The 112764-nt window shown below is 71.1% G+C and carries 106 protein-coding genes and 2 tRNA genes (1 of these 108 only partly in view); 40 read left to right on the plus strand and 68 right to left on the minus strand.

From position 1 onward, the window contains the following. Positions 1-196: 196 nt before the first annotated feature. Entirely contained in the window at positions 197-1459 is a 1263-nt protein-coding gene (locus IRX98_RS14595; RefSeq protein ID WP_224277949.1) for a TY-Chap domain-containing protein, read from the minus strand. A gap of 150 nt (positions 1460-1609) precedes the next feature. Here IRX98_RS14595 and IRX98_RS14600 point away from each other — a divergent pair, with 150 nt between their 5' ends. Both IRX98_RS14600 and IRX98_RS14605 read left to right on the plus strand, forming a co-directional pair. Further along, entirely contained in the window at positions 1610-2083 is a 474-nt protein-coding gene (locus IRX98_RS14600) for a (deoxy)nucleoside triphosphate pyrophosphohydrolase (RefSeq protein ID WP_224277951.1), read from the plus strand. Beyond that, positions 2080-4971 carry a DEAD/DEAH box helicase gene (locus IRX98_RS14605; protein ID WP_224277952.1) on the plus strand — a complete coding sequence of 964 codons (2892 nt, stop codon included), beginning with the start codon at positions 2080-2082 and terminating at the stop codon, positions 4969-4971. The genes IRX98_RS14600 and IRX98_RS14605 overlap by 4 nt, the downstream gene beginning before the upstream one ends. A 128-nt stretch (positions 4972-5099) precedes the next feature. Here IRX98_RS14605 and IRX98_RS14610 read toward each other — a convergent pair whose 3' ends face one another. Continuing rightward, a complete protein-coding gene (locus tag IRX98_RS14610) occupies positions 5100-7994 on the minus strand; it encodes a vitamin B12-dependent ribonucleotide reductase (protein WP_224277953.1) in 2895 nt (964 codons plus the stop codon). Between the two features lie 121 nt (positions 7995-8115). Then, positions 8116-8592, minus strand: a complete 477-nt coding sequence (nrdR, locus tag IRX98_RS14615) for a transcriptional regulator NrdR (RefSeq protein ID WP_207082707.1) — start codon at positions 8590-8592, stop codon at positions 8116-8118. 335 nt (positions 8593-8927) lie between these two features. Here nrdR and IRX98_RS14620 point away from each other — a divergent pair, with 335 nt between their 5' ends. Beyond that, positions 8928-9263: a hypothetical protein gene (locus IRX98_RS14620; protein WP_224277954.1), complete on the plus strand. Its 336-nt coding sequence runs from the start codon at positions 8928-8930 to the stop codon at positions 9261-9263. 63 nt (positions 9264-9326) lie between these two features. Here IRX98_RS14620 and IRX98_RS14625 read toward each other — a convergent pair whose 3' ends face one another. The 5 genes from IRX98_RS14625 to IRX98_RS14645 form a co-directional block, all read right to left on the minus strand. Next, positions 9327-10703, minus strand: a complete 1377-nt coding sequence (locus IRX98_RS14625; protein WP_224277955.1) for a hypothetical protein — start codon at positions 10701-10703, stop codon at positions 9327-9329. Positions 10704-10868: 165 nt separating this feature from the next. Beyond that, on the minus strand, positions 10869-11669 hold the full coding sequence (locus tag IRX98_RS14630; RefSeq protein ID WP_224277956.1) for a PKD domain-containing protein: 801 nt from the start codon (positions 11667-11669) through the stop codon (positions 10869-10871). Next, positions 11666-12187: a hypothetical protein gene (locus tag IRX98_RS14635; RefSeq protein WP_224277957.1), complete on the minus strand. Its 522-nt coding sequence runs from the start codon at positions 12185-12187 to the stop codon at positions 11666-11668. Before IRX98_RS14635 ends, IRX98_RS14630 begins: the two co-directional genes overlap by 4 nt. 309 nt (positions 12188-12496) lie before the next feature. Next, positions 12497-12847, minus strand: coding sequence for a LysM peptidoglycan-binding domain-containing protein (locus tag IRX98_RS14640; protein ID WP_224277958.1), 351 nt, complete (start codon positions 12845-12847; stop codon positions 12497-12499). A 375-nt stretch (positions 12848-13222) separates the two neighbouring features. Then, positions 13223-14005 carry an SDR family NAD(P)-dependent oxidoreductase gene (locus tag IRX98_RS14645; RefSeq protein WP_224277960.1) on the minus strand — a complete coding sequence of 261 codons (783 nt, stop codon included), beginning with the start codon at positions 14003-14005 and terminating at the stop codon, positions 13223-13225. A gap of 127 nt (positions 14006-14132) precedes the next feature. Between IRX98_RS14645 and lexA the strand changes: the two genes are divergently transcribed. From lexA to IRX98_RS14665, 4 genes are all read left to right on the plus strand, one after another. Next, the gene (gene lexA, locus IRX98_RS14650) at positions 14133-14855 is read left to right on the plus strand and encodes a transcriptional repressor LexA (RefSeq protein ID WP_224277962.1); all 723 of its coding nucleotides are present in this window, start codon (positions 14133-14135) and stop codon (positions 14853-14855) included. A gap of 28 nt (positions 14856-14883) precedes the next feature. Further along, a complete protein-coding gene (locus IRX98_RS14655) occupies positions 14884-16101 on the plus strand; it encodes an NAD(P)/FAD-dependent oxidoreductase (protein WP_224277964.1) in 1218 nt (405 codons plus the stop codon). A 207-nt stretch (positions 16102-16308) separates the two neighbouring features. Continuing rightward, entirely contained in the window at positions 16309-17040 is a 732-nt protein-coding gene (locus IRX98_RS14660) for a sulfotransferase family 2 domain-containing protein (RefSeq protein WP_224277966.1), read from the plus strand. Between the two features lie 3 nt (positions 17041-17043). Next, complete coding sequence (locus IRX98_RS14665; protein ID WP_224277968.1) at positions 17044-17460, plus strand: DivIVA domain-containing protein; 417 nt, start codon at positions 17044-17046, stop codon at positions 17458-17460. Here the strand turns inward: IRX98_RS14665 and IRX98_RS14670 are convergent. From IRX98_RS14670 to secD, 3 genes are all read right to left on the minus strand, one after another. Further along, complete coding sequence (locus IRX98_RS14670) at positions 17451-19454, minus strand: ATP-dependent DNA helicase (protein ID WP_224277970.1); 2004 nt, start codon at positions 19452-19454, stop codon at positions 17451-17453. The genes IRX98_RS14665 and IRX98_RS14670 overlap by 10 nt on opposite strands. 134 nt (positions 19455-19588) lie before the next feature. Continuing rightward, positions 19589-19720, minus strand: a complete 132-nt coding sequence (locus IRX98_RS23140; protein WP_268928995.1) for a hypothetical protein — start codon at positions 19718-19720, stop codon at positions 19589-19591. A gap of 32 nt (positions 19721-19752) precedes the next feature. After that, complete coding sequence (gene secD, locus IRX98_RS14675) at positions 19753-22041, minus strand: protein translocase subunit SecD (protein ID WP_224277971.1); 2289 nt, start codon at positions 22039-22041, stop codon at positions 19753-19755. 182 nt (positions 22042-22223) lie between these two features. Here secD and IRX98_RS14680 point away from each other — a divergent pair, with 182 nt between their 5' ends. Continuing rightward, positions 22224-24374: a M14 family metallopeptidase gene (locus IRX98_RS14680; protein WP_224277972.1), complete on the plus strand. Its 2151-nt coding sequence runs from the start codon at positions 22224-22226 to the stop codon at positions 24372-24374. A 54-nt stretch (positions 24375-24428) separates the two neighbouring features. Here the strand turns inward: IRX98_RS14680 and hflX are convergent, their stop codons facing one another. From hflX to miaA, 7 genes are all read right to left on the minus strand, one after another. Beyond that, positions 24429-26030, minus strand: a complete 1602-nt coding sequence (gene hflX / locus IRX98_RS14685; protein ID WP_224277973.1) for a GTPase HflX — start codon at positions 26028-26030, stop codon at positions 24429-24431. Positions 26031-26131: 101 nt separating this feature from the next. Further along, entirely contained in the window at positions 26132-27295 is a 1164-nt protein-coding gene (locus IRX98_RS23540) for a thrombospondin type 3 repeat-containing protein (protein ID WP_308045099.1), read from the minus strand. Between the two features lie 66 nt (positions 27296-27361). Then, the gene (locus IRX98_RS14695) at positions 27362-28138 is read right to left on the minus strand and encodes an SDR family oxidoreductase (protein WP_224277974.1); all 777 of its coding nucleotides are present in this window, start codon (positions 28136-28138) and stop codon (positions 27362-27364) included. A gap of 59 nt (positions 28139-28197) precedes the next feature. Continuing rightward, a complete protein-coding gene (dapF, locus tag IRX98_RS14700; RefSeq protein WP_224277975.1) occupies positions 28198-28983 on the minus strand; it encodes a diaminopimelate epimerase in 786 nt (261 codons plus the stop codon). A gap of 28 nt (positions 28984-29011) precedes the next feature. Continuing rightward, positions 29012-30859 carry a gamma-glutamyltransferase gene (gene ggt / locus IRX98_RS14705; RefSeq protein WP_224277976.1) on the minus strand — a complete coding sequence of 616 codons (1848 nt, stop codon included), beginning with the start codon at positions 30857-30859 and terminating at the stop codon, positions 29012-29014. 77 nt (positions 30860-30936) lie between these two features. Beyond that, positions 30937-31452 carry a dihydrofolate reductase family protein gene (locus IRX98_RS14710; RefSeq protein WP_224277977.1) on the minus strand — a complete coding sequence of 172 codons (516 nt, stop codon included), beginning with the start codon at positions 31450-31452 and terminating at the stop codon, positions 30937-30939. Between the two features lie 61 nt (positions 31453-31513). Beyond that, complete coding sequence (gene miaA / locus IRX98_RS14715; RefSeq protein WP_224277978.1) at positions 31514-32428, minus strand: tRNA (adenosine(37)-N6)-dimethylallyltransferase MiaA; 915 nt, start codon at positions 32426-32428, stop codon at positions 31514-31516. A 77-nt stretch (positions 32429-32505) separates the two neighbouring features. Here miaA and IRX98_RS14720 point away from each other — a divergent pair, with 77 nt between their 5' ends. From IRX98_RS14720 to IRX98_RS14735, 4 genes are all read left to right on the plus strand, one after another. Then, entirely contained in the window at positions 32506-32724 is a 219-nt protein-coding gene (locus IRX98_RS14720; protein WP_224277979.1) for an antitoxin, read from the plus strand. A gap of 20 nt (positions 32725-32744) precedes the next feature. After that, positions 32745-33212, plus strand: coding sequence for an NUDIX domain-containing protein (locus tag IRX98_RS14725; RefSeq protein WP_224277980.1), 468 nt, complete (start codon positions 32745-32747; stop codon positions 33210-33212). A gap of 61 nt (positions 33213-33273) precedes the next feature. Then, positions 33274-33576: a hypothetical protein gene (locus IRX98_RS14730; protein WP_224277981.1), complete on the plus strand. Its 303-nt coding sequence runs from the start codon at positions 33274-33276 to the stop codon at positions 33574-33576. 169 nt (positions 33577-33745) lie between these two features. Then, on the plus strand, positions 33746-34711 hold the full coding sequence (locus IRX98_RS14735) for a hypothetical protein (RefSeq protein WP_224277982.1): 966 nt from the start codon (positions 33746-33748) through the stop codon (positions 34709-34711). Positions 34712-34826: 115 nt separating this feature from the next. On the opposite strand, the gene miaB is transcribed toward IRX98_RS14735, so the two are convergent. Beyond that, entirely contained in the window at positions 34827-36326 is a 1500-nt protein-coding gene (miaB, locus tag IRX98_RS14740) for a tRNA (N6-isopentenyl adenosine(37)-C2)-methylthiotransferase MiaB (RefSeq protein WP_224277984.1), read from the minus strand. A 257-nt stretch (positions 36327-36583) separates the two neighbouring features. Between miaB and IRX98_RS14745 the strand changes: the two genes are divergently transcribed. The 6 genes from IRX98_RS14745 to IRX98_RS14770 all read left to right on the plus strand — a co-directional run bounded on the left by IRX98_RS14745 (position 36584) and on the right by IRX98_RS14770 (position 41852). Further along, complete coding sequence (locus tag IRX98_RS14745) at positions 36584-37894, plus strand: glycoside hydrolase family 16 protein (protein ID WP_224277986.1); 1311 nt, start codon at positions 36584-36586, stop codon at positions 37892-37894. 33 nt (positions 37895-37927) lie between these two features. Beyond that, positions 37928-38425 (plus strand): 2'-5' RNA ligase family protein, encoded by a 498-nt coding sequence (locus IRX98_RS14750; RefSeq protein WP_224277988.1) that lies wholly within the window; start codon positions 37928-37930, stop codon positions 38423-38425. A gap of 59 nt (positions 38426-38484) precedes the next feature. Then, a complete protein-coding gene (locus IRX98_RS14755) occupies positions 38485-39261 on the plus strand; it encodes an amino acid ABC transporter ATP-binding protein (RefSeq protein ID WP_224277990.1) in 777 nt (258 codons plus the stop codon). Positions 39262-39322: 61 nt separating this feature from the next. Then, entirely contained in the window at positions 39323-40210 is an 888-nt protein-coding gene (locus tag IRX98_RS14760; RefSeq protein ID WP_224277992.1) for a glutamate ABC transporter substrate-binding protein, read from the plus strand. A 98-nt stretch (positions 40211-40308) separates the two neighbouring features. After that, on the plus strand, positions 40309-40992 hold the full coding sequence (locus IRX98_RS14765) for an amino acid ABC transporter permease (RefSeq protein ID WP_224277994.1): 684 nt from the start codon (positions 40309-40311) through the stop codon (positions 40990-40992). Beyond that, positions 40992-41852, plus strand: coding sequence for an amino acid ABC transporter permease (locus tag IRX98_RS14770; RefSeq protein ID WP_224277996.1), 861 nt, complete (start codon positions 40992-40994; stop codon positions 41850-41852). The genes IRX98_RS14765 and IRX98_RS14770 overlap by 1 nt, the downstream gene beginning before the upstream one ends. Positions 41853-41956: 104 nt before the next feature. Here the strand turns inward: IRX98_RS14770 and IRX98_RS14775 are convergent, their stop codons facing one another. The 4 genes from IRX98_RS14775 to IRX98_RS14790 form a co-directional block, all read right to left on the minus strand. Then, positions 41957-42427 (minus strand): hotdog fold domain-containing protein, encoded by a 471-nt coding sequence (locus IRX98_RS14775; protein ID WP_224277998.1) that lies wholly within the window; start codon positions 42425-42427, stop codon positions 41957-41959. A 9-nt stretch (positions 42428-42436) separates the two neighbouring features. Then, the gene (locus IRX98_RS14780; RefSeq protein ID WP_224278000.1) at positions 42437-42592 is read right to left on the minus strand and encodes a hypothetical protein; all 156 of its coding nucleotides are present in this window, start codon (positions 42590-42592) and stop codon (positions 42437-42439) included. 368 nt (positions 42593-42960) lie between these two features. Beyond that, positions 42961-43338, minus strand: a complete 378-nt coding sequence (locus tag IRX98_RS14785) for a VOC family protein (protein WP_224278002.1) — start codon at positions 43336-43338, stop codon at positions 42961-42963. Beyond that, positions 43338-44138, minus strand: a complete 801-nt coding sequence (locus IRX98_RS14790) for a trans-aconitate 2-methyltransferase (RefSeq protein WP_224278004.1) — start codon at positions 44136-44138, stop codon at positions 43338-43340. The genes IRX98_RS14785 and IRX98_RS14790 overlap by 1 nt, the downstream gene beginning before the upstream one ends. A gap of 137 nt (positions 44139-44275) precedes the next feature. On the opposite strand from IRX98_RS14790, the gene IRX98_RS14795 reads away from it, so the two are divergent. Beyond that, positions 44276-44806, plus strand: a complete 531-nt coding sequence (locus tag IRX98_RS14795; RefSeq protein WP_308045106.1) for a MarR family winged helix-turn-helix transcriptional regulator — start codon at positions 44276-44278, stop codon at positions 44804-44806. A gap of 7 nt (positions 44807-44813) precedes the next feature. Here IRX98_RS14795 and IRX98_RS14800 read toward each other — a convergent pair whose 3' ends face one another. From IRX98_RS14800 to rsmI, 8 genes are all read right to left on the minus strand, one after another. Then, entirely contained in the window at positions 44814-46631 is a 1818-nt protein-coding gene (locus tag IRX98_RS14800) for an ABC-F family ATP-binding cassette domain-containing protein (RefSeq protein ID WP_224278008.1), read from the minus strand. A gap of 207 nt (positions 46632-46838) precedes the next feature. Continuing rightward, positions 46839-48377, minus strand: a complete 1539-nt coding sequence (locus IRX98_RS14805; protein WP_224278010.1) for a flotillin family protein — start codon at positions 48375-48377, stop codon at positions 46839-46841. Positions 48378-48410: 33 nt separating this feature from the next. Continuing rightward, positions 48411-48908 carry an NfeD C-terminal domain-containing protein gene (locus IRX98_RS14810; RefSeq protein ID WP_224278012.1) on the minus strand — a complete coding sequence of 166 codons (498 nt, stop codon included), beginning with the start codon at positions 48906-48908 and terminating at the stop codon, positions 48411-48413. A gap of 106 nt (positions 48909-49014) precedes the next feature. Next, on the minus strand, positions 49015-49914 hold the full coding sequence (locus IRX98_RS14815; RefSeq protein WP_224278013.1) for a 4-(cytidine 5'-diphospho)-2-C-methyl-D-erythritol kinase: 900 nt from the start codon (positions 49912-49914) through the stop codon (positions 49015-49017). After that, on the minus strand, positions 49911-50810 hold the full coding sequence (gene rsmA / locus IRX98_RS14820) for a 16S rRNA (adenine(1518)-N(6)/adenine(1519)-N(6))-dimethyltransferase RsmA (protein ID WP_224278014.1): 900 nt from the start codon (positions 50808-50810) through the stop codon (positions 49911-49913). Before rsmA ends, IRX98_RS14815 begins: the two co-directional genes overlap by 4 nt. Positions 50811-50885: 75 nt before the next feature. Next, a complete protein-coding gene (locus IRX98_RS23150) occupies positions 50886-51950 on the minus strand; it encodes a resuscitation-promoting factor (RefSeq protein WP_308045109.1) in 1065 nt (354 codons plus the stop codon). A gap of 357 nt (positions 51951-52307) precedes the next feature. Continuing rightward, positions 52308-53222: a TatD family hydrolase gene (locus IRX98_RS14835; protein ID WP_224278015.1), complete on the minus strand. Its 915-nt coding sequence runs from the start codon at positions 53220-53222 to the stop codon at positions 52308-52310. Beyond that, complete coding sequence (gene rsmI, locus IRX98_RS14840) at positions 53209-54039, minus strand: 16S rRNA (cytidine(1402)-2'-O)-methyltransferase (protein WP_224278016.1); 831 nt, start codon at positions 54037-54039, stop codon at positions 53209-53211. The genes IRX98_RS14835 and rsmI overlap by 14 nt, the downstream gene beginning before the upstream one ends. An 88-nt stretch (positions 54040-54127) precedes the next feature. On the opposite strand from rsmI, the gene IRX98_RS14845 reads away from it, so the two are divergent. Beyond that, entirely contained in the window at positions 54128-55708 is a 1581-nt protein-coding gene (locus IRX98_RS14845) for a dolichyl-phosphate-mannose--protein mannosyltransferase (protein ID WP_224278017.1), read from the plus strand. A 149-nt stretch (positions 55709-55857) separates the two neighbouring features. Next, positions 55858-56112 carry a hypothetical protein gene (locus tag IRX98_RS14850; protein ID WP_224278018.1) on the plus strand — a complete coding sequence of 85 codons (255 nt, stop codon included), beginning with the start codon at positions 55858-55860 and terminating at the stop codon, positions 56110-56112. A 17-nt stretch (positions 56113-56129) separates the two neighbouring features. On the opposite strand, the gene IRX98_RS14855 is transcribed toward IRX98_RS14850, so the two are convergent. The 9 genes from IRX98_RS14855 to IRX98_RS14895 form a co-directional block, all read right to left on the minus strand. Continuing rightward, a complete protein-coding gene (locus IRX98_RS14855) occupies positions 56130-56741 on the minus strand; it encodes a hypothetical protein (RefSeq protein WP_224278019.1) in 612 nt (203 codons plus the stop codon). A 299-nt stretch (positions 56742-57040) separates the two neighbouring features. Beyond that, positions 57041-57472: a response regulator gene (locus IRX98_RS14860; protein ID WP_224278020.1), complete on the minus strand. Its 432-nt coding sequence runs from the start codon at positions 57470-57472 to the stop codon at positions 57041-57043. Positions 57473-57719: 247 nt separating this feature from the next. Continuing rightward, positions 57720-57795, minus strand: a tRNA-Ala gene (locus IRX98_RS14865). Positions 57796-57876: 81 nt separating this feature from the next. Next, a complete protein-coding gene (sepX, locus tag IRX98_RS14870; protein ID WP_224278022.1) occupies positions 57877-58761 on the minus strand; it encodes a divisome protein SepX/GlpR in 885 nt (294 codons plus the stop codon). A 60-nt stretch (positions 58762-58821) separates the two neighbouring features. Next, on the minus strand, positions 58822-59382 hold the full coding sequence (locus IRX98_RS14875) for a GNAT family N-acetyltransferase (protein ID WP_224278024.1): 561 nt from the start codon (positions 59380-59382) through the stop codon (positions 58822-58824). A 44-nt stretch (positions 59383-59426) separates the two neighbouring features. Continuing rightward, the gene (locus IRX98_RS14880; RefSeq protein WP_224278026.1) at positions 59427-59903 is read right to left on the minus strand and encodes a MogA/MoaB family molybdenum cofactor biosynthesis protein; all 477 of its coding nucleotides are present in this window, start codon (positions 59901-59903) and stop codon (positions 59427-59429) included. A gap of 13 nt (positions 59904-59916) precedes the next feature. Beyond that, positions 59917-60384: a cyclic pyranopterin monophosphate synthase MoaC gene (moaC, locus tag IRX98_RS14885; RefSeq protein ID WP_224278028.1), complete on the minus strand. Its 468-nt coding sequence runs from the start codon at positions 60382-60384 to the stop codon at positions 59917-59919. Then, complete coding sequence (gene glp, locus IRX98_RS14890; protein ID WP_224278030.1) at positions 60384-61613, minus strand: molybdotransferase-like divisome protein Glp; 1230 nt, start codon at positions 61611-61613, stop codon at positions 60384-60386. The genes moaC and glp overlap by 1 nt, the downstream gene beginning before the upstream one ends. Beyond that, positions 61606-63009, minus strand: coding sequence for a UTP--glucose-1-phosphate uridylyltransferase (locus IRX98_RS14895; RefSeq protein WP_224278033.1), 1404 nt, complete (start codon positions 63007-63009; stop codon positions 61606-61608). The genes glp and IRX98_RS14895 overlap by 8 nt, the downstream gene beginning before the upstream one ends. A gap of 22 nt (positions 63010-63031) precedes the next feature. Here IRX98_RS14895 and IRX98_RS14900 point away from each other — a divergent pair, with 22 nt between their 5' ends. Further along, on the plus strand, positions 63032-63628 hold the full coding sequence (locus tag IRX98_RS14900; RefSeq protein WP_224278035.1) for a 5-formyltetrahydrofolate cyclo-ligase: 597 nt from the start codon (positions 63032-63034) through the stop codon (positions 63626-63628). 14 nt (positions 63629-63642) lie between these two features. Here the strand turns inward: IRX98_RS14900 and IRX98_RS14905 are convergent, their stop codons facing one another. Continuing rightward, positions 63643-66285, minus strand: a complete 2643-nt coding sequence (locus IRX98_RS14905) for a penicillin acylase family protein (RefSeq protein WP_224278047.1) — start codon at positions 66283-66285, stop codon at positions 63643-63645. A gap of 119 nt (positions 66286-66404) precedes the next feature. On the opposite strand from IRX98_RS14905, the gene IRX98_RS14910 reads away from it, so the two are divergent. Genes IRX98_RS14910 through IRX98_RS14920 form a run of 3 tightly spaced genes read left to right on the plus strand, consistent with a single transcriptional unit; the run spans position 66405 to position 67809 of the window. Continuing rightward, positions 66405-66710: an FmdB family zinc ribbon protein gene (locus tag IRX98_RS14910; RefSeq protein ID WP_224278049.1), complete on the plus strand. Its 306-nt coding sequence runs from the start codon at positions 66405-66407 to the stop codon at positions 66708-66710. Positions 66711-66762: 52 nt separating this feature from the next. Then, positions 66763-67395 carry an SAF domain-containing protein gene (locus IRX98_RS14915; RefSeq protein WP_224278051.1) on the plus strand — a complete coding sequence of 211 codons (633 nt, stop codon included), beginning with the start codon at positions 66763-66765 and terminating at the stop codon, positions 67393-67395. Positions 67396-67437: 42 nt separating this feature from the next. Continuing rightward, positions 67438-67809 (plus strand): large conductance mechanosensitive channel protein MscL, encoded by a 372-nt coding sequence (locus IRX98_RS14920; RefSeq protein WP_224278053.1) that lies wholly within the window; start codon positions 67438-67440, stop codon positions 67807-67809. Positions 67810-67879: 70 nt separating this feature from the next. Here IRX98_RS14920 and IRX98_RS14925 read toward each other — a convergent pair whose 3' ends face one another. From IRX98_RS14925 to IRX98_RS14935, 3 genes are all read right to left on the minus strand, one after another. After that, the gene (locus IRX98_RS14925; protein ID WP_224278056.1) at positions 67880-68074 is read right to left on the minus strand and encodes a hypothetical protein; all 195 of its coding nucleotides are present in this window, start codon (positions 68072-68074) and stop codon (positions 67880-67882) included. Beyond that, entirely contained in the window at positions 68071-69306 is a 1236-nt protein-coding gene (locus IRX98_RS14930; protein WP_224278057.1) for an LCP family protein, read from the minus strand. The genes IRX98_RS14925 and IRX98_RS14930 overlap by 4 nt, the downstream gene beginning before the upstream one ends. 123 nt (positions 69307-69429) lie before the next feature. Then, positions 69430-69837 (minus strand): MerR family transcriptional regulator, encoded by a 408-nt coding sequence (locus IRX98_RS14935; RefSeq protein WP_224278059.1) that lies wholly within the window; start codon positions 69835-69837, stop codon positions 69430-69432. 62 nt (positions 69838-69899) lie between these two features. On the opposite strand from IRX98_RS14935, the gene IRX98_RS14940 reads away from it, so the two are divergent. Then, complete coding sequence (locus IRX98_RS14940; protein ID WP_224278061.1) at positions 69900-71417, plus strand: SulP family inorganic anion transporter; 1518 nt, start codon at positions 69900-69902, stop codon at positions 71415-71417. Between the two features lie 79 nt (positions 71418-71496). After that, positions 71497-71572 (plus strand) — tRNA-Arg (locus IRX98_RS14945). Positions 71573-71600: 28 nt separating this feature from the next. Here IRX98_RS14945 and IRX98_RS14950 read toward each other — a convergent pair. Genes IRX98_RS14950 through IRX98_RS14975 form a run of 6 tightly spaced genes read right to left on the minus strand, consistent with a single transcriptional unit; the run spans position 71601 to position 77924 of the window. Further along, positions 71601-72353, minus strand: a complete 753-nt coding sequence (locus IRX98_RS14950; RefSeq protein ID WP_224278063.1) for an SDR family oxidoreductase — start codon at positions 72351-72353, stop codon at positions 71601-71603. Next, complete coding sequence (locus tag IRX98_RS14955) at positions 72340-73362, minus strand: LacI family DNA-binding transcriptional regulator (RefSeq protein WP_224278065.1); 1023 nt, start codon at positions 73360-73362, stop codon at positions 72340-72342. The genes IRX98_RS14950 and IRX98_RS14955 overlap by 14 nt, the downstream gene beginning before the upstream one ends. Before the next feature lie 5 nt (positions 73363-73367). After that, on the minus strand, positions 73368-74810 hold the full coding sequence (locus IRX98_RS14960) for a GH1 family beta-glucosidase (protein ID WP_224278068.1): 1443 nt from the start codon (positions 74808-74810) through the stop codon (positions 73368-73370). Next, positions 74807-75637 carry a carbohydrate ABC transporter permease gene (locus IRX98_RS14965; protein ID WP_224278070.1) on the minus strand — a complete coding sequence of 277 codons (831 nt, stop codon included), beginning with the start codon at positions 75635-75637 and terminating at the stop codon, positions 74807-74809. The genes IRX98_RS14960 and IRX98_RS14965 overlap by 4 nt, the downstream gene beginning before the upstream one ends. Further along, the gene (locus IRX98_RS23545) at positions 75634-76632 is read right to left on the minus strand and encodes a carbohydrate ABC transporter permease (protein WP_224278072.1); all 999 of its coding nucleotides are present in this window, start codon (positions 76630-76632) and stop codon (positions 75634-75636) included. The genes IRX98_RS14965 and IRX98_RS23545 overlap by 4 nt, the downstream gene beginning before the upstream one ends. An 8-nt stretch (positions 76633-76640) precedes the next feature. Then, positions 76641-77924: an ABC transporter substrate-binding protein gene (locus IRX98_RS14975; protein WP_224278074.1), complete on the minus strand. Its 1284-nt coding sequence runs from the start codon at positions 77922-77924 to the stop codon at positions 76641-76643. A 176-nt stretch (positions 77925-78100) separates the two neighbouring features. Between IRX98_RS14975 and IRX98_RS14980 the strand changes: the two genes are divergently transcribed. Continuing rightward, complete coding sequence (locus IRX98_RS14980) at positions 78101-78946, plus strand: SMP-30/gluconolactonase/LRE family protein (protein WP_224278076.1); 846 nt, start codon at positions 78101-78103, stop codon at positions 78944-78946. A gap of 19 nt (positions 78947-78965) precedes the next feature. Here IRX98_RS14980 and IRX98_RS14985 read toward each other — a convergent pair whose 3' ends face one another. Continuing rightward, positions 78966-80126 (minus strand): saccharopine dehydrogenase family protein, encoded by a 1161-nt coding sequence (locus IRX98_RS14985; protein WP_224278078.1) that lies wholly within the window; start codon positions 80124-80126, stop codon positions 78966-78968. A 52-nt stretch (positions 80127-80178) separates the two neighbouring features. On the opposite strand from IRX98_RS14985, the gene IRX98_RS14990 reads away from it, so the two are divergent. The 3 genes from IRX98_RS14990 to IRX98_RS15000 all read left to right on the plus strand — a co-directional run bounded on the left by IRX98_RS14990 (position 80179) and on the right by IRX98_RS15000 (position 83302). After that, complete coding sequence (locus tag IRX98_RS14990; RefSeq protein ID WP_224278080.1) at positions 80179-82020, plus strand: beta-propeller domain-containing protein; 1842 nt, start codon at positions 80179-80181, stop codon at positions 82018-82020. 122 nt (positions 82021-82142) lie between these two features. Beyond that, the gene (locus IRX98_RS14995; RefSeq protein WP_207082785.1) at positions 82143-82412 is read left to right on the plus strand and encodes a DUF2277 domain-containing protein; all 270 of its coding nucleotides are present in this window, start codon (positions 82143-82145) and stop codon (positions 82410-82412) included. Then, a complete protein-coding gene (locus IRX98_RS15000) occupies positions 82409-83302 on the plus strand; it encodes a Sir2 family NAD-dependent protein deacetylase (protein WP_224278083.1) in 894 nt (297 codons plus the stop codon). Before IRX98_RS14995 ends, IRX98_RS15000 begins: the two co-directional genes overlap by 4 nt. Here IRX98_RS15000 and IRX98_RS15005 read toward each other — a convergent pair. Beyond that, positions 83299-83979 (minus strand): iron-dependent transcriptional repressor DtxR, encoded by a 681-nt coding sequence (locus IRX98_RS15005; protein WP_224278085.1) that lies wholly within the window; start codon positions 83977-83979, stop codon positions 83299-83301. The two genes, IRX98_RS15000 and IRX98_RS15005, sit on opposite strands and share 4 nt — an antisense overlap. A gap of 63 nt (positions 83980-84042) precedes the next feature. On the opposite strand from IRX98_RS15005, the gene IRX98_RS15010 reads away from it, so the two are divergent. Both IRX98_RS15010 and IRX98_RS15015 read left to right on the plus strand, forming a co-directional pair. After that, on the plus strand, positions 84043-84828 hold the full coding sequence (locus IRX98_RS15010) for a hotdog family protein (RefSeq protein WP_224278087.1): 786 nt from the start codon (positions 84043-84045) through the stop codon (positions 84826-84828). A 34-nt stretch (positions 84829-84862) separates the two neighbouring features. Next, complete coding sequence (locus IRX98_RS15015) at positions 84863-86476, plus strand: glycoside hydrolase family 13 protein (RefSeq protein WP_224278089.1); 1614 nt, start codon at positions 84863-84865, stop codon at positions 86474-86476. Between the two features lie 15 nt (positions 86477-86491). Here the strand turns inward: IRX98_RS15015 and IRX98_RS15020 are convergent, their stop codons facing one another. From IRX98_RS15020 to pdxH, 5 genes are all read right to left on the minus strand, one after another. Further along, a complete protein-coding gene (locus IRX98_RS15020; RefSeq protein WP_224278091.1) occupies positions 86492-86935 on the minus strand; it encodes a MarR family winged helix-turn-helix transcriptional regulator in 444 nt (147 codons plus the stop codon). Next, positions 86932-88524: an MDR family MFS transporter gene (locus IRX98_RS15025; protein ID WP_308045121.1), complete on the minus strand. Its 1593-nt coding sequence runs from the start codon at positions 88522-88524 to the stop codon at positions 86932-86934. The genes IRX98_RS15020 and IRX98_RS15025 overlap by 4 nt, the downstream gene beginning before the upstream one ends. A gap of 544 nt (positions 88525-89068) precedes the next feature. Continuing rightward, a complete protein-coding gene (locus tag IRX98_RS15030) occupies positions 89069-90991 on the minus strand; it encodes an ABC transporter ATP-binding protein (RefSeq protein ID WP_224278201.1) in 1923 nt (640 codons plus the stop codon). Positions 90992-91065: 74 nt separating this feature from the next. Beyond that, the gene (locus IRX98_RS15035; RefSeq protein WP_224278202.1) at positions 91066-92799 is read right to left on the minus strand and encodes an ABC transporter ATP-binding protein; all 1734 of its coding nucleotides are present in this window, start codon (positions 92797-92799) and stop codon (positions 91066-91068) included. A gap of 10 nt (positions 92800-92809) precedes the next feature. After that, positions 92810-93457, minus strand: a complete 648-nt coding sequence (pdxH, locus tag IRX98_RS15040) for a pyridoxamine 5'-phosphate oxidase (protein WP_224278093.1) — start codon at positions 93455-93457, stop codon at positions 92810-92812. A gap of 80 nt (positions 93458-93537) precedes the next feature. On the opposite strand from pdxH, the gene IRX98_RS15045 reads away from it, so the two are divergent. After that, positions 93538-94644 carry a citrate synthase 2 gene (locus IRX98_RS15045; protein WP_224278095.1) on the plus strand — a complete coding sequence of 369 codons (1107 nt, stop codon included), beginning with the start codon at positions 93538-93540 and terminating at the stop codon, positions 94642-94644. A 3-nt stretch (positions 94645-94647) separates the two neighbouring features. Here IRX98_RS15045 and IRX98_RS15050 read toward each other — a convergent pair whose 3' ends face one another. Together IRX98_RS15050 and IRX98_RS15055 are read right to left on the minus strand one after the other, a co-directional pair. Continuing rightward, the gene (locus tag IRX98_RS15050; RefSeq protein WP_224278097.1) at positions 94648-95016 is read right to left on the minus strand and encodes a thiol-disulfide oxidoreductase DCC family protein; all 369 of its coding nucleotides are present in this window, start codon (positions 95014-95016) and stop codon (positions 94648-94650) included. A 29-nt stretch (positions 95017-95045) separates the two neighbouring features. Beyond that, a complete protein-coding gene (locus tag IRX98_RS15055; RefSeq protein WP_224278099.1) occupies positions 95046-95672 on the minus strand; it encodes a VldE C-terminal domain-containing protein in 627 nt (208 codons plus the stop codon). Between the two features lie 178 nt (positions 95673-95850). On the opposite strand from IRX98_RS15055, the gene IRX98_RS15060 reads away from it, so the two are divergent. Further along, positions 95851-96300, plus strand: a complete 450-nt coding sequence (locus IRX98_RS15060) for a hypothetical protein (RefSeq protein WP_224278102.1) — start codon at positions 95851-95853, stop codon at positions 96298-96300. Next, a complete protein-coding gene (locus tag IRX98_RS15065) occupies positions 96297-96602 on the plus strand; it encodes a transcriptional regulator (protein ID WP_224278104.1) in 306 nt (101 codons plus the stop codon). The genes IRX98_RS15060 and IRX98_RS15065 overlap by 4 nt, the downstream gene beginning before the upstream one ends. A gap of 21 nt (positions 96603-96623) precedes the next feature. Here the strand turns inward: IRX98_RS15065 and IRX98_RS15070 are convergent, their stop codons facing one another. Next, the gene (locus tag IRX98_RS15070; RefSeq protein ID WP_224278106.1) at positions 96624-97106 is read right to left on the minus strand and encodes a GNAT family N-acetyltransferase; all 483 of its coding nucleotides are present in this window, start codon (positions 97104-97106) and stop codon (positions 96624-96626) included. A 110-nt stretch (positions 97107-97216) separates the two neighbouring features. On the opposite strand from IRX98_RS15070, the gene serC reads away from it, so the two are divergent. Continuing rightward, positions 97217-98338 carry a phosphoserine transaminase gene (gene serC / locus IRX98_RS15075; RefSeq protein ID WP_224278108.1) on the plus strand — a complete coding sequence of 374 codons (1122 nt, stop codon included), beginning with the start codon at positions 97217-97219 and terminating at the stop codon, positions 98336-98338. 16 nt (positions 98339-98354) lie between these two features. Here the strand turns inward: serC and IRX98_RS15080 are convergent, their stop codons facing one another. Together IRX98_RS15080 and IRX98_RS15085 are read right to left on the minus strand one after the other, a co-directional pair. Next, positions 98355-99350, minus strand: coding sequence for a DNA topoisomerase IB (locus IRX98_RS15080; RefSeq protein ID WP_224278110.1), 996 nt, complete (start codon positions 99348-99350; stop codon positions 98355-98357). 69 nt (positions 99351-99419) lie between these two features. Next, positions 99420-100721: a protealysin inhibitor emfourin gene (locus IRX98_RS15085; protein WP_224278112.1), complete on the minus strand. Its 1302-nt coding sequence runs from the start codon at positions 100719-100721 to the stop codon at positions 99420-99422. A 178-nt stretch (positions 100722-100899) separates the two neighbouring features. Between IRX98_RS15085 and typA the strand changes: the two genes are divergently transcribed. Continuing rightward, complete coding sequence (gene typA, locus IRX98_RS15090) at positions 100900-102792, plus strand: translational GTPase TypA (RefSeq protein WP_224278114.1); 1893 nt, start codon at positions 100900-100902, stop codon at positions 102790-102792. A gap of 8 nt (positions 102793-102800) precedes the next feature. Further along, the gene (locus tag IRX98_RS15095) at positions 102801-103463 is read left to right on the plus strand and encodes a hypothetical protein (RefSeq protein ID WP_224278116.1); all 663 of its coding nucleotides are present in this window, start codon (positions 102801-102803) and stop codon (positions 103461-103463) included. A 66-nt stretch (positions 103464-103529) separates the two neighbouring features. Here IRX98_RS15095 and IRX98_RS15100 read toward each other — a convergent pair whose 3' ends face one another. The 3 genes from IRX98_RS15100 to IRX98_RS15110 all read right to left on the minus strand — a co-directional run bounded on the left by IRX98_RS15100 (position 103530) and on the right by IRX98_RS15110 (position 109127). Then, the gene (locus tag IRX98_RS15100; protein WP_224278117.1) at positions 103530-106706 is read right to left on the minus strand and encodes a reprolysin-like metallopeptidase; all 3177 of its coding nucleotides are present in this window, start codon (positions 106704-106706) and stop codon (positions 103530-103532) included. 88 nt (positions 106707-106794) lie between these two features. Further along, positions 106795-107427 carry a response regulator transcription factor gene (locus IRX98_RS23550; RefSeq protein ID WP_224278118.1) on the minus strand — a complete coding sequence of 211 codons (633 nt, stop codon included), beginning with the start codon at positions 107425-107427 and terminating at the stop codon, positions 106795-106797. Further along, a complete protein-coding gene (locus IRX98_RS15110; protein ID WP_224278119.1) occupies positions 107424-109127 on the minus strand; it encodes a sensor histidine kinase in 1704 nt (567 codons plus the stop codon). The genes IRX98_RS23550 and IRX98_RS15110 overlap by 4 nt, the downstream gene beginning before the upstream one ends. A gap of 159 nt (positions 109128-109286) precedes the next feature. On the opposite strand from IRX98_RS15110, the gene IRX98_RS15115 reads away from it, so the two are divergent. Then, the gene (locus tag IRX98_RS15115) at positions 109287-109781 is read left to right on the plus strand and encodes a hypothetical protein (protein ID WP_224278120.1); all 495 of its coding nucleotides are present in this window, start codon (positions 109287-109289) and stop codon (positions 109779-109781) included. A gap of 6 nt (positions 109782-109787) precedes the next feature. On the opposite strand, the gene IRX98_RS15120 is transcribed toward IRX98_RS15115, so the two are convergent. The 3 genes from IRX98_RS15120 to IRX98_RS15130 form a co-directional block, all read right to left on the minus strand. Next, positions 109788-111140 (minus strand): MFS transporter, encoded by a 1353-nt coding sequence (locus tag IRX98_RS15120; RefSeq protein WP_224278121.1) that lies wholly within the window; start codon positions 111138-111140, stop codon positions 109788-109790. A gap of 51 nt (positions 111141-111191) precedes the next feature. Then, a complete protein-coding gene (locus IRX98_RS15125; protein ID WP_224278122.1) occupies positions 111192-112037 on the minus strand; it encodes a hypothetical protein in 846 nt (281 codons plus the stop codon). A 158-nt stretch (positions 112038-112195) separates the two neighbouring features. Further along, on the minus strand, positions 112196-112764 hold the 3' portion of the coding sequence (locus IRX98_RS15130; RefSeq protein WP_224278124.1) for a hypothetical protein. Its footprint extends 82 nt past the window's final position; 569 of the gene's 651 nt are visible here — the last part of the coding sequence; the start codon falls outside the window, past its right edge; its stop codon occupies positions 112196-112198.

Below are 112764 nucleotides of genomic sequence, written 5' to 3' on the forward strand. Positions count from 1 at the left end.
CGTGATGGTCCTCGAGGATTCGGTAGAAGGTTGACTCGAAGGATCACGCGGTGGCCGCGCCAACGTCCGACGTACACGCCGGTGACGATCTCGGCGACCGCGCTACACCACTATCGGGGACTCAACTCTCTCCGGGATCAGGCGCGGCATGCGGTCACCCCATCACCGATCGCGGCCGCCCGTCCGGCGAACGCGCTCACCGGGCGGTCCCTGCCTCGTCCTCGTCGAACAGCGCGAGCTGGTCGACCTGCACCTTGCGGACCGGCGCGTCGACCATCAGCCGCAGTCCCGCTCGCATGCGCGACGCGAGGTCGCGGAGGTAGTCGTGGCGGGTGCGATACATCTTCTCCCTGGACCGCTGCCCCTGCTGACGGGCCTCGCGCGCCTTCGTGCGGACGTCGCGGCGACGCTGCTCGGTGATCCGGATCGCCTGGAGCAGCAGCCCGGTGTCGCTGCCGTAGATCCGCACCATCGCGGCGGGCCCGACCGACCCGCGCTGCTCGCGCTCCAGCTCTGCCATCACGGCGTACGCCGCCGCGAACCTGCCTCGCCCCTCGCCGATGTCCGGCCGCTGCGCCTCGCGCAGGTGCCTGCGGAGCGTGGCGGCCCAGCCGTCGACCTGGGTGACGATGCGCGCGATGTCGCTCGCGAGAGCCTCGGGGACGACCGCGTCGAGCGGGACCTCACGGGCCACGGCAACGTGGTCGCCACGCCAGAGGAACGTCAGCCCGAACTCGGCCGCGTTGAACTTGTTGAGCTCGCCGAGCAGGCACTCGCCGTCCTCGACGCCGTCCAGCAGCATGCAGTGGATGAGGATCCGCGGCGCCTCTTTGGCGACCGTGATCCACACGACGCGCTCGTCGGTCGGCAGCGGCAGGTCACCGTCGTCGTCCCACTCCGGCGCCTCGTCGTACAGATCTGCGACTGCCCGATCTACCGCAGCGCGCACATCGTCGACCGACCTCGGGGTCACCACGCGGTCGCGGTGCGGCTTCGGCGGCAGCGGCTTGCCGCCCTGGCGGGCCGGCTCGAGGCCGCCGGCGTCGAGGTAGACCGGGTGAAGCACGCCGTAGACGTCCCGCAGAGCGGTGACGACAAGGACGGCGGCCCGGTCCGCCTCGCGCTGGTCGAGGTCGAGCCAGAAGTTGGTCTCGCCCTCCTCCCAATCGTCCGACTCCGGACGGTGGAACCCGAGGTGCGCGAGCGCCCCTTCCTGGACCACGTCCAGCCGGCACGCGCCAGCGAGGTAGACGTTGCTCACCGCCTCGACCCGCAGGTCCCCGTCACCAGCCGCCACCTGGCAGTACGCCGGCGTCCCCTCAACGTCCTGCGCGATCACCTCGACGACGATCGAGTCGCCGTCGGCCATGGAGGAGACGTGGTCGGCCAGCCGCCGACGGAACTCCCGCCAGGCCCTCTCCACCGCGTCGTCCCACCGACGCTCCAGCTCGTCACTCATGCTTCGACCCCTCACTGGATCGCCCCCGCGATCCCCACAGGAATGACTCTAGGGATGACCACCGACAGTGGACCTCGAGCGTTCGGGACGCTTCCCGCTCTGCGCGCCGCGCATCCACCAACACCCGCGTGCAGTACACAGGCCGGACAGATGGACGCTGCCTCATGCGAAGTGGCACGTGCAGCAACGCGAGCCTTTAAGCTGCCGACCGATATGGGGGAAGACATGGGTACGCGACAGATCGCCGTAGTCGGGGCTGTGATCGTGCGCAACGGCCAGGTGATGGCCGCGCAACGCGGAGGGACAGGACCGCTGGCAGGGCTCTGGGAGTTTCCGGGGGGCAAGATTGAGCCAGGAGAATCCGCCCGCGAGGCGCTCGAGCGCGAGATTGCTGAGGAGCTCGGCTGCCTTGTTGAGGTAGGCAAGGAAGTCACGACAACGATCCATGAATACGACTTCGCCGTGATCACGCTCACGACCTTCTTTTGCCTCCTCGTAGACGGAGAGCCGCGCCTGACAGAGCACACGGCAGTGCAGTGGCTACGCACAGAGGAGCTTGACTCCCTGGCTTGGGCACCCGCTGACGTCCCTGCCGTAGCGCTGGTGAAAGCTTCCCTCGAATGAGCCCGCAGATCGATTGGTCCACGCAGTTCGGGCTAGACATCGACTTTGGCTACGTCGGCTCGTCGGCCGAGGGGCCACGGAACTACAACCCACGTCTAGTGATGAACGAGGCCGGAAGCACAGTCGAACACGCTCTCGTCGAGGAGCTAGCTCGCTGCAACGCCTTCACGTTCTCGGTCGCCTTCATCACCCCCGGCGCGATCGCTCAGTTGAAACAGCACCTCCACGACTTCAACGGACCGGGCACGATCGTTACGTCGGACTTCCTCGGCTTCAATCAGCCGCAAGCCTTCGCTGAGCTGCTCAAACTCAACGAGCTGAAGGGCATCGACGTACGTCGTCACCCAGCCCAAGGTTTTCATGCCAAGGGCTACGTCTTTGAGCACGACCGAAGCGTCACGGCGATCATTGGCAGTTCGAACTTGACTAGCGCCGCGCTCTCCACGAACCACGAGTGGAATCTCCGTGTGTCCGCCGCGCACGAGAGCGACCTCGCGAATCAGATCCGGCGCGTCCTTGAGGATCAAAGTTCTGCCTCAGAGCCGCTCACCCAGGAGTGGATCGACTCGTATGCAGCGACTTATCTCGCCCCGGCGCCGCGAGTACCCTTAACGACCGCGGATGGGTCTCAGATCGACTCCGCAGAGATCCAACCCAACGGTATGCAGCGGGACGCTCTGCTTGCGCTCGACCTCGTGCGGAGCCGGAACGCCGAACGCGCGATCATAGTGTCGGCAACTGGTACGGGAAAGACGATTCTTTCGGCTCTCGACGTTCGTCAGATCGCGCCCGAACGACTTCTTTTCGTCGTCCATCGCGAGCAGATCCTTGACAAGACGATCAGCGAGTATCAGAGGGTTCTGGGCGGTTCGCCGGACGACTACGGGAAGCTCAGCGGTTCGTCCAAGCAAGCACATCGCCGCTACGTGTTCGCGACCATCCAAACGCTGTCCGGAGCGGACGTGCTATCCACGATCGCTCCTGACGCTTTCGACCTCGTCATCATCGACGAAGCACACCGCGCAGGCTCTGCGACGTATCAGCGCATCATCTCGCACCTCACGCCCAGGTTCCTCCTTGGCATGACCGCAACACCTGAACGGACGGACGGATTCAACGTCTACGAGCTGTTCCATTACAACGTCCCCTATGAGATCAGGCTTCATCACGCTCTGGAGGCCGGGATGTTGTGCCCGTTCCACTACTACGGCATTGCTGACGTCACCTACGACGATGGCACCACGACAACGCAGGAAACCGAGCTCAAGCTCCTGATCAACGCAAAGCGGGTTGAGCACCTCCTCTCGGCGCTCGACCAGTACGGGCAGGCCGGAGTCGCGCCGCGGGGGCTCATCTTCTGCAGTCGCAAGGAAGAAGCACACGCTCTTGCTGCCGAGCTCAACCGCAGCGTGCTGCGCGGCAAACCTCTCCGGACGGTGGCCCTCACGGGCGATGACTCGGTCCACGCGAGGGAGCAGCGCGTTCAGCAGTTGGAAGCCGGCGAGCTGGATTACATCCTGACGGTCGACGTATTCAACGAAGGCGTCGACATTCCGACCGTCAACCAGGTAGTGATGCTCCGTCAGACCCAGTCCGCGATCGTCTTCGTTCAGCAGCTTGGGCGTGGACTTCGCTTGGCGGAAGACAAGGATCACCTGGTTGTCATTGACTTCATTGGCAACTACGCGACGAACTTCCTCGTTCCCATTGCCCTCTTTGGCGACGAGTCACTCAACCGAGAGTCGCTGCGAGAGAAGCTGAACGAAACCATTGAGGCAGGCGCCCTTCCGGGTCTGTCGAGTGTGAGCTTCGACGAGGTGGCCAGGGAGCGGGTTCTTCGCTCGATTGCTGAAACGACCCTCGATTCCCTGTCCAATCTCAAGACAGCGATGCTGGCGATGAAGAACCGTGTCGGCGGGATACCCACGCTCTGGGACTTCTACCGCTTCGAGTCTGTCGATCCAGTCCTACTCGCCACCAAGAAGGCTCACTTCCCTCAGCTAGTACGCGCGTTGCTGCGCGAAGGGCCGGTCCTAGACGAGGCAGGTGATCGAGCTCTCGCCCTACTCTCCCATGAGGTGCTTCCGGCCAAGCGTCTTAATGAATACGTCGTACTCGAACTTCTGCTTCGCGGCCAGGCCGCGTCGCACGACGAGATTCGCGAGGCGTTCGACGCCGCTGAGCTTCCGTCGGACGACGCGTCGATTCGTGCAGCAGTAGACACCCTGGCACTCCGCGGCTATTCCCAAGGCGAAGTCAGAAGGTACTCAGTCGGGATTGTCGAAGAGGCAGACGACGTCGTGGCACTCACCCCGGCCTTCGCGACCCTTATTGCACACTCTCACGACTTCGCGCATGCGGTTTCGGACCTCATGAAGACCGGTCGAGCCCTCACTGAAGACCGCTACCTGAACGACCAGTTGTTCACCCCCGGCATGCAGTACTCCCGCCGGGATGCTGCGCGCCTTGTGGGTTGGTCCAGGAGCACCACTTCGACAATCTACGGCTACAAGTCGGACGAGGCCCTCGGGCTCTGCACGGCGTTCACCACTCTGCACAAGGATGAGGACGTCGCAGCAAGCACGGCGTACGAGGATGCGCTTCTCGACCCGTCAACGATGCGCTGGTTCTCGAAAAGCAACCGCACGCTGGAAAGCAAGGACGTCAAGCAGTTCGTCGAGCACCGTGTAGACATTCACGTCTTCGTCAAGAAGGACGACGCCGACGGAAGTGACCACTACTACCTCGGTAGGGCCCGGGTCGCTGAGGCAGCCGAAACGCAGATGGCCGGCGATGGCCTACCCGTCGTCGCGATGACGCTCAAATTCGATGAGCCGATCAAGCAGGGACTTTTCGACTACTTCCACCCGCTGCCGGCACAGAGCTGACCGCCGTCAATCGACCGCGGCGTCGCCGCAAACCGATGCCGACAGGACGGCTGCGGCGCCGCACGGCGTTTGCAGACGAACGACAGTGGGCCCACCCCTAACGAGGTGAGCCCACTGTGTTCGTCACATCAGCTGCAGCCGCTCGTGCTCCCGCAGCCCTCGCACACGTAGCACGAGCCGGCCGGGCGCATCTTCGTCCCGCAGGTCATGCAGAGCGGGGAGTCGACGGCGGTGCCGGTGAGCTTCTCGAAGAGCTCGGCGGTGGTCTTGGCCTCGGCGGGGGCCGGCTTGGCGCTGGCCTCCACGATGTCGGCGTCGACTGGAGCGGTTTCGAGGCTCGCTTCGCTTCGCACCTCAACCACCGACGACGAGGTGGGCTCGACGAGCTCGGCCGCGCTGCCGGTCTCCTCCACGAGCGGCTCGTAGGAGCCGGTCTCGAGGTGGCGCTGGCGCTCCTCGGCGGAGTAGATGCCCAGGGCCGAGCGCTCCTCGAAGGTGAGGTAGTCCAGGGCGAGGCGGCGCCAGACGTAGTCCATGAGCGACTGCGCCATGCGGACGTCCGGGTCGTCGGTGAGGCCGGCGGGCTCGAAGCGCAGGTTGGTGAACTTCGAGACGTAGGTCTCCAGCGGCACGCCGTACTGCAGGCCGATCGACACCGCGATCGAGAAGGCGTCCATCACGCCGGCCAGGGTCGAGCCCTGCTTGCCGAGCTTGAGGAAGACCTCGCCGAGCTGGCCGTCGTCGTGGGCACCCGAGGTCATGTAGCCCTCGGCACCGCCGACGGTGAACGACGTGGTGCGCGAGACGCGCGACTTCGGCAGGCGCTTGCGGACCGGGGCGTAGACGACCTTCTCCACGACCTTGGTCTCGACGGCCGAGTCGGCCGCGGCCTTGTCGGCGGCGTCCTTCTTGGCCTTGCCGCCACCGTCGGACAGCGGCTGGCCGACCTTGCAGTTGTCGCGGTAGATCGCGGTCGCCTTGAGCCCGAGCTTCCAGGACTGCATGTAGACGTCCTCGATCTCCTCGACCGTGGCGCTCTCGGGCAGGTTGACCGTCTTGGAGATCGCACCGGACAGGAACGGCTGCGCGGCCGCCATCATCCGCACGTGGCCCATCGGCTTGAGCGCGCGGGCGCCCATGGCGGTGTCGAAGATCTCGTAGTGCTCGGTCTTCAGGCCCGGGGCGTCGATGACGTGGCCGTGCTCGCCGATGTAGGCGACGATCGCCTCGATCTGCTCGGGCTGGTAGCCGAGCTTCTTCAGCGCCCGCGGGATCGTCTGGTTCACGATCTGCATGGAGCCGCCGCCGACGAGCTTCTTGAACTTCACCAGGGAGAAGTCGGGCTCGATGCCGGTGGTGTCGCAGTCCATCATGAAGCCGATGGTGCCGGTCGGCGCGAGCACCGAGGCCTGCGCGTTGCGGAACCCGTTCTTCTCGCCCAGCTTGATCACGTCGGCCCACGCCTTGGTGGCCAGCTTGTGCGTGCGGCCGTCCTCGGTGTGCAGCACGCGTACGACGTCGTTGGCCGCCTGGTGCTTGCGCATCACGCGCTTGTGGGCGTCGGCGTTGCGGGCGTAGCCGGCGTACGGGCCGACGATGCCGGCGAGCTCGGCGCTGCGCTTGTACGACGTACCGGTCATGAGCGAGGTGATCGCGGCAGCCATCGAGCGGCCACCCTCGGAGTCGTAGCCCAGGCCCATCGCCATCAGCAGCGCGCCGAGGTTGGCGTAGCCGATGCCGAGCTGGCGGTAGTCGCGGGTGGTGTCGCCGATCGGCTCGGTCGGGAAGTCGGCGAAGCAGATCGAGATGTCCATCGCGGTGATGATGAACTCGACGGCCTTCGCGAAGAGGGCGGCGTCGAAGGTGTCGTCGTCCTTGAGGAACTTCAGCAGGTTCAGCGACGCCAGGTTGCACGAGGAGTTGTCGAGCGACATGTACTCGGAGCACGGGTTGGACGCGGTGATGCGGCCGGTCTCGGGGTTGGTGTGCCAGTCGTTGATCGTGTCGTCGTACTGCAGGCCCGGGTCGGCGCAGGCCCAGGCGGCCTCGCTGATCTTGCGGAACAGCTCGCGGGCGTCGACGGTCTCGATGACCTCGCCGGTGCCGCGGGCGCGCAGGCCGAACTCGGTGCCGTCCTCGACGGCGCGCATGAACTCGTCGTTGACGCGGACCGAGTTGTTGGCGTTCTGGTACTGGACGGAGGTGATGTCGGCGCCACCGAGGTCCATGTCGAACCCGGCGTCGCGGAGGGCGCGGATCTTGTCCTCCTCCTTCGCCTTCGTCATCACGAACTCCTCGATGTCCGGGTGGTCGACGTCGAGGACGACCATCTTGGCCGCACGACGCGTCGCGCCGCCCGACTTGATGGTGCCGGCGGAGGCGTCCGCGCCGCGCATGAAGGAGACGGGGCCGCTGGCGGTGCCACCGGAGGAGAGGAGCTCCTTGGAGGAGCGGATGCGGGAGAGGTTGAGGCCGGCGCCTGAGCCACCCTTGAAGATGAAGCCCTCCTCCTTGTACCAGTTCAGGATCGAGTCCATCGAGTCGTCGACCGACAGGATGAAGCAGGCCGAGACCTGCTGCGGCGACGCCGTGCCGACGTTGAACCAGACGGGCGAGTTGAAGGAGAAGTACTGGTTGACCAGCAGCCAGGTGAGCTCGTGCTCGAAGATCTCGGCGTCGGCGTCGGTGGCGAAGTAGCCGTGGTCGATGCCGGCCTTGGTGTACGTCTTCACGATCCGGTCGATGAGCTGCTTGAGGCTCCACTCGCGGGCGTCGGTGCCGACCGCGCCGCGGAAGTACTTCGTCGTGACGATGGTGGAGGCGTTGACCGACCAGAAGTCGGGGTACTCGACACCGCGCTGCTCGAAGACGGTCTCGCCGGTCTTCCAGTTCTGCTGGACGACGTCGCGGCGCTCCCAGGTGATCGCGTCGTAGGGGTGCGTGCCCTCGGTGCTGAAGACGCGCTCCATGGTCAGGCCCTTGCCCTTGGCTCCCTTGGCGCGGGTGCTCACCGTCTCGGTCATACGACTTCCTCTATCCCTGGTGGTGGTTGTGGTGCTGGTCTGCGGACCTCGTCCGCGGAGCTTGTTCGACGTTGGTGAGCCCGGCAGGCCGCTTCCCCACGACCTGCCGGGCCGAATGTGGTCAGCCCGTCGTGGCGGGCTGATCGGCAGCGGCTCGTTCGAGCCGCAGCATCTTGATCTCGGCGTCGAAGTCCTCGGCGGACTCGAACGCGCGATAGACGGAGGCGAACCGGAGGTAGGCCACCTCGTCGAGCGCCCGCAGCGGGCTGAGGATCGCGAGACCGACGTCGTTGGCGTCGAACTCGGCCTGCCCGCTCAGGCGCAGTGCGTCCTCGACCTCCTGGCCGAGGCAGGCGAGCTGCGCGTCGGTGACCGGGCGGCCCTTGCAGGCCTTGCGGACGCCGGCGATCGCCTTGTCGCGGTTGAACGGCTCGGTCGCGCCGGAGCGCTTGAGCACCGTGAGCTGCATCTTCTCGACCGTGGTGAAGCGGCGGTCGCACGCGGCGCAGCTGCGGCGCCGACGGATGGAACCGCCGTCGTCGGCGACCCGGGAGTCGAGGACCTTGGTGTCCTCGTTCTTGCAGTAGGGACAGTGCATGGCGGCCCTCCTCTCGGGTACGTCAGCGCGCGGCTCGTACACCCTCATAACGGGGTGTGGTCTGGGGATGTTCCTGTGGACAACTAGCCTGAGGCTGTGAGGATCTCCCCCTGGCCTGTGCACCAGATGTGGATAACTACAGCGGTGTAACTACTAGATGTAGTGGTAACCGTACGCCCCGCCCACCACGGTGGCAAGTGAACTCGTGAAGTCCGCGGATCAATTTCTGCGCACCGCGCTGACCTGCGGTTATGGGTGCCTTCGGCCCTCCGGACCGGCGCGTCAACGGGGTGTTCCGGTCACACGATGGGGTCGCATCGGACACAATGTCCCTCGTGTCTACGGGGAAGCGGGCGGGTTCGCGCAAGGGTGCTCCCCAGCCCCGCACCCTGAACCGCTCGGCGCTCCTCATCGGCGCCGCGATCACGCTCTGCGTCGTGGCCTGGGGCTACCTCGTCTACGCCGCCATCGACTTCGGTACGGCGGCGCGCGGGGGCTCCGGCACCTCGGCCTGGGCCTTCATGGCGCTGGCCTGCCTCGGCGCGATGGCCTGCCTCTTCGCCGGCCTGCTCCTGGTCGCGCGGTTGATGCGAGCGCTCGGGATCACCGCCCCTCCCCCGTCCGACGACGCTCCTCCCCGGCCGGTCGGCGGGAAGCGCGCGGCGCGCTGAGCTCCTGACTCGGATCGTGGAGTCCGTGGGTCGCTTGGCGGGTCGGGAGCTCCACGATCAGCCTCAGTCCAGGCCGTACGCCACGACCTTGCCGGGCATCGACACGAACCGGGTCTGTCCGGTTCCGCTGAGCGCGGACGCTCCAAACACAGACAGGTCGCCCCCGGTCACCCTTCCGTCGCGATCACAGGTGGCGTAGAGCGTTCCGGACACGCGCTTCTCGCCGTACGCCTTCACCATGTCGCCGCCCGCAGGGCACAGCAGCACCGTGTCGGCGTCGACACGCTCGAGGGCGCCTGACCGCTGGTCGAGCGCGACGGGACCGTCGTCGCTCGGGAGCACGACGCCGTACGGCGCGAGCGGGGCACGGTCGCGGACGTACGCCCGCTCCGCATCCTTGCCATCGAGGGCGTAGGTCCAGCCGACATCGCCGGTGCGCGGGTCTACCCCCTGCAGCTCGACGACCAGGTCGTCGTAGGTCGGCTCCTCGCCCTTGCGGTCGACACGAGATCCTCCCACCACGCAGAGGGTTCGGGCCTCGCTCTCGTCGACCGACCGTACGAGCGAGCACCACGGGTCTGCGCCCGCGAGCGTCCAGAGTCGCTTGCCGTCTCGGCCGTCGAGGCCGGTAGTGGAGTAACGGGACGCATAGTCCACGCGCACCTGCTTGCCCTGCTCGTAGCGGCGCGCGAGCCCGGCCGGGAACGGCCTGCCCAACGAGCCGACGTAGACGTTCGCCTCCTCATCGTGCTGGAAGCTCCACCCGTACTTCGACTCGACGCCATCAGCGACCAGCACCGAGACGGACTGCGTCCACTCCGTCCGCCTCGTGCCGGGAAGCCGGGCGAGTGTCGCGAGCCGTCCTTCCCCGCGGACGTACAGGTCAGGGTCGCCGACTCGCAGCGCACCCTCCTGGAGCGTCTTCTCCAACGTGCGGCCGGACTCGAGGTCCCAGCGCGTCGGAGCGTTGCCGGGAACGATGTCCCGGTAGGTGCCGAAGGGACTTTCGACCATCGCTCCCGGCCTGCTCTCGCGACCTGACCAGCACACATCGTGACCATCCGAGCAGGCGTCATAGTCGTCGACTGCAGTCGGCGTGCTCGAGACGATGGCGCCGGTCCTCACGTCCACCGCGACGAGAGCCGGCCCCGCAGCGTCGAGGTCGTACCGACGCAACAACGCGAGGTGCCGACCGGCGTCGGTCTCCGTGGCCCGGGGCGTCATCGCCATGCCCACGGGCATGCCGCCCGGGTGGAACGGCATCCGAAAGTTCGTACGACCTGTTTTCGCGTCCAGGCTGACCAGCTGGACGGCGCCGCGCGGGGCCTTCGACAGCACCAGGAGCGCAGGGCCGGCCTCGACCGGTTGTCCGATCGCGTCGAGCTTCGCCGTCCAGACGATCTCGGCAGGCGCGGCTTGGGAGGCTGACGGCTCCGCCACTGCGTTCGCTGCGGGGTTCGTCCCGCCGGCACTTCCCTCCTGCGTCGTCTCGTCGCATCCCGACAGGCAGGTGACTGCCAGGAGTGCGGCGACGACAAGCGCGACCGTCGCATGCTGCGGGCGTGCAGAACCAAGCATGTCTCCCCCGAGAGTGATGGTTGATGTCTAGCGAATGACGAGCTGCGGCAGCGCCTCGACGACCTCGAGGTCCTGGGTGGCGCCTGTGACCCAGATGGTCGACGGGATGGCCTCGGGCGGACCGCCGTCGACCGTGAAGCTCGCATCGCCGTACTGCGTGTCCACGCTGACTGCGACCTTGTCCGTCTGGTCGTAGACGTGCGAGACCTCGAGGGACGGGTACGGCGCGCCTGGAGTCTCGGTGACCATCGACGTGCCGTCGCCGAAGTTCCAGCGGTAGGCGATGGGGCGGGCGCTGACCACGACGTTGGACTCGACGAGGTTCACCGAGATGGAGGTGGCCTCAGAGTTGGTTGTGTAGAAGTTCGACTCAAGGTTGACCAGCGTCTTGCCTCCGGGGGGCTGCACCACGAGCGTCGAGGCGGGCCAGCTAAGGCGCTCGAACGCCTCGAGCACGAGCGCCCGGACTGGCGGCGGGTCGTCGACGAGCTCCTCCTCGCCTGCGCTCAGGCACGCGGTGCCGTCGTTCTGCCCGTCGCGGAATACGACGTACCTCGTGCCGGGTGCGCCAGCGGCCGTGGTGCATTCAGCCGGATTGAAGCAGATGCCCTCAGGGTTTCGTCGGCCGTCCTTGCAGATCTGGCGGACGCTCCACTTGGCGGTGGGGTATTTCGTCTTCTCGGCCTGCAACTCAGACGAGGACTTGTCGCAAGTCTGCGATGCCACAGTCAGGTCCGCTTCCGCGCTGCAGGCGAGCGCCGGACTCGCTGGCAGGAGAACCAAGCTGGAAACCAGGAGCGCCAATATTGCGGCAGCACGACCGTTCATTCCGAAAGCTCCCGACTCTCAAGAACATGCCACGAGTCACCGACGGGCTCCAGCACGATCAACTGCACCACTCGCCCGCCCGCGAGCTTCTTCCACGGTCCTTCTGCTGACTCCCGGTAGCGCGTGGGCGCGGAGTCGACAACGAACCGATAGGTATGCGCGCTCGGCTTTCCCTTGGGCGCAAGTTCAAGGATGGTCCACCCGTCCCACTGCACCGTGCCGCCTGCGCTGTAAATCCGATCGACAGTGTCGGCGATGTTCTTGCAGTCGTCACAGTTTGGACCCATGGCTAGGAAGTCCTTGGTATCCCCCGTCTCGAACATCCGCCTGTCCTCTTCCACCCACCGCCGGATGAAGTCCTCCGCGCTCTCCGCCTCCACCGTCTCCGACGCAGTGGGCGTCGGGGACGAGGACGGCGGCGGGTCGGGCATCTTGGGCTGGGGCTCGGGGTCGTCCGAGCAGCCCGCCAGGAGGAGGGGTACGACGGCGGTGAGCGCGAGAGCGCGGCGTACGTGCATGAAGGAGCCTTCCCGAGAACTACGTCAGCATTCGGGAAACTACCCAGTTCAGCTCTCCTCGAACCACCCCTGATCGCAGATCTGTGGACAACCCACCCGGCCCGGCTTGTGCGGTCACCGTGGTGCGGATCCCGAACCACGGCTACCGCACAACGGTCAAAGTCACCGGGTAGCCGGGGATCCCGACGACGAGCGGCACCCCGAGAGACACCAATAAATGACGCCGAGGGGCGGGCCACCAGGCCCGCCCCTCGGTCTTCCCCTTGTTCCACCAGCCGGGGTCGAAGCGGCTGATGGAGGCCTCACGCGTCAGTCGGAGACGACCGGGACGCGGAGCTTCTGGCCAGCCGAGAGGCTGGCGGACTCGAGCGCGTTCAGGCGCTCGATCTCGGTCATCATCGACCGGACGTCGCCGTCGGTGGCGACCTCGCTGGCGATCCCCCACAGGGTGTCGCCGGGGGCGACCTGGACGACCTCGGTGGGCGCGGGCTCACCGGCCGAGCCGGTGCCGACGGCACCGCCCGCCAGCATGAACGCGACAGCCAGGACGAGGAACAGCGAGGTCACGAAGACCACGAGGCGACCGCGACGGGTCAGGCGCACCGTCGAACGGACGGGGGCGGAAGTGGTGAAGCTGGGGGAAAGGCTGAGGGTGCTCATGATGTGGCCTCCTGGGGAAGATCAGCCGGTTGGTGTCGAACGAATGTCTAGTGGGACCCACCGACAGTGGCCCTGAAGCCGCCGCGGTGTCGATCAGACGTTCGATCGAACATGTGTACGACGGTAGAGCACCTGTTCGAACAGGTCAAGCACCCGCACGAACATTTGTTCGATGCCTGGATCGCACGAGAGGCGCGAGTCCAACGGACCCCATGAGCCGCCCAGCCGGAACGTGAGGCTGTCGAAGCTGCCGCCGAAGACCGCCGCGCAACCACGGCGTTCTGGCGATGAAGCTCGGCTTCGAGAAGTACTTCCTGTGGAAGATGAAGCACGGCCAGGTGCGCCTGCCCTGAGCACGCACGACCGGAGAAGGGGTCAGCGCTTCTTCATCGCCCGACGGCCCTGCGCGGCGAACAGCACAGCCGCATGCTGGGCGGACGCGGGGCTGAGCATGGCGCCGCGCATCACGCCCGCGCGCCAGCCCGGCATCGTACGGACCACCCGGCGCGAGCCGACGAGGGCGACGGCGGCCTCGGCGACCTCGGCCACGCCGAGGATCCGCCCGCCCGAGTGCGTCAGCTGCGAGCCCATGCCTGCAGGGTCCTGCGCGGCCAGCATCGCGGTGTCGACGCCGTCGGGGCACAGCGCGTGCACCCGCACCCCGCGCGGCGACTCCGCGTTGACCGACGCCGACAGCGAGACGACCGCGGCCTTCGTGGCGGCGTACGCGCTGTAGCCGGGCACCGGGCCGAGGCCGGCGAGCGAGGCGACGTTGACCACGTCTCCCCCGCCCGGGCCGAAGGTCGCCAGCGCGGCGCGGCAGCCCCACATCGCGCCGAGGACGTTGACCTCGACGAGGCGGCGGACCTGGTCGTCGGAGAGCGAGGCGAGCGTGCCGTCGTCACCGACGCCGGCGTTGTTGAACCACGCCACGAGCCGCCCGTGCCCCGACGCTTCGGCGGCGACGGCGCGGTGCGCGTCCGGGTCGCGTACGTCCATCGCGACGCCGGCGGCGGCACCGATCTCCGCGGCCGTCGCAGCAGCGGCGTCCGCGTCGAGGTCACCGACCACGACCCGGTGCCCGCGCGCCACCATCAGCTCCGCGATCCCGCGCCCGATCCCGCGGGCCCCGCCCGTCACCACGCACGACGTCGTCATCCATGGAGAGTAGCGACACGCGGCTTCGAACAGGTGTTTGATCCTCGGGCCCCGGGAGGACTACGGTGATCGCACCAGCCACCCCATCGCCCACGAGGTGGCCACCCGCGTCGAGAGGTTCCACGAGATGGCCAAGTCAGAGGACAAGAACGTCATCGAGATGCCCGACGGTCCCCCGGACGCCACCGGCCTGACCCCGCGCCAGCAGCGCGTGCTCGCCACCATCAAGGACTCGATCGAGACCAAGGGCTACCCGCCCAGCATGCGCGAGATCGGCCAGGCCGTCGGCCTCACGTCCTCCTCCAGCGTCGCGCACCAGCTGCGCGTGCTCGAGGGCAAGGGTTTCCTCAAGCGCGACCCCAACCGCCCCCGCGCCCTCGAGGTCTTCCTGCCCGAGGTGATGGCTGCGCGCCGCTCGATGTCCAGCGGCGAGGAGTCGAGCGTCGACGAGACCGGCATCGGCGACGTCGTCCCGACCGCGGTCAACATCCCCGTCGTGGGCCGCATCGCGGCCGGTGGGCCGATCCTCGCCGAGGAGCAGGTCACCGACGTCTTCCCGCTGCCCAAGCAGCTCGTCGGCGACGGCACCCTCTTCCTCCTCGAGGTCTCCGGCGACTCGATGGTCGAGGCCGCCATCTGCAACGGCGACTACGTCGTGATCCGCCAGGAGCAGACCGCGACCAACGGCCAGATCGTCGCGGCGATGATCGACGGCGAGGCGACCGTCAAGACCTTCCAGCGCAAGGACGGCCACGTCTGGCTGCTGCCGCACAACGCCGCCTACGACCCGATCCCGGGCGACAACGCCACCATCCTCGGTGTCGTGACGGCAGTGCTGCGCAGCCTCTGACAACCAGCCCGGGTGCACGATGGCTGGCATGAGCCAACTCCAGGATTCCTACGACTACGTCATCGTCGGTGGAGGTGTCGCGGCCGCCAGTGCGGTCTCCGGCATCCGGTCGGAGGACGAGGGCGGCAGCATCGCCGTCATCGGCTCCGAACCCGCCAAGCCGGTCTACCGCCCCGCCCTGTCCAAGGACCTCTGGCTCAAGGACGACGCCACGCTCGCGGGCAACTCGCTCGCCGGTGACCTCGAGGACGACGACCACGTCGACCTCGTCACCGACACGACCGTGACGGCGATCGACCCCGACGCCCACGCCGTACGCCTCGCCGACGGCAGCAGCATCGGCTACGGCAAGCTGCTGCTGGCCACCGGCGCCGAGCCGCGCGTGCTCGCGCTCGACCCCGGCCCGCGGGTCGTCTACTACCGCACCGCCGCCGACTACGAGCGGCTGCGCGCGATCGCGGAGAAGGGCAGCCACGTCGCGGTCGTCGGCGGGGGCTACATCGGCTCGGAGATCGCCTCCGCGCTCGTGCAGAACGACGTCGCCGTCACCCTCGTGCTCGACCAGGAGGACGTACAGGAGCAGATGTTCCCGCGCGCGCTCGCCGCCAGCCTGACCAAGGCCTTCGCCGACCGCGGCGTGACGATCGTGCACGGCTCGGTCGAGCGCGGCGAGGACACCGGCGACGGCGTACGGATCAGGCTCGACGACGGCACCGACGTCGCGGCCGACGCAGCCGTCATCGGCGTCGGCGTGCTCCCGCGCACCTCCCTGGCCGAGGCCGCCGGCCTCGAGGTCGACAACGGCATCGTCGTCGACGACCACCTGCGCACCAGCGCCAACGACGTGTACGCCGCCGGTGACGTCGCGTCCTACCCCGACGCCCTGCTCGGGCGCCGTCGCGTCGAGCACGTCGACCACGCGGAGAAGTCCGGCGAGCACGCCGGCAAGGTGATGGCAGGCGCCGACGCGGCCTACGACTACACCCCCTTCTTCTGGTCCGACATCCTCGACGCGGGCTACGAGGCGGTCGGCGAGACGTCGAGCAGCCTCGACATGGTCGAGGACTGGAAGGACGGCGAGATCGGCACCGGTGTCGTCTACTACGTCGGCTCCGGCCAGGTCCGCGGCGTGCTGCTGTGGAACGTCTGGGACAGCGTCGACCAGGCGCGCGAGCTCGTCGCGGAGACCGGCAAGGAGCCGGTGGCGGACCTGGAGTCGCTGCGCGGGCGGATCGCGTTCGGGTAGGTCTCACTGGTTTCGAGGCTCGTCGCTGGCGCTCCTCGCACCTCAACCAGCGAAACTCAGTGTCCGCTGGCGCTCCTCGCACCTCAACCATCAAAACTCGGTGGTCCGATGCGCTCCTCGCACCTCAACCATCGAAACTCGGTGGTTGAGGTGCGAGCGGAGCGAGCCTCGAAACCACACCGGCGCGCACGCGGTAGCCTCGCGGCGATGTCCAGCCCAGATCCCGCGCTCTTCCGAACCCGCCCGGGCAACCGACGGCGCCTGACGCCCGAGGGCCAGGCCGAGCTCGACCGGCTCACGGTCGCGGCTGAGGAGTCGGCGTGGCTCAGCCCGCTGGCGTACAACCTCACGATCAGCCACAGCCACCGCTTCGTCTGGTACCGCGTGGCGAAGGTCGCGACCCGCACGATCCGCCACCACTGCGAGACCAACGGCGTGGCGCTTGACGTCGACCATGCGATGCGGGTGCGCTACCCGCTCGCGTCGTACGCCGACTACTTCACCTTCGCGTTCGTGCGCGACCCGCTCGACCGGTTCGTGTCGGCCTGGCACGACAAGGTGGTCGACCACAACTACTACGACTTCGACCCCGCCACCCACGAGCGGATGCAGGCGGTGGAGGAGTTCGCCCGCTGGACCGCGACCCAGGACCTGTCGGCCGTGCCCGGCACCGACCAGCACCTCACGTTGCAGAGTCGGATGATCGACCTGAACCGGGTCGACTTCGTCGGTCGGCTGGAGACGTTCGACCGGGACTTCGCCGAGGTGTGCGAGCGCATCGGAGCCCCGGCCGTCCCGACCGCGCCGAAGAACCAGACCGCACCCGGGGGCCGCGACCGGCAGGTCTCCGACGAGCTGCGTGAGCTGGTGGGGCAGATGTACCGCCGCGACTACCAGGTCTTCGGCTACTCCCCTGACGCCCCCGTCCAGGAGGACTGACAGATGGCGCTCGAACGACCACGCTTCAGCACGACCAAGCTCCGTGAGGGCTACGACGTTGCGGGCGTCGACGACGCGGTGGACCGTGTCTTCGTGGCACTCGCCGACGGGGCGACGTCGATGACGGCCTCGGACGTCAGCAGCCTGAGGTTCAACCCGGTGCGACTGGCCGAGGGCTACGACATGGGCGAGGTCGACAGCTGGCTCGACCAGGCCGCGGCGGAGCTCGCCCGGACGTCCGGAGGAGCCGCACCGGCGACTCCGGCTACCGCCGGGACGCCCGCGTCGACGGCGTACGGGACCACGAGCGGCACGCGGTCTGACGCCGTCACCGAGGTGAGGTCGAGCTCGCCACGCATCCTCGTCGTCCTGGGGATCGTCGTGCTGCTCGCGATCGCGGCCTACGCCTTCTACGCCTGACCCAGCCGCTTCAGCGCCTGGCGCACGAGCGCGGGGTCGGTGGTCGACCACATCGGCGGCAGCGACGCCTTGAGGAAGCGACCGTAGCGGGCCGTCTCCAGGCGCGGGTCGAGCACGGCGACGATGCCGCGGTCGGAGGTGGTGCGGATCAGCCGGCCGGCACCCTGCGCCATCAGCAGCGCCGCGTGCGTCGCGGAGACCTCCATGAAGCCGTTGCCGCCCCGGTCGTCGGCGGCCTTCGCGCGCGCCGACATGAGCGGGTCGTCGGGGCGGGGGAAGGGGATCCGGTCGATGATCACCAGCTGGCAGGTGTCGCCGGGGACGTCGAGGCCCTGCCAGAGCGACAGCGTGCCGAACAGGCAGGTGTGCGGGTCCTCGACGAACTGCTTGGCGAGCTCGGGGAGCTGGGCGTCGCCCTGCGCGAGCGTGGTCAGGTGCGGCAGCCGGGTGCGTACGGCCTCGGCGGCGGTCTCGGCGGCCCGCCGCGAGGAGAAGAGGCCCAGCGTGCGCCCGTCGAGGGAGTCGACGAGGTCGCAGATCTCGTCGAGCTGGGCCTGGCCGAGGCCGTCGCGGCCGGGCTGGGGCAGGTGGCGGGCGACGTAGAGGATGGACTGCTGGCCGTAGTCGAAGGGCGAGCCGACGTCGAGGCCCTTCCACGGCAGCGCCGTCTCGTCGTCCGTCGTCGCGATCTGCGAGCCGAGGCGCTCGGTGGGCTTGAGACCGAGTGAGGTGGCGACCGCGCCGAACTCGCCGCCGAGCATCAGGGTCGCGCTGGTGAAGACCACGGTCTTGTCGGTGAGGAGCTTGTCGCGCATCGGGCCCCACACCTGCAGCGGCGCGACGTGGAGCCGCGCAGGGAAGCGGTCGCGGGCCTCGCCCAGCCACAGCACGTCGCGGTCGGAGCCGGCCGCCATCCGCTCGGCGTTGACGAAGATCTCCTGCACCATGCCCTTGGCCTGGGTGCGTCCCGCGTCGCCCTCGCCCTCCCCGCCGGACTCGCGGGGGAAGGCCGAGACGCACGCGCGCGCCGCGTCGCGCACCAGCACGAGCGCGTCCGCGAGCTGCGTCGACATCTGGTCGATGCGTCCCGGCGGCGTGGCCTCGAAAGCCTCGGCGAGCTGCCCTGCGGCGTCCTCGAGGTCACCGGCCGGGTCACCGTCACCGTCGGTCCAGCGGCCGGCCCGACGCGCGGCCCGCTCGATGTCGGAGGCGCCGAGCTCGTCAGTGGCGGCCTGGGTGACGCGCTGGACGAGCTCGTGGGCCTCGTCGATCACGACGGTGTCGTAGTCGGGGATCATCGGCACGTCCTCGATCGCGTCGATCGCGAGGAGGGAGTGGTTGGTGACGATCAGGTGGCTCCGCTGGGCCTTCTCCTTGGCCAGCTCGGCGAAGCACTCCGCACCGAAGGGGCACTTCGCGGCGCCCAGGCACTCGCGGTGGTTGACCGAGACCTGGCGCCACTCGCGGTCGGTGTGGCGCGGGGCGTTGTCGCGCTCGCCGCTGCCGCCGGCCTCGGTCTCCTCCTCCGCCCACGCGCGCAGCTCGAGGACCTTCTCGGCCATCGAGCCGGTCGGCACGTCGACGAGGGTGCCCTGGTCGTCGGGGACGCCGGCGCGGATGCGGTGGAGGCAGGCGTAGTTGGAGCGGCCCTTCAGCACGGCGTACGACGTGTCGACCCCGCGCACGTCCTTGACTGCCTCGACCAGGCGCGGCAGGTCGCGCTCGACGAGCTGGTGCTGGAGCGCAAGGGTCGCGGTGGCGACCACGACGCGCTTGTCGTGGAGCATCGCGGGGACGAGGTAGCCCAGCGACTTGCCGGTGCCGGTGCCGGCCTGGACGAGCAGGTGGCGGCCCTCGGACATGGCCTCGGCGACCTCGCTCGCCATCTGCACCTGGCCGTCGCGCTGCTGCCCGCCGAGGGCGCTGACGGCCTGTGCGAGCACCTCGACGACGGGGCTCGCGACGGGGGTGGCGGCAGTCGCGGTCTCAGGCACCAGAGAACCCTACGCGGCCTCGCCGACACCGCGGCGTACGCCATCCACAACGCGCCGGTCCACCGGCGGGGTCGAGCGGACCGTGGTCCGCTCGACGCACGGCATGCCGTGCGTCGCGCGTCCAACTCGGACGTCTAGTAGTTCTTCTTGCGCCCGATCTGGCGCTCGATGCGGCGCTCGGGCTGGCCGAGCACCTTCGCCAGGATCTTCACCCGGTAGCGGTAGGCCACGACACCGAGCACGACGATCAGCAGGAACCACAACATGCGGCCAGCCTACGCCGCGCCCGGTCACCGGGTCAGACGACGGCGCCGGAGTCCTCGAGCCCGCGCTCGACCTTCTCCTTCTTCACCCGGCTCATCGGCCACTTCTCCTGGAAGTAGGTCACGAGCGGGGTGGCGGTGAAGACCGAGGAGTAGGTGCCGACGATCAGACCGATGAGCAGCGCGATCGAGAAGTCACGCAGCGAGTCGCCGCCGAGGATCGCGAGCGCCGCGAGGATGAACATCGTGCCGAGACCGGTGTTGACGGTGCGGGGCACCGTCTCGACCGCGGCCTTGTTGGCCAGCGCCTTGAAGTCGTCCTCGGGCTTCGAGCCCTGCCAGCGCTCGCGGACGCGGTCGAAGACGACGACGGTGTCATTGACCGACAGACCGATGATCGTCATCGCCGCGGCCAGGAAGATGCCGTCGATCGGCTTCTCCAGCCACGCGAAGATGCCGACGACGATCAGCACGTCGTGCGCCATCGCGATGACGGCCGAGACGCCGAAGGTCCACTTGAAGCGGAAGGCGAGGTAGAGCAGCTGGGCGAGGAACGCGACGCCGAAGGCGATGAGGGCGTTGTTGCGCAGCTCCTCGCCCAGGGAGGCACCGATCAGCTGGTCGTCGATCTTGGAGACGTCGCCGCCGATCGCGGACAGCTCGTCCTCGATCCGCTGCTCCTCGTCGTTGTTGATCTCGCCGGTGCGGACGGTGAAGTCGGCGGGGGTGTCGGCGGTCTGCACCACGGCCTCGGAGAAGCCGGCGTCGGACACGGCGGCCCGCGCCTGCTCGACGGTGATGTCCTGGCTCACGGCGTAGTCGAGCTGGCGACCACCGGTGAACTCGACGCCGAGGTTCAGGCCCTGGACGGCGATGCCGGCGATGGCGAAGATCGTCGCGGCGCCCGACACGGCCAGCCAGCGACCACGGTTCTTCATGATGTCGGGGTCCTTGCGGTCCAGCCAGGTGCGAACCTTGCCGACGTTGCCGAGACCGCTGATCGCCGGCTTGCGGCTGACACCCTTGTTGGCGACGGCGAGGTCGCACAGCACGCGAGCGATGATCAGCGCCGAGATCATCGAGGCGATGACACCGATGGAGAGCGTGACACCGAAGCCCTTGATCGGGCCGGAGCCGAGGAAGAACAGCAGCCCGGCCGCGAGGAGCGTGGTGACGTTGGAGTCGATGATCGCGGTCCAGGCCTTGTTGAAGCCCACCTGGAGGGCGCGGCGCAGGCCCGCGGACGGGTAGGCCTGGTACTCCTCCCGCGCTCGTTCGAAGACGAGCACGTTGGCGTCGATCGCCATGCCGATCGCGAGCACGAAGCCCGCGAGGCCCGGCAGGGTCAGCGTCGAGCCGAGGCCGACGAGCATGGCGTAGGCGAGCAGGGCGTACGACGCCAGCGCGATGGTCGCCATCGCACCGACGAGGCGGTAGACGACGATGATGAACAGGCCGGTGAGGATCAGGCCGATGATGCCGGCCTCGATCGAGGCGTCGATCGCTGCGGCACCCAGCGAGGGGCCGACGAGGCGGTCGGAGATGGCGCGGAGCTCCAGCGGCAGGGCGCCGCCCTCGATGAGCGCGGCGAGGTCCTTGGCGCTGTCGGCGGTGTAGTCGCCGGTGATGTCGGTGGCGCCGCCGCGGATGCCGACCTCGCAGCCGATGCCCTCGTTGACCTCGGGCGAGGAGATGATCTCGTTGTCGAGCACGATCGCGATGCGACGCTTCGGGTCGCCCAGGGGGTTGCAGGCGGCCTCGCCGGTGATCCTGGCCCAGGTGCTGCCGCCGTCACCGTTGAAGTCGATGGCCACGACCCACTGGACGCTCTGGTCGCGCTGGACCGCGCTCGCGCCTGTGATCTGCTCGCCCTGGATGACGGTCGGACCGATCTCGAGGGTGTCGCCCTGGTCAGACGGCAGCACGAGGTTGCCCTCCTCGCTGGGCTCGGCGTCCGGCTGCGCCTCGGAGAGCACCTCGTGGATCGTGAGCTTCGCGGTGGTGCCGATGCGTTCCTCGGCCTCCTGCGCCTCCTCGTCGTTGGTGACGCCGGGCAGCTCGACGAGGATCCGGTTCTCGCCCTGGCGCACGAGGGTCGACTCCGAGACACCGAGAGCGTCGACGCGGCCGCGCAGCACCTCGAGGGTCTTGTCGACGTTCTCGGCCGTGGCCGGCGTCTGCTCGGTGCCCTCGGCCTCGAAGACGAACTGCGCCCCGCCGCGGAGGTCCAGGCCCAGGTTGGGCTTGACGTTGACGGCGAGCGCCGCGCACGCGGCCAGGAGGCCGAGCACGAGGATGAAGCGGACCCAGACACCACGTGACATGCGCGACATACTCCCCTACCGACTTCGAACGCCCGAATCCGGGCACGGACTGCCCAACGGGTGGCTCGGGGTGAAGGTTCCGCGCGGAGCGCCACCCGTCAGGGATCGACAGGACACCGCCCGGGGTGTTGTCTGGGTCACACCGCGGCACTATCCGCGGACATCCACCCTCGGGAGAACACATGTCACCACGCATCCCACGCGCCGGCGCCACCAGGCTGGCCACCGTCACCGCCCTCGTCGCAGCCGGGCTCGCCGTCACGGCCGCAGGCGCGACCGGAAGCTCCGGCCGCGACGACACCCCCCGTCCGCTGGCCCGCACCGCCGACAGCGACGCCACCCAGATCGTGATGGTCAAGGCCCCCACGGTCGACCGGCGCAACGAGGTGATCGCCCTCGGCCTCGACGTCACCGAGCACGCCGACCAGCGCGGCATCGAGGTGGTCCTCCACGACGCGCAGGACGCCCAGACCCTGCGTGACGCGGGGTTCACCTGGAAGGTCAAGGTCAAGGACCTCGAGGCGCTGACCAAGAAGAACCGCGAGGTCGACCGCCTGTACGCCGCCTCGGTGGCGGAGTCGGGACTGCCCAGCGGGCGTACGTCCTACCGCACCTACGACGACTACCTCTCCGACCTCGACCAGCTGGCTCGCCGATACCCCTCCCTCACCCGCCCGCTGACGCTGGCCAACGAGACGGTGCTCGGCGAGGACATCCGAGGCATCGAGGTGAGTGTCGGGGCCGACGACGTCAAGGACGGCAAGCCGGTCTTCCTGCTGATGGGCGCCCACCACGCTCGCGAGTGGCCGAGCGCGGAGCACACCATCGAGTTCGCCTTCGACCTCCTGCAGTCCTACTCCTCCGGTGACGACCGGGCGCGCGACCTGCTGTCGCGGTCGCGGGTGATCCTCGTGCCGGTCGTCAACGTGGACGGCTTCCAGATCTCACGCGGCGCCACGCCCCGCGGGGACTTCTCCACCTTCGACTACGAGATGAAGCGCAAGAACTGCGCGATCTCGGCCAACACGCCCGCGCCCAGCGCGACGGTTCCCGACTACCTCTCCGGCACCTGCGCCGACAACCGTGCCGGTCGTCTGCGCGGCACCGACCTCAACCGCAACTACCCCGGCTTCTGGGGCGGCGGCGGGGCCAGCACCAACTGGTCGAGCGACACCTATCGCGGGGACTCCCCCGGCAGCGAGCCGGAGAGCGACGCGGTCCGCCGCCTCATCTCCGAGCGCGCCGTGACCGTGATGATCTCCAACCACACCTACAGCAACCTGGTGCTGCGCCCGCCGGCCATCGCGGCGACGGGGCTGGCGATCGACGAGCCGCAGCTCAAGGCGCTCGGCGACGCGATGGCGGCGGAGAACGACTACGTCAGCCAGGCGTCCTACCAGCTCTACGACACCTCCGGGTCCACGGAGGACTGGAGCTACTGGATCACCGGTGGTCTGGGCTACACGTTCGAGATCGGTGACGAGGGGTTCCACCCGGCCTACGAGGAGGCAGTCGTCGGTGAGTACCTCGGCCAGGCGCCCGCGGAGAGCGCCGGTCTCGGCGGCAACCGCGAGGCGTACTGGCTCGCGACCGAGGCGGCCGCCGACGAGGCACTGCACTCGGTGATCACGGGCACCGCGCCGGACAAGCACACGGTCAGCGTGTCCAAGACCGTGACGTCGCCGACCTCCCCGGTGATCCAGCCCGGCGGCGCGGTCGGCGACCCGCTGCTGTTCACCGACACGCTGCGCACCGACTACACCTCCGACGGAGGACGCTTCGAGCTCGACGTCAACCCCTCGACGCGGCCGTTGGTGATGGGTCGCTCCGGCCGCGACGCCCTGGCGCCCCCGCAGGCGGCGATCACCCTGGACAACCCGGTCGGGGTCCCGGCCCGCAGGGCCAGCGAGTTCACGACGTTCGACGTCCAGGGACTGCCCCAGGTCGACAACGGCTACATGGTGGTCACGGTCGACTGGCCGGCGGTCGATCCCGAGGCGCAGGACTGGGACTTCTTCCTCACCGGACCCGACGGTGAGCCGGTCGGCTCCGGCGCCACGCTGGCCAACCCCGAGGTGATCAGGATCCCCGACCCGCAGCCGGGCACGTACACCCTGGAGGCCAACAACTACGAGGGCGGCTCGGCCGACTTCGACTGGTCGGGCGCGGTCACCTTCGAGGGGCCGACCCCGCCCAGCCCGACCGGCACCCGCGAGGCATGGCTGCTCACCTGCACCGACAGGCGCGGAGACGTCGTGGCGACCCGCGAGATCGTCGTCGACCGCGGCGAGAGCGTGGCCGTGGGCAACGCCTGCAAGCGCGTCAAGGAGTAGGCACCGACACCGCAGGCGGCGGCCCGGGGCACCACGCTCCGGGCCGTCGGCGCGTCAGCGGGCGTACGCCTCCAGCTCGCCGGCCAGGTCCGCGTTGGCACGACCGACGACCAGCGTGCCGTCGCCGGTGTGCTCCAGGGAGCCGATCTCGGCCTCCTGGTGGATCCGGTTGACCAGGTCGCCGCGCTCGTAGGGCAGCAGCACGTCGAACTCCACCTGCGGCCTCGGCAGCTCGGACTCGATGGTCGCGAGGGCCGCCTCCATCCCCTCGCCGGTCTTCGCGCTGACGACCACGCTGTGCGGCTCGCGCGCCCGCAGCCGGCTGATCACCAGCGGGTCGGCGGCGTCGGCCTTGTTGATCACGATGATCTCGGGCACCTTGTCGGCGCCGATCTCGGCGAGCACCTCGCGCACCGCGGCGATCTGGCCCTCGGGGTCGGGGTGGGAGCCGTCGACCACGTGCAGCAGCAGGTCGGAGTCGGCGACCTCCTCCAGCGTCGAGCGGAACGCCTCGACCAGGCCGTGGGGCAGGTGACGGACGAAGCCGACGGTGTCGGACATCGTGTAGATGCGGCCGTCGCTGGTCGTCGTACGCCGCGTGGTGGGGTCGAGGGTCGCGAAGAGCGCGTCCTCCACCAGCACCCCGGCGTCGGTCAGCCGGTTGAGCAGCGAGGACTTGCCTGCGTTGGTGTAGCCCGCGATCGCGACGCTGGGGATGTGGTTGCGGCGGCGCGACTGGCGCTTGACCTCGCGGGTGCCGCGCATCTCCTTGAGCTCGCGCCGCAGCTTGGCGATCTTGGTGTTGATCCGGCGGCGGTCGGTCTCGATCTTGGTCTCACCGGGGCCGCGGCCACCGATGCCGTCACCGCCGGCGGCGCGACCGCCGGCCTGGCGCGACAGGTTGCCGCCCCAGCCGCGCAGGCGCTGCTTCATGTACTGCAGCTGGGCCAGCTCGACCTGCGCCTGACCCTCCTTGCTCTTCGCGTGCTGGGCAAAGATGTCAAGAATCAGTGCCGTCCGGTCGACGACCTTGACCTTGATCTTGTCCTCGAGGTTGCGCAGCTGGCTGGGGGCGAGCTCGCCGTCGCAGATGACGGTGTCGGCGCCGGTGGCCTGCACGATCTCGCGGATCGCCTCGACCTTGCCGCGACCGATGAAGGTCGCCGGGTCGGGCGACTGGCGGCGCTGGAAGACCGCCTCGAGGACCTCGGAGCCGGCCGTCTCGGCGAGCAGCGCGAGCTCGGCCATCGAGTTCTCGGCGTCGGTGACGGTGCCGCCGGTCCACACGCCGACGAGGACGACCTTCTCCAGGCGGAGCTGGCGGTACTCGACCTCGGTGATGTCCTCGAGCTCAGTGCGCAGGCTCGCGACCCGGCGCAGGGCGTGGCGCTCGGCCAGCTCCTGGGCGCCGACGGTGAGCTCCTCGGGGTCGGCGTCGTCCCACTCGTCGTACGCCGCGTCGTCGGCGTAGCCGGACTCGAAGTCGTCGTCGGTGTCGTCGTCGGTGTCGTCGTCGGTGGTGGCCGGGCCGGTGTCGAGGTCGCCGTCGAGCTCGATGACCTCGTCGTCCCAGCCGCGGGTCGCGTCGAGCGCGTCACGCAGGGTGAAGTCGGAGGCCGGGCCATGAGCCGGTCGGTTGGCAGGTGCGTTCGTCATATGCCCTCCAGCCTAGGTCGGCGCGCCCCGCTGTGCGAACCACTTTGCGCAGGCGCCCGCAGACCGCGTGCCCGCACGACGAGGTTCCGGCCGGGCGAGGCTCAGCGGCGCACGCGGACGACGCGCGAGCGGTCCGTGCCGCACAGGGGTTCAGCGGCCGAGCCCACAGTGGCGTAGTAGCGCCCCGGCGCCCGCGGGGCACGCGTACGGAAGGCGCCGGAGGCCCGCGTCGTCACCACGAGGAGCTTGCGGTCGGCGCCGGAGCGCTTGCGCCAGATGGTCACCGGGACCGAGCTCCGGCAGCCGTCGGCCACCGACGCGACGGTGCCCTGGAACCGGTGCCGCTTGGCCCGGTGCCGCAGCTCGACCGTGCGGACGTAGGCGCAGCTGTCGGTGCAGCCGGTCGTCGGCGGGACCGGGTTGGTGGTCGGGACGGGGGTGGGCGTCGGGGTCGGGGTGGGCGTCGGGACGGGCGCCACCGGCGCGGTGCCCGGCGTGCTGTCGCAGGCGTTGCCGATCCGGTCGCCGTCCCAGTCGGTCTGGTCCGCGTTGACGGTCCCGGGGCAGTTGTCGCCCGTGTCGGCGACGCCGTCGTTGTCGTCGTCGGGATCGCACGCGTCGCCGGTGCGGTCGCCGTCGAGGTCACGCTGGTCGGGGTTCACGACCGACGCGCAGTTGTCGCGGTGCTCCACGATCCCGTCGCCGTCGGAGTCGCACCCGGTGGACGTGATCGTCAGCTCGATGCTCTGCACCCGCCACCTGCCGTTCGCACCGCCGGCGTAGGACGGGCTTCGGACCTCGATCTTCCACAGGTCCCCCGCCGCGGGTCGTCCGTCGAAGGCCCCGAGGAAGCCGTCCGGAGCCCATCGCCCCCAGACGGCGTCCCGCGGTCGCGGATCGGCCTCGTCGTCCAGCTGCAGTCCGATCTGAGGCTCGTCCGTGGCCTCGTAGGCGAACAGACGTGTCTCGGCGTAGCTGTTCAGGAGCCGTGCCTCGACACTGACCGGCTCGCCGTAGGACTGGACGTTGTCGATCACGACTGTGACATCCACGTCGGTGACCAGCGCATAGGGTTCGGCCCAGCTCGACTGGTCGACCAGGACAGTGCCGGTGGCGAACTGGTTGTACGGCCCCGTGGTGGAGCCGTTCCCCGAGCCGTAGAACGTCTGCGTGCACGGCACCACCCGTGCCGCCGCCGGCGTGGTCGTCGCCCCCACCACGACCGTGCTCGCCAGCACGGTCGCGAGCACTGTCGTTGCGCGCATCAGCATCCCCATGCCCCGCGCTCTACCCCGTGGCGGGGCGTCCAATCCTCCGGCGGAGGAACGGTGTCACTTGGGGGGCATCCGGATGCCGCCGTCGACGCGGATCGTCTCGCCGTTCATGTAGGAGTTGGTCAGGCACTCCACGACCATGCTGGCGAGCTCCTCGGCACGGCCGAGGCGCTTGGGGAACAGGACGTTCTGGCCGAGGTTGGCCTTGAACTCGTCGGGGTTCGGGAAGGCGTCGTAGATCGGGGTGTCGATCAGGCCGGGCGCCACGGTGTTGAGGCGGATCCCGGCGGCGGACAGGTCGCGCGCGACGGGCAGCGTCATCCCCACCACGCCGCCCTTGGACGCGGAGTAGGACGCCTGGCCGATCTGGCCGTCGAAGGCGGCGACCGAGGCGAGGTTGACGATCGCGCCGCGCTGGCCGTCGGCGTCGGGCTCGTTGCGGCTCATGACGGTCGCGGCCTGGCGGGTCATGTCGAAGGTGCCGATCAGGTTGATCTCGACGACCTTGCGGAAGGCCTCGAGGTCGTGGGCGGACTCCAGCATCCCGTCGCGGCCGATGGTGCGCTGGGCCCAGCCGATGCCGGCGGAGTTCACGCAGGCACGCAGTGGGGCGATCTCCGCAGCGGCCTCGACGGCGGCGGCGACCTGATCGGTCCGTGTCACGTCCACCGCTGCGAAGACGCCGCCGATCTCGGCGGCCAGGGCCTCGCCCTTCTCGGCGTTGAGGTCGGCGACGACGACGATCGCGCCCTTGGCTGCGAGGGCGCGGGCGACCGCGGCACCGATGCCGCTGGCGCCGCCGGTGACGATGGCGGAGGATCCGGTGATGTCCATGGCTCGGATCCTATGAGCCGGCCAGCGGCGACCGGCGCAGGAGGTCGACGCTGCTCGGCTCAGAGGTCGGTGACGCCCTCGGCGACCAGCACGGCCGGCCCCGTCATCAGGATCCGGTCGTCCTCGGTCCACACGACGTGGAGGGTGCCGCCGGGGACGTCGACGCGGTACGCCGTGCCGCGGGGGGCGTCGTCGGCGAGCGCGGCCACCACGGCCACGGCACAGGCACCGGTGCCGCAGGAGCGGGTCTCGCCGGACCCGCGCTCGTGGACCCGCATCGCGACGTGGTGCTCGCCGCGGCGTACGACGAACTCGACGTTGACCCCCTCGGGGAAGACACCGTCGTCGTGCTCGGGCTCCTCGAGGAGCGGACCCGCCTCGGCGAGGTTGTCGACGAACGCGACGGCGTGGGGGTTGCCCATCGAGACGTGACGTGCGGGCCACGACCGGCCGCCGACCGAGACCGTGGTGTCCTCGAAGACCTGCGGGGCGCCCATGTCGGCGGTGAGCTCGTCGCCGGCACTGTCCAGCGTCTTGACGCCGTCGCGCGTCTGGATGCGCATGGGGAACGGCTCGCCCTCACGGTCGTGGAGGTAGCGGGCGAAGACCCGGATGCCGTTGCCGCACATCTCGCTGACCGAGCCGTCGGCGTTGCGGTAGTCCATGAACCAGCCGTCGTCACTGCGTACGGCCCGGAGCACCCCGTCGCCGCCGATCCCGGCACGGCGGTCGCACAGCGCGCGCACCCGCTCGGCGGACAGGTCGCCGTGCACCGTGCCGTCGGGGTCGGGCAGCACGACGAAGTCGTTCTCCGTGCCGTGGCCCTTGAGGAAGGGGTAGCTCACGCCTCCAGTGTCGCAGGCGGCGCCGCGTTCAGCGGGGGTCGACCACCTTGGCGGACCCCTTGCCGCGACGGCTGGGCTCGGCCACCGCGGTCATCCGCTTGCGGGGACCGAGCTCGATCGCCGTGGCCGCACCGATCTCCGCCGCACTCGTGAACGCGTCGCCGGCCGGGACCAGCGTGTGCCCGAGGGCGGTGAGCGCCGGACCGTAGGCCGCGATGAACGCCGGCTCGGCGGTCACGCTCGCGGTGTTGCGCTGCGCAGCGCGCGGAGCCGCGATCGCCTCCTCGATCGTCATGCCGAGGTCGATCCGGTTCACGAGCACCTGCAGGACCGTGGTGATGATCGTCGAGCCGCCGGGCGAGCCAAGCGCCAGGAACGGCTTGCCGTCCTTGAGCACGATCGTCGGCGACATGGAGCTGCGCGGGCGCTTGCCCGGCTGGATCCGGTTCGGGTCGCCGGCGGCGTACACGGTCGAGAAGTCGGTCAGCTCGTTGTTGAGCAGGAAGCCGTGGCCGGGCACGACCATGCCCGAGCCGCCGGTCTGCTCGATGGTGAGGGTGTACTCCACGACGTTGCCCCACTGGTCGGCGACGGTGAGGTTGGTGGTGGAGATGTTCTCGGTGTCGGCGTCGGTGGTGCCCTCCGCGGTCGCCGGGCCGCACACCCCGTCGTACGCCGTGACGTCGCCCGCCGCGACCGGCTTGGTGGCCGCCTTCGCCGGGTCGAGGGAGCAGGCGCGCTCGGCTGCGTAGGTGTCGTCGAGCAGCCGCTTGACCGGCACGTCGACGTAGGCCGGGTCGCCGACGTACTTGCCGCGGTCGGCGAACGCCAGGGCGCTGGCCTCGAGGTAGTGGTGCAGCGCCTGCTCGGGCGTCATCGCGGAGAGGTCGTAGCGCTCGAGGATGTTGAGCGCCTCGCCGACGGTGGTGCCGCCCGAGGACGACGGCGCCATGCCGTAGACGTCGTGGCCGCGATAGGTGGTGCGGGCGGCCTTCTGCGACCGGACCCGGTAGTCGCGCAGGTCGCGCGCGGTCAGCCAGCCGGCCGGCACGGGCAGCGCGGTGTTCTTCGTCGTCCGCGGCTTGCGGACCACGTCCGACATCAGCCGGGCCAGCTTGCCGCGGTAGAACGCCTTGGTGCCGCGCTGGGCGATGAGGTCGTAGGTCTCGGCGAGGTCGGGGTTGCGGAACACCGTGCCGACCGCGGGCGCGTCGCCCTTCGGCAGGAACAGCTTCTTCGTGTCCTTGAACGCCGCGAACCGCACCTCGTTGTCGAGGGTCTGCTGGCGGAAGGTCTCGTCGACCCGGAAGCCGCGGCGCGCGACCTTGGTGGCCGGGGCCAGGGCGTCGGCCAGCGACAGCGTGCCCCAATTGGCCAACGCCTTGTCCCAGGTGGCGAGGGTGCCGGGCGTGCCGACGCTCGCGCCGCTGGTGACCAGCTCGGGGGTGAAGTTGTAGGGCTTGCCCGTCGCGGGGTCGATGAAGGCGTCGTCGGGCATCCGCATCGGCGCGGTCTCGCGGCCGTCGAGGGTGCGGACCTTGCCGGACTCGGCGTTGTAGTAGACGAAGTAGCCGCCACCGCCGATGCCGGCGCTGTAGGGCTCGGTGACGCCCAGCGTCGCAGCCGCGGCCACGGCGGCGTCGACCGCGTTGCCGCCGGCCTTGAGCACCTTGAGGCCCGCCGCGCTGGCCTCGGGGTCGACCGTGCTGATCGCGCCCCCGGTGCCGACCGCGAACGGGTCCTTGACGGTGGGGCGCTGCGACACAGCGGTCTGGCTCGCGGGCTCGGCCGGTGCCGGCGATCCGACGAGGACGGCCGCGACGGCGAGGCCGCTGGCCGACACGGTGGCGCTCACGCGGCGGGCGAGGTGGGGCATGGGGGGTTCCTCCCGAGAGTCGTTCCGTCCACCCTGCCCCGGGCACGCAGGCTTGTCCACGTCCGCCCGGGGGTGTCTCACACGACCGTGTAGCGCCCGCACATGAAGTCGCGGTTGCGCGCGACCTCCTCGAGGTGCAGCTCGACGTGGCGCGGCAGGACGGGCGCGCCACTGCCGACGGCGACCGGGGCGTACTGCAGCCACACCTCGTCGAGGAGCCCGGCGTCGTGGAACTGGCCGACGAGGTCTCCCCCGCCCACGACCCACAGGTCCTTGCCGTCGGCCACCTCGGTCATCGCGGCGTGCACACGGCGTACGTCGTCGCGGTCGAAGCGCACGCTCGCCGGCGCCTCCGGGAACGTGCGGTGCGTCATCACCCACGTCGGCAGCGGCCCCCACGGGTCGTCGTCGTGGTCGAGGATCCACTGCCAGGTCGTGGCGCCCATGACGCAGGCGCCGATGCGCTCGCGGAAGCCGGGGTAGCCCATCGGCCCGTCCGGGTCGATGTCGCGCGAGGTCAGCCAGTCGAGGGAGTGGTCGTCGGTCGCGATGAAGCCGTCGAGGGTGCAGCCGGTGTAGTAGATCGTCGCCATCGCACCACTCTCGCAGCGCACCGGGGTGCTGCGCCCGACCGTTCTTGCGGCACTCCGCCGATCAGCGGACGAGCGCGTCGATCGCCTCGACCGCCTTCTCCACGCGGTCGGGGTCGTCGTGCGCGACCCACACGATGCGCGGGTCCTTGCGGAACCACGAGTCCTGGCGCCGGGCGAAGCGGCGGGTGGCGGTGGTGGTCTGCTCGACCGCCTCGGCGAGCGTCCGGTCGCCGGCGAGGTAGCCCATCACCTCGCGGTAGCCGATCGCCCGCGGCGCCGTACGCCCCTCGCCGAGGCCGCGCGCCAGCAGCGCCTCGACCTCCTCGACGAAGCCGGACGCGAACATCTCCTCGACCCGCCGCGCGATCCGCTCGTCGAGGGTCGGCCGGTCGATGTCGACGCCGACCTGCACTGTCAGCGGGTCGGCGTACTCCAGGCGCGGGAGGCTGGCGCTGTAGGGGCGACCCGTCAGCGCGATGACCTCCAGGGCGCGTACGACGCGGCGCCCGTTGTCGGGCTCGATCCGCCCCGCGGCCTCGGGGTCGACACCCGCCAGCCGCGCGTGGAGCGCGGGGCTGCCGACGCGCTCCAGCTCGACCTCGAGCTCGCGGCGCAGCGACTCGTCGGTGCCGGGAAACTCGAAGCGGTCGATGATCGCGCGGGTGTAGAGCGCGGAGCCGCCGACCAGGACGGGGGCGGCGCCACGACCGCGGATGTCGGCGACGGCGTCGCGCGCCCACTCCTGGAAGATCGCGACGGTGGCGGTCCCGGTGACGTCGAGGACGTCGAGCAGGTGGTGGGCGATGCCGCGGCGCTCGGCCTCGGGGAGCTTGGCGGTGCCGATGTCCATGCCGCGGTAGACCTGCATGGCGTCGGTGTTGACCACCTCGCCACCGAGGCGCTCGGCGAGGTCGAGGCTCAACCCGGTCTTGCCGGACGCCGTCGCGCCGACGAGGGCGACGATCGGCTGAGGCATGGGCCCATTGTCCCAGCACGGCTACGCTCGCAGCAGGACCCACCCGCCGGGGTGGGCGGATGAAGCGAGGGACGCTCATGAGTTTCTTGGACAAGGCGAAGGCGAAGCTCACGCAGGCCGTCGACGACCACGGCGACAAGATCGCCCAGGGCATCGACAAGGCCGGCGCGGTCGTCAACGACAAGACCGGCGGCAAGCACGCCGACAAGATCGACAAGGCCACCGGCAAGGCGCGCGACGCGCTCGACCAGCTCGACGGCAAGAACGACGACATCCCGCCGGGCACCGCGCGCTGAGCCACGCCTAGGTTGGCGGCGTGACCGACCGCTTCGCCCTCGTCCCCGCCTCCTACGTCTACCTCCTGCGCGACGGCGTCGGCGGCACCGAGGTGCTGCTCCAGCAGCGCGGCCCGGTGCCCTACATGCCCGGCCACTGGGCGGCCGCCGCGGCCGGGCACGTGGAGCGCGGCGAGACGGCGTACGACGCTGCGCGCCGCGAGGCGCTCGAGGAGCTCGGGATCACCGACGTCGCGCTGGAGTTCGCCTTCACGATGCAGCGCACCCAGCACGCTGCGGCGATCGAGGAGCGGGTCGACTGGTTCTTCACCGCACGCTCGTGGGTGGGCGAGCCGCGGGTCGTGGAGCCGGAGAAGTGCGCCGGGATTGGGTGGTTCGCCCTGGACGCCCTCCCCTCGCCGACGGTGCCGCACGAGGCGCACGCGCTGGCCCACCTCGGCGCCGGCGTGGGCTACCTGACCTTCGGCTGGGACCGCCCGGCAGGGTGAGGCCCCGCCCCTCGGGGGTGGCCGCGACATGATGCAGGCGGCCAAGATGCAGGATCGACCCATGGGAGGGAACCCGATGAGCAACGACGAGCTGAGCCCGATGCCCGAGCCCTACGCCGAGGAGCCCCAGCTGGTCCCCGGAGGGGTGGACGCGCTCCACGAGGACCCTGCCGACAACGGCCTGGCCCGCGACCTCGACCCCGACGACAACCCCGCCGTCGACGACGTGCTGCCCGACGAGATCGCCGAGGCCGACGACAAGTCGCAGGCGCCGGACGAGGAGTCCGACGACTCCGAATCCTCCGACGGCTCGCCCGAGGCGGGCCAGGAGGCCGAGGACGGGTCGCCGGAGCCTCCTGCCTGACCGGTGCTCCCGGGGTCCCGCTCTGTCGGAGTCCCCGGCCAACCGGTGATCGCGACGACAGTGCGGTGCTCGTGGTGCGGATCCTGCACCACGGTGACCGCACAACGGTTGTCCACAGCCCGAGCGCCGGTGGTGGCGGAGGTGGCGCACGGCTGCCGACGATGGGGCGATGGACCTCGCTGCGTACGCCGACCTGCTCGCCCTGCAGTCCGGGGTCGTGTCACGGCGCCAGCTCGTCGCCGACGCCCGGCTGAAGCCGCACGACCTGCAGCGGCTCGTACGCCGGCGCGACCTCGTACGCGTCCACGACGGGGTGTTCGTCGACCACACCGGTGACCTCACCTGGCTGCAGCGTGCGTGGGTCGGCGTACTCCTCGCCTGGCCCGCGGCGCTGTCGCACGACAGCGCCCTCCGCGCTGCTGACGGGCCGGGCCGGGCCGGCCGCGACGACTCCGTGATCCACCTGGCCGTCGACCGCCATCACCACGTGCGGGTGCCGACGGGCTACCGGCTCCACCGGATTTCGGGCTTCGCCGACCGCGTCATGTGGAACACCAGCCCTCCGCGCGTCTCGATCGAGGAGGCGCTGATCGACGTCGCGGTCGCGAAGCCGGACGACTTCGGAGCGGTCGCGGTGCTCGCCGACGCCGTGCAGGCGCGCCGCACGCTGCCGATCCGCATCCGCGACACCCTCGACCTTCGGCCTCGCGTGGGCCGGCGCGACTTCCTGCGCGCGGTGCTGAGCGACCTCGACCGCGGCACCTGCTCGGTGCTCGAGCACGGCTACCTCACGCGGGTCGAGCGCGCTCACGGCCTGCCCGACGGACGGCGGCAGGTGCGTGACTCACGGCATGGTCCGCTCTACCGCGACGTCGTCTACCCCGAGCTCGACCAGGCCGTGGAGCTCGACGGCCGGCTCTGGCACTCGTCCGCGGCCCAGCACGACGCCGACCTCGATCGCGACCTCGACGCTGCCGTCGACCGGCTCACGACCGTACGCCTGGGATGGGGGCAGGTCTTCGGGCGTCCGTGCGAGACCGCCGTACGCCTCGGGCGGCTGTTCGCGGCCCGCGGCTGGTGGGGTCGGCCGACCCGCTGCCCCGACTGTCCGGACTTGCTCGACCTGGCGGGTTGAGGCCTTGTGCGGTCGCTGTGGTGCGGATTCCACACCACGGTGACCGCGCAACGGTTGCGATCACCGGGTAGCCGGGGACTCCGACAAGAACGACGAGAACGCCGCCAAGGAACGATCAGCCGCAAGCAGGCGCAGGAGGCAGTGGCGCCGGCACCCCGACCGTCGGCATCCCGAGCCCGACCCCGGTCGGGGCGGCCGGAGCGGACGTACGCCGCTCCCACGCATCACCGGCGCGCGTGCGGCGTACGGACCGGATCGGGCCGTCGGCCACGAGGTGGTGCGGGGCTGCGTAGGTGACCGACACGGTCACCATGTCGCCGGGCCGTACCGAGTCCTCGGGCACCGCGGAGAAGTCGGCCTCGAAGTGCACCAGGCGGTTGTCCGGCGCCCGCCCGGACAGGCGGCGGGTGGCGAGGTCCTTGCGGCCCTCGCCCTCGGAGACCATCAGCTCGACGGTGCGCCCGACGAGCTGCTTGCCCTCGGCCCAGGCGACCTCGTCGACGACGGCGGCCAGGCGCAGGTAGCGGTCCTTGACGACCTCCGGCGCGACCTGGTCGTCGAGCGTCGCGGCGGGGGTGCCGGGACGCTTGGAGTACTGGAAGGTGAAGGCGGAGGAGAAGCGCGCGGCACGGACCACGTCGAGCGTGGCCCGGAAGTCCTCCTCGGTCTCACCGGGGAAGCCGACGATGATGTCGGTGGTGATCGCCGCTTCCGGGATGGCCGCGCGGACCCGCTCGATGATGCCGAGGAACTTCGAGGAGCGGTAGGACCGGCGCATGTCGCGCAGCACCTTGTCGGAGCCGGACTGCAGCGGCATGTGCAGCGACGGCATCACGTTGGGCGTCTCGGCCATCGCCTCGATGACGTCGTCGGTGAACTCCGCCGGGTGCGGCGAGGTGAAGCGGACCCGCTCGAGACCCTCGACCTGGCCGCACGCGCGCAGCAGCTTGGAGAAGGCCTGCCGGTCGCCGAACTCCACGCCGTAGGCGTTGACGTTCTGGCCCAGCAGGGTGATCTCGGTGACGCCCTCGGCGACGAGCGCCTCGATCTCGGCGAGGATCTCGCCGGGCCGGCGGTCCTTCTCCTTGCCGCGCAGCGCGGGGACGATGCAGAAGGTGCACGTGTTGTTGCACCCGACCGAGATCGACACCCAGGCGGCGTACGCCGACTCGCGCCGCGTCGGCAGCGTCGAGGGGAAGACCGACAGCGACTCCAGGATCTCGACCTGGGCCTCCTCGGCCACCCGCGCCCGCTCCAGCAGCACCGGGAGCGAGCCGATGTTGTGGGTGCCGAAGACGACGTCGACCCACGGCGCCTTCGTCGTGATGGTCTCGCGGTCCTTCTGCGCCAGGCAGCCGCCGACGGCGATCTGCATGCCGGGCGTGACGGCCTTGACCGAGGCGAGCTGGCCGAGGTTGCCGTAGAGCTTGTTGTCGGCGTTCTCGCGCACCGCGCAGGTGTTGAAGACGACGACGTCGGCCTGCTCCTCGCGCCCGGCGCGGACGTAGCCCGCGTCCTCCAGCAGGCCGCTGAGCCGCTCGGAGTCGTGGACGTTCATCTGGCAGCCGTGGGTCTTGACCTCGTAGGTGCGCGCGGGTGCGTGGGGTGCGTTCATGACCCGCCCAGCGTACGGCGAGCGCGCGGGGCCACGGGAATCCCGCAAGGGCCGCCGGCGGTCCTGACTGCCGATCACGCCGCCACGCCACCCGTCCAGACTATTTCCGTGCACATATGGGTCATTACTCCTCAGTAATGCCTAGTTTTGTCTCGTCTCTCTTCAAGATCAGGTCAAGTCATCCACAAAGCGGTAACAACCCATCCTCCGAAGCTGGCGGCGACGGGTGCCGCCCGCCCGCTGTCCAGGAGAGTCCCGTGAGCCTCACCAGCGCCCTCGTCCGCACCGCTGCCGCCCGTTTCGCGCGGATCGGATCGTTCGGACTCGTTGTCACCGTCCTGTTGCTTTCGTCGCTCCAGGTCGTTGCCCACGCCGACGGCGCGCAGTCCAGCAAGCAGGGCGCCAAGCAAGGCGCCAAGCAGGGCGCGAAGCAGGGCGGCAAGGGCACGAAGGCCCGCAAGGTGTCGGTGCGCGGCACGCTCGCCTCACTGCCGCCGGTCGTGCAGCCCGGCCTCTCCCCCGCCGCCCCGTCGGACAACGGCTCGCTCGTCGCCACCTTCACCCCGGCCGACCAGGGCCGCAGGGTCACCCTCGAGCGCCAGACCGCGCGCGGCTGGAAGGCCGTCACCACCAGCACCGAGGACAGCTGGGGCTCGGCCGCCTTCTCCCCGGCCCCGGGCACCTACCGCGCCCGCACCACCACCGGCGGACGCACGTGGGTGACCGGCAGCGTCACCACCAGCCGCTGGACGCCGCAGTTCGAGGACACCTTCTCCGGCACCACCCTCGACACGACCGTCTGGAACGACCAGGAGCGCGAGCACGAGAGCGTGTACGCCCCCCGCACCTGTGCCCGCGTCGACCCCTCGGCACGCCGCGTCGGCGAGGGCGTGCTTCACCTCGGCGTGGCGCTCGACCCGGCCCGCGCCGGCCTGCCGTGCGACTACGCCTCGACCCGCACCTCAGGCACCAGCCCCTACCTGCTCAACAGCCAGGTGGCGACCGAGCACACCCGCTTCTTCCGCCACGGCATCGTCGCCGCGCGCATCAAGCCCCAGCGCGCCAAGGGCATGCACTCCGGACTCTGGCTGCTGCCCAGCGGCACCAAGTACACCGACGGCGTGCCCGCTGCCGGCACCGAGATCGACGTCATGGAGTTCTTCGGCGAGAACGGTCGAGGCAACGAGACCATCGGCTCGCACATCCACTACTACGAGGCCGGCTGGGACAAGATCAGCCTCGGCGACACCTTCAAGGACGCCCGCCAGGTGCTGGGCAAGAACCGCTCGTGGTGGGACGAGTTCCACGTCTTCTCCGTCGAGTGGACCCCCACCGAGTACATCTTCCGCGTCGACGGTCGTGAGTACTACCGCGAGACCGGCGCGGTCTCGCAGGCCGACCAGTACCTCGTGCTGTCGAACCTGACCTCCGACTACGAGCTCCACGAGCTCACCGCCGACGAGGTCTCCGACACCGCGCAGGTCGACTGGGTCCGCGTCTTCGACGCCTCGTCGCAGGAGTCGGTGCGCGTCACCCGCGGGCGCAAGGTCGCGAAGAAGTCCGCCTGAGCGAGGTCACGCTCGGCGCCTAGGCTCGCGGGCATGCCCCGGATGCACGCGCTCGAGCTGCTGCCCGACGACGCCGGCTGCGATGTCGTACGCCGTGACTGGCAGGCGCTGCGCGACGCCGGGCTGCCCTCGCAGCTCGACCACCGCGGCGCGACCAACAGCCCGCACGTGACCGTGGTGGCGGCGCCGGCGCTGCGCGCGGAGGACGAGGAGCGGGCCGTCGACCTGGTCGCCGCGCTGCTCCCGGTGCAGGTGCGACCCGCCGGCGTCGCGCTGCTCGGCGGCGCTCGCGTGTCGCTCGTACGCCTCGTCGACGTGCCCGACGCGTTGGTGCGCGCGGTGCTCGACCTGCGCAGCGGCGTGCCGGACGTGCAGCACGTGGGCTGGCTGCCGCACGTCACCCTCGCGCGGCGCCTCGACCGCACCGACGTACCCGCGGCGCTCGAGGCCGTGGGCCACGCGGACGCCGTCCTCACCCTCGCGTCGCTGCGCCGGTGGGACCCGGAGGCGGGAATCGTCACCACTTTGTGATGGCCCGGGTGGGCGGTGGTCGATAGCCCGCCGGGGCTACGTGCGGATAGGTTGCGCCTATGACCGCGCAGGAATCCGCACCCGCCAGCGCCGGCCGGGGCGAGCCCCTCGTCGTGCTGGAGGACGTGCAGAAGCACTTCGGACAGCTCCACGCCCTCAAGGACATCGACCTCACCGTCACCCGCGGCGAGGTCGTGGTGGTGATCGGCCCGTCGGGCTCGGGCAAGTCGACCCTGTGCCGCACCATCAACCGCCTCGAGACCATCGACGAGGGCACGATCACCCTCGACGGCCAGCCGCTGCCCCAGGAGGGCAAGGAGCTCGCGGCACTGCGCGCCGAGGTCGGCATGGTCTTCCAGAGCTTCAACCTCTTCGCCCACAAGACGATCCTCGAGAACGTCACCCTCGGCCCCATCAAGGTCCGCGGGATGAAGAAGGACGCGGCCGAGAAGAAGGCCCGCGAGCTCCTCGACCGCGTCGGCGTCGGCCACCAGGCCGAGAAGTACCCCGCCCAGCTCTCCGGTGGCCAGCAGCAGCGCGTGGCGATCGCCCGCGCCCTGGCCATGGAGCCGAAGGTGATGCTCTTCGACGAGCCCACCTCCGCGCTCGACCCGGAGATGATCAAGGAGGTCCTCGACGTCATGGTCAGCCTCGCCGAGCAGGGAATGACGATGGTCGTCGTCACCCACGAGATGGGCTTCGCCCGCACCGCCGCCGACCGCGTCGTCTTCATGGCCGACGGCGCCATCGTGGAGGAGAACACCCCCGAGGAGTTCTTCACCAACCCCAGCTCGGACCGGGCCAAGGACTTCCTCGGCAAGATCCTCAAGCACTGACTCACTGATCCATCAACCACGGGGGCCGGATGCGTTCCGGCTCGGGACAGAAGGAGAAGCAATGCGATTCACCAGGACCAAGGCGCTCGTCGCCGCGACCGGGCTCGCCCTGTCGCTGGCCGCGTGCGGTGACGCCGGCGAGGACAGCGAGGGCGTCGACGTCCAGGCCGAGGAGGTCGAGGAGGGCAAGTTCGAGGAGGGCAGCAGGATGGCCGAGCTCGCCGAGGCCGGCGAGATCACCATCGGCGTGAAGTACGACCAGCCGGGTCTGGGCTTCAAGGACGCGTCCGCCGACGTGCCGAGCGGCTTCGACGTGGAGATCGCCAAGCTGCTCGTCGCCGACCTCGGCATCGACCCCAGCTCGGACGCGGTGACGTGGGAGGAGACCATCTCCGACAACCGCGAGCCCTACCTCGAGGCCGGTCGCGTCGACCTGGTCCTCGCCAGCTACTCGATCACCGACGAGCGCCGCCAGATCGTCGGCCAGACCGGCCCCTACCTCATCACCGGTCAGCAGGTGCTGGTCTCCGCCGACAGCGACATCACCGGCATCGCCGACCTCGAGGGCGAAGAGGTCTGCTCCGTCAGCGGCTCCACCTCGCTCGAGAACGTCGAGGCCGAAGGCGCGGTCGGCGCCCCGGCCGACACGTACTCGCAGTGTGCCGAGGACGTCCTCAACGGCTCGGTGGAGGCCATGTCGACCGACGGCGCGATCCTGCTCGGCCTCGCCGCGCAGAACGAGGGCGAGCTCAAGGTCGTCGGCGAGGAGTTCTCCGAGGAGCGCATCGGCGTCGGCTACTCGCTGGAGTCCCCCGAGATGTGTGAGTGGATCAACGGCGTCCTCGAGGAGTCCTTCGAGAACGGCGACTGGGAAGCCGCCTTCCAGGCCACCCTCGGTGGCGACGACGTCGAGACGCCGGAGCCCCCGGCGCTCGACGAGTGCGCCTGATCGACCCCTGACCACGGGGTGGCCTGCGGGCCACCCCGTGGTCGCACTGTCCGACCCACGACCACGAAGACCGAGGAAGACCGGAGGCGCGAGCACCAGTGGACGCAGTTCTCGACAATCTCGACGCGGTGGTGCGCGCGTTCACCTACACGCTCCTGCTGTTCCTCATCTCGGGCGTGCTCTCGCTCGTGCTCGGCACCGCCCTCGCCGCCCTGCGCGTCGGGCCGGTCTCGGTGCTGCGGCTCGCAGCGTCGGCCTACGTCACGATCGTGCGCAACACGCCGCTGCTGATCGTGCTGATCTTCTTCCGGATCGCCGCTCCGAAGATCGGGCTCAACTTCAACTTCGTCGACGTGCAGTTCGGCGACATCCGGCTCAACAACCTCTTCACCGCCTGCGTCGTCGGCCTCACCGTCTACACCGCGGCCTTCGTCTGCGAGGCGATCCGCTCCGGCATCAACGCCGTGCAGCTCGGGCAGGCCGAGGCAGCGCGCGCCATCGGCCTTCCCTTCGCCGGGGTGATGCGCGAGGTCGTCCTCCCCCAGGCGTTCCGCGCCTCCGTGCCGCCGCTGGCGAGCGTGCAGATCGCGCTGCTCAAGAACACCACCGTCGCGGGCGCGCTGGGCGTCTTCGAGGCCTTCGCCCGGATGCGGTCGCTCAACAACGACTACGCCACCCAGCGCATCGAGATCTTCCTCGTCTTCGCCTTCGTCTTCGTGGTGCTCGTCGAGGTCCTGTCGTTCATCGCCAACCGGCTCGAGCGCCGCTGGAGGATTGCCTGATGTCCGCTGGAGTCCTCTTCGACGCCCCCGGCCCGCGCACCGTCGCGCGCCACCGCCTCTACTCGATCCTGGGCAGCGTCGTGCTGGCCGTGTTCGTCGCCCTGGCACTGTGGCGCCTCTACGAGCGCGGGCAGTTCGAGTTCGACAAGTGGGAGCCGTTCCTCACCCCCCGCTACATCACGGCACTGCTGGTCGACGGCCTGCTCACGACGCTGCAGATGGCGTTCTCCGCCGTCATCGGCGCCGTGGTCCTGGGTGTCGTCCTGGGTGTCGGCAAGCTGTCGGACCACGCCCTGGTCCGCTGGCCGAGCTGGGCGATCGTGGAGTTCTTCCGCGCCGTGCCCGTGCTCCTGCTGATGATCTTCATCTTCTACGCCTACGGCATCGACCGCGGCGACAGCGGCGCCTACTGGAGCGTGGTGATCGCGCTCGTGCTCTACAACGGCGCGGTGCTCGCCGAGGTGTTCCGCGCCGGCATCCTCGCGGTGCCGCAGGGCCAGGCCGAGGCGGCGTACGCCATCGGGATGCGCAAGACCCAGGTGACCAACATCGTCCTGCTCCCGCAGGCGGTGAAGATCATGATCCCCGCGATCATCAGCCAGTGCGTGGTGGCCCTCAAGGACACCAGCCTCGGCTACGCGGTGGCCGCACCCGGCCTCACCAAGGTCGGCCAGGCGATCTACCAGCAGTTCGGCAACCAGGTCCCGACGGTGTTCGTGCTGGCCGCGCTCTACATCGCGGCCAACGTCGCGCTGACGATGATCGCCAACAAGGTGCAGAAGCGCTTCGTCGGTGAGAAGAAGGTCCTGCAGGTCAGCCAGGTCGGCGGGGCCGACGGCCGCGACCGCATGCACATCTGAGCGGGCACTTCCTCGCGCTGCTAGTCGCCGAGCGGGCACTTCGTTCCGCAGTGCAGCGCCAGGAAGTGCCCGGTCACCCCGATCCAGCGCGAGGAAGTGCCCGGTCAGCGCTTCGCGGTCACCCAGAGCCGGATCTCGCCCTCGACCACGACGGTGCCGTCGGTGCGTACACCCCGCACCCGCACCGGCAGGTGGTAGCCCTCGCCGGCGTCGGCGAGCCACTGCTCGGGGTCGGTCTCGGCGATGCAGGTGATGTCGGAGCTCGCCTTGGCGGTGTAGGTCACCTCCATGCCCTGCGGGATCCAGCGCTGGCCGCGCGGGATGCTCGACTCGGCCAGCGCCCCCATCGCCGCCTCGAGCCCGTTGCACAGCGCGATCGCGTGCACGGTGCCGATGTGGTTGTGCACGCGACGGCGGTCGCGGATGACCAGCTCGGCGCGGTGCGGCTCGATGACGGTGAAGCGCGGGCGGATGCTGGCGAAGTACGGCGCCTTGCGGGCGAAGGCGAAGGAGAAGACCCGGTCGCCGAGGGGCAGCGCGGAGGTCTTCGTCCAGAGGTCCAGGACGGCAGGCATGCCGAGATATTACTGCTGAGTAACCAGCCACGCCAGAATGCGGTCGGCCACCTCGTCCGCGGGCAGGTCGGTGTTGTCGAGCACCAGGTGCGGCCACTGCGCGAGGAGTCGCTCGCCCGGGGCGTCGAGACCGGGCACCGAGCTCATCCGGTAGTCGGCCTCCATGCCGCGGACGTTGGCGTCGGACCACTCCAGGTCGCGCTTGGACTTCTTCTCCGCCAGACGGTGCTCGGTGCGGTTGCGCGCCAGCCGGGTGTCGAGCCCGGCGACCGGCGCCCGCCTCGGCCGCCTCCTCGATGATGCGGCGGCGGAACTCGGAGTTGAGCCTGTTGAACGGCGGCGTGCCGTAGTCGAAGACGTCCAGCAGCAGCTCGATCGTGTGGTGGTTGTGGAAGAGGCGGAAGGTCGAGCGGTCCGCGACCGCCCGACCCACCGTCATCTTGCCCACGGCAGGCGGGCCGATGATCAGCAGTAGTCGCACCGGGCCGATCGTGCCGCAGCTCCGCGTCCGCCGCACACCGTTTCTGACAGCGTCACAGCGACTCGAGGACCTCGACCCGGTTGCCGTGGGCGTCGAAGGCGTGGAGGCGGACGTGGCCCGGGAAGGAGTCCCGCTGGCTCTCGTCGACCTCGAAGCCCAGGTCGCGCAGTCGCCCCGCGACCGCGTCGAGGTCGTCGACCACGAAGGCCGGGTGCGCCTTCCTTGCAGGCACGAAGGGGTCCTCGACGCCGACGTGCAGCTCGGCCGCGACCGCACCCGTGTCGTCGTACGCCCGGAACCAGCAGCCGCCGCGGGCCGCGAGGTCGGCCGGCTTGTCGACCTCGGTGAGCCCGAGCCCGTCGGCGTAGAAGCGGCGCGCGCCGTCCTCGCCACCGGGCGGGCAGGCGACCTGGACGTGGTGCAGCCGCATCACACCCGCACCCCGGCCGGCTTCTGCGCGACGACGAAGATCCGGCGGAACGGCATCACCACGCGCCCGTCGGCGTCGGCCGGGTAGGCCTCGCGCAGCAGCGCGCGGAACTCGTCCTCGAAGTCGCCGCGCAACCCGTCCGGCAGCGCCTGGATCGTGGGGCGCGCGCCCGTGCCGGAGACCCAGTCGAAGACCGGGTCGTCGCCGGTGAGGACGTGGAGGTACGTCGTCTCCCAGGCGTCGACCTCGCACCCGAGGTCCAGCAGGAGGCGGGCGTAGTCGGCCGGCTCGTGGCTCGCCGGGACCGCGACGTCGCGCACGTGCTCGGCGTACGGCGCACGCTCGGCGATGTCGGCGCGGATCGTGTGGCTCGGCTCGTCGAAGTTGCCCGGCACCTGGAAGGCGAACCAGCCGCCCGGCGTCACGCGGTCGACGAGGTCCGGCAGGAGCGCGAGGTGGTCGGGCAGCCACTGCAGGGTGGCGTTGGAGACGAGCACGTCGACCGGGGCGCGCAGCGCAAGCGGGTCGGGTCGCGCCCAGTCGCGCAGGTCGGCGACCTCCCAGGTGACGCCGAGGACCTCCCGGGCCGCGGCGATCATCTGCGGACTGCTGTCGATGCCGGTCACGGACGCCTCCGGCCAGCGGTCGGCCAGCAGTGCCGTGAGGTTGCCCGGGCCGCAGCCCAGGTCGACGACAACCCGCGGAGTCTCGGCGTGCACCCGCGCGAGGAGGTCGACGAACGGCCTCCCCCGCTCGTCGGCGTACGCGAGGTAGCGGTCGGGGTCCCAGGTGTGGCTCATGTCGGCTCCTCCTCGTGGCCGGGGTAGTCCAGTGACGGATGGTGGCGATCGTCGTCCGATCCCGACCAATTCTCACTGGACTACCCACGGAAGTGTCTTGATGTCGAGACATCTCACCCTCCGCCACAACTCTCTCGATGTCAAGATTCTCGACCGAGACGGCCGTCTGGCAGGATGTCGTCATGCGCGACGAGGTGGACGACCTGGTCGAGGCCTGGGGACGCGAACGCGGCGACCTCGACCTCGCGCCCGTCGAGGTGTTCTCGCGCATCAGCCGCCTGGCCCGCCACCTCGACCTCGCCCGCCGCGACGCCTTCACCGCGCACGGCATCGAGTCGTGGGAGTTCGACGTGCTGGCCGCGCTCCGCCGCGCCGGCGAGCCCTACGAGCTCTCCCCCGGCCGCCTGCTGCGCGAGACGCTCGTGACCAGCGGCACCATGACCAACCGCGTCGACCGCCTCGCCGGTCGCGGGCTCGTCGAGCGGCTCCCGGACCCGCACGACCGCCGCGGCGTCCTCGTGCGGCTGACCGCCGACGGCAAGGCGAACGTCGACGCGGCCTTCGAGGCGCTGCTCGCCGCCGAGGCCGACCTCCTGGCCGACCTGCCCGACGCGGAGCGTACGCAGCTCGCGGGCCTGCTGCGCTCGCTCCTCGCGCCCTTCAGCTGAGGCCCGGCTACTCCACCAGCTCAGAGGCCTCGAGCCACTCCAGCTCGAGCTCCTCCTTCTCGGCCGCGAGCGCACCGAGCTGGTCGCCCACCCGCGCGAGCAGCGCGTAGTCGGTGAGGTTGGCCTCCATCTCGGCGTGCAGCTCGGCCTCGCGCGCGGCGATCCGCTCGAGCTGCTTCTCCACCTTGGCCAGCACCTTGCGGGCAGCGCGGTCCTCGGCGCTGCCGGCGCGTGCCTTGGCCGGGGCTGCGTCATGCGGAGCCGCACCCATGGGTGGGGTGTCGTATGACGCAGGGGCGGCCACGTCACCGGCGCCGAGCGTGGCCGACGAGGCAGACGCAGCCCGGCGCTCGAGGTACTCGTCCACCCCACGCGGCAGCATCGAGACCTGCCCGTCGCCGAGCAGGGCCCAGGTCGAGTCGGTGACGCGCTCGAGGAAGTAGCGGTCGTGGGAGACCACGACCAGCGTGCCGGGCCAGGAGTCGAGGAAGTCCTCGAGGACGTTGAGGGTGTCGATGTCGAGGTCGTTGGTGGGCTCGTCGAGCAGCAGCACGTTGGGCTCGGTGAGCAGCAGCTTGAGCAGCTGGAACCGCCGCCGCTCGCCACCGGACAGGTCGCCGAGCCGCGCGGTGAGCCGGTCGCCGGTGAAGCCGAAGCGCTCCAGCATCGACGTCGCGGTGATCTCCTGGCCGTCGAGCGTCTTGGTCACGCGCCGGATCGCCTCGACCGTCGGCAGGACGCGGCCCTCCGGGTCGACGTCGTCGAGGGCCTGCGTGAGGTGCTGCATCGCGATCGTCCGACCGTGCTTGACGCGGCCGACGCTCGGCGGGAGCGCACCGGAGATCAGCGACAGCAGCGAGGTCTTGCCGGCGCCGTTGACGCCGACGATGCCGATGCGGTCGCCGGGCCCGATGCGCCACGTCGCGTGCTGGAGCAGCACCTTGTCGCCGCGCGCGAGGTCGACGTCCTCGATGTCGATGACGTCCTTGCCGAGCCGCTGGCTGGCGAAGCGCTGGAGCTCCATCCGGTCGCGCGGCGGCGGCACGTCCTCGATCAGGGCGTTGGCGGCGTCGATGCGGAACTTCGGCTTCGACGTACGCGCCGGGGCGCCGCGCCGCAGCCAGGCGAGCTCCTTGCGGGCGAGGTTGAGCCGGCGGCTCTCCGAGGCGGCGGCCTGGCGCGAGCGCTCGGCCTTCGCCAGGACGTACGCCGCGTAGCCACCCTCGTAGGTGTCGACCGCGCCGTCGTGGACCTCCCACGTGGTCTGGCAGACCGCGTCGAGGAACCACCGGTCGTGGGTGACGACCATGAGCGCGCTCGGCAGGCTCACCAGGTGGTCGGCGAGCCAGGCGACGGCCTCGACGTCGAGGTGGTTGGTCGGCTCGTCGAGGATGATCAGGTCGTGGCGCGAGAGCAGCAACGCCGCGAGGGCGCAGCGGCGGCGCTCACCACCCGACAGGCCGACGACCGCGCGGTCGAGGCTCACCCCGGCCAGCAGCTCCTCCACCACCTGGCGGGTCGTGGCGTCGGCGGCCCACTCGTGGTCCTCTCGACCGCCGAGGACCGCCTCGCGCACGGAGTGGGAGTCGACGAGCTCGTCGCCCTGGTGGAGGTATCCGATCTCGACGCCGCGGGTCTTGGAGACGCGGCCGGAGTCGGGCTGCTCGATGCCGGTCATCACCTCCAGCAGCGTGGTCTTGCCGTCGCCGTTGCGACCGACGATGCCGACGCGCTCGCCGACGGAGATGCCGAGGGAGACGTCGTCGAGGAGGGGCCGTACGCCGTAGGACTTCGAGACCCGCTCGAGGTTGATGAGGTTCGCCATGACGGGGCCGATCCTCTCAGGGATCACCTCGCGGGCGTGCTTCGGCGTACGTCCTGCGCGGACCGGTGCGTGAGGGGGATTCCACTACTGCGGGATCCGCCCCACGCACCGCCCGACTGCGCGTCGTACGCCGACACACCCGCCGGCGGTGCGTGAGGGGGACTTCGACGCCTCGGAATCCCCTTCACACGCCGCTCCGGAGGCGGTTCAGCTGAGCGGCGTGCCCTCGGCCGGCGCGGGCGCGACCGGGGTGGGCGAGGAGTCCCCGCCGGTGCGGGCGTACTTCTGGATCAGCTGCTCGACGTCGAGGCCGGTGGTGGTCCGCAGCAGCTCCATGGTCTGCACGAAGTTGTTGGTCACCTGCTTGGGCAGCTCGCCCGCGCCGTCGGCGGAAATCACGGTCAGCTTGTCGATACCGGCCATCGGGCGGGCCAGCTCGGCGGCCACCTTGGGCATCACCTCGATGAGCATCTGGAGCACCGCGGCCTCGTTGTAGCCGGCGAACGCAGCGGCCTTCTTGTCCATCGCCTCGGCCTCGGCCTGACCGGCGGCCAGGATCGCGGCGGCCTGGGCCTCACCCTCGGCGCGGAGGGCGTCGGCCTCGGCCACACGGCGGGCCTTCTCGGCCTCACCGCGCTTGGCACCCTCGATGGCCTCGGCCTCGGCGAGCGCCGAACGCCGCGACTTCTCGCCCTCACCGGTCAGGCGGGCCTTCTCGGCCTCCGCCTCGGCGTTGGCGATGGAGGACGCCTTGCGGGCCTCTGCCTCGAGGATCTCCGAGCTGCGGCGGCCCTGTGCCTCGGTCTCGACGCGGTAGCGCTCGGCGTCGGCGGGCTTGCGGACCTCGGTGTCGAGCTGGCGCTCCTTGAGGGCGGCCTGCCGCACGGCCACCTTCTCCTGCTCGAGCAGGACGGCCTGGTCGCGGTCGGCCTGGGCGAGCGGGCCGGCGGCGGCTGCCTGGGCGTTGGCGGCGTCGGTCTCGGCCTTGATCTCGGCGCTCTTCAGGGCCAGGGCGCGCTGGGTGATCGCGATCTCCTGCTCGGCGGCGATGCGAGCCTGCTCGGCGGCCTGGCGGGCGTTGGCCTCGGCGATGGAGGCGAGCTGGTTGAGCTTGGCGGCCTCGGGACGACCGAGGTCGGCGAGGTAGGAGCCGTCGTCGGTGATGTCCTGGATCTGGAACGTGTCGAGCACCAGGCCCTGGCCGGTGAGCGAGGACTCCGACTCCTCGGCCACCCGCTGGGCGAACGCGGCACGGTCGCGGATGATCTGCTCGACCGACATCGAGCCGACGATCGACCGGAGCGCACCGGCGAGGACCTCCTGGGTGAAGGTCTCGATCTCGGACTGCTGACTGAGGAAGCGCTGGCCGGCGGCGCGGATGGAGTCCTCGTTGCCCCCGACCTTGACCAGCGCGACGCCGTCGAGGTTGAGCTTGATCCCCTGGCCGGAGACGGCGCCGCGGATCTGCACCGAGATGCGGCGCGAGGACAGGTCGAGCGTCGCGAGCCGCTGGACGAACGGGATGACGAACACGCCGCCGCCCATGACGACCTTCTGGCCCGAGAGGTCGGTCGAGATCTCGCCGGTCTCCGGGTTGCGCACCTCGCCCTTGCCCTTGCGCCCGGTGACGATGAAGGACTCGTTGGGCCCGGCGACCTTGTAGCGCGTGGTGACCAGCAGCGCGAGGAGCACCAGCAGGACGACGAGGCCGATCACAGCTGTGACGACCGGGGACAGACCGAACATGCAGGGCTCCTAGCGGCGTACGGGAAGAGGCGGTTACGGGAGGAAGAGGGGCTCGACCTGGACGGCCGTGGGTGAGATGACCTGGGTGACGCTGACCTGCGTGCCGGCGGGCACCGCGACGCTGGAGCGTGCGTTGAGGCGGGTGCGGTGACCGGCGACACTGATCGAGACGACGCCGAAGCCGCCCTCGGGGATCGCATCGACGACCTGCCCGATCTTCTCGACCATGTCGGAGGTGCGGACCGTGTCGGTCTCGCCGCTGCCGTGGAGGAACCGCGACGCCTTGGCCGCGACCGCGCCGAGGACCACGCCCAGCACCAGTCCGATGACGACCGCGAGGGACGTCGAGCCGGTCGCGTCGAGCGCGATCGCGCCACCGAAGCCGAGCGCGCCGAGGAAGCCGGCCAGGGCCTCGGTCGAGAAGTAGCCCGCGCTGAGCCCCTCCAGGGCCCCGTCGAGCACGTCACCGAGCACGAGCGCGACGAGCAGGAGCAGTACGCCGAGCGCGCCCAGCACCAAGAACACGGTCACGATGCCTCCCCCGGTCGTCAGCGCGACATGCCGCGCACACCCTAGCGGCAGCCTTCCCCCGTCGGGGTGGCTTCAATCCAGCCGGCGCTGACGTCGGGCGTACGCGTCAGGCGAGCACGTGCGCGCCGGCGACCGGTCCGGTGGCGGTCAGCACGACGTCGTGGCCGGCGCCGGCGAGCCCGACCGCGGTCTCGCGGGCACCGTCGGCGGAGTCGCAGAGGAAGACGACCGTCGGCCCGGAACCGCTGACCAGCCCGCGCAGCGCGCCCTCGGCCTCGCCGCGGGCGATCAGGTCGCCGAGCTCGGGGCGCAGGTCGATCGCCGGCTCCTGGAGGTCGTTGTGGAGCGCGCGGGCCAGCCGCAGCGGCTCCCCTGTCGCCAGCGCCGCGAGCAGCGGCTCGGCGGACGCGGGAGCCTCGGGGGCGTCGGGGTGCAGGGCGTCGAAGTGGCGGTAGACCGCGGGCGTCGAGAGGCCCTCGGTCGCCGGGACCGCGACCCACCACCAGGAGGCGGGGTCCTCGACGGGCGAGACGAGCTCGCCGCGGCCCACACCCCGCGCCGTACCCCCCACGAGGGAGAAGGGGATGTCGCTGCCGAGCTGCGCCGCCAGGGCGAGCAGGTCGTCGTCGGAGGTGCGCAGGTCCCACCACCGGTCGCACGCGACCAGTGCCGCGGCGGCGTCGGCGGACCCGCCGGCCATGCCCCCGGCGACCGGGATGTCCTTGCGCACCTCGAAGGCGCCCGCGGCCTCGCGGCCGGCGTGCTCGGCGAGCAGCCGGGCGGCGCGGAGCACGATGTTGTCCGGGCCGTCTGGCACGGCGGCAGGGTCGATGTGGTCGGCGACGTGCGTGACGAGCGAGAGCCCGTCGGCGCCCGACAGCGTGAGGTCGTCGTGGATCCCGATCGCCTGGTAGACGGTGTCCAGCGGGTGGAAGCCGTCCTCGCGGGCGCGACCGACCCCGAGGTGGAGGTTGATCTTGGCCGCCGCGCGGACCGTGATGCTCATGCGGGTCCGGAGGGTCGCGAGGGGTGCACGCCGTGCGCGGCGAGCCCCTCGGCGATCCGGGCGAAGTCCTCGACGGTCAGCACCTCGCCGCGGGCCGTCGGGTCCACGCCGGCGGACTCGAGGGCGGCGGTCGCGACCTCGGCCGAGCCGGCGACCCCGCGCAGCGCGGCCCGGACCTGCTTGCGGCGCTGGGCGAAGGCGGCGTCGACGACGGCGAAGACCGCCTCGCGGGACGCGGTGGTCCGCGGCGGCTCACGACGGGTCCAGGCGACCAGACCGGAGTCGACGTTGGGGGCCGGCCAGAAGACGTTGCGCCCGATCGCACCCGCACGGCGTACGTCGGCGAACCACGCCGCCTTCACGCTCGGCACGCCGTAGGTCTTCGACCCGGGGCCGGCGGCCAGCCGGTCGGCCACCTCGGCCTGCACCATGACCAGGCCCCGCTCCAGCGACGGCAGCAGGGTCAGCAGGTGGAGGAGCACCGGGACGGACACGTTGTAGGGGAGGTTGGCGACCAGCGCGGTCGGAGCGGGACCGGGCAGCTCCTCGACGCGCATCGCGTCGGCCAGCACGACCTCGAAGCGGTCGGCCTGCGCAGGGGCGTACGCCGCGATCGTGGCCGGCAGCCGCTCGGCGAGCAGCGGGTCGAGCTCGATGGCGATCACGCGTCGGGCGACCTCGAGCAGCGCCAGCGTCAGGGAGCCGAGGCCCGGGCCGACCTCGACCACGACGTCGTCGCCGGTGACGCCGGACTCGCGGACGATCCGGCGCACGGTGTTGGCGTCGATGACGAAGTTCTGCCCGCGCTGCTTGGTGGGGCGCAGGTCGAGCTCGGCGGCGAGCTGACGCACCTCGACCGGCCCGAGGAGCCTCGGGCCGGCCGGGTTCGTGGTCATGGTGGGCAAGCCTAGTGGGGGGTCTCGATACGCCGCTCGCTGCGCTCGCGAGCTACTCGACCACCGATGGGACCGTCAGCGGGGCAGGCCGAGCTTCGCGGAGCAGCCGGGCCACGAGCCGTAGCCGCCGGTCGCGGCGCGGAGCTTCTCGGCGATGGCGATCTGCGTCTCGCGCGACTGCTGGTGCGGGTAGCCGGGGCCGCCGTAGGCGCGCCAGGTGCTGAGGCTGAACTGCAGGCCGCCGTAGTAGCCGTTGCCGGTGTTGATGGCCCAGTTGCCGCCGGACTCGCACTGGGCGAGGGAGTCCCACACCGTGCCGCCGCTGGCGAAGTTGCTGGTGGGCTCCTCCTTGGTGCCGATTGCCACGATCGTCGGCACGGGCTTCACGCGGACCGAGGCCTGCACGACCTTGCGGGCCACGAGCTTCCCGTCGACGTAGCGCAGGCGGTAGGTCACGGCGCGTACGCCGTCACGGCCGGCCTGGACGACCTCCTCCTCGCCCTCGAGCATCGAGGAGTCCTCGCGCTGAACGACGGGGGCGTCCACGACCTCGCGCTGCACCTTGCGGGTCGCGATGCGGATGTCGGTGACGACGACCTTGTCGCCGTCGTTGATCTCGGTGCGCAGCGGGGGCGTCACCTTGTCGTGCTGGTCGACCTCGAAGTCCATGGACTCCAGCACGTCGGCCACCGTCATCGCGGTGACCGTGCGCTTGCGCAGGTCCTTGGCGCCGAGCTTGAGGTGCACGACCTTGGGCGTGACGACCTCGAGCGTGAGGCCGCTGCGTCCGATCGAGGAGCTGCGGCTGGCGGACAGGTCGGCGCCGTCGAAGCGGCGGCCGATCTCGCCGAGCGCGCTCGCGAGGTTGGTGGAGTTCACCCAGTAGGTGAAGGTCTCGCCGTCGACGGCGAGCTCGAGCGGGCGGCCGAACTGGACGGCGATGGCCGTCCCGTCGGAGACCGACTCGTCCGCCGGAGGGGCGACCAGGTCCTTGTCCGTGACCTCGATGCCCTCGGCCGCGAGCACGTCGGCGACGGTGTCACCGATGGCGCTGACCTGGCGGGTCTCCCCGTCGAGGGTGAGGGTCACGTCCTTGCTGAGGGCGGCGTAGCCGACCGTGGTGCCTGCGACGGCTGCCACGACGACCGCCACGAGGGTCGCCAGGACTACACGTGAGTTGAGGCGGGACCTGCTGAGCTGCGCGAGACGAGAGCGCACGATTCTCCGAACGTCGTACTCCCCGGGCCTCGGGCGGCAGCACTCCACCACCTGCGGCTGCGCAGCGACCACGGCGGTGCCGTGGAGCCGTACGACGTGCGAGCGGGGGTCTCGCAGGACCGGCCCGACCCGGTCCAACGCGTGCCGCCGAAATCACTCCCGATCCCGGCCAACAATCACAAGACGATAACGACGACTGGCCCGGACGCAAATTCGAACGCCGGAATTCGCACGAGACTCCGGTCACCACGGACCCTCCCGCAGCGCCTTCGGCGCGACCTACCAGGAGCCCCCGAAGGCGGTCTCGGTGTTGGCGTCGATGGCCCGGCAGAGCTCCTCGAGGTCGGCGCCGAGGACGTCGGCCATCGCCCGCACGGTGAGCGGGACGAGGTAGGACGCGTTGGGCCGGCCGCGGTGCGGCGTGGGCGTGAGGTAGGGCGCGTCGGTCTCCACCAGCACCCGGTCGCGCGGCGTGACCGCGAGCGCGTTGCGCAAGGGCGCGGCGTTCTTGAAGGTGACGGTCCCGGCGAAGCTGAGGTGCGCGCCCCGGTCGAGGCAGCGGCGCGCGAAGGCGTCGTCGCCGGAGAAGCAGTGCATCACCCAGCGCTCGGGAGCACCCTCCTCGTCGAGGACGCGCAGCACGTCGTCGTGGGCCTCGCGGTCGTGGATGACGAGGGTCTTGTCGAGCCGCTTGGCCAGGTCGATGTGGCGGCGGAAGCTCTCCTCCTGCGCGGCCCACCCCTCCTCGCCGGTGCCGCTCTGCGCGTGGCGGAAGCGGTCGAGCCCGGTCTCGCCGACGGCACGGACCTTGTCGTGGGCGGTGGCGAGCCGCTCGATCTCCTCGATCGCCGCGTCGAGCTCACCTGTGGCGGCCAGGCGCGGCGCCTCGTTGGGGTGCAGCGCGACGCCGGCCACGAGCGCGTCGTGCTCGGCAGCCGCGGCCACCGCCCAGCGCGCGCCGGGCAGGTCGCAGCCGATCTGCACGATCCGCGGCACCCCGACGGCCGCGGCCGCATCGATGGCCTCCGCGGTGGAGATCCAGTCGCCGTCGGCGATGTCGAGGTGGCAGTGGTTGTCGACCACCGGGTGCGGCAGCGGGTCGGGTGCGGGCGGGCGCTCGCGGTCGCGGCGGGCGCCGGACGTCTCCTCCGTCGCGGCGCGGCTGCGGGTGGGCCCCTGGTCAGCGGTGGACAACGTCGTACACCTCCCGCTTGGGCAGCCCGGCGCGCTTGGCGACCTCGGCGATCGCCTCCTTGCGCGTCGAGCCGGACTCCTCGAGCTCCGCGACGGCCGTACGCAGCGAGCCGGGGTCGGTGCCCACGGCAGGGGCGCCACTGGAGCCCTGGACCACGATGGTCACCTCGCCGCGGATGCCGTCGGCGGCCCAGGCAGCGAGCTCGGCGAGCGGGCCGCGGCGTACTTCCTCGTAGGTCTTGGTGAGCTCGCGGCACACCGCGGCGGGCCGGTCGTCGCCGAGCGCCTCGGCCATCGCGACGAGCGCGGCCTCGGTGCGGTGCGGCGCCTCGAAGAAGACCATCGTCCGCTCCTCGGCGGCCAGCGCCGCGAGTCGTCGGCCACGCTCGCCGGCCTTGCGGGGCAGGAAGCCCTCGAAGCAGAAGCGGTCGACCGGCAGGCCGCTGACGGCCAGCGCGGTGAGCACCGCGCTCGGGCCGGGCACGGCGGTGACGCGTACGTCGTGCTCGACCGCGGCGGCCACCAGCCGGTAGCCCGGGTCGGAGACGCTGGGCATGCCGGCGTCGGTCACCAGCACCACGCGCTCGCCGGCCAGCAGCGCCTCCAGCAGGACGGGCGTGCGGGCCTGCTCGTTGCCCTCGAAGTAGGAGACGACCCGTCCCGAGAGCGTGATGTCGAGGTCGGCGCACAGGCGCTTGAGGCGCCGGGTGTCTTCCGCGGCGACGACGTCGGCACCGGCGAGCTCGGCCGCCAGCCGCGGCGGCGCGTCACCCGCCTGGCCGATCGGGGTGCCCGCGAGGACCAGGACGCCAGACATGCGCCCGATCATGTCAGGTGCTCCTCGTCGCCGGCGGAGGAGCACGCGGTCGTCCGCTCACCTCCGCACCTCTGGTTAGAGTTCCGGCGTGACCCTGAGTGCCGCCGAGCGGAATCGTCCGCGCTGGCGCTCGGAGGATCCGCTCCTCGGCTGGGTCGGGGCGGTCTGCCTGGCGAGCCTGGCCTTCTTCCTGCGGCGCTGGCACCTCGGCACGCCCCACGCCTTCTCCTTCGACGAGACCTACTACGCCAAGGACGCCTGGTCGCTGCTCAACCACGGCTACGTCCGCGGCTACGTCGAGGACGCGGACAAGACGATCCTCAACGGCGACGTGACCGGGCTGTGGCAGGACGGCCCGTCGATGATCGTCCACCCCGAGGTCGGCAAGTGGCTGATCGCAGGCGGCATCGAGCTCTTCGGGATGGAGCCGTCGGGGTGGCGCTTCGCCTCGGCGCTGGTCGGCGCGCTGATGGTGCTGGTGATGTGCCGCTTGGTACGCCGCGTGACCGGCTCGACGGTGCTCGGCCTCGTCGCCGGGCTGCTGCTGTCGGTCGACGGGCTCCAGCTCGTGCTCTCGCGCCTCGCGCTGCTCGACATCTTCCTCGCCTTCTTCCTGCTGTGCGGCGTGCACTGCGTCGTGGCCGACCGGCAGTGGCTGCGCGAGCGCCTGGCCTCGGGACGGCACTCGCGGGCACTGGGCCTGTGGCGTCCGTGGCTGCTGCTCGGCGGTGTCGCCTTCGGCCTGGCGTGCGGCACGAAGTGGTCGGCCGCCTACACGCTGGCCGCCTTCGGCCTGCTGGCCTGGCTGTGGAGCGCCGGCGCCCGCCGCGCCTTCGGCCAGCGCCGCCCCCTACTGCGCTCGGTGTTCCTCGACGGGCTGCCGGCCTTCGTCGCGCTGGTCGGGATCGCCCTGGCGACGTACGTCGCGTCCTGGACGGGCTGGCTGATGAACGCCGAGGCCTACGAGGAAGCGTTCAGCAACACGCAGTACACCTCCTACGGCGGCGGGGAGCAGTGGCCGACCGCGAGCGAGCCCGACGCCGAGGGCCTGGGCGAGGTGCGCCAGTCCCTGCGCTCGCTGTGGAGCTACCACCAGGACGTCTACACCTTCCACAGCCACTTCCTCGACGACTCGACCCACGTCTACGCCTCCAAGCCGTCGACGTGGCTGGTGATGGGACGGCCGGTGGGGGTCGACGCGCAGACCGACATCCGGCCGGGGACGCAGGGGTGCGAGGCGCCGTCCGACTCGTCCTGCATCCGGCAGGTGCTGCTGATCGGCAACCCGGTGATCTGGTGGGGCGGGTGCCTGGCGATGATTGCGTCGCTCCTGCTCTGGGTGGGGGCCCGCGACTGGCGCCACGGCGTCGCCGTCGTCGGCCTGGCGAGCACGTGGCTGCCGTGGTTCCTCTACGACGACCGGCCGATCTTCTTCTTCTACGCCATCACCTGCCTGCCCTTCCTCGTGCTGTCGCTCGCGCTGGCGATGGGGCACCTGATCGGGACCTCGGACGTGCCGACCCCACGGCGTACGTTCGGGGTGGTCGTGGCCGGGAGCTACACCGTCCTGGCACTGATCGCCTTCGCCTGGTTCTGGCCGATCTGGACCGACGCCCTGCTGACCAAGTCGGAGTGGGATGCCCGGATCTGGTTCCAGCGCTGGATCTGACACCCCGCGCAGCGGTCCGGTCCACGAGCGGCCAAACCCACGGGTTCCACCGAGGTTCTGTCAAGATCGAGCGCATTGCACAGTTGGCAGTTTTCATTCCTCCCGCACACGAGGACGATGGACCAACCCCGGTCTCCGGGGTCGACGCCATGGGAGGGAGCGTTGAGATGGACCCCACGATGATCCACGTGTGCTTGCAGACCGAGGGTGCACCCACCCCCGGGGGGCACGAGGTCGGCGAGCGCTGGGTGTGCTCGTGCGGCGACAACTTCGTCTACCGCGAGGGCTTCAACCGCGCCGGTTACCCGAGCCTCGAGTGGTGGCCCGCGCCGGCTCAGCCCGTGGTCCCGCAGCCGCGAAGCGCCAAGGGACGCCGCCTGCTGTTCGGCCCCCGCAAGGGCTGAGCCCCGCCCGGCTGCCGTCACCAGGCGCCGGGGAACCGCGCGGACCCCGCGATGGCCATCAGCGTGACCACGACGGACACGGCCGTCGCGATCAGCAGCGCCTGGCCGACGTAGCGCCGACCGGGCACGACGAGGAACGCCAGCCCGGCGAGCGCCACGAGCGCCGGCAGGACCCACGGCGCGAGGACCGGCGACAGCACGCCCGCCACGACCGCGAGCCCGACGCCGCCGGCGGCGGCCTTCCCGAGCGGCACGGGGCGGGGTGCGCGCGGCAGCCCGACCTCGGTCACGGGACCGGACTCGGGGAGCTGGTCGGGCGCCAGGACGCGCAGCAGCAGCGTCAGCGTCGCGGGGTCGGCCACGACCACGAGGTCGCGGTAGCGGTCCTCCACGGCATGGCGGCGTACGAGCTCGTCGAGACGGTGGCCACGGTCGACGTCGGGGAAGCGAACCGGCGCCAGGAGCACCTCCGGGACCGGCTCACGTCCGAGCGCCTCGACGACGCGCCTGGCCTCCACGGTCGGCGCGGTGAGGACGCGGACCGACGATCCCAGCCGGGCGCGCAGCCGCTCGACGTCCTTCGTCGACGCCTGCACGCTCACCGTGAAGATGCGCTGGAGCTCGCTCACGCCCCGACGGTAGCGCCGCGGTCGGCGCCCGTGGGCGGCAGGCCCGGGAAGCGAAGCAGCGGCGCGACCCACGGGGGGAGGGTCGCGCCGCTGCGGGTGCGTTTGGGGCCGCCCGTCGCCTCCTGGGGGGAACCGTGCACCGGCGGGAGCTCGGAGCACGGGTTGCGACGGGCGGCCCCGCGGAACGCGGCCGCTTCATGACGTACAGCGTTGGGACGACGCCGGGTGTTACGCACTCGCGGAGAAAAGCTTCAGCTGGTCTGGACCGGATGACGGACTGGGCGTCGGGGGTCCACCGATCAGCGCGACATCGGGCAGTCCTCAGCAAGCCGGTCCCGGACGGCCTGCTCGATCAGGAGGTCGAGATCCTTCAGTCTCACGGGTTTGCGCAGCACGGTCCCCACACCCAGGTCCTTCAGCAGGTCGTCGTTCTCGACGGCCCACGCGGTCACCATCACGATGCGCATCGACGGCGCCACCCCGGGGTGGGCCGACAGCCACCGCACCACTCCGGCCCCGTCCAACCGGGGCATCGTGAGGTCGAGCAACATCACGTCGAACGACTCCTGCTGCAGGATCTCCACCGCGTGCTGGCCATCGTTCGCGGTGCGTGCGAGATGCCCGGCGCGCTCGACGAAGCGCGAGAACACGTCGCGGATGTCCTCGTAGTCGTCGACGACCAGGAACCGCAGCTGGGGTGCCGGAGCAGCGCTACCGGACTGTGGGGGCATACCTGCTCGCCTACCTTGCTCGAGGTTGAGGACCGATGACGAGCCACCGCTGCACTCGGCACCGCCTGACCGACCTGCCCCTCGTCGACCACCCGGGTCGCCGCACGATGTCGGCCAAGCCCCGTAGTGAAGCACCGGCACGTGCTGCGCCCACGGGTTTTCGCAAGATTGCGACCTGAAAGTGTCCCGCTCCGGCGTACGCAGAACGCCCCTCACCGGTTGCTGCAGGTGAGGGGCGTTCCGTTGGTGGTGGAGCTGAGGGGATTCGAACCCCTGACCTTCTCATTGCGAACGAGACGCGCTACCAACTGCGCCACAGCCCCATGCGCCTCACGGCGCGTCGCAAAGATACACGAGCGCTGCGGGGGCGACCGAATCGCCCCGCGCGTGCCGTGGATCCCGGCTCAGGCGCCGCTGGCGCGGCGGGCCTCGTCGGCCTCGCGCGCGGTCCGGGCGGACTCCTCGGCGGAGCGGGCGATGGCCGAGTCGGAGTCGGAGTGGCCGCTCGACCACACGCCGGTGGAGTCGAGGTCGATCGTGGAGACCGTACGCCGCTGGGCGGCCGGCTTGCCGACGTAGGTCGGCAGCGTGGTCGGCACCATGTCCCACCCACCGAGGACCGGCGCGGGCTCGGTGACGACGGCCGGGACCTCATGGGCCGGGGTCTCGTCGACGCGCGAGGGGACGGCGGGGGCGCGCGGCTGCGGCGGCGTCACCGGCATCTCGCCGGTGAGGTCGAAGTCGTCGTCCTGCGGCGGCAGGCCGATCTCGATGGCCGAGCGGGGGGTGCGCTGGCGACGCTCGGCGCGCACCGAGACGCGGCAGGCGACCAGCCAGGCCAGGAGCAGGGTGACCGGGGCGGCGACCCACCACCAGGTGATGACCGCCGTGGCGGCGAGGCCGATGACGACGGCGTTGGCGAGCACGAGCAGCGCCAGGACGTTGCGGCGACGGCGGGCGGCGCGTCGCGCGGAGGCGCGCTCGGCCAGCGGCGGCGTACGCCGGGCGACGGGGGCAGCCGGAGGGGCGGCCGGGGACGCGACGACGGGCGTCGAGACGCGGGCCTTGGTTTCGACCGGCGGGCGCAGCGCGGCGCGGATCGGCGAGACCACGAGGCGTGCGTTGCGTCGGTCGACCGGCTCGCGGCGCGCGAGGACGCGCATCCTGTGGGAGAACTTCTCGACCGACCTGCTGCGCACGACCTCGTCGTGGTGCTTGAGGGCCTTGGGGATCAGGTAGACGGCCCACGCCACGGCAAGGGCGACGAAGATGAGAGCGCTCAGGTCCACGGCCCGAGCGTAGGAGCGCAGGACCCGAGCGGGGCGGATGTCAAGTGGTGTGTCGCAGAACTACTGATGTGACTGGTGTGCCGAGAGCCGGGCCACGACGCCCTCCGGCGCCTCCTCCGCGGTGATCGCGAAGATCCGGTGGTCGCGCCAGGCGCCGTCGATGTGCAGGAAGCGCGGCGCGTAGCCGACCTGCTCGAGGCCGAGCTTCTCGACCACCCGCAGCGAGTTGGTGTTCTCCGGGCGCACGCAGATCTCGAGGCGGTGCAGCCCCACCGGACCGAGGCAGTGGTCGATCACCATCGCGACCGCGCGCGGCGCGACACCGCGTCCGGCGACGTCCGCGGCGACCCAGTAGCCGATCGAGCCCCACTGGGCCGACCCACGGGCCACGTTGCTCACGGTGACCTGGCCGACGAAGCGGCCACCCACCTCGACGACGAAGGGCAGGCACAGCCCGTCCTTGGCCTGGCGCAGCAGCGAGCGCGTGACGATCTTGTACGACGACGGGCGCGGTGCCGCTCCGGGCGGGACCGTCGCGTCCCACGGGCGCAGCCAGTCGTGGTTGCGGGTGCGCACGGCCTGCCACTCGTCGGCGTCGGAACGACGCAGGGAGCGGACCACGACCCCCTCGGACTCGAGCCGGGCGGGCCAACCTGGTGACGTGGTCAGTGGTCGCTCCCGACTACTTGCTCGACCGCGTGGCGCAGCACGGGCTCGAGGACGCCGAGGCCGTCCTTCACTCCCCCGCGCGACCCGGGGAGGTTGATGACGAGGCAGTCCCCGACGATGCCGGCGAGGCCGCGCGAGAGCATCGCGGTCGGCACGCCCTTGGCGACCCCGGCGGCGCGGATCGCCTCGGCGATGCCGGGCACCTCGCGCTCGAGCAGCGGCGCGGTCGCCTCCGGGGTGCGGTCGGTGGGCGTCAGCCCGGTGCCGCCGGTGGTGAGCACGACGCGGGCGCCGGCCTCGACCGCGGCGGAGATCGCCTCGCGCACCGGGTCGCCGTCGGGCACCACAGCGGGGTCGGCGCAGTCGAAGCCCTGCGCGCGCAGCCAGTCAACGATCAACGGCCCGGTCTCGTCGGCGTAGACGCCCGCCGCGGCCCGGTTCGACGCCACGACGACGCCCGCGCTCAGACTCATCGCGCCCACTGTGTCACCGCTTCCATGGGCCCGACCGGCCACCGGACTTGGTCTCGACGCGGATGTCGGTGATGACCGCGGCCTTGTCGACCGCCTTCACCATGTCGACGACGGTGAGGGCTGCGACCGACACGGCGGTCAGCGCCTCCATCTCGACGCCGGTGCGGTCGGTGGTGCGGACGGTCGCGGTGATGTCGACCGAGTCGTCGCCGACCGCCAGGTCGACGGTGACGCCGGAGATCGCCAGCGGGTGGCACAGCGGGATCAGCTCGGGGGTCTTCTTGGCGCCCATGATCCCGGCGATGCGGGCCACCGCGAGCGCGTCGCCCTTCGGCACGCCCTCGCCGCGGAGCAGCTCCACGACGGTGGCGCTGACCAGGACGCGACCGGTCGCGGACGCCGTACGCGCCGTGACGGGCTTGTCGCCGACGTCGACCATCCGTGCGGCACCGGACTCGTCCACGTGTGTCAGGCGGTCCATCAGAACTCCTCGTCGAGCTTGCGGATCGCCACCATCTCGCCGGCCGTGACGGCGGTGACGTCGGCCGGGACCTCGATGAGGCAGTTGGCCGTCGCGAGGTCGCCGAGCAGGTGCGAGCCGTGACCGCCGACCGGCGAGACGAAGGTGCCGCCGCGGTCGGTCTCGTGGAGGCCGCGGACCAGCTGCACCTTGCCGTCCGGCGAGGACAGGCCGTGGGTCAGGCGCGCACGGGCCGTCGGGCGGACGTAGGGCAGCTTGCCCATCATCCGGCGGATCGCGGGCAGCACGAACATCTCGAAGGAGACGTAGGACGAGACCGGGTTGCCCGGCAGGGTGAAGACCGGGGTGTCGTCCTCGCCGATCGTGCCGAAGCCCTGCGGCTTGCCCGGCTGCATGCCGACCCCGCCGAACCACATCGTGCCGTGCTGGGACAGCGACTCCTTGACGACGTCGAAGTCGCCCTCGCTGACGCCGCCGCTGGTCACCACGATGTCGGCGCGCACGAGCTGGTCGCCGAGCGCCTCGGTGAAGGCGTGCGACTCGTCGGGCACGATGCCGACGCGGTAGGCGATCGCGCCGGCCGCACGGGCGGCGGCGGCGAGGAGGTAGGAGTTGCCGTCGTAGATCGAGTCGTGGCCCAGCGGGGTTCCGGGGTCACGCAGCTCGGAGCCGGTGGAGATCACCACGACCCGCGGGCGCGGGCGGGTGCGCACGGTGGCGCGACCGACCGCCGCGAGCATGCCGAGGTGGCGCGGGCCCAGGACCGTGCCCTCCTCGAGCAGCATGTCGCCCTCGGTGATGTCGTCGCCGGTGGGGCGGATGTGCTGGCCGGGCCGAGCCGCCCGGCTGATGCGCACGCTCGCGACGCCGCGGTCGGTCCACTCGTAGGGCACGACCGTGGTGGCACCGGCCGGGACCGGGGCGCCCGTCATGATCTTGACCGCGGTGCCCGGCGACATCGCCAGGATCGAGGACTGTCCGGCACCGATCTCGCCGACGACGGGCAGCGTGACGGGGGCGTCCTCGCTCGCGCCGGCGACGTCCTCGGCGACCACGGCGTAACCGTCCATCGCAGAGTTGTCGAAGCTCGGCAGCGAGATCGGGGCGACGACGTCCTCGGCCAGCGCGAGGCCGAGGGCCTCCATCAGCGGCTGCGGGAACGCCTGCAGCGGCGAGACCGTGGCGAGGATGCGCTCGACGTAGTCCGCCACGGGCAGCAGGTCAGCCATGCTTCTCCTGCTCGTCGAGGACGGTGCCGCCCTCGACGCGCTTGGCCGACGTCGCGTTGAGGGCCACCTCCCCGACGACCTTCACCCCGCGGCCGAAGGTCCAGTCGCCCTCGACGGTGAACGAGTCGGCCTCGCGCAGCGACGGGGCCCCCTCCGGGAACCGCTTGTCGAAGTCGCCGACCAGCTTGTAGAAGTCGCCGTCGAGCGCGACGTAGGGCACCTTGTCTCCTCCCTGGTCGAGCACGAAGTCCTTGCCGAGGTCGTAGACGTCGGAGCGCAGCACCAGCAGGTCGTCGGTCGTCTTCACCGGCACGAAGCGGTCGCGACCCACCTCGATCGTGCGGGCCCCCTCGAAGACCTCGATCGCGGCACCCATCGCCGTCTCGATCTGGATCACCTTCGGGGTGCCGGGGTCGGCCGGGTCGAGGTTCTTCACGTTGCGGATCAGGGGAAGGCCCAGGATGCCGCCGCGAGCGTCGAGCGCCTCGGTCATCGCCCGGAGGTCGAACCACAGGTTGTTGGTGGAGGAGAAGCGGTGGCGCCCGAGGTCGGCCAGCGCCTCCTTGTCGGCGTCCAGGGTCTGCGCCGACTCGCGCAGCACGATGCGCCCGTCCTCCTTGCGGCGGGCGAAGTGACCGCCCTTGCGGTCCGAGGGCGTACGCCGCACCGCCTCGATCGCGAAGGGCGCCCCGCTCGCGGCGAACCAGCCGGCGACGCGCGCGTCGGGCACGGCGCCGAGGTTGTCGGAGTTGGAGACGAAGGCGTAGCGGTAGCCGGCGTCGAGCAGCTGCGCGAGCAGCCCGGTGCCGCGCAGCGCGGTGTAGAGGTCGCCGTGGCCCGGCGGGCACCACTCGAGGTCGGGTGACTTGGGGTAGGCGGCCGGCATCAGGTCGGCCTCGAGGAGCTTGGGCTCCTTGTTCTGGAGGAACTCCAGCGGCAGGCCCTCGACCGGCAGCTCGTCGTAGCGGGCCAGGGCGGCCATCGTGTCGGCCGAGGTGCGGAAGGAGTTCATGAACATCAGCGGCAGCGTCGCGTCGTACTGCTGGCGCAGGTGCAGCACCTGGCGGGCGATGATGTCGAGGAAGCTCAGGCCGCGGCGCACGCACAGCAGCGACTTCGCGCGGTCCATGCCCATCGACGTGCCGAGCCCGCCGTTGAGCTTGATGACGGCCGTCTTGCGGATCGCCTCCGCGGCCACGTCGTCGGCGACCTCGACGTCGTCGAGCGCCTCCATGTCGAGCGGCTCGATCGAGTCCTCGGCGATCATGCCGGTCTCGCCGTGCTCGAGGAGACGGTAGTAGTGCGCGAACGTGTCGATCGCGACCTCGTCGACGCCTGCGCTGCGCATCTTCTCGCGCGCCAGGTCGAGGCCGCGGCCGTTGCCCTTGCTTGCCATGGTTCGATCGTAGGCTGCTCACGTGGACGTGCACGACTGGGGCGACGCGACGATCGCCAAGGGCGCGCTGCGCGACCAGGTGCTGGCGGCCCGGCGACGGCGCCCGCTCGACGCCGGCGCGGAGCACGCGGCCGCCCTCGCGCAGGTCGCGCTGGGTTGGGACGCGGTGCGCTCGGCGGCCACCGTGGCGGCGTACGTCTCGGTCGGCAGCGAACCCGGCACCGGCCTCCTGCTCGACGCACTCGTCGCGGCCGGCAAGCGGGTGGTCGTCCCGGTGCTGCTGCCGGACAACGACCTCGACTGGGCGGCGTACGCCGGACCGGGCTCGCTCGCCGCAGCGACGCGCGGGCTCCTCGAGCCCTCCGGACCGCGGCTCGGCGTCGACGCCGTCCGCACCGCCGACGTCGTCCTCGTCCCCGGCCTGGCGGTCTCCCCCACCGGCGAGCGCCTCGGGCGCGGCGGCGGGTCGTACGACCGGGCGCTGGCGCGGGTGCCTGCCGGGACGCCCGTGGCCGTCGTGCTCCACGACGACGAGGTCGGGCTCCCCGTGCCCACCGACCCCCACGACGTGGCGGTGGGGTTCGCGCTGACGGGGGCGGGGGTCGCGGTCCTGTCTTAGGGATTCCTCAGAGGTCAGCCCGCCGGCGTCAGCACCAACCGGTCCTCGGCCGCCGCCTCGACGGCCTCGCGGCTGTAGGCCCAGGGCAGGGTCTCGCCGTCGACGTAGAGCTCGGTCTGGTCGGAGTAGTGCGACGACGCCGGGTGGCCGGAGACGCCGGTGAGGTTGATCCAGCGCGAGTCGTCGAAGTCGGCGAGCGACACGACCATGCGCATCGACGGCGCGGCGGTGACCTCGTAGCCCTCGGCGGCGTTCCAGGAGGTGGCGTCGACGATCGACGACCCGCCGCCGACCTGCCAGCCGTCGCGGTTGAAGAGCCGCTCGACCGGCGCGATGCCGGACTCGCCGAGGGTCGCGTTGCGCAGGTTCATCCGGTGCAGGCGGCCCCACGTCCACAGCCGGGGGTCGCGCGACTGGCGCCGGGTCAGCTCGTCGCGGGCGGCGATCATCGCGGCACGCAGGATGTCGTCGCGCGTCTCCACCTCGTCGTCGGTGCCGGCGTCGTCCCACCACGGCCCGGCGGGCTCGGTCAGCATCCGGCCGACCACGGTGAACCACCGGTCGCCGCCGTCGGGCCAGGTCCGCACGCGCAGCTCGTCGTGGAAGGTGAGCTCGAGCAGGTTGGCCCACACGACGTTGAAGTACGCCGCCGGCGCGCTGTCGGCCGGCGACGAGCCGTCCCAGTCGCGCAGCAGCCGCTGGGCGTTGCGGTAGTAGGGGTTGGGGAGGTTCCGGATGTCGAGCAGGTAGGGCACCAGCGTCTCGGCCATCGGGTTGGTCGAGTCGAGCTGGAGGTCCACCATCTCCTCCACCGACAGCTCGCCCTCGTCCTCGAGCACCTCGCGGATCCGGGTCGAGCGGTAGCCGTAGTCCCAGTCGCGGGTCAGCAGGTAGGGGTAGTCCTCGTCGACGACCGCCTGGTTGGCGGTGACGATGTAGCCCTCCTCGGGGTCCAGCACGCTCGGCAGCCCGTCGAAGGGGATGTAGTCGCCGGTCCAGTCGTTGGCGCTGATCCAGCCCTCGACCGGCATCGTGCCGTCGTTGCCGCCCCGACGGATCGGGACCCGGCCCGGCGCTTGGTAGCCGATGTGGCCCTCGCGGTCGGCGTACACCAGGTTCTGCGCAGGCACCGCGAAGTCGGCCGCGGCCGCGCGGAACTCGTCCCAGTCCGACGCGCGGTTGAGCGCGAGGATGGCGTCGGCGGTGGGCGCGGGGTCGAGGGCCGTCCACGCCAGCGCGACGGCGTACCCGCTGCCGCGCTCGCCGGGCTCGTCGGTCGGGGCGTTGGCGCCGACGGTGGCGAACTCCGTGGCCACGTCGCTGATGAGCGGGCCGTGGACGGTCTCGCGCACCCGCAGCTCGACGTCGTCGGCCCCGCGGACCTCGATGGTCTCGGTGCGCACCCGCAGCGGCTCGGTCTCGCCGTCGCGGACGTAGAGGTCGTCGCCCTCGGTCTGCTCCAGGAAGAGGTCGGTGACGTCGGGGCCGAGGTTGGTGAACCCCCACGCGATGTCGGCGTTGTGCCCGATGATCACACCGGGCACGCCGGAGAAGGTGAAGCCCGAGGTGTCGAGGGTGCAGCCGGGCGAGGCCTCGCGACAGTGCAGGCCCATCTGCATCCAGATGCCGGGCTGGCTGATGCCCAGGTGCGGGTCGTTGGCCAGCAGCGGCTGGCCGGTGGCGCTGTGCTCGCCGTCGACGACCCACGAGTTGCTGCCGATGCCGCGCCCCTTGCCGACCAGCTCGGGCATCGCGGCGACCCGGTCCTGCACGCGCTCGAGTGCCTCGACGACGCCACGGGGGTACGCCGGACGGCGGGGGTTGCGGGTCGCGTTGGCAGTGGCGTTCTGCTCGAAGACGCCGTCGACGACACCACCGCCGGAGACGATCGGCGGGTGCGACTCGGCGTCGTAGGCCGGCCAGAGCTCGGCGACCTCGGCCTCGCTGTGGTCGAGGGAGAGCAGCACCCGGTCGACCTCGGCCTCCATGTTGCCGCGCAGGTCCCACGCCATCGCCTTGAGCCAGGCGAGCGAGTCGACCGGCTGCCACTCCTCGGGCGTGTAGTCGAGGCCGGTCAGGCCCAGGATGCTGTACTCCGCCGCGAGCTCGGAGGGCGAGCGGTCCTCGATGTAGGCGTTCACCCCCTCGGCGTACGCCGTCAGCGCGGCGCGCGTCGCCGGCTCCAGCAGCGGCCACTCCTGCTCCGCGACCCGGCGCCAGCCCATGGTGCGGATGAAGCGGTCGGTCTCCAGGGTGTCCTCGCCGAAGATCTCCGAGAGCCGGCCGGCCGTGACGTGGCGGCGGAAGTCCATCTCGAAGAAGCGCTCCTGCGCGTGGACGAAGCCCTGGGCGCGCATCAGGTCGTCGTCGGTGTCGGCGTAGACCTGCGCGATGCCGTTCGCGTCGCGCACGACCTCCACCGACGCGGACAACCCCGGGACCTCGAGCTCGCCCTCGGTCTGCGGCAGCGGACGGCGTACGACGCCGACGACCGCCGCGGCCAGCACGAGCAGCACCAGGACCAGGCCGACCGCAGTCCACGCCGTCCAGCGCACGGCCCGCGGCGCGCGGCGAAAGGCCTGCCACCAGCGGGACCGGGGCCGGTCGGTGGGCTCGTCGGCGGACGGGGGCGCGGGGGTGGGTGACGGGTCGCTCATCGCGCTGCCCATTGTGCCGTACCATTGGCAGTCGAAGAGCCAGAGTGCCAGCGCGTCGCGCGGCCCCGGCCGATCTCCGTTCCAGCTCCACGAGGCCAGATTCCCTAGAGGATTGCCACATGCCCACCTATCAGTACGCCTGCACCGAGTGCGGGCACTCCTTCGAGCAGTTCCAGAGCTTCAGCGAGGACGCGCTGACCGTCTGCCCCGAGTGCGACGGCAAGCTGCGCAAGCTCTTCAACGCCGTCGGCGTGGTCTTCAAGGGCTCCGGGTTCTACCGCACCGACAGCCGCAGCACCTCCTCGTCGACGACGCCCGCGTCGACGACCTCCTCGTCCTCCGACTCCTCGGGCGCCTCGTCGCCGAGCTCGTCCACGTCGTCGTCCTCCTCTTCCTCCTCTTCCTCCTCGTCCTCCTCCGACTGACCCCTGTGGAGAGGCCGAGCGGGCACAGTCCGCTCCGGCCTAGCGTCGGGGGATGCTCCCGGGACTCCCGCCGACCAGGCGTCGACTGCGCGCCGTACGCCACCAGCTGAGGCGTCGCCGCCGGCTGCTCGCCGCGGCACTGACCGCCGTCGCGGTCCTCGGCGTGCTCCGTGCGCTCGCCCCGCCCGAGCCGGACACGGTCGAGGTGCTGGTGGCCGCGCGCGACCTGCCCTCGGGCACGCGGCTCGACGACGGCGATCTGGTCGCGCACGACTTCCCCCGGGACCTTGCGCCGCCCGACGCCGCGACGACAGCGCTGGGCCGCGTGCTGGCCGCGCCGCTCGGCCGGGGCGAGGTGCTCACCGACGCCCGCGTGGTCGGGCCGGGACTGGCCCTGGCCGAGCCGGGGCAGACGATCCTGCCGGTGCGGCTGCCCGACGCGGGGATGGCGACGCTGCTCCAGCCGGGTGACGAGGTCGACCTGGTGGCCACCGACCCCGGCACCGGGGCCTCGAGGATCGTGGCCCGCGAGGTGACCGTGCTCGCCACGCCCCGCGGCGTACCCGACGGACCAGCCGGTGTCGCGGGCGGCGCGCTCGTGGTGGTCGGCACGTCCGCGACCGAGGCGATCGACATCAGCGGCGCGGCGCTGTCGCAGTTCGTGACGGTCTCCTGGACCCGCTAGCGTGAGCCGCATTCGGGTCCACCCCACTAGGGAGAACACAACATGAGTGGTTTCAAGAACTTCATCCTCCGCGGCAACCTCGTCGAGCTCGCCGTGGCCGTCATCATGGGCACGGCGTTCGCCGCCGTGGTCACCGCCTTCACCGGCATGCTGCTCTCCGCCATCAGCAAGGCGACCGGTGGCGCCGAGCCGAACTTCGACACCTTCGCCCCCGGCGACGTGCTCGTCGGCCCGTTCCTCACCGCCCTCATCGCCTTCCTGATCCTGGCGGCCGTCGTCTACTTCTTCGTGGTCGTGCCCTACACCAAGGCCAAGGACCGCTACTTCCCCGCCGAGGCGACCGGCACGCCCGCCGACGTGGCCGTGCTGGAGGAGATCCGCGACCTGCTCAAGGCGCGCGGCGGCAACGTCTGACCCGCACCGCCCGCGCACGCGCGAACGGCCCGTCCCCACTGGGGGCGGGCCGTTCGTCGTGCTCGGGGCGTCAGCCGTGGTGCGGCGGCACCTCGGCGCGGTACCACTCGTCGCCCTTGCCGGCGGTGTCCTCGCGGGCGTCGCGGTCGTCGCTGGTCTGCTCCGGTACGCCGTCGCCGAAGACAGCCGCGAGACGGCGGCGGCGCTGCCACTCCGGCTCCTGCTCGGGAGCCGGGCGGTCGGTGCCGTCGGCGCTGTCGCTCACGCGCAGACTCCCGGGACGGGCTCCGGCTTCGTGGTCGCCGGGGCGGACGGGGTCTCGGTCTCGCTGGCCGTCGGCGTCTCGGTCGGCGTCTCGGTCTCGGTCTCCGAAGGCGTCGAGGATGGCGTCCCGCTGCCGGTGGCCGAGGGCGACGGGGTCTCGGTGGCCGCGGACGACGTGCTGGGCGGCTCGGCGGTGACGGCGTTCCCGGACAGCAGGCGCGCCGGGATCTCCTTGTCCTCGTTGATGAGCTCCCAGATCTCGGTTGCCTGCTCGGTCCAGAAGACCCGCCCGCTGAACTCCGAGTCCGTGGGGTAGTACTCCGTCGGCAGCGTCACGAACTGCACCTTGTCGAGGCCGATGCTCTGCAGCTGCATGGCGATCTTGCCGATCCGGGTCACCGAGTCGAGCTCGGTGTCGGTCGTCAGGGACTTGGTGGCGGCGTCGAGGAAACCGACGACCTTGTCCAGGCGCGTGAGGGTGCCCGCCGACTTCACCTTGCGCACCAGGGCGGCGATGAAGGTCTGCTGGCGCCTGATGCGGGAGATGTCGTTGCGCTGGGCCAGCTCGCCGACCGAGCGTGCGCGGACGTAGTCGAGCGCCTCGTCACCGGTGAGCACCGACGGGTCGCCCGCCGGGACGAAGATCCCGTGCTTGCGGTCGACGAGGTCCTCGGGCACGCAGACCGGGACACCACCGACGGCGTCGACCATGTCGCCGAACCCGTTGAAGTCCACCACGACGAAGTGATCGACGAAGACGTCCGTCTCGGTCTCGAGCTGGTCGACAGTGCAGACCGGGCCACCGATGCCGTAGGCAGCGTTCCACATCACCTCGGTCGCGGCGGCGGACTCACCGTCGTTGCACGCGGGACGATCGACGATCGAGTCGCGCGGGATGGACACGGCGTACGCGCGCTCGCGGTCGGCGGAGAGGTGCACGAGGATGGTGGTGTCGGAGCCACCGCCGCCCTCGCCGTCGATGGAGTTGCCGGCGCCCTCACGGGTGTCGTCGCCCATCACCAGGATGTTGAGCGGCTCGCCGTTGCCCCGGTAGACCTTCTCGGGGCGATCGCCCCCGAGAGCGTCCAGCGAGACGCCCTCGATGTTGCCGTTGAGGTGCCGCACGAAGTAGATCGTGCCGAGACCGGTGATGAGCGCCAGGACCAGCGCACTGACGAGGATCACGCGTCCGACGGTGTGCTTGCGCGCGACCTTGCCCTTGCGCTTGGGCATGCCGGCAGGGGCCTCCGGACGTGACTCATCCGACACGGGGCTCCCCTTGCGGCTCGAGAAGATGGACTGACCGCGTCCGAACCTACTTCACATCGGCAAGATTTCCTGCGCTCGCGAGCGGCGTCAGCCGTGGCGCGCGCCGAGGAGACCGATGAACTCGTCGGCCATCTCGAGCTGGCGGACCAGGCGTGAGCGACGCGCGGTGGCGTCCGTGCGCACGTCGGCGATCCGCTGCTGGGCGGCAGCCCGCTCGCCCTCGCCGGCCCCCGGGTCGGCGAGGACCTCCAGGTCGGACATCACGGCCTTCATCTCGTCGAGGCTGAAGCCGAGCGGCTTCATGCGCCGGATGACGAGGATCTTGTCGACGTCGGACTCGGTGTAGAGGCGGAAGCCGCCGTCGGTGCGGCCCGACGGCTGGAGCAGCCCGACCTCCTCCCAGTGGCGCAGGCTGCGCAGGGACAGCTCGGTGCGGGCCGCGACCTCACCGATCTGCATGACGACGTCGGTCGTCTCGCCTGCCCCCTGGGCCATCCCGGTCTCCTGTCGCTCGAGGATTCGAACCCTACCCTAACGTAAGGGTAGGTTTTCCCCTCGTGTCTGCTGCCACCGAGCCTATGGCCCCGCCCGCCACCGTCGAACCCAGCGTGCGCGCCGCCCTGCGGTCGCCGAAGATGCTGCGCACCGAGGTGCTGGCCGGTCTCGTCGTCGCGCTCGCGCTGATCCCCGAGGCGATCTCGTTCTCGATCATCGCCGGCGTCGACCCCCGCATCGGCCTGTTCGCCTCCTTCACGATGGCCGTCTCCATCGCCTTCCTCGGCGGGCGCCCGGCGATGATCTCGGCCGCGACCGGAGCGATCGCGCTGGTCATCGCCCCGGTGATGCGCGACCACGGCTACGACTACCTCGTCGCCACCGTGCTGCTCGGCGGCCTGATCCAGATCGCGCTCGGCCTCGGCGGCTTCGGCAAGCTGATGCGCTTCATCCCGCGCTCGGTGATGGTCGGGTTCGTCAACGCCCTCGCGATCCTCATCTTCATGGCGCAGGTCCCCTACCTGGTCGACGTGCCGTGGCTGGTCTACCCGATGGTCGCCGTGGGCCTGGCGATCATGGTCGCGCTGCCGCGCGTCACCACCGTCGTGCCCGCCCCGCTCGTCGCGATCGTCGCCCTCACCGGCTTCACGGTGCTGGCCTCGCTCTCGGTGCCCGACGTCGGCGACGAGGGCGAGCTGCCCGACAGCCTGCCCGAGCTGTTCTTCCCCGACGTCCCGTGGACGCTCGAGACCCTGCAGATCATCGCCCCCTACGCGATGGCCATGGCGGTCGTCGGCCTGCTCGAGTCGCTGCTCACGGCCAAGCTCGTCGACGACATCACCGACACCCGCTCCAGCAAGACCCGCGAGTCTTGGGGCCAGGGTGCTGCCAACGTCATCACCGGCTTCTTCGGCGGCATGGGTGGTTGCGCGATGATCGGGCAGACCCTGATCAACGTGAACGTCTCCCGTGCCCGCACCCGGATCTCGACCTTCCTCGCCGGCGTCTTCCTGCTGATCCTCGTCGTCGGGCTCGGCGACGTGGTCGCGATCATCCCGATGGCCGCGCTGGTCGCGGTGATGATCCTGGTCTCGGTCGGCACCTTCGACTGGCACTCCATCCAGCCGGCCACCCTGCGCCGCATGCCGAAGTCGGAGACCACCGTCATGGTCGCGACCGTCGCAGTCACCGTCGCGACGCACAACCTCGCCATCGGCGTCGTGGTCGGCGTCCTGGTCGCGATGACGCTCTTCGCCCGCCGCGTCGCCCACCTCACCGAGGTCCAGCGCGAGGTCGTCGAGGACCGCAACGGCGTCCCGACCGCGGTCTACCGCGTCACCGGCCAGCTGTTCTTCGCCTCCAGCAACGACCTCTACACCCAGTTCGGCTACGCCGAGGACCCCGACGCCGTCGTCATCGACCTCACCGACTCCCACGTCTGGGACGCCTCGACCGTCGCCTCGCTCGACGCCATCACCACCCAGTACGCCCGCAAGGGCAAGAGCGTGCAGATCATCGGGCTCAACCCCTCCAGCGCCGAGCGCCACGAGCGGCTCAGCGGGTCGCTGCCGTCGCACTGACGCGCCCTCGGGTGGGCGACGTCGTACGCCGTCGTGGCAGGATGCTGCCCGCCGCGGAACCTCCGGGAACCGTGGCAACGCCCCAGTAGCTCAGTGGATAGAGCAGCCGCCTCCTAAGCGAAAGGTCGCAAGTTCGACTCTTGCCTGGGGCACCAGCAGCCGTCGGAAGGCCGACGGTCCAAGCTAGATCGTGTGCCCGCCGTTGACCGAGATCCGCTGGCCGGTGATGAAGCCGCCCGCGTCGGAGACCAGGTGGGCCACCGTCGCGGCGACGTCGTCGGGCGTGCCCATCCGTCGCAGCGGGACGTCGGCGACGTACGAGTCGGTGCTGATGCCGGCGTGGCGCTCGACCGGGATCCACCCGGGCTGGACGAGGTTGACGGTGACGCCGTCGGGTCCCAGCTCCTTCGCCCACACCCGGGTGAGCCCGACCTGCGCGTTCTTCGCAGCGACGTACGCCGACATGCCGGGCGTGGCCCGGTCCGCCATGTCGGAGCCGATCAGGATCACCCGCCCGCCGCCCGCCGATCGCATGGACGGCAGCGCGGCCTGCAGGAGCAGGGTGGGGCTCTTGACGAAGAACTCCAGCTGGTCGAGGTGGGCCCGCCACGACAGGTCGTCCACGCCGACCTCCGGCTGCGGGCCGGTGGCGTTGGCGACGACCGCGGTCACGGGGCCGAGGGTCGTGGAGACCCGGGCGAAGAGGTCGACGACCCCGTCCTCGTCGACGACGTCGGCCCCGAACGCCTCGGCAACGCCGCCGGCGCTCCTGATGCGATCGACGACGGCCTCGGCGCCTTCGCGCCCGCGCAGGTAGTTCACCGCGACGGGCCGACCGGCAGCCGCGAGGCGGACGGCGATGGCCGCGCCAAGTCCGCGCGACGCGCCGGTGACGAGTGCGACACCCTCGGCGGCGCCGGGCTCAGACGGTGTCACGACGGACCAGCTCCGGCACGAAGACGACGCGACGCGGCGCACCGCGTCCGCCCTGGGCGATCGCCTCGACCAGGAGCCGGACCGCCTCGGTGACCATCTGGTCGATCGGGTTGCGCAGCGTGGTGAGGGGCGGCTGGGTGCGCTCGGCGACGCCGAGGTCGTCGTAGCCCACGATCGCGACGTCGTCGGGGACCCGGATGCCACGGGCCCCGAGCTCGCGCATCGCGCCGAGTGCCATGAGGTCGGACGCGGCGAAGATGCCGTCGATGTCGCCGCCGCCGTCGGCGTCGAGCAGCTCGGCACAGGCCGTGGTCCCGCTGTGCTCGGTGAAGTCGCCGTGGGCGACCCGGTTGCTGTCCAGCCCCGCTGCGTCCAGCTCCTGGCGCCAGCCCGCGAGGCGGTCGTGGCCGGCGCGCATGTCGCGTGGTCCGGCGATCGTGGCGATCGTGCGCCGGCCGCCGTCGATGAGGACGCGCACGGCCTGGGCCGCCGCACCGGCGTTGTCGCTGTCGACGACGGGGACCCGCTCGGCGCCGATCCACGGGGCGCCGATGAACACGCACGGCAGCCCGAGGTCGGAGAGGTGCTCGGCGAGGCGGTCGTCGCGGTGGTGGGAGGCGACGATGGCGCCGTCGACGTAGCGCCCGCGCAGGTAGAGCAGCATGCGGTCCTCGTCGCCCGGCTGGGCGAGCAGGAGCACGAGCTGCAGGTCGCGCTCGCGCAGCGATCGCGCCACGGCGTGCAGCATCCGCGCGAAGAACGGGTCGGAGAAGACGCGCTCGTCCGACTCGGGCAGGATCACCGCGACGGAGCCGGTCCGCTGCATGACCAGGGACCGGGCGGCACCGTTCGGCGTGTAGCCGAGCTCGCGCGCGGCGTCGACGACCGCGGCCTGCGCCTTCGCACTGACCTTGGACCTGCCGTTGAGCGCACGCGACGCCGTCGCCTTGCTGACCCCCGCCAGCCTGGCCACCTCGTCCAGCGTGGACGCGTGCCCGTTCACCACCACCTGGGTCACGCTACTGGCAGGCCGTTCGTCGCGGCCACCTCCGCGAACCACCGCGCGCTGTCCTTGGGCGTGCGCACCTGGGTGTCGTAGTCGACGTGGACGATGCCGAAGCGGTGGGCGTAGCCGTAGCTCCACTCGAAGTTGTCCATCAGCGACCACACGAAGTAGCCACGCACGTCGACGCCGACGTCGATCGCGTCCCGCACCGCGTGCAAGTGCTGCTCGATGAACTCCAGCCGGCCGGTGTCGTGGATCGCGCCGTCCTCCACGACGTCGTCGGCCATCGCACCGTTCTCGGTGATGTAGATCGGCGGCGCGCCGTAGGCGTCCCTCAGCCGGACCAGCAGACGCGTCAGTGCGCCCGGGTCGATCTCCCAGTCGCGGTCGGTGGTCGGCCGTCCGGTCCGCGGGAACACGAAGCCACCCCCGGGGTACGGCGACTCGCGCGGGCGCGTCGAGTGCTCGATCCGGCTCCCGAGGAGCTCGCCCGGCTCGGCGTCGTACGGCAGTGCCGCGGGGAGGTCGGGGTGGTAGAAGTTCACGCCGAGGAAGTCGGTCGGCGCGCTGATCAGCTCGAGGTCGCCGTCGAGGACGAAGTCCTCCCAGCGCCGGCCCTCGAAGAGCATGCCGGCGGTGTCGCGGGACAGGTCGTCGGCGTACTTGCCGAGGAACAGCGGGTCGAGGAAGACCCGGTTGTGGAAGCCGTCGAGCCGTCGCGCCGCCTCGACGTCGTCCTCGCGGGTCGGGTCGAAGGGGTCGGCCACGGTCGGGTTGAGGGTGATGCCCACCGCCTTCCCGTTCTCGGGGGTGCCACCTCGACGGCGGAACTCGTCGACGAAGAGTCCGTGGCCGAGGAGCAGGTGGTGCGCGGCGACGACCCCGGCGACTCCCTCGCTGCGGCCGGGCGCGTGGCCGCCACTCGTGTAGCCCATGAACGCCGAGCACCAGGGCTCGTTGTGGGTCGTCCAGCTGTCCACACGGTCGCCGAGCACGTCGTGCACGGTCATCGCGTAGTCGAGGAACCGGTGCGCGGTGTCGCGGTTGGTCCAGCCGCCCTCGTCCTCCAGCGCCTGCGGGAGGTCCCAGTGGTAGAGGGTCAGCCAGGGCGTGATGCCGGCCCCGAGCAGCTCGTCGGTGAGCCTGCTGTAGAAGTCCAGCCCGGCGGCGTTCACCGAACCACCGTCGGGGCACACGCGCGGCCAGGCGACGGAGAAGCGGTACGACGCGAGCTGGAGCTCCTTCATCATGGCGACGTCCTGCGGCATCCGGTCGTAGTGCTCGCACGCGACGTCGCCGGTGTCGCCACCGAGGATCGCGCCGGGCACCCGCGAGAAGGTGTCCCAGATGGACGGCGTACGCCCGTCGGCCGCCACCGCACCCTCGATCTGGTAGCTCGCCGCAGCGGCCCCCCAGAGGAAGTCGGACGGAAAGGGTCGGATGGTCGTCATCCCTTGACGGCTCCTTGCATGATGCCGGCCACGAGCTGGCGGCCGGTCGCGATGAACAGAAGTAGCAGCGGGATCGTCGCGAGCAGGGTGCCGGCCTGCAGCAGCGCGATGTCGGCGATGCCGCCCGCTGGCGCGATCTTGAGCTGGTCGAGCGCGGTCTGGAGGGTCTGGACGTCGGAGCCCTGCAAGATCAGCAGGGGCCACATGAACTCGGTCCAGGTCTGCATGAAGGTGAACAGCGCCAGGATCGCCATCGCCGGGCGCGCCGCAGGCACCGCGACCGTCCAGAACGTGCGCAGCTGCGAGCAGCCGTCGACGCGGGCGGCCTCGATCAGCTCGTCGGGGATCGCGTCGAGGAGGTACTGACGCATGAAGAAGACCCCGAACGCGGTGACCAGGAAGGGCAGGACCACCGCGGTGCGGGTCCCCGTGAGGTCGAGGTTGCTGAAGGTCTTCAGCAGGGGCACGAACGCCAGCTGCGTGGGCACCGCCATCGTGGCGACGACGAAGGCCATGGCCACGTTGCTCCCGCGGAAGCGCAGCTTGGCGAAGGAGTAGCCGGCGAGCGTGGAGAAGAACACGACGGAGGCCGCCGAGATCCCCGAGATCAGCACCGAGTTCGCGAGCGCCGACCAGAAGTCGATCTGGTCGAAGACGCGACGGGCGTTGTCGAGGAAGTAGCCGCCGGGGTAGAGCGGCAGCGGGCTCTGGATGGCACGTTCCTTGGTCACCGAGCCGATGACGAAGGACCAGTAGAGCGGGAACGTCGAGCCCAGCACGAAGGCGGACAGCAGGCCGTAGACGAGGAACCCGGGACGCCGGCTCACCGCTCCCCCCTCCTCTGGACCTGACGCGTGATGGCGTAGTTGAGCAGCGCGATGCCGATGATGATGAGGACGATGATCCACGTCGCCGCAGCCGCACGGGGGTAGGGATCGGTGCCGCTGTTGGAGGTGTTGAAGACGTACATCGTCAGCGTCTGGTACTGGTAGTCCGCCCCGCCCTGGAACTGCAGGTTGGTGTCGAACAGCCGCGGCTCGGTGAAGATCTGCATCCCGCCGATGGTGGCGGTGATGATGACGAAGAGCATGGTGGGCCGGATCGACGGCAGCGTGACGTGGAAGAACTGCTGCACGCGGCTGGCGCCGTCGATCGCGGCGGCCTCGTAGAGCTGGCGCGGGATCGCCTGGAGCGCAGCCAGGATGATCAAGGTGTTGTAGCCGGTCCAGCGGTAGTTGACCATCGTGGCGATGGCCGTCCAGCTGGCGAACCGGTCGGTGTGCCAGGCCACGCCGGAGAGTCCGACGGCGCGGAGCACCTCGTTGGCCAGGCCGGTCTTGTCGGCGAAGATGCTGCCGAAGATGAGCGCGGCCGCGGCCGGCGCGACGACGAACGGGAGCAGCACGCTCATCCGCCACCAGGTGCGTCCGCGCAGCGGGGTGTCGAGCATGGCGGCGACGACCGTGGCGACGACCACCTGAGGCACGGCCGAGAGCACGAAGATGCCGATGGTGTTCCAGAAGGCCTTGTGGAACACCGGGTCGGTGAGCACGTGGCCGTAGTTGGCGAACCCGACGCCCTCGCCGTGGGTGAGCCCGTAGCGGGGCCAGGAGAAGAACGAGAGGTAGCCCGAGTAGACCATCGGGTAGACGCCGATGACGAGGAAGAGCGCGAAGAACGGCACGACGTAGAGGTAGGGCGAGAAGCGGAAGTCCCAGTGGGAGAGCTTCTGCCGCCACGTCAGCCCGGGAGGCGGGACCGGCGAGCCCGTCGCCGGGGAGGTCGCGAGGACCTCCCCGGCGGGGGCGTCGGTGCGGGTCACGGACATGGTCAGGACAGGCCGTCGACGGCCTGGGTGAAGGTCTCCCAGGACTCGTCCGGCGAGGCGCCCTCGTCGACGCGCTGGATCGCGGTCTGGAAGAGGCCGAGGATGTCGGAGTACATGTCGCCCTTGTAGGGACGGCCCGGCTCCACCGCGGCGGCGCGGTCGGCGAGGATCACCGCGGTCGGGGCGTCGTTGAAGTAGGGGTCGGTCGCGTTCTCGGCGGCCAGGCTCTCCTGCGCCTCGACGTTGGCGGGGTAGTTGCCGGCGGCCTCGAACGCCGCGAGCTCCTGGTCGGCGTCGGTGAGCCAGGCGGCGAGCTCCTGGGCCTCCTCCTGGTGCTCCGACATGGCGGGCACGGCGAGGTAGGAGCCTCCCCAGTTGCCGCCGCCACCCGGGAACGCGTTGGCGATGTCCCAGCCCTCGACCTCGGGCGCGTTGGACTTGATGTTGGAGAACATCCAGCCCGGGCACGGCATCGTGGCGAAGCCGTCGTTGGTGAAGTTGGCGGTCCAGTCCTCCTTCCACTGCACGACGCGCGGCGAGAGCGTCGTGGAGTAGCCGGTGACGGTGTCCCAGACCAGCTCGAGCTCGGCGTTCTCCACGTCGATCGTGTTGTCGGCCGTCTGGAACGGGAACTCCGCCTGGTTCAGCATCGCCTGGGCGATCGAGCCGCTGGAGTCGTACCACTTGGTGTCGGGCAGCGCTGCCGTGAGCTCCTCGCCGGCGGCGAAGTAGGAGTCCCAGGTCTCGAAGATCGCCTCGACCTCCTCGCGGTCCGAGGGCAGGCCGGCCTTCTCGAACAGGTCGGCGCGGTAGCAGAAGGCCTCCGGGCCGGCGTCGGTCGGATAGCCGACCTGCTTGCCGTCCGCGGTCTGCCCGGCCTTGTACGCGTACTCGACCCAGCGGTCGTCGAGCGAGGAGTCCGAGATGTCGGCGAACTGGTCGGAGGCGCCCTCGGAGAGGAACTGCGGCATTGCGTCGCCCTCGACGGCGACGATGTCGGTGAGGCCGTCCCCGGCCTGCAGCTTCTGGGTGAGCGTCTGCTTCCACGGGTCCCAGTCGGCGATCTTGGTCATCTCGACCGTGAAGGGCCGGTCGGGGTCGGCGTTCCACTCCTCGATCAGCGCGTCGTAGCCGAAGTCGCTGAACGTGGTGATGGTGAGGACGTCGTCCTTGCCGAGCGAGGCCTGGCTGGCCTCGGAGTCGCCGCCGCAGGCGGCCGTCGTGCCGGCCACGAGTGCCAGGGCGGCACCGACGGCGGCCTTTCGTCGAGTGGTGGAGTGGCGCATGTCTGGTGCTCCTCGCGATCGAACCGATGGTGGAATCGATTCCACCGCTGCTGTCCCGAAACTATGACCGGCGTCACATGGTGCGTCAAGGGGTCACCGCCAAATCGATGGCAGGCACGCTCAAATCAAGGTGCAAACGATTCCATTTCCGGCCCGCCACCGCCTACCATCGCGCCATGCGAGCCCAGCAGCTGACCGACGTCGTCACCCACCACGGGGAGGGCATCTGCTGGGACCCCGGCGTGTCCCGGCTCCGCCTGGTCGACGTCTTCGAGGGCGACCTCCTCACCCTCGACGGCGACCGCGTCGCCTCACGCCTCGACGTGGGTGCCGTCGTGGGCGCGTGGCGTCCCCGCAGCGCCGGGGGCGTCGTCGTCGCGACGGACGACCGGTTCGTCCTGCTCGACCGGGCGGGCGCGGTCGAGTGGACCTCGCCCTCGCTCTTCGGGCCGGGGCGCCGGATGAACGACGGCGGGTGCGACCGGCAGGGCCGGTTCTACTGCGGGTCGATGAGCCTGGACGCGATCACCGGTCAGGGAACTCTCTGGCGGCTGGACCCGGACCGCACGGTCTCCCCGGCCATGACGGACCTGACGATCCCCAACGGGCTCGTCTGGTCCGAGGACGGGACCGTGGCCTTCCACGTGGACACGCCGCGGGGCACGGCCGACGCGCTGGAGCACGACGCCGGGACCGGGAGGCTGGCGCACAGGAGACCGGTGGCCCGCGTGTCCGGGGGGCACCCCGACGGGATGGCGCTGGACGCGCACGAGGGTCTCTGGGTCGCGATGTGGGGCGGGTCCTCCGTGCACCGCTACTCCCTCGACGGCGACCTCACGGCGGTCGTCGAGGTGGGCGCGGCCCAGGTGTCGTCATGCGCGTTCGGCGGCCCGGGCGACACCCACCTCTACATCACCACGTCCCGACAGGGCCTGGGCGACTCCGAGGACCCTGCCGCCGGTGCGGTGTTCTGCGTCGACGTGGACGTCGAAGGAGCGCCCGTCGCGACGTACGGAGCGTGATCGGACCGCGCAGCGAGCCTCAGACGGTCTCGAACCGGATCCCGGCCGCCTGCAGCCGCGCGAGCAGCGCGTCGCCCATCGCCTGGGCAGGCGTGACCTGGCCGGAGGTCTCGGGGTTGTCGTCGAGGGCCAGGCACAGCGCGGCCTCGGACAGCATCTTGGCCGTCTCGGTGTAGCCCGGGTCGCCGCCGGAGACGCGGGTGCGGACGGTCTGCCCGCCGGCCTCGCCGACGAAGTCGACGGTGAACCACGACTTCTCGCGCTTCGACGCGTCGGGGCCGGAGCCCTGCGGCACATTGCCCTTGAGGAAGTCGCGCACCGGCTTCAGCTGCGCGGCCACCGTGAGCAGCCCGACGCCGGCCGCACCACCGGCGGCGTAGCGCAGCGTCTTGGTGCCGGCCCAGTGGGAGTAGCGGAACTTCGGGCCGTACGCCGACAGCGCAGCACCGCTGCGGGCGACGACGATCGGGTCGATGGTCGGCAGCGGGAGCAGCCAGTAGCCGAGCACCGGATCGCGGTGCGGCTTGCCGCTGACCGAGCGCGACGACCGGCCCTCGGGACGCACCTCGGCGCGGCGACGGGCGGCGTACGTCTTCTTCATCTGGGCGGCGCGGGCGAACTGGTCGAGGGCGGAGTGGAAGGTGCCGCCGGAGAAGGTGCCGGCCGAGCGGACCACGCCGCGCAACGTGATCGGCTGGTCGGACGGCAGCTGCTTGACGGTGTAGAAGGCCCCGAGGTCGTGCGGGATCGAGTCGAAGCCGCACGCGTGCACCAGCCGGGCGCCGGTGCGCACGGCCGTCTGGTGGTGGGCGAGGAAGGACTGGTCGACGAACTCCGGCTCACCGGTGAGGTCGAGGTAGTCGGTGCCGGCCTCGGCGCACGCGGCGACGAGCGGGCCGCCGTGCTGGAGGTAGGGGCCGATGGTGGTCGCCACGACGCGGGCCTGTCGGGCGACGTCGGCCAGCGCCGCGGGGTCGGTCGAGTCGGCGACGAGCACCTGCACGTCGCCGCCCAGCCGCTGGCGTACGGCCTCGAGCTTGTCGGCGTTGCGGCCGGCGATCGCCCAGCGCAGCCCGTCCGGGGCGTGCGCGGCGAGGTAGTCGGCGGTGAGACCGCCGGTGAAGCCGGTGGCCCCGAAGAGCACGATGTCGAAGGGCCGGTCGGGGTGGCGGTCGCTCATCGCGCCATCGTGCCACGCGGAACCGCGGCTCCCGCGGGGCCGTCCCACGACCATGAGCCTGCGCCGGACCACCACCAGCATCGCCGCCATCACCTGCCTCGGCGTCGCGGCCGGCGTGGGCTACGTCGTCGGTGACGCTCCCGCGCCCACCACCGCCCCGCCGATCGCGCTCGCCAACGCCGACCTGACCGCGGTCGGGAGCTGCGAGGAGCTGCTCGACTCCTACGTCGAGCGCGCGCTCGAGCAGGTCGGCCCCTACGGCTGGGGCTCCGGCATCATCGCCTTCGACTCGTCGGGCGGGTCGGACGCGATGGAGTCCTCGGGCATCGAGCGGGCGGCCGGGGTGAGCACGTCGCGCAGCACGAGCAACGAGTCGGGCACCAACGTCCAGGAGGTCGACGTCGACGAGTCCGACGTCGTCAAGGTCGCCGGGTCCCTGCTGCTGCGCCTGCGGGAGGGCGAGCTGCTGGCCTACGACGTCTCCGGCGACGAGCCGACGCTGCTGTCCACCACCGCCCTGGACGACGCCCTCGGTGCGGACTGGCCCGGGGGTCCCGGTGGCGAGCTCCTGCTGGTCGGCGGTCGCGCCGTCGTGCTCGGCTCCTCGTCCGACGGGCTGGAGACCACGATCACCACGGTGGACCTCTCCGACCCCACCTCGCCCTCGGTCGTCGACGCCACCACGGTCCGCGGCCGGGTGTCGGCGGCCCGGCTGCACGGCGACGTCGTGCGCGTCGTGCTGGTCAACGGCCTGCCCGAGCTCGACTTCTCCTCCCCCGACGGCACCTTCGGCCAGATCCGCGCGCGGCTGCGCAACCGGTCCCTGGTCCGCGAGACCACGCTCGCCGACTGGCTGCCGACCGTCGACGGCGAGCCGGTCGTGGCCTGTGAGGACGTCGCGGTCCCCGACGACGAGGTGCCGCTCGGCACCACGACCGTCGTCGCACTCGACCCCGCCGCCCCGACCGACCGCACGGCGACGGCGGTCGCCACCGAGTCCGACACGTCGTACTTCTCCACCGACCGCTTCTACCTCGCCGGGGGTGCGCCGGCGTGGGGCTGGGGCGACTGCATGAACTGCCGCCCCGGTCCGAGCACCGGCGGGACCACACCGATCTACGCCTTCGCGCTCGACGGCGCGGACACGACGTACGTCGCCTCGGGCGAGGTCGAGGGCACCATCGCGGACCGCTGGTCGATGGACGCCGTCGGCGGCTCGCTGCGGGTCGCGGTCGGGGCCAGCAGCGAGACCGGCAACTTCAACTCCGTGCTCACCCTGCGCGAGGACGGCGCCGACCTCGTCGAGGAGGGCCGCGTCGACCAGCTCGGCGTCGACGAGGAGATCAAGTCGGTGCGGTGGTTCGACGACCTCGCGATCGTGGTGACCTTCCGCCAGACCGACCCGCTCTACGCCATCGACCTCAGTGACGCGGCTGCCCCGCGGCTGCTCGGCGAGCTGAAGATCCCCGGCTTCAGCGAGTACCTCCACCCGCTCGGCGAGCAGCGGCTGATCGGCGTCGGGCAGGACGCCTCCCTCGACGGCGTGACCCGCGGCGCGCAGGCGGCGCTCTTCGACGTCACCGACCTGACCGCGCCGCGCCAGCTCGACGTGGTGCGTTACCCGGCGCAGAGCCAGGCCGGAGCCGGGCTCGACCCGCGTCAGTTCACCTGGCTGCCCGAGCAGCGCATCGCGCTGACCGTCGTCTCGCAGGGTTGGACCGGCACCACCGGCTGGGTCTCGGTGCTGTCGCTCGACGGCGGGACGATGAGCAACCGGATGGTCGAGGTCGAGCACGGCAGCGACGTGGCCGACGTACGGCTCGTGCCGCTGGCGTCGGGCCAGGTGGTGCTGGTGACGGGCGAGGACGTCAGCTTCTTCTCCCTCGCTGGTTGAGACGTGGTTTCGAGGCTCGTCGCTGGCGCTCCTCGCACCTCAACCACCGAATCGCCTCGCTGGTTGAGGTGCGAGCGCAGCGAGCCTCGAAACCTGCGCACCGTCGGACGTACGCTCGACCCATGTGCCGCAACATCCGCCCGCTCAACAACTTCGAGCCGCCCGCCACGCGCGACGAGGTCACGGCCGCCGCGCTGCAGTACGTCCGCAAGGTGGCCGGCACGACGAAGCCGTCGCAGGCCAACGAGGAGGCGTTCTACGCCGCGGTGAAGGAGATCGCGCACATCACCGAGCACCTGCTCGACGACCTGGTGACCACCGCGCCGCCGAAGAACCGCGAGGCCGAGGCCGAGAAGGCACGTGCCCGGGCCCGGGTGAGGTACGGCGCGTGAGCCTGGTCGCCACCGAGCAGTCGGCGCTCGACCTGCTCGCGACCCGACCCCTGGTCGTGCTCACCGGCGCGGGACTGTCCACCGACTCCGGCATCCCGGACTACCGCGGACCCGGGTCGACGGCGCGGGCCCCGATGACCTACCAGGAGTTCGTGGCCGCCCCCGAGGCGCGGCAGCGCTACTGGGCGCGCAGCCACCTCGGCTGGCAGCGGATGGGGCGCGCGCTGCCCAACGACGGCCACCGCGCGGTCGCTGCGCTCGACCCCTCGCTGCTCATCACCCAGAACGTCGACGGGCTGCACGAGGCGGCCGGGACCCGGCAGGTGGTGGCGCTGCACGGCCGCGTCGCGGACGTCGTGTGCCTCGACTGCCGCGAGACGTCCTCGCGCGCGGAGATGGAGCAGCGCCTCGACGAGCTCAACCCCGGCTGGCTCGAGCGGCACGGCTGGGTCGAGTCGCGCCCCGACGGCGACGTCGACCTCGACGACACCGACGACTTCGTGGTGCCGGCGTGCGCGTGCGGCGGCCCGCTGAAGCCGCACGTGGTGTTCTTCGGCGAGAACGTCCCTGCCGACCGGGTGGCCCGCTGCTACGCCGCCGTCGAGTCGCTCGGCACCGACGGGGCGCTCCTGGTCGCGGGCTCGTCGCTGACGGTGATGAGCGGGCTGCGGTTCGTCAAGCGTGCGGCTGCGGGAGGTACGCCGATCGTGATCGTCAACCGCGGACTGACCCGCGGCGACGCGCTGGCGACGTACAAGCTCGACGTGGGGTGCAGCGAGTTCCTGACCGAGCTTGTCAGGCGTTCCCAGAGGTTGTCAGGCCTTGCAGAGGCCGACAACCTGGGGGATCCCCGGCCGACCGGGGATCCCGAAATCTCGGCCAGCGCCTAGCGGCGCACGAAGATGTGCTCGGCCGCCTCGACCACCAGCTCGGCGGTCTCGCCGCCGGACCCGATGAGGATGCCCTCCTCGGTGCGGGCGATGGTGACGGTCTTGCCGGGCAGGGCGCCGACGCGGCGCAGCAGCCCCATCAGCTCCTCGTCCTTCTGCATCTCCTCGGAGATCCGCTTGACGTGGACCATCTGGTCCTCGGGGAGCGCGGCGGCGGAGAGCGGCTCGACGTTGTCCATGAAGTGCTCGCCGCCGACGTCGCCGAGCTCGTCGAGGCCGGGGATCGGGTTGCCGTAGGGCGACTCGGTGGGGTGGTCGAGCAGCTCGAGCAGGCGGCGCTCGACGGTCTCCGACATCACGTGCTCCCAGCGGCACGCCTCGGCGTGCACGAGCTCCCAGTCGAGCCCGATGACGTCGGTGAGCAGGCGCTCGGCGAGGCGGTGCTTGCGCATCACGCGGGTGGCGAGGAGCTGGCCCTCCTCGGTGAGCTCGAGGTGGCGGTCGCCCTGCACGGTGAGCAGGCCGTCGCGCTCCATCCGCGCCACCGTCTGCGACACGGTCGGCCCGGACTGGTGCAGCCGCTCGGCGATGCGCGCGCGCAGCGGCACGATGTCCTCCTCCACGAGCTCGTAGATCGTGCGGAGGTACATCTCGGTGGTGTCGATCAGGTCACTCACGCAGGTCATTGTGTCCCATCCGGCAACTCCCCCGCCCCACCCGGTCGTGGCACAGTGAGGCCGGTGAGCGAACTGATCGTGCCGCGACGCTTCTGCGGCCCGCCCGACTCCGGCAACGGCGGCTGGACCGCCGGCGCCCTGGCCGCGCTGGACGACACCGACGCACCCGACGACCACGCCGGTCACTGGCCGGCGATCGAGGTGTCCCTGCGGCGGCCGCCTCCCCTCGACACCCCCTTGCACGTCGAGGTCGAGGGTGCGGTCGCCACGGCGTCCGTCGACGGCGCCCCGGTCGCCACGGCGCACCGGGTGGACCGGGCGCTCACCGAGGTGGCGCCCGTCGGGCCGGACGTCGCCGCGGCCGCCGAGTCGGCGTACCCCGGACTGGCCTTCCACCCCTTCCCCACCTGCTTCGTGTGCGGCACCGACCGCGAGGAGGGTGACGGCCTGCGGATCTTCCCCGGCCGGGTCGGCGCGGGCCGCGACGGCGACCTGACCGCCGCGACCTGGACGCCGCACCCGAGCCTCCACGAGGACTGGCACACGTACGCCGACGAGGTGCCGCGCGCCTCGGTCGCAGCGACGTGGGCGGCGCTCGACTGCATCGGCGGCTGGGCCGGTGACCTCAGCGAGCGGCTGATGGTCCTCGGGCGGATGACCGCGCGGGTCGACGCGCTGCCGGTGATCGGCGAGGCGCACGTGGTGGTCGGCGAGGGACGGGGGCAGGAGGGTCGCAAGACCTTCACCGCCGCGACCCTCTACGACGCCGACGGCCGGGTGGTGGCGAGCGCCGAGCACACCTGGATCGCGGTCGACCCGGCGATGTTCGGCGGTCAGACGCCGGCTTGACCGACCCTCCCCCCGTGTTGAGAGGATGGTGGGCATGGCCGCTTTGAACGATCCAATCCCCGCCGGACGCGATGACTGGTGGCGTCACGCCGTCGTCTACCAGGTCTACGTGCGCAGCTTCGCCGACAGCGACGGCGACGGCGTCGGCGACCTGCCCGGCATCACCTCGCGCCTGCCGCACCTGGCCGAGCTGGGCGTGGACGCGCTCTGGATCACGCCGTTCTACACCTCCCCGCAGCACGACCACGGCTACGACGTCGCCGACTACCGCGACGTCGACCCGCTGTTCGGCCAGCTCGCGGACGCCGACGCGCTGATCGCGCGCGCCCACGAGCTGGGCCTGCGGGTCGTGGTCGACCTCGTGCCCAACCACACCTCCGACGAGCACGAGTGGTTCCAGGCGGCGCTGGCCGCCGGCCCGGGCAGCCCCGAGCGCGCCCGCTACCTCTTCCGCGACGCCCCTGAGGACAAGCCGGACGGCACGCCGCCCAACAACTGGAGCTCCGTCTTCGGCGGCCCCGCGTGGACCCAGGTCGAGGACGGCCAGTGGTACCTCCACCTCTTCGACTCCACCCAGCCCGACCTCGACTGGCGCAACCCCGAGGTCCCCGCGATGTTCGAGGACGTGCTGCGCTTCTGGCTCGACCGCGGTGTCGACGGCTTCCGCGTCGACGTCGCGCACGGCCTCTTCAAGGAGGCGAGCCTGCGCGACCAGGTCGTCGCCGAGGGCGGCACGACCAGCTCGGGCCAGGTCAACAGCGACCACTCGATGGTCTCGCGCGAGCTCAAGGACGAGCCGATGTGGGACCAGCCCGAGGTCCACGACGTCTACCGCGCCTGGCACCGGGTGCTCGACGAGGCCGGTCCGGACCGGATGGCCGTCGCCGAGGCCTGGACCCAGACGCCGGAGTCCATGGCGGCCTTCGTGCGCCCCGACGAGCTCGACCAGGCCTTCAACTTCGCGTGGCTGCTGACCGACTGGTCGGCGGAGGGCTTCGCCGAGGTCATCACCAGCACGCTCGCGGCGGTCGAGCCGGTCGGCGCCTCGCCGACGTGGGTGCTCAGCAACCACGACGTCGTACGCCACGTCACCCGCTACGGCGGCGGCGAGCAGGGCCTGGCCCGCGGTCGCGCGGCCACGATGACCATGCTCGCGCTGCCCGGCTCGAGCTACCTCTACCAGGGCGAGGAGCTCGGCCTCGAGCAGGTCGACGTCGCCCCGGAGCACCGGCAGGACCCGTCCTACCTGCGCACCGGCGAGGTCGGCCGCGACGGCTGCCGGGTGCCGATCCCGTGGGGCGGCACCGAGGCGCCGTACGCCTTCGGCCCGGGCTCCGCGCAGCCGTGGATCCCGCAGCCGGCGGACTGGTCGGCGCTCACGGTCGAGGCCCAGGCCGCCGACTCCGCGTCCACGCTGGCGTTCTACCGCGACGCGCTGCGGGTGCGCCGCGACTTCGCCTGGACGGCCGGTGACGACGTCGAGCTGGTCGACCTCGGCGCCGACGTGCTGGCCTTCCGCCGCGGCCCGCTGACCGTGGTGCTCAACTGCGGCGACACCGCGGCCGAGCTCCCCGAGGGCGAGCTGCTGCTCGCCAGCGGCCCGGTCGACGACAAGCTGCCGCCGGACACGGCTGCCTGGCTGCGCTGACCCCCCGGGCCGGCGTCAGTCGTCGGACAGGGACTGGTTGTACGCCGCCAGCCGGGCCGCGAAGGACGACAGCTCCTCGTCGGTCCACTCCGCCAGGCGCCCGTCGAAGCGGTCGCGGCGGCTGCGGCTCATCGCGTCGAGCCGCTCGCGACCCTCGTCGGTCGCGTCGAGCAGGATCGCGCGGCGGTCCTCGGGCGCCGGCTTGCGCTCGACGAGCCCCAGGTCGACCAGCGACTGCACCTGACGGCTGACGCCGCCCTTGTCCATGCCGAAGGCGTCGGCGAGGTCCGCTCCCCGCAGCGGCCCGTGGGTCGCGAGGTGGGTGAGCATGAAGTAGGTCATCGGGTGGAGCTCGGGGTGCACCTCGCGGGCCCGCTCCCCCATCACCCGCTTCACGCGGCGGATCAGCGTGCCGACCTCGGCCTCGATGCTGCGGAGGTCGTCGTTGCGGGTGCTCATGCGTCGAGCGCTGCGTCGGCCACGAGCTCATCCTCGCGCTTCACCGAGGTGCGCAGGGGGACTTCGCGGATGAAGAGCACGGCGATCAGCGCGCCGACGGCGAAGGGCAGCGCGACGAGGAAGATGTGGCCGGTCGCGTCGCCGTACGCGCTCTCGAAGATCGCGCGGATCGGCGCGGGCATCGTCGAGACGTCGGGCACGCCGCCGGTCTGGTGACCCACCTGCTCGGCGAGCTCGGGGCGGGCGGCGACGAGCGCGCTGAGGCCGCTCTTCACCGCGTCCGCCACCTGGTGGGCCAGGACGGCACCGAGCGCGGCGATGCCGACCGAGCCGCCGAGGGAGCGGAAGAACGCGACGACCGACGAGCCGGCGCCCATGTCGGACAGGGCGATCGTGTTCTGCACCGCGAGGACGAGGTTCTGCATGGTGGCGCCGAGGCCGAGGCCGAGGACGGCCATGTAGATCCCGGTCTGCCACAGCGGTGTGGTGGCGTCGATGGTCGCGAGCAGGCCGATGCCGACGATGACGGCGACCATGCCGCCGACCAGCCAGCGCTTCCACAGGCCGGTGGCGGTGATGATGCGGCCGCTGAGGATGCTCGAGACCAGCAGCCCGCCGACCATGCAGATCGACATCAGGCCGGCCCCGGTCGGGCTCATGTCCTTGGCGCGCTGGAAGTAGAGGCTGAGGTAGACCGTCGAGCCGAACATCGCCAGACCGATCAGGACCGAGGCGATCGTCGCCAGGGTCAGCGTGCGGTCCTTGAACAGGCGCAGCGGGATGACCGGGTCCTTGGCGACGTTGGCCTCGACGTGGATGGCTGCGGCCGTCACGACCACGGCGGCAGCCACGAGCAGCCCGCTGGTCCACGAGACCCAGTCGAAGTTGATGCCGCCGAGGGAGACCCAGATCAGCAGGATCGAGACACCGCCGACGAGGAGGAAGGCACCGAGGTAGTCGATGGACACCTCGCGCTTGACCACCGGCAGGCGCAGCGTCTTCTGCAGCACCACGAAGGCGAGCGCCGCGACCGGGAGGCCGGCGAAGAAGCACCAGCGCCAGCCGACGGTGTCGACCAGGACGCCGCCGACGAGCGGACCGCTGACCGTGGCGAGGGCGAAGACCGCACCGATGTAGCCGCTGTAGCGACCCCGCTCGCGCGGCGAGACCATCGTGGCGATGACGACCTGCACCAGCGCGGTCAGGCCGCCGACGCCGAGGCCCTGCACGACTCGGGCGCCGATCAGCACCTCCATCGACGGCGCGAAGCCGGCGATGAGCGAGCCGACCGAGAAGATCACCAGCGCCGTCTGCACCAGCAGCTTCTTGTCGAAGAGGTCGGCGAACTTGCCCCAGATAGGCGTCGTGGCCGTCATCGCGAGCATGGTCGCCACGACCACCCAGGTGTAGCCGGTCTGGCTGCCCCGGAGGTCGTCGACGATGGTCGGCAGCGCGTTGCTGACAATCGTGCTGGAGAGCATCGCGACGAACATCGCGAGGAGGAGCCCGCTGAGGGCTTCGAGCACCTGGCGGTGCGTCATCTCCCCGGCCTGCTCGGCGGTGGTGCTGGTGGCGGGAGCCTGGGTCACTGCGTGCCTTCGATTCGTGGTTGCTGATCGCAATAGTTGTTGACCACAACCATATGCCGCGAGACGTACGCCGCCAACCCGGGCGGAACGAGACGAGGGCCACACGAGCGTCCTCGGGGTTGAGTCGCACAGAGACTCAACCCGCATCCCGGGCGTGTCGCGCGGGGTGCCGACTCGGCTTGGCCCCGAGGTAGTCCAGTGAGGGATGGTCGTGGGGACGGCCTCCTGGCAGCCATACGTCACTGGACTAAGCCCGCACGACGGCCAACCGTCACTGGACTACCCCGCGTGGGGCCGACCGCAGGTCGACACCGAGGCACGCAAGCCCCCGGAAATGCAGCGACCCGCAGGCCTGCTGCTCCGTGAGAAGCCCCGGCGGATGACACCGGGAGCCTGCGGGTCGGGTGGCTGCAGTGGATTCGCCGGCAGCTGTCGGCGGACCGGGCTGCCTAGCGGGCAGCCACCTCACTCATCCGAAAAGAACTCATTCCTCGGATCACCTCCCTTCTGTGTGACTCGAGCGTACGTCGGCGCGCGGGGTCGCTCAACGGGTTAAGCCCGGCTCCTCCACCGACTCCTCGGCCGCCGCCTCGAACTGCGACCGGTAGAGGCGGGCGTACGCGCCGCCGGACGCCAGCAGCTCCTCGTGCGAGCCCTGCTCGACGATCGACCCGGACTCCATCACCAGGATCAGGTCGGCGTCGCGGATCGTGGAGAGCCGGTGCGCGATCACGAAGGACGTACGGTCCGAGCGCAGCGCCGCCATCGCGTGCTGCAGCAGCAGCTCGGTGCGGGTGTCGACCGAGGAGGTGGCCTCGTCGAGGATCAGCAGCGCGGGGTCGGACAGGAAGGCGCGCGCGATGGTCACCAGCTGCCGCTCACCGGCCGACAGGTTGGAGCCGTCCTCGTCGATGACCGTGTCGTAGCCGTCGGGCAGCGAGTGCACGAAGCGGTCGACGAAGGTCGCGCGCGCGGCCTCGAGCACCTGCTCCTCGCTGGCGTCGGGCCGGCCGTAGGCGATGTTGTCGCGGATGGTGCCGGCGAAGAGCCAGGTGTCCTGCAGCACCATCCCGATCCTCCCCCGCAGCACCCCGCGCGGCACCGACGCGATGTCGACCCCGTCGATGAGGATCCGGCCCGACTGCGGGTCGTAGAACCGCATGACCAGGTTGACCATGGTCGTCTTGCCGGCGCCGGTGGGACCGACGATCGCGACCGTGCTGCCGGGCCGGGCCACCAGCGACAGGCCCTCGATGAGCGGGCGCTCGGGGTCGTAGGAGAACGACACGTCCTCGAAGCGGACCTCGCCGTGCGCGTCGGCGGCGAGCGCCGGGCGACCCTGCTCCTCGACGGACTCCTCGGGGGCGTCGAGCAGCTCGAAGACCCGCTCAGCGGACGCGACGCCGGACTGGAGCAGGTTGAGCATGGAGGCGACCTGCGTGAGCGGCTGGGTGAACTGGCGGGAGTACTGGATGAAGGCCTGCACGTCGCCGAGCGACATCGTGCCGCTGGCGACCCGCAGTCCGCCGAGGACCGCGATCACGACGTAGTTGAGGTTCCCGACGAACATCATGATCGGCATGATCAGGCCGCTGACGAACTGCGCGCCGTAGGAGGACTGGTAGAGCTCGTCGTTCTGCTCGGCGAAGACCCGCTCGGCCTCGGCCTGGCGCCCGAAGACCTTGACGATCGCGTGGCCGGAGAACGTCTCCTCGATGTGCGCGTTGAGCGTGCCGGTGCGACGCCACTGCTGGATGAACATGCCCTGCGAGCGCTTCATCACCGCGCCGGTGACCCACATCGAGATCGGCACCGACACCAGCGCGACCGTCGCCAGCAGAGGAGAGATCCAGAACATCATCCCGAGCACCGCGACCACGGTGAGCAGCGAGGTGAGCATCTGGCTCAGCGTCTGCTGGAGCGTCTGGCTGATGTTGTCGATGTCGTTGGTGACGCGGCTCAGCAGCTCACCGCGCGGCTGCTTGTCGAAGTAGCCCAGCGGCAGCCGGTGGACCTTGTCCTCGACCTCCGAGCGCATCCGCAGCACGGTGCCCTGCACGACGTCGTTGAGGAGGTAGCCGCCGAGCCAGGCCAGCAGGGAGGCGGCGACGTAGACCGCGACGACGAGCAGCAGCACGTCGGCCACGGCGGAGAAGTCGACGCCGTCGGTGAGCGTCATCGACGCGAGCATGTCGGCCCGGTCGTCCTCGCCCTGCGCCCGCAGCGCCTCGACGGCCTGCTCCTGGGTCACGTCGCCGCTCAGCACGTCCCTGCCGAGCAGCCCGGCGAAGATCAGGTCGGTGGCGCGGCCCAGGATCCACGGCCCGACGGCGGTGGCGACGACGCTGACGACCGTGAGGACCAGGACGGCGTACGCCTTGCGCCGCTCCGGGTGCAGCCGGGCGAGGAGCCGCTTGAGGGAGGGCCAGAACGTGTCGGCCTTCTGGCCGATCATCCCCCCGCCCATCGGACCGCGGCCGGGACCGCCGGGTCCGGTCTGGACGCGCTCGGTCTCCTTCAGCGTGCCCTTGTCGTCGTCGCTCACGCGACCTCCTCGGCCGTGAGCTGGGACTCGACGATCTCGCGGTAGGTCCCGCACGTCTCGAGGAGGTCCTCGTGGGTGCCCGTGCCGACGATGGCGCCGTCCTCCATCACCACGATCCGGTCGGCGTGCCGGATGGTCGCGACCCGCTGCGCCACGATCACCACCGTCGCGTCGCGGGTCACCGGCCGCAGCGCGGCCCGCAGGCGCGCGTCGGTGGTGAGGTCGAGGGCGGAGAAGGAGTCGTCGAAGAGGTAGATGTCGGGCCGGCGGATCACCGCTCGTGCGATCGCCATCCGCTGCCGCTGGCCGCCGCTGAGGCTCGACCCGCCCTGGGCCACCTCGGCGTCGAGCCGTTCGGGCATCGCCTCGACGAACTCGCGGGCCTGGGCGATCTCGAGCGCCTCCCACATCTCGTCCTCGGTGGCGTCGGGCTTGCCGTAGCGCAGGTTGTCCGCGATGGTCCCGCGGAACAGGAAGGCCTTCTGGGGCACCAGCCCCAGCCGCGACCAGAGCGTCTCCATCTCCAGCTGGCGTACGTCGACGCCGCCGAGGCGCACTTCTCCCCCGGTCGCGTCGAAGAGGCGCGGGACCAGGTTGACCAGGGTCGACTTCCCGGCACCGGTCGAGCCGACGATCGCCACGGTCTCCCCGGGCGAGGCCCGCAGCGACACCTCGCGCAGCACCGGCTCGTCCGCGCCGGGGTAGGCGAAGGTCACCGCGTCGAGCTCGAGGGCCAGCCGGTCGGGCAGGTCGGTGACGGGGTCGGCGGGCGGCACGACCGACGAGTCGGTGTCGAGCACCTCGGTGATGCGCTCGGCGCAGACGGAGGCGCGCGGCACCATCATCAGCATGAACATCGCCATCATCACCGACATGACGATCTGCATCAGGTAGGAGATGTAGGCGGTCAGGGCGCCCACCTGCATCTGCCCGTCCTCGACCCGGTGGCCGCCGAACCACAGCACGCCGACGGTGGCGAGGTTGGCCACGATCATCACCGTCGGGAACATCGCCGCCTGCCAGCGGCCGGCGCGGACCGCCACGTCGGTCAGCTCGGCGTTGGCATCGGCGAAGCGGGCGGTCTCGTGCTCCTCGCGCACGAAGGCACGCACCACGCGTACGCCGGTGATCTGCTCGCGCAGCAGCCGGTTGACCTCGTCGATGCGCTCCTGCATGAGCCGGAAGCTCGGCACCATCTGCCGCACGATCAGGCCGATGGAGACCCCGAGGACCGGCACCACCGCGAGGACGAGCCACGACAGTCCGATGTCCTCGCGGGCGGCCATGATGATGCCGCCGACCATCATGATCGGCGCGGAGACCATCAGGGTGCCGCCCATGAGCACGAGCATCTGCACCTGCTGGACGTCGTTGGTCTCGCGGGTGATGAGCGACGGGGCGCCGAAGTGCTGTACCTCTCGAGCGGAGAAGGACCCCACGCGGCGGAAGATCGCGGCGCGCAGGTCACGACCGAAGCCCATCGCGTTGCGCGCGGAGAACCACACCGCGGCGATCGAGCAGACGACCTGCACGAGCGAGACCGCGAGCATCAGCCCGCCGTGGCTCACGATGTAGGCGGTGTCGCCGGTGACGACGCCGCGGTCGATGATGTCGGCGTTGAGGCTCGGCAGGTAGAGCGCGGCCATCGTGCCGACGAACTGCAGGGCGACGACGGCGCCCAGCGGTGCGGCGTACGGCCGGAGGTAGGTGCGGACCAGGCGGAGCAGCATCAGGTCTTCCTCACGGCGCGAGCCGTACGACGTCCCAACGCTCGCCGTCACGGCGGTAGACCAGCCGGTCGTGCATCCGCCCGGGCCGTCCCTGCCAGAACTCCACGACGTCGGGCGTGACGCGGTAGCCGCCCCACTCCGGCGGCACCGGCACCTCGCCGTCGGCCTCGTCGGCACCGAAGCGCTCCTGCACCCGGGCGTACGCCGCCGCGAGCTCGGCGCGCGAGGCAACCGGTCGCGACTGGTCCGAGGCCCAGGCCCCGAGCTGGGCGCCGCGCGGGCGGGAGTGGAAGTAGGCCTCCACCTCCTCGTGCGCCAGCCGTGCCGCGACGCCCTCGACGCGCACCTGGCGCTCGAGCGGGTGCCACGGGAAGAGCAGCGCGCAGTGCGGGTTGGCCGCGAGCTCGCCGCCCTTGCGCGAGGAGTGGTTGGTGAAGAAGACGAACCCGTCCGGGCCCACGCCCTTGAGCAGCACCATCCGGCTGGAGGGCCGGCCGGCGGCGTCGGCGGTGGCGATCACCATCGCGTTGGGCTCGTGGACGCCGGACGCGACGGCCTGCTCGAGCCACCGCTCGAACATCTCGATCGGGTCGCCGGCCAGGTCGAGGAGGTCGAGACCCCCGCGGCCGTACTCCTCGCGCAGTCCGGAGAGGTCCATACGCTGACAGTATCGCCGGGGTGCACAATGAGCCGTCCCGTGCGGTTCTTCCGGGACTCCCGAATCCTGAAGGAGCACCCATGACCGAGATCCAGCACGGCCTCGAAGGCGTGGTCGCGTTCGAGACCCAGATCGCGGAGCCCGACAAGGAGGGCTCGGCGCTGCGCTACCGCGGCGTGGACATCGAGGACCTCGTCGGCCGCGTGCCGTTCGAGAACGTCTGGGGCCTCCTGGTCGACGGCTCCTACACCCCCGGCCTCCCGCCGGCCGAGCCCTACAACATCGCCATCCACACCGGCGACGTGCGCGCCGACGTGCAGGCCAGCGTCGCCATGCTCGCTCCGATGCTCGGCATGGGCCAGACCTACGACATCTCTGATGAGCAGGCCCGCCTCGACCTCTCCCGCGTCGCGGTGATGGTGCTGTCGTACGCCGCCCAGTCCGCGCGCGGCCTCGGCAGGCCGGTCGTCCCGCAGGCAGAGGTGGACCAGGGCACGACGCTGGCCGAGAAGTTCCTCATCCGCTGGCACGGCGAGGCGGACCCGAAGCACGCCCACGCCATCGACGCCTACTGGTCGTCGGCGGCCGAGCACGGCATGAACGCCTCGACCTTCACCGCGCGCGTGATCACCTCGACCGGTGCCGACGTCGCGGCGGCCTTCTCCGGCGCCATCGGCGCGATGAGCGGCCCGCTCCACGGCGGCGCCCCCTCGCGCGTCCTCGGCATGATCGAGGAGGTCGAGAAGCGCGACGGCGTCGCCTCGTCCTACGTCAAGGAGCTGCTCGACAAGGGCGAGCGCCTGATGGGCTTCGGCCACCGCGTCTACCGCGCCGAGGACCCACGCGCCCGGGTGCTGCGCCGCACCGCCAAGGAGCTCGACGCCCCCCGCTACGAGGTCGCGGAGGCGCTGGAGAAGGCGGCCCTGGCCGAGCTGCGCGAGCGGCGCCCCGACCGCGTGCTGGAGACCAACGTGGAGTTCTGGGCGGCCATCGTCCTCGACTTCGCCGAGGTGCCGTCGCACATGTTCACCTCGATGTTCACCTGCGCGCGCACCGGCGGCTGGTCGGCGCACATCCTGGAGCAGAAGACCACCGGTCGCCTGATCCGCCCGTCGGCGGTCTACGCCGGTCCGAGCACCCGTCCGGCCAGCGAGGTCCAGGGCTGGGACGAGGCCTGGGGGGCCTGAGGGTCAGCGCGGCTCGATTGAGCACGACGGGGTCCCGCCCGGCAGGCGGGACCGGTTGGCCGCGATCCAGTGGTAGGCGCGGCGTGCGACCGGGTCGACCGGGCGGCTCGTCATGACGCGCGAGACGACGCGCCAGTGCAGCGGTCCGGTGGCGAGGATGGCGGCGAAGGCACGGTGCCCGTAGTCGACGCGACCGTCCGGATGGACGTACGGCATCTCGACGACCGCTCGCTCGGCGTCCACCCCCAGCCGTTGGAGGTCGACCTCCTGGATGGTCGAGGCGTCGATGTCGACCCCGAGCCGCGGGACCAGGGCGGCGGTGCGCATGCAGAAGCCACAGTCGCCGTCGTTGAGCATCAGTCCACGCTCCATTCCTCGAGCGTACGGCGTAGGTCCTCGGTTCAGTCGGTCTGCTGGGCGTAGTACCAGGAGGTCCTGCCGCGCGCGCCCTTGCGCGTGAGCGAGACGTGCAGGTGATCGCGGTGCCGCAGCGTCGGCGAGCAGGACCGCTTCGTACGGCAGCTCGAGCTGAGGTAGCGCTTCGGCTCGAAGCCGTCGTAGGAGGCATACATCCGGTCGTTCCAGATGATGTACATGATGCCCATCCGGCGAGCGAGTGCGTGTGGCTCGCCGAGGTCGTCGGGGGCGAGGACCTCGTCGAGCAGTGCCTGCGCCAGCGCCAGGTCGACCGGGTCCTCGGCGTCGAGCAACCAGTCGAACGCACGTGACTCCTGGTGCTCGCTGGTGCTCGAGCGGGAGCACGCGCGGCTGATCGGGCCGTAGCCGCCCCCGCGGGCGACGAGCCAGTCGGCGAGAAGCAGCACACCGGGCCTCGGCGTCTGGAGGCACCTGGTCTGCGGCTGGTAGCCGGCGTAGGGCTCGATCGGCATGAGGTACGGCGCTGATGACGTGACGGTTCCGCGGGCGGAGGCGGTCCTGTCGTCCGCAGCGACCGCACCGACCATGCCGGCCGCGACGCCCGTCACGACCAGCAGCAGGCACGCTGCCACGCGCACGAACGCTCGCATCACAACGCCCCACCTTCCCCTTGAGATCGCATGGTTCACAGGAAAGTAGGCGTCCGGTCACCCCGCGTCCGGCGATCGCCAGAAGATCACTCGTGTAGTTCGCGGGCCGGCACATGGTTCCGAATCGCGCCGGCGCGATCACTTGCAGCAATGGAAAGTAGCCACTAAAGTTTCCGGAATGGAAAGCGATGAGGCTCGGAGACAGCTCCGCGAGATCGAGCGCGGCGAGGCCGCGAGCTGGTTGCACTTCGCCGACTACGACCGGTGGCAGCCCCCCGCCTTCGGCATCTGGGCCAGCGCCTTCGTGCTGTCACTGGCACTGCTCGACGGGTCTCCGCGAAGCCTGGCGACACTCGCGCTCATCACAGCGCCGTGGGCCTACGTCGCGTGGGACCGGCAGCGTCGCGCGGTCTACCCCAGCGGCCCGATGCCTCCTGAGCTGCGACGCTCGACCTGGGCGCTGGTGGCTCTCTCGCTCGCCGTCGCGATCCTGTCGTCGTCCGTCTACTTCGCAGCCGGCGCATGGATTGCCGCACTCGCGGCGGGGATCGCCACCGCGGGAGCGGTGGAGCTGTACGGCCGCGTCTACGCCGCGGACGCGGAGCGGGTCCGCCGGAGGCTCGCATGACCCCCGCGGCCACGGGCTCCGCTCTCGACGGGCTCGACCCGATCCTCAACGCCCCGAAGCGGTTGGCGATCATGGCCGTCCTCGAGGGCTCGCAGTTCGCGGAGTTCGGCTTCCTGCGCGATCACCTCGCGGTCAGCGACTCGGACCTGTCCAAGCAGGCCGCAACCCTGGAAGCCGCCGGCTACCTCACCATCCGCAAGTCCGGCCGCGGCCGGGGCGGGGTGACCTCGTACCAGGCGACGGCCGGCGGCACGGCGGCCTACCGCCGACACCGCGACGCGCTGCGCGCCATGCTGGGCTGACGCCGACCTGCCCCTGAGCTCCTACGTGATGCGCCTGCCGAAGCAGCGGCTGAGCTCGGACCCGCAGTAGTAGCCGAAGCCGGGGATCGGCTCGTAGCCCGAGGACGTGTAGAGCGCGATGGCCTCGGGCTGCTTCATCCCTGTCTCGAGCACCATCGCCTCGATGCCGGCCTCGGCCGCAGTGACCTCGAGGTGGGCGAGCATCCGGCGCGCCACACCGCGACGCTGCGCCGTCGGGACGACGTACATCCGCTTCACCTCGGCGGTGACCTCCGCCCCGAGCGCGCGCACCGAGCTGCGGCGCCACGCGCCGGTCGCGACGGGGGTGCCGTCGAGGTAGCCGACGTAGAACTGCCCGAGCGGGTCCTCGAAGTCGCGGCTGTCGATCGGCGACTCGTCCTGGCCGCCGTAGCGCGCGACGTACTCCGCCTGCACCGCCTCGATGAGGGCCTGCGCGTCGGGGTGGGTGATCGGGACCCGCACCACCTGCAGGTCGGTCTCCATCTGTGGTCCCCTTCGTGTGCCTGTGTGAGCGGGTGACACAATAGGCGCGCTGACAGCGTCGTCAGGACCGCCGTTCCGTGTTCCACCGTGATCCCACGTGAGGTTCCTCCATGACCGACGCAATGAAGATCCCCGCCGAGCTCATCCCGGCCGATGGCCGCTTCGGCGCGGGTCCGTCCAAGATCCAGACCAGCCACCTCGACGCCCTCGCCGCCACCGGCGACACGTTGATGGGCACCTCGCACCGGCAGGCCCCGGTCAAGAAGACCGTCGGCCGGGTGCGCGAGGGACTGGCCGCCCTCTTCGACCTGCCCGAGGGCTACGAGGTGGTGCTCGGCAACGGCGGCGCCACCGCCTTCTGGGACATCGCCTGCTTCGGGCTGATCCGAGAGAAGAGCCAGCACCTGTCGTTCGGCGAGTTCTCCTCGAAGTTCGCCACGTCGGCCAGGAAGGCGCCGTGGCTCGCCGACCCCAGCGTCATCACCAGCGAGCCGGGCTCGCGGCCCGACGCGGTCGCCGAGGAGGGCGTGGACACCTACGCCTGGGCGCACAACGAGACGTCCACCGCGGTCATGGCGCCCGTACGCCGTCCGGCGGACGTCGCCGACGACGCGCTGGTGCTCGTCGACGCGACCTCCGGCGCCGGCGGCCTGCCTGTCGACCTGCACCAGGTCGACACCTACTACTTCGCCCCGCAGAAGTGCTTCGCCTCCGACGGCGGCCTGTGGATCGCGCTGATGTCGCCGCGTGCGCTCGCCCGCGCTGAGGAGATCGCGGCGACCGACCGCTACGTCCCGCCGTTCTTCGACCTGCCGACCGCGATCGACAACTCCTCGAAGAACCAGACCTACAACACCCCGTCGGTGGCCACGCTCTTCCTGATGGCCGAGCAGCTCGACTGGATGAACGCCCAGGGCGGGCTGTCGGCGATGGTCGACCGCACCACGGCGTCGTCGGACGCGCTCTACGGATGGGCCGAGCGCACCGCCTACACGACGCCCTACGTCACCGAGGCCGCCGACCGCTCGCTGGTGATCGGCACGATCGACTTCGACGACTCCATCGACGCCGCCGCGATCGCTGCGACCCTGCGCGCCAACGGCATCGTCGACACCGAGCCCTACCGCAAGCTCGGCCGCAACCAGCTGCGGATCGCGATGTATCCCGCGATCGACCCCTCCGACGTCGAGAAGCTCACCGCCGCGATCGACCACGTCGTCGCCCGCAGCTGAGCGGGCACTTCCTCGCTCAGGCGGCGAGGAGCTTCAGCACCGCCCGCTCGAGCGCGGCCTGGCGGGCGTCGTCGGTGTCGTACGACGCCCGCACCTTGATGGTGCGACCGCGCTCGTAGGCCTCGACGACCCGCGGGTCGACGTAGGACGAGCGTGCCAGCGTCGGAGTGTTGCCGAGGAAGTCCGAGACCTCCTTCATCGCGCTCGACACCGCGCGCTTGCGCGAGGCCTTGGTCTTGCCCGGCTCGTCGGTGTCGGCGAGTGCGGCGGCGGCGATGACGGTGGCGTGCCAGGTGCGGAAGTCCTTGGCGGAGGCCTCGATCCCCATGCAGGTGCGGATGTAGTCGTTGACCTCGGCCGAGCTCAGGCCGCGCCAGGTGCGGCCGTCCTTCCAGGCCAGCAGCTCGTCGCCGCCGCCGCGACGGCGCCGCATCACGTCGATCGACTCGATGGCGGGCTTGTCGTCGATGTCGATGCAGTGCTCGACCCCGGACTTGCCGACGAAGCAGAAGCGCAGGCCTCCCGCGTGCCGCGAGACGTGCTCCTTGCGCAGGGTGGTGAGCCCGAACGAGCCGTTGGTGTCGGTGTAGACGTCGTTGCCGATGCGGAAGTAGCCCAGGTCCAAGAGGCGTACGGCGACCGCGCACGCACGCTCGAGCGACATGCCCTCTGAGCCCATGTCGGTGAGCACGCGCTCGCGGGCCTTCGACAGCGCCTTGCCGAAGCCGAGGATGCGGTCGAACTTCGCCGCGTCACGGCTCGTGCGCCACTGCGGGTGGTAGAGGTACTGCCGGCGTCCGGCGTCGTCGGTGCCGACGGCCTGCAGGTGACCGTTGGCGTAGGGCGTGATCCACACGTCCTTCCAGGCGGGCGGGATCACCAGGTCCTTGCACCGCTGGACCTGCTCGGCGTCGAGCTTGTTGCCGGCCTGGTCGAGGTAGGTGAAGCCCTTGCCGGAACGGCGTCGGGTCCAGCCCGGCTGGTCGGGGAACGTACGCCGCAGTCGGGGCATGCGGTGAACCTACTCACCGCACCCCCGACATGCGGACACCCCGAAGGAGGTCAGTGTGGGCGGAGGCACTCAGATGTCGTGTCCACCCTCGAGCAGTCGTCGCGCCAGCTCCCGCTGGGTGTCGCTCAGCAGGTGCTCGGGGATGCTCACGGGGTCGCTTCCGGCGACGGTGAACGTGTAGAGGTACATGTCGGGGCGGGGCACCGATGCCTTCGCGGCGGGCTGGGCCAGCGCGTCGGCCACCAGCGCCGGCAGGTCGGGCTCGGCGGGGTCGTCGAGGTCGACCTCCGCGACGTCGGTGCGGCCGACGAAGCCGCCGCTGCGCTCCACCCGGAGCCTGCCCGTCGGAGCGGCGGACAGCGTCCCGGCCCCGGACGCCCCCGGCACCACGCCGACCTGCGCCCAAGCCTCCCGCACGACCTCGGCGTGCTCGCCGGCCGCCGCGACCGTCGCCGCGGCGAAGGTGGCGAAGTCCGCCCCGGGCGGGACGTCGCCGCCGGCGAGCGCGGCGTACCAGATCCGGCCGGCGCCCTCGATCGCACGACCGCCCACCGCGACGGCCGCGAGCTGGAAGGCCTTGTTGGGGATGCCGGAGTTGAGGTGCACCCCGCCGTTGTCGGACGTGGTGACGACGTAGTCGTCCATGTGCCCGACCTGCGGGTCGGCGCCGACCTCGGGGTCGTCGTAGGCGGTGCCGGGCGCCGCCATGTCACGCAGCGCACGGGCCTGCACGGTCGGCATGAAGATGCCCTCGCCGATCAGCCAGTCGCCCTCGCCGGCCTCCTGGTCGAGCAGGCGCTGCTTGAGGCAGGACGCGAAGACGTCGGCGACCGACTCGTTGAGCGCGCCGGACTGGCCGCGGTAGGTGAGGTCGGCGGTGTGCTCGACGACGGCGTGGGCGAACTCGTGGGCGAGCACGTCGACCGGCTTGGTGAAGCGCTCGAAGATCCGGCCGTCACCGTCGCCGAAGACCAGCTGGGTGCCGTCCCAGAACGCGTTGTTGTAGTCGGTGCCGTAGTGGACGGTCAGGCTGACGGATGCGCCGGCGTCGTCGTGGGAGTCGCGGCCGAGCTCCTCGGCGAACATCGCGAGCGTGGCGGCGATCCCGTCCGCTGCCTCGTCGACGGCGACGTCGTCCGTGGCGGGCTCGCCGGTGCGCCGGGCGGGCGTGCCGGGCAGGGACGTGCGCGACCCGGCGTCGTGCACCGTCCATTCCGCCTCCCCCGCTACGGCCGCGGCCGGCCCCCGGGCGATCGCCCCGCGGCGCAGCCTGAGCTCGTCGTCGTATGCCGCCCGCTCGGGGCCGTCGACGCGCTCGGCGAGCCACGGCGGGATGAAGGTGCAGCGGAGGTGGGTGTCCCGAGAGGTCATGGGACATCTCTACCCCGCCGCTCCGACACCCGGTAGGCCCCCGGGTGCGCGACGGGTCCCCGAGGCGTCGCGAAGTCTCGAAATCGAGCGTCCCGCACTAGACTTTTCCACGCTGCGGCCGTGCTGGCCGCGCCCGGCCGCACGGCCGCTCGCTCGTTTCCGCCCGGAAGGCTCCTGCATGTCCACCCAGTCCCGCTCCGACCTGCGCAACGTCGCGATCGTCGCCCACGTCGACCACGGCAAGACCACGCTGGTCGACGCGATGCTCCGCCAGGCAGGCGCCTTCACCGCGCACCAGGCCGAGAGCGTCGCCGACCGCGTCATGGACTCCGGCGACCTCGAGCGCGAGAAGGGCATCACGATCCTCGCGAAGAACACCGCCGTCCACTACGCCGGCCCCGCCGGTGGTGGCCAGCCGATGGTCATCAACATCATCGACACCCCCGGCCACGCCGACTTCGGTGGCGAGGTCGAGCGCGGCCTGTCGATGGTCGACGGCATCGTGCTCCTCGTCGACGCCTCCGAGGGCCCGCTCCCCCAGACGCGCTTCGTGCTGCGCAAGGCGCTCAACGCCGACATGCCGGTGATCCTGGTCGTCAACAAGACCGACCGCAGCGACGCGCGGATCAGCGAGGTCGTCGACGAGAGCTACGAGCTCTTCATGGACCTGCTCGACGACACCCACAGCCAGGACGCCCTCGACTTCCCGGTCGTCTACGCCTCCGGCAAGGCCGGCATCGCGTCGCTGGAGAAGCCCGAGGACGGCACGATGCCCGAGGGCACCGACCTCGAGCCGCTCTTCAAGACGATCCTCGAGACCATCCCCGCCCCGCAGTACGACGAGGGCGCGCCGCTCCAGGCCCACGTCACCAACCTCGACTCCTCCCCGTTCCTCGGTCGCCTCGCGCTGCTGCGCATCCACCAGGGCCACCTCAAGAAGGGCCAGACCGTCGCGTGGATCAAGCGCGACGGCGCGGTGAAGAACGTCCGGATCACCGAGCTCCTCGTCACCGAGGGCCTCGAGCGCGTCCCCGGCGAGTCCGCGGGCCCCGGCGACATCGTCGCCATCGCCGGCATCCCCGACATCACGATCGGCGAGACCCTCGCCGACGCCGAGAACCCGGTCGCGCTGCCGCTCATCCACGTCGACGAGCCGGCCATCTCGATGACCATCGGCACCAACACCTCGCCGATGGTCGGCAAGGTCAAGGGCGCGAAGGTCACCGCCCGCCTGGTCAAGGACCGTCTCGACGCCGAGCTCATCGGCAACGTGTCGCTGCGCGTCCTGCCGACCGAGCGCCCCGACGCCTGGGAGGTCCAGGGCCGCGGCGAGCTGGCGCTGGCGATCCTCGTCGAGCAGATGCGCCGCGAGGGCTTCGAGCTCACCGTCGGCAAGCCGCAGGTGGTCACCCGCGAGGTCGACGGCAAGGTCCACGAGCCCTTCGAGCGCCTCACCATCGACGCCCCGGAGGAGTACCTCGGCACGATCACCGAGCTCCTCGCGACCCGCAAGGGCCGCATGGAGGGCATGACCAACCACGGCACCGGCTGGGTGCGGATGGACTTCGTCGTCCCCTCGCGCGGCCTGATCGGCTTCCGCACCGAGTTCCTCACCGAGACCCGCGGCACCGGCATCGCCCACCACATCTCCGAGGGCTACCACCCCTGGGCCGGCGAGATCCGCTCGCGCAACAACGGCTCGCTGGTGGCCGACCGCAGCGGTGCGGCGACGGCGTACGCCATGACGTCGCTGCAGGAGCGCGGCGTGCTGTTCGTCGAGCCGACCACCGAGGTCTACGAGGGCATGATCGTCGGCGAGAACTCGCGCGCCGACGACATGGATGTCAACATCACCAAGGAGAAGCAGCAGACCAACATCCGGTCCGCCACCTCCGACAACTTCGAGAAGCTGATCCCGCCGAAGCGCCTCTCCCTCGAGCAGTGCCTGGAGTTCTGCCGCGAGGACGAGTGCGTCGAGGTCACCCCGGAGCAGGTCCGCATCCGCAAGGTCGTGCTCGACGCCAACGCTCGAGCCAAGACCGCGAGCCGGGCGCGCAAGGCCAGCAAGTAGGTCCCGCGATGCCCTGCAGCCCCGCCGCGCCCCACGACGACAAGCTCGCCGAGGACCTCGCGTCGTGGCTGGAGGGCCTCGGCCTGGCCGAGCAGCTCGAGGCCGCGGGACTTCCGTCCTACGTGCGCGGCGCCGACGGCGCGGCCCACTGGCGTGAGCCGGCGACCGGTGAGCCGCTGACGTCGGAGCGGCTGGTCGAGCTCGACCGGCTGCTGCGCGCCCAGGGCGACGATCCTGCCCACGCGGTGCCGGTGGGGCTGGTCCGGCTGCGTCGCGAGACGCGGTTGCGGGCCAGGCTGCTCGACGGCGGCTGGGTCGACTACGCCGGTGTGGCGCGCCTGCGCGGCACCTCGGAGAACGCAGCCCGCTTCGCGCTCCACAAGGCGGCCGAGCGTCGCACCGTGCTGCTGGTGCAGCACGAGGGCACGACGCTGGTCCCATCGTTCCAGCTCGACGACGCGGGTGAGGTGCGCGAGGAGCTGCTCGCGGTGCTCGAGCCGCTGCTCGCCTCCGGCATGCACCCGTGGCGGACCTGGATCTGGCTCACCAGCCCTGCCGCGCTGCTCGGAGGTGCGGTGCCGCACGAGGCCGCGCGTGACCCCGAGGAGCTGCCGGTCGTGCAGCACGCCGCGGTCGCGCTGGCCGAGCGCGCCCGCTCGCCCCAACGCTGACCGGACGTGACCGAGGGCCGCCCCGCGCGTGGCGGGACGGCCCTCGGTCGTCGTACGGCGGTGCGCTCAGTCGCTGGTGACGACCGCGACGCCCTCGATCCGGACGGGCTTGTTCTTCGCCACGACGATCCGCAGCTTGCCCTTCTGGGCCTCGTCGAAGCGGAAGGTGCGCAGCTGGCTGTAGGCCTTCTTGCCCTTGAACCGGATCTTGCCGATCCTGTCCTTGCCGAGGAAGACCCGCGCCACGCCGCCCTTCGGCAGCTTGCCGAAGACGACGACGATCCGCTCGGTCTTCTTCACGCGGGTGACGAGCTCGGAGCCCTTGCGCTTCGAGGTCAGGTACTTGCCCGAGAACGCCCGTGCGTCCTTCTTGCGGTCCCACGCCCCCTTGCCCTTGCGGGCGAAGGTGCTGCTGTTGCGCGGCACGGTGAAGGTGAGCGTCGCCGGCGTCGGGTCGGCGACCCCGGCGGCGTTGACCGCCGCCACGGTGAGCACGTGCGTCCCCGCCCGGAACTTGTCCGTCAGCCCGGCAGCGTCACAGGACACCGGCTCGTCGTCGACCGTGCAGACGAAGGTCGCCGGCGTCACGCTCGAGGCGTAGGTGATGGTCTGGTTCCTCTCCAGGACGATCGAGCCGTCAGCCGGGCCGGACGTGATCGTGGTGTCGGGAGCAGGCGTCGCCTTCAGCGCGAAGGACGCGTCGTTGACGTCGAAGAAGTAGTTGCCCACCGCCTCGATCCGGATGCGTACGTCGTTCGCGGTGACGTTGGGCATCACGAAGGTCTCCGACCCGTCGTTGGGCGTCGACGCGGCGAGCACGGTGCCGAAGGTGGCACCGCCGTCGGTCGACACCGTGATCCGGACGTTCTCGGCCAGCCTCTGCGTGCCGTTGACCGCCCACGTGACCGGGACGGACGTGCCGCCGGCGACGGTGGCGCCGGGAGCGGACTGCGAGGTGACCAGGAACGGACCGGCCGACGGGTCGACCGTGAGGGTGACGTCGTCGAAGGCCAGGCCACCACCGCGGACGGCGCGGTCGCGGGCGGTGAGCCGGAAGTTCATCTTCCGGTCGTCCGCGTCCAGGCTGCCGAGGTAGTCGGTGTCGGGCAGGTACTCGGAGTAGCAGTCGAGCAGCGTGTCCGGGAGCTGCCGGTTGTTGGGCAGCGGCGCACCAGCGGCGTCGACGGCTGCGGGGCAGTCGCCGGTGGCGGCGTTGGTGTTGCCGGCGAGCACCTGCGCCATGTCGGGGAAGACCCGGTTCGGGCTCCCGTCGGCGAGGTTGATGCCCGGCGAGGGGCTCTTCAGGGTGTCCTCGTCGGTGACGACGGCGTCGTCGCCGAAGACGCGGAAGAGCGGGCCGTAGACCTTGGTGTTGGACGAGAGACGGGTGCCCTCGCCGAAGTTGGTCTGCTCCCAGAGGTAGACCAGCGAGTCGCCGTCGGCGTCGCTGCCCGAGCCGCTCAGCGCGAACGGCGTACGGATCGGGACGACCTTGTCCTCACCGGCGGAGACCGACGGGTTGGTGTTGTCGCCCTCCAGCGGGAAGCCCTGGGCCTGCGACGGGCCGCCGCGGGCGGTCTCGCCCACGAAGCCGCTGACGCCGGCCGAGCCGTTGGTGACGGCGAGCTGGTCCTCGACGGCGTATCCCGCGGCCAGGATGCTCGGCGTGGCGTTGAAGATCACCTGGAAGCCGGTCTCGTCCAGCGGGGTCACCGGGACGTCGAACTCGTCGAAGCCCCACTGCGCGACCGACACCTGCTGGTCGACGACCTCCTCGATGGCCGCCTCGATCCCGGCGCGGGTGTAGTTCGTGCCGGCCACGATCGGGTCGGTGGTCTCGCCGCCGAACTCGAGCGTGAAGGAGTCGCCCGCGTCGCCGAAGCCGCGCAGGGACACCGTCTGGACCTCGACGTTGCCGTAGGGGTCCTGGTCCATCGTCGCGTATGCCTCGTCCACGGTGAGGAACGAGAAGTAGGGGTCAGTGTGCGGCTGGAGGTCGTCCTGGCCGCAGATGCCGGCGTAGGCCATCACCGAGGAGCCCGAGCCGGGCTCGACCGAGGCGTCGGAGATGTTGCCGCCGCAGGCGCCGAGGGCGCCGTTGAAGGTGTGGTTGCCGCCGAACTGGTGGCCGATCTCGTGGGCGACGTAGTCGATGGCGAAGAAGTCGCCCTTGGGCTCGGGGAGGCCGGTGCAGCCGCCGCCCTTGTAGTCGCCGCCGATGACGCCGAGGTAGGCGACGCCGCCGCCGTTCACGCCGAGCGCGATGTGGCCGACGTCGTAGTTGGAGGCGCCGATCAGCTGGCCGAGGACGGTGCGGTTCTTGCCGAGCGTCGCGCCGCTGCAGAAGTCGAGGTCACCGAAGGTGTCGTCGCCGTCGCCGGGCGTCCCGTTGTCGTCGTACGGCGCGAAGCACGGCGCGCTGCCGCACGGGCCGTCGGCACCGGTCGCCTTCGCGTCGGTGTCGAGGTTGAGCGCGTCGGTGCCGTTGACCAGGCGCAGCTCGACGGCGAGGTCGTCGTTGTAGATCTCGTTGACCCGGTTGATCAGGGTGACCTTCTCGGCCAGCACGTTCTCGCTGCCGAAGTAGGCGGCGTAGGACGGGTCGGAGGTCAGCGCGAGGCGGTAGTAGCGCCGGTTCGTCGCCACGTTGGCGACGCGGTCGGCGGCCCCGGCCTCGGTGACGGTCTCGCGCAGGGCCTCGACCTCACCCTCGGCACGACGCTTGGCCGGCGCGGGGAGGTCGGACGAGTGGTAGCTCAGGTGGGTGGTGGTGCCGCGGCGGTTGAAGGCCGGGTCGACGTACCAGTCGGCCTGCGCGCCGGGCTCGCGCACGAAGGCGTGGAAGCCCATCGGCGTGATGTCGAGCGCGATCGAGGCCTGCGGGTCGTCGACGCCCACGCCGGACCAGGTCTGGATCTCGGGGTGCGCCGCGGCGAGCTCCGACTCCATGGTCTGGGACCGCTGGACGCGGAAGGACTCCAGCGAGCCGTCCGGGCCGGGGATCTCGACGACGGCGGTGGCGTCGCCGCTGGGGAGGTTGGCGCGGAGGGCGGAGAGGTCGACGCGCGTGGCGGCGTACTCCTTGGGCTCCACGCGGATCTTGTCGCCCGAGAGCGAGAAGCCGCGGAGCGGGGCGAACGCCGTGTCGTCGGGCGCGGCGGTGGCGGGAGCGATCGAGCTCAGCGCACCTGCTCCCATGACGAGGGCGATACTGACGGACAGGGTGCGGAACCGAGCTGACACACATGCTCCTTCGAAGGTGGAGGTCGCAGCCTAAGGTCGACGCAGTGGTCTGCACCACACCTCCTTGGTAGGGGGTGCGGCGGCTCTGTCACCGTCCGAGGCCGCCGGCGAGCGCGATCGCGATCGCGTCCTCGCGCGTGGCGACCTCGAGCTTGGCGAGCATCTCCGAGACCCGGTTGCGCACGGTCTTGGGGGCGAGGAAGACCCGGCCGGCCACCTGGTGCGTCGACAGGCCCTGCGCGAGGAGGCCGAGGATCTCGCGGTCGCGCGCGTCGAGGCGGTCCAGCACGTCCGCACTCGGCACCGCCGACGCCGCGACCCGCACCGAGGCGCTGGCGCCCGAGCTGAGCACCACCGAGCCGGCGGCGGTGGCACGGATCGCGCCGAGCAGCTCCTCGGGCGGCGCGTCCTTGACCAGGTAGCTGTCGACGCCGGCCGCGAGGCTGTGCAGCACCGTCGCGGGCTCGTGCGTCATGGTGAGGATCAGCAGCTTCGTCCCCGGCCAGCGCTCGCGCAGCGCGAGCCCGAGCGTGACGCCGTCGCCGTCGGGCATCCGGAGGTCCAGCACGCACACGTGCGGAGCCGGGTCCTCCGGGAGGGCGAGCGCCGCGGCCACGGTGCCGGCGGTGCCGACCACCTCCATCCCGGCATCGGCCTCGACCAGCGCGGCGAGGCCGGCGAGCACGACGGGGTGGTCGTCGACGAGGACGACCCGGATCACGGGTGCGGCCCCGGCACGACGAGGCGCACGAGCAGTCCGCCGCCCACCGGGTGGTCGAGGTCGAGCCGGCCGCCGATCTCTCGGGCGCGGGTCGTCAGCGAGGTGAGGCCGACGCCTGGCACGACCGGGCCGCCGGTGCCGTCGTCCTCGACCTCCGCGCGCAGGCACCCGTCGACGCGCCCCACCCGCACCCGGACGTACGACGCCCCGCCGTGGCGCAGCGCGTTGGTCACCACCTCCGCGACGAAGCGGTAGACGACGATCGCGCGGTCGCCCTCGACGTCGTGGGCGTCGTGCACCTCGAGGTCGACCCGTGGACCGCCCGTGGTCCGGAAGGAGGCGGCGAGCGCCTCGAGCGCCCCGGCCAGGTCGGCCCCCACCAGCGGCTCGGGTGTCAGCGCGGAGACGATGCGGCGCAGGTCGGCCCGGCAGGCGGCGAGGTCCGCGGCGAGCGCACCCAGCTCGGCGCTCGGCCGGGTGGCCCGCTCGGCCTCCACCCGCATCCCCATGCCCGCCAGCGCGGGCCCGAGGTCGTCGTGGAGGTCGGCGAGGATGCGTGCCCGCTCGATCTCGCGCTCGCGGATCACGTCGGCGCGGGCCAGCTGCGCCTCGACGGCGAGCTCGACCGCCCGCGCCGCGAGCGCGACGGTGGGCGCCAGCTGGCGTACGACGTGCTCCTGGCGCGCCTCGAGCCCCTCGGGCTCCTGCAGCCGCACCGCCATCACCCCGACGCGTTCGTCGCCGACGACGAGGGGGAAGGTCGCCCACCCGGGCCTCTCGTCGAGGTCGTCGAGGACGATCTCGACGGCCTCCGTGGCGCTCGCCGCGGCCACGAGGCCGGCGGCGGTGCCCAGCAACGCGCGCGGGTCGCCGTCGCCCCCGAGCCCGCCCGTCAGCGTGGCGAGGTCGGTCCCACTCAGCAGCCCGGTGCCGTAGCGGCGGGCGAGGAAGCGGCGCCGGACCGCGACCGCCGCGGGGGTCGACATCATGATCGTCACGGCGGCGGCCAGCGTGCCGACCACCTCGGCGCCGAAGATCCGCTCGTGCTCGGCGAAGGACCACATCAGACCACCGGCCACGAGCCCGGCGAGGAGGACCCCGACCACGAGGGCGACGTCGACGAGCGGCTCCACGGCCGGTCGGGGCTGGCGCACCAGCGCGGCTCCGGCGACGGTCCCGGCCACGGCGAGCAGTCCGAGCGAGGAGACCACGCCGAAGGTCGTCACCGAGCCGAGCTGCCAGGCCACGGTCGCGCCGGCGAGGGCGACGACCGACCACAGCACGACCCACGTGCGCCAGCGCCGGGCGGCGCGGCCGCTCGCGGGCAGGGCGGCGACGGCGACGGCCAGCAGCGGCACCAGCCAGCCCGGGCCGACGGAGGTGGCGGGCTCCGAGCTCGGCAGCGCCGCGAGCAGCATGGCGAGCGGCGTCGCCGCCCCGGCCACAACGGCGGTCCGGCCGAGCGGCGAGCGCGGTGATCGGTCGAGCATCACCACGCCCGCGATCCCGAGGGGCAGCCAGCCCAGGAGCGGGAGAGTCGCATCGGCGACCACGCGGTCGTGCGGCAGCACCAGCAGCGCGGGCAGGAACCCGAGCGAGAGCAGCGCGACCGCGGCGAGCACCTCGCCCGACACCGCTGGCGCGGCGGAGGCCGCAGCAGGGGGCGACACCGCTCCCCCCGGGGCCGACACTGTGGTCATGGACCTCAGTATCCGCGCGCTGACGGTGTCCCGGAAGGCTCCGGGACACCCCCGGGACACGGGCGGGACGACGCGGGACGCGGGGCTCTGGCACCCGGGTCGCGCGTACGCCCACCGTGGATGGACAGCCACCCCGGCCGCCACCCATGAGGAGACACCATGACCGCCAGCCCGGCCGTGGCCGCACCGGCCACCCGCACCCGGATCCCCAGCTACCCCGTCCTCGTCGGCATCGTCTACGGCATCTGCGTCGTGGGGATGTCGTGCAGCATCGTCGCCGAGATGATCTTCGGCTACACCGGCAGCGGCGAGCAGCCGCGCTCCCTCGGCGAGCAGCTCCTCGGCGTGACCGGCTTCGGGACCCTGGGTCTCGTGGTCTCCGTGCTGTCGGTGCGGTTCCTGCGCTCCGAGCGCCAGCGTCAGGTCGGGGCGATCGTGCTCGGCGTCGCCGCGGTTCCCGCCCTCGCGTTCTTCTGGTGCGGGATGCCGGCGCTGCTGGGCGCGGGCGCGGCCGCGCTCGCCGGACTGACGAGGGGACGTACGCCGCTCGCCGGGGCAGCGCGTGCCTTCGGGCTGCTCGGCCTGGCGTTCGCCGTGATCAACCCGATCGTGAACTTCCTCGGGGTGACGATCTCCTGGATCGTCACGTCCTGAGCGGGCTCAGGCGCTGACCGGCTCCGGCCGCAGCGTCGGGCGGAGCACGAGGAGACCCAGCAGCGGCAGGACGGCGAGCACGAGCAGCGCCGCCGGCATCCCGAGCGGACCGCTGATCCCGGCCACGACCGCCGAGCCGACGCTGCCGCCGATGAGGAAGAGCAGCGTCGAGACGCCGAGCGCCACCCCACGCACCTCCTGCTGCACCGCGTCGCCCACGACGGCGCTCAGGGCCGGCTGCCCCAGCCCGAAGGCGAAGGTCACCAGGATGATGGCCACCACCAGGATCGGGGCGCTCGTCCAGTGGGCCCCGGCCGTGGCGACGAGCAGGGCGGCCGACGCGACGACGGCCGAGACGGCCAGCGCACGCGCCGGACCGATCCGGTTGAGGGTGGGGCCGGTGACCTGCGGGACGACGAGCGCCACGACGGCACTCGGCACCATCGCCAGGCCGACCTCCCACGCCTCCCAACCGGCGGACAGCAGCACGGCGGGGAGCGCGATCAGCATGGCGAACCACGCCGCCGGCACCGAGGACGCCGCGACCGCGCTGCGGACGACGGTGGAGTTGCGGATCACCTCGACCGGCAGGAAGCCGTCGGGGCGTCGGCGTACGGTCGCGCGCACGGCCGGCACGCCCAGGATGAGCAGTCCGGCGCCGATGGCGGCGACCAGCAGCCCGGCCGACGGCGACTGCACGAGCAGCACCATCCCCGCGGCGGTGAGGGCGACGAGGATCGCGCCGACCACGTCGAGGCGGGCGCCGCTGCCGTCGGTCGAGAGCGCGCGCCACAGCAGCGGGACGACGAGGGCGCCGAGGATCGGCAGGGCCATCACTGCGCGCCAGCCGAAGGCGGCCTCGACGACACCGCCGATGAGCGGACCGAGGCAGCTCACCGCGGCGGCGACACCGGCGAGGCGACCGAAGGCGAGCCCGCGGATCTCTCCGCTGTAGCGCGCGGACAGCACGGCGACGCCCAGCGTCGGTACGGCGGCAGCGCCCGCGCCCTGCACCATCCGGGCGCCCAGCAGGACAGGGAAGGTCGGGGCGAGCGCGGCGACCAGCGCACCGATCGACATCAGCACCAGTCCGGCGAGCAGCGGTCCGCGTACGCCGACGAGGTCGGAGATCCGGCCGTAGAGGGCGGTGGTCACCGCCAGCATCAGGACGTAGAGGCTGATCGTCCACGCGGCGAGGCCGGGACCCACGCCGAGGTCGTCGCCCATCAGCGAGAGCGTCACCGCCGCGCTCGAGGACCCCATCCCGGCGAGCCCGAAGAGCAGGCCCAGAAGCATCGACACCCGTCGGGAGTCGTCAGGCTGGTGGGTCGCAGGGTCGGTCGCGGTAGGGGAGGTCATCGAGGGATGACAACCGCGCGGGGGTGCCGGTTGTTCCCTGCGGGGTTGCGGTTAGGGGCAGGTCTTCAGCGAGAAGTCGCTCAGGTAGATGCGGTGGTACTGGCCCGTGTTGTTGCCCGAGGCACCGGTGTTCGTCCAGTAGGAGAGCGTGAAGGTCGAGATACGGGACAAGTTGTCGTCCGGGAAGTCGATCTTCACGCGGGCACCTGCGGCGTTCTCGTTCTGATTACCGCTGTCCGCGTTGAACCAAGGGTCGTTCACCGTTCCCGAACCACGGATGTCATCATCCTTCGTCTGGTCGAAGCTCACGGTGGAGGACAGAGCGACGCGGTCGGCGTACGCCGGGCTCGCCAAGTTGTCGATGTCAACGATGGAGAAGCTCAACCCCTGAACGGCCACCAGCGCGGAGGAGGGCGAGGGACTGCTGCGGAAGGTGACCGTCAGGTCCTGACGGTTGTTGTATCCCTGCGGGCTGATCTGCTGCAGGCGCACGCCACGCTCACCGGAGCCGAGGCCGCCAAGGTTCGTGATGACGGGATCCTGAAGCGTGCCGTTGTTCCCTGAGCCGGGAGGCACCGAGAGGTTGCGGGTCTCCGACGGGCTCGACCCCGGGATGTTGCCATCGCCCCTGCCGCGGCCGCGGAAGACGGTGGAGAAGTGGACATAGATGGTCTGGCCAGCCGGCGACGAGGGCACCGTCGCGTAGGACGTGTTCCCGCTGTGGTTGTAAGTAACTGACCCCCAGTTCAGCAAGAAGCTCCGCGGCGAGGCGCACGTTGAGGCGGCGAACGCCGGTGCTGCCGTCGCGACCGCGACCACGGGCACGCTCCACGCAGCGCCCCTGACCAGGTTGCGCCGCGACGCGCGCAGGCCCTGTGCTTCAGTACCGAGTTCCATCGGTCGTTTCCCATCGATCACGAGCGACCCCCCAGGTGGTCACCTCGTCAACTACGGTAGGGATGGACTACCTACGGGACAGTAACAATCTGGTTTCGTCGAATGCGATCTGAGTCACATCTTGGGCGAACCTAGACAAACCGGTCTTGCGCCATCTGCTAAACGCACGTCCGCAGGCGCATCTGCCTAATCCGCACCACGTGCTGGGCGCTGGTGAGAGGACCGACTGTCGAGTAGAAGCGCAGCGTCAACGAGGTGATCGGCACCAGTCCGTTGGGATAGGTCACGGTCACGGTCTGGTTCGCCGCGTTGTCCCCGCTCGCCCCAGTGGTCCGCCAGGGGTTGTCGCTGGTTCCTGTGCCCGTCACCGCGGAGCCCTGGGTCACGGCCGGGGCCTGGGGGGCGCCCGCGAGGAACACGTGGTCGAAGTAGCTGCCGAAAACGCGATCGATGTCGTCGATGGAGAACGTGAGCCCGTAGACGTCCTGCGTGAACGCGAACGTCACGGTCTGGAAGTTTCTCTCGGGGCTGAGCGAGCGGGTCGTCGGAGAGTTGTTCACCAGGCTGATCGAGTCCTGCGTTGCCGCAACCGAGCCCGGCGTCAGGTTCTGGGAGTTGAGCGATCCGGGGCCGCGCAGGATCGAGCTGTAGCCCGCCCTCACGTTGACGACCGGCGCCCCGGCGACCGACCCCGTCTGCCGCGTCGTGGAGTAGGACGACGACCAGG

The sequence above is a fragment of the Nocardioides lacusdianchii genome (assembly GCF_020102855.1).
GTDB classification, from domain to species: Bacteria; Actinomycetota; Actinomycetes; order Propionibacteriales; family Nocardioidaceae; genus Nocardioides; species Nocardioides lacusdianchii.

What these genes read in the sequence shown, in the direction of transcription:
- IRX98_RS15085 (WP_224278112.1), bottom strand. Translation starts at nt 100,721, where the DNA reads ATGACCTCTCGGGACACCCACCTCCGCTGCACCTTCATCCCGCCGTGG.
- IRX98_RS15055 (WP_224278099.1), bottom strand. Translation starts at nt 95,672, where the DNA reads ATGCGAGCGTTCGTGCGCGTGGCAGCGTGCCTGCTGCTGGTCGTGACG.
- IRX98_RS14605 (WP_224277952.1), top strand. Translation starts at nt 2,080, where the DNA reads ATGAGCCCGCAGATCGATTGGTCCACGCAGTTCGGGCTAGACATCGAC.
- IRX98_RS14905 (WP_224278047.1), bottom strand. Translation starts at nt 66,285, where the DNA reads ATGAGCGACCCGTCACCCACCCCCGCGCCCCCGTCCGCCGACGAGCCC.
- IRX98_RS15035 (WP_224278202.1), bottom strand. Translation starts at nt 92,799, where the DNA reads ATGCTGCTCCGCCTGGTCCGCACCTACCTCCGGCCGTACGCCGCACCG.
- rsmA (WP_224278014.1), bottom strand. Translation starts at nt 50,810, where the DNA reads ATGACCACGAACCCGGCCGGCCCGAGGCTCCTCGGGCCGGTCGAGGTG.
- IRX98_RS14755 (WP_224277990.1), top strand. Translation starts at nt 38,485, where the DNA reads ATGACCGCGCAGGAATCCGCACCCGCCAGCGCCGGCCGGGGCGAGCCC.
- IRX98_RS14935 (WP_224278059.1), bottom strand. Translation starts at nt 69,837, where the DNA reads ATGGCCCAGGGGGCAGGCGAGACGACCGACGTCGTCATGCAGATCGGT.
- IRX98_RS14860 (WP_224278020.1), bottom strand. Translation starts at nt 57,472, where the DNA reads ATGCCCCCACAGTCCGGTAGCGCTGCTCCGGCACCCCAGCTGCGGTTC.
- IRX98_RS14610 (WP_224277953.1), bottom strand. Translation starts at nt 7,994, where the DNA reads ATGACCGAGACGGTGAGCACCCGCGCCAAGGGAGCCAAGGGCAAGGGC.
- IRX98_RS14895 (WP_224278033.1), bottom strand. Translation starts at nt 63,009, where the DNA reads ATGGCAAGCAAGGGCAACGGCCGCGGCCTCGACCTGGCGCGCGAGAAG.
- IRX98_RS15030 (WP_224278201.1), bottom strand. Translation starts at nt 90,991, where the DNA reads ATGGGCGGGGGGATGATCGGCCAGAAGGCCGACACGTTCTGGCCCTCC.
- IRX98_RS14790 (WP_224278004.1), bottom strand. Translation starts at nt 44,138, where the DNA reads ATGAGCCACACCTGGGACCCCGACCGCTACCTCGCGTACGCCGACGAG.
- IRX98_RS14640 (WP_224277958.1), bottom strand. Translation starts at nt 12,847, where the DNA reads ATGAGCACCCTCAGCCTTTCCCCCAGCTTCACCACTTCCGCCCCCGTC.
- IRX98_RS14910 (WP_224278049.1), top strand. Translation starts at nt 66,405, where the DNA reads ATGCCCACCTATCAGTACGCCTGCACCGAGTGCGGGCACTCCTTCGAG.
- IRX98_RS15120 (WP_224278121.1), bottom strand. Translation starts at nt 111,140, where the DNA reads ATGACCTCCCCTACCGCGACCGACCCTGCGACCCACCAGCCTGACGAC.
- IRX98_RS15095 (WP_224278116.1), top strand. Translation starts at nt 102,801, where the DNA reads ATGCCCTGCAGCCCCGCCGCGCCCCACGACGACAAGCTCGCCGAGGAC.
- IRX98_RS14750 (WP_224277988.1), top strand. Translation starts at nt 37,928, where the DNA reads ATGCCCCGGATGCACGCGCTCGAGCTGCTGCCCGACGACGCCGGCTGC.
- IRX98_RS14920 (WP_224278053.1), top strand. Translation starts at nt 67,438, where the DNA reads ATGAGTGGTTTCAAGAACTTCATCCTCCGCGGCAACCTCGTCGAGCTC.
- IRX98_RS15070 (WP_224278106.1), bottom strand. Translation starts at nt 97,106, where the DNA reads ATGGAGACCGACCTGCAGGTGGTGCGGGTCCCGATCACCCACCCCGAC.
- IRX98_RS14720 (WP_224277979.1), top strand. Translation starts at nt 32,506, where the DNA reads ATGAGTTTCTTGGACAAGGCGAAGGCGAAGCTCACGCAGGCCGTCGAC.
- IRX98_RS14800 (WP_224278008.1), bottom strand. Translation starts at nt 46,631, where the DNA reads ATGGCGAACCTCATCAACCTCGAGCGGGTCTCGAAGTCCTACGGCGTA.
- IRX98_RS15060 (WP_224278102.1), top strand. Translation starts at nt 95,851, where the DNA reads ATGGAAAGCGATGAGGCTCGGAGACAGCTCCGCGAGATCGAGCGCGGC.
- hflX (WP_224277973.1), bottom strand. Translation starts at nt 26,030, where the DNA reads ATGACGAACGCACCTGCCAACCGACCGGCTCATGGCCCGGCCTCCGAC.
- ggt (WP_224277976.1), bottom strand. Translation starts at nt 30,859, where the DNA reads ATGCCCCACCTCGCCCGCCGCGTGAGCGCCACCGTGTCGGCCAGCGGC.
- IRX98_RS15080 (WP_224278110.1), bottom strand. Translation starts at nt 99,350, where the DNA reads ATGCCCCGACTGCGGCGTACGTTCCCCGACCAGCCGGGCTGGACCCGA.
- IRX98_RS15110 (WP_224278119.1), bottom strand. Translation starts at nt 109,127, where the DNA reads ATGACCACAGTGTCGGCCCCGGGGGGAGCGGTGTCGCCCCCTGCTGCG.
- IRX98_RS15125 (WP_224278122.1), bottom strand. Translation starts at nt 112,037, where the DNA reads ATGGAACTCGGTACTGAAGCACAGGGCCTGCGCGCGTCGCGGCGCAAC.
- IRX98_RS14680 (WP_224277972.1), top strand. Translation starts at nt 22,224, where the DNA reads ATGTCACCACGCATCCCACGCGCCGGCGCCACCAGGCTGGCCACCGTC.
- IRX98_RS14770 (WP_224277996.1), top strand. Translation starts at nt 40,992, where the DNA reads ATGTCCGCTGGAGTCCTCTTCGACGCCCCCGGCCCGCGCACCGTCGCG.
- IRX98_RS14850 (WP_224278018.1), top strand. Translation starts at nt 55,858, where the DNA reads ATGGGAGGGAGCGTTGAGATGGACCCCACGATGATCCACGTGTGCTTG.
- IRX98_RS14595 (WP_224277949.1), bottom strand. Translation starts at nt 1,459, where the DNA reads ATGAGTGACGAGCTGGAGCGTCGGTGGGACGACGCGGTGGAGAGGGCC.
- IRX98_RS14930 (WP_224278057.1), bottom strand. Translation starts at nt 69,306, where the DNA reads ATGCCCAAGCGCAAGGGCAAGGTCGCGCGCAAGCACACCGTCGGACGC.
- lexA (WP_224277962.1), top strand. Translation starts at nt 14,133, where the DNA reads ATGGCCAAGTCAGAGGACAAGAACGTCATCGAGATGCCCGACGGTCCC.
- secD (WP_224277971.1), bottom strand. Translation starts at nt 22,041, where the DNA reads ATGTCACGTGGTGTCTGGGTCCGCTTCATCCTCGTGCTCGGCCTCCTG.
- miaB (WP_224277984.1), bottom strand. Translation starts at nt 36,326, where the DNA reads ATGAACGCACCCCACGCACCCGCGCGCACCTACGAGGTCAAGACCCAC.
- IRX98_RS14600 (WP_224277951.1), top strand. Translation starts at nt 1,610, where the DNA reads ATGGACGCTGCCTCATGCGAAGTGGCACGTGCAGCAACGCGAGCCTTT.
- IRX98_RS14780 (WP_224278000.1), bottom strand. Translation starts at nt 42,592, where the DNA reads ATGGAGGCCGACTACCGGATGAGCTCGGTGCCCGGTCTCGACGCCCCG.
- IRX98_RS14795 (WP_308045106.1), top strand. Translation starts at nt 44,276, where the DNA reads ATGTCAAGATTCTCGACCGAGACGGCCGTCTGGCAGGATGTCGTCATG.
- glp (WP_224278030.1), bottom strand. Translation starts at nt 61,613, where the DNA reads ATGGCTGACCTGCTGCCCGTGGCGGACTACGTCGAGCGCATCCTCGCC.
- IRX98_RS14775 (WP_224277998.1), bottom strand. Translation starts at nt 42,427, where the DNA reads ATGCCTGCCGTCCTGGACCTCTGGACGAAGACCTCCGCGCTGCCCCTC.
- IRX98_RS14665 (WP_224277968.1), top strand. Translation starts at nt 17,044, where the DNA reads ATGGCGCTCGAACGACCACGCTTCAGCACGACCAAGCTCCGTGAGGGC.
- IRX98_RS14960 (WP_224278068.1), bottom strand. Translation starts at nt 74,810, where the DNA reads ATGACGACCATCCGACCCTTTCCGTCCGACTTCCTCTGGGGGGCCGCT.
- IRX98_RS14915 (WP_224278051.1), top strand. Translation starts at nt 66,763, where the DNA reads ATGCTCCCGGGACTCCCGCCGACCAGGCGTCGACTGCGCGCCGTACGC.
- miaA (WP_224277978.1), bottom strand. Translation starts at nt 32,428, where the DNA reads ATGCCTCAGCCGATCGTCGCCCTCGTCGGCGCGACGGCGTCCGGCAAG.
- IRX98_RS14760 (WP_224277992.1), top strand. Translation starts at nt 39,323, where the DNA reads ATGCGATTCACCAGGACCAAGGCGCTCGTCGCCGCGACCGGGCTCGCC.
- moaC (WP_224278028.1), bottom strand. Translation starts at nt 60,384, where the DNA reads ATGGACCGCCTGACACACGTGGACGAGTCCGGTGCCGCACGGATGGTC.
- IRX98_RS14985 (WP_224278078.1), bottom strand. Translation starts at nt 80,126, where the DNA reads ATGAGCGACCGCCACCCCGACCGGCCCTTCGACATCGTGCTCTTCGGG.
- IRX98_RS15045 (WP_224278095.1), top strand. Translation starts at nt 93,538, where the DNA reads ATGACCGAGATCCAGCACGGCCTCGAAGGCGTGGTCGCGTTCGAGACC.
- IRX98_RS14735 (WP_224277982.1), top strand. Translation starts at nt 33,746, where the DNA reads ATGGACCTCGCTGCGTACGCCGACCTGCTCGCCCTGCAGTCCGGGGTC.
- IRX98_RS14645 (WP_224277960.1), bottom strand. Translation starts at nt 14,005, where the DNA reads ATGACGACGTCGTGCGTGGTGACGGGCGGGGCCCGCGGGATCGGGCGC.
- IRX98_RS14805 (WP_224278010.1), bottom strand. Translation starts at nt 48,377, where the DNA reads ATGTTCGGTCTGTCCCCGGTCGTCACAGCTGTGATCGGCCTCGTCGTC.
- IRX98_RS15050 (WP_224278097.1), bottom strand. Translation starts at nt 95,016, where the DNA reads ATGGAGCGTGGACTGATGCTCAACGACGGCGACTGTGGCTTCTGCATG.
- IRX98_RS14975 (WP_224278074.1), bottom strand. Translation starts at nt 77,924, where the DNA reads ATGCGCCACTCCACCACTCGACGAAAGGCCGCCGTCGGTGCCGCCCTG.
- pdxH (WP_224278093.1), bottom strand. Translation starts at nt 93,457, where the DNA reads ATGGACCTCTCCGGACTGCGCGAGGAGTACGGCCGCGGGGGTCTCGAC.
- IRX98_RS14995 (WP_207082785.1), top strand. Translation starts at nt 82,143, where the DNA reads ATGTGCCGCAACATCCGCCCGCTCAACAACTTCGAGCCGCCCGCCACG.
- IRX98_RS14785 (WP_224278002.1), bottom strand. Translation starts at nt 43,338, where the DNA reads ATGCGGCTGCACCACGTCCAGGTCGCCTGCCCGCCCGGTGGCGAGGAC.
- IRX98_RS14980 (WP_224278076.1), top strand. Translation starts at nt 78,101, where the DNA reads ATGCGAGCCCAGCAGCTGACCGACGTCGTCACCCACCACGGGGAGGGC.
- IRX98_RS15020 (WP_224278091.1), bottom strand. Translation starts at nt 86,935, where the DNA reads ATGAGCACCCGCAACGACGACCTCCGCAGCATCGAGGCCGAGGTCGGC.
- IRX98_RS14630 (WP_224277956.1), bottom strand. Translation starts at nt 11,669, where the DNA reads ATGAACGGTCGTGCTGCCGCAATATTGGCGCTCCTGGTTTCCAGCTTG.
- IRX98_RS14730 (WP_224277981.1), top strand. Translation starts at nt 33,274, where the DNA reads ATGGGAGGGAACCCGATGAGCAACGACGAGCTGAGCCCGATGCCCGAG.
- IRX98_RS15115 (WP_224278120.1), top strand. Translation starts at nt 109,287, where the DNA reads ATGACCGCCAGCCCGGCCGTGGCCGCACCGGCCACCCGCACCCGGATC.
- typA (WP_224278114.1), top strand. Translation starts at nt 100,900, where the DNA reads ATGTCCACCCAGTCCCGCTCCGACCTGCGCAACGTCGCGATCGTCGCC.
- IRX98_RS14660 (WP_224277966.1), top strand. Translation starts at nt 16,309, where the DNA reads ATGTCCAGCCCAGATCCCGCGCTCTTCCGAACCCGCCCGGGCAACCGA.
- nrdR (WP_207082707.1), bottom strand. Translation starts at nt 8,592, where the DNA reads ATGCACTGTCCCTACTGCAAGAACGAGGACACCAAGGTCCTCGACTCC.
- IRX98_RS14815 (WP_224278013.1), bottom strand. Translation starts at nt 49,914, where the DNA reads ATGAGCATCACGGTCCGCGCGGCGGCCAAGATCAACCTCCACCTCGGG.
- IRX98_RS23540 (WP_308045099.1), bottom strand. Translation starts at nt 27,295, where the DNA reads ATGCGCGCAACGACAGTGCTCGCGACCGTGCTGGCGAGCACGGTCGTG.
- IRX98_RS14990 (WP_224278080.1), top strand. Translation starts at nt 80,179, where the DNA reads ATGAGCCTGCGCCGGACCACCACCAGCATCGCCGCCATCACCTGCCTC.
- IRX98_RS14635 (WP_224277957.1), bottom strand. Translation starts at nt 12,187, where the DNA reads ATGCACGTACGCCGCGCTCTCGCGCTCACCGCCGTCGTACCCCTCCTC.
- IRX98_RS15065 (WP_224278104.1), top strand. Translation starts at nt 96,297, where the DNA reads ATGACCCCCGCGGCCACGGGCTCCGCTCTCGACGGGCTCGACCCGATC.
- IRX98_RS14695 (WP_224277974.1), bottom strand. Translation starts at nt 28,138, where the DNA reads ATGGACATCACCGGATCCTCCGCCATCGTCACCGGCGGCGCCAGCGGC.
- serC (WP_224278108.1), top strand. Translation starts at nt 97,217, where the DNA reads ATGACCGACGCAATGAAGATCCCCGCCGAGCTCATCCCGGCCGATGGC.
- IRX98_RS15015 (WP_224278089.1), top strand. Translation starts at nt 84,863, where the DNA reads ATGGCCGCTTTGAACGATCCAATCCCCGCCGGACGCGATGACTGGTGG.
- IRX98_RS14880 (WP_224278026.1), bottom strand. Translation starts at nt 59,903, where the DNA reads ATGAGTCTGAGCGCGGGCGTCGTCGTGGCGTCGAACCGGGCCGCGGCG.
- IRX98_RS14655 (WP_224277964.1), top strand. Translation starts at nt 14,884, where the DNA reads ATGAGCCAACTCCAGGATTCCTACGACTACGTCATCGTCGGTGGAGGT.
- rsmI (WP_224278016.1), bottom strand. Translation starts at nt 54,039, where the DNA reads ATGTCTGGCGTCCTGGTCCTCGCGGGCACCCCGATCGGCCAGGCGGGT.
- IRX98_RS14710 (WP_224277977.1), bottom strand. Translation starts at nt 31,452, where the DNA reads ATGGCGACGATCTACTACACCGGCTGCACCCTCGACGGCTTCATCGCG.
- IRX98_RS23140 (WP_268928995.1), bottom strand. Translation starts at nt 19,720, where the DNA reads ATGTTGTGGTTCCTGCTGATCGTCGTGCTCGGTGTCGTGGCCTACCGC.